102 protein-coding genes and 1 pseudogene (1 of these 103 running past the window's edge) are annotated in these 113,369 nt (G+C 69.9%); 55 read left to right on the top strand and 48 right to left on the bottom strand.

Translation table 11 applies throughout. The annotated features are described in order from the left end of the window. Positions 1-916, top strand: the 3' portion of a protein-coding gene (locus ACWGE0_RS21875; RefSeq protein ID WP_452262733.1) for a PrsW family intramembrane metalloprotease. The gene continues 233 nt to the left of window position 1, outside the view; the window shows 916 of its 1,149 coding nt (coding positions 234-1,149); its start codon lies off the left edge, out of view; it ends in the stop codon at positions 914-916. Here the strand turns inward: ACWGE0_RS21875 and ACWGE0_RS21870 are convergent. After that, positions 909-1,694, bottom strand: a complete 786-nt coding sequence (locus ACWGE0_RS21870; RefSeq protein WP_452262732.1) for a crotonase/enoyl-CoA hydratase family protein — start codon at positions 1,692-1,694, stop codon at positions 909-911. The genes ACWGE0_RS21875 and ACWGE0_RS21870 overlap by 8 nt on opposite strands. A gap of 10 nt (positions 1,695-1,704) precedes the next feature. After that, on the bottom strand, positions 1,705-2,109 hold the full coding sequence (locus ACWGE0_RS21865; RefSeq protein ID WP_452262731.1) for a nuclear transport factor 2 family protein: 405 nt from the start codon (positions 2,107-2,109) through the stop codon (positions 1,705-1,707). A gap of 74 nt (positions 2,110-2,183) precedes the next feature. On the opposite strand from ACWGE0_RS21865, the gene ACWGE0_RS21860 reads away from it, so the two are divergent. The 6 genes from ACWGE0_RS21860 (at position 2,184) to ACWGE0_RS21835 (ending at position 10,456) form a co-directional block, all read left to right on the top strand. Beyond that, the gene (locus ACWGE0_RS21860; protein WP_452262730.1) at positions 2,184-2,783 is read left to right on the top strand and encodes a sulfite oxidase-like oxidoreductase; all 600 of its coding nucleotides are present in this window, start codon (positions 2,184-2,186) and stop codon (positions 2,781-2,783) included. Next, positions 2,753-3,493, top strand: coding sequence for a ferredoxin reductase (locus ACWGE0_RS21855; RefSeq protein WP_452262729.1), 741 nt, complete (start codon positions 2,753-2,755; stop codon positions 3,491-3,493). The genes ACWGE0_RS21860 and ACWGE0_RS21855 overlap by 31 nt, the downstream gene beginning before the upstream one ends. 14 nt (positions 3,494-3,507) lie before the next feature. Continuing rightward, positions 3,508-3,774, top strand: a complete 267-nt coding sequence (locus tag ACWGE0_RS21850; protein WP_452262728.1) for a DUF6510 family protein — start codon at positions 3,508-3,510, stop codon at positions 3,772-3,774. Positions 3,775-4,011: 237 nt separating this feature from the next. Then, positions 4,012-7,110 carry a PA14 domain-containing protein gene (locus ACWGE0_RS21845; RefSeq protein WP_452262727.1) on the top strand — a complete coding sequence of 1,033 codons (3,099 nt, stop codon included), beginning with the start codon at positions 4,012-4,014 and terminating at the stop codon, positions 7,108-7,110. 39 nt (positions 7,111-7,149) lie between these two features. Beyond that, the gene (locus ACWGE0_RS21840) at positions 7,150-8,163 is read left to right on the top strand and encodes a LacI family DNA-binding transcriptional regulator (protein WP_452262726.1); all 1,014 of its coding nucleotides are present in this window, start codon (positions 7,150-7,152) and stop codon (positions 8,161-8,163) included. A 94-nt stretch (positions 8,164-8,257) separates the two neighbouring features. Further along, positions 8,258-10,456: a discoidin domain-containing protein gene (locus tag ACWGE0_RS21835; protein WP_452262725.1), complete on the top strand. Its 2,199-nt coding sequence runs from the start codon at positions 8,258-8,260 to the stop codon at positions 10,454-10,456. A gap of 70 nt (positions 10,457-10,526) precedes the next feature. On the opposite strand, the gene ACWGE0_RS21830 is transcribed toward ACWGE0_RS21835, so the two are convergent. Further along, a complete protein-coding gene (locus ACWGE0_RS21830; protein ID WP_452262724.1) occupies positions 10,527-11,438 on the bottom strand; it encodes a DUF1996 domain-containing protein in 912 nt (303 codons plus the stop codon). A gap of 181 nt (positions 11,439-11,619) precedes the next feature. On the opposite strand from ACWGE0_RS21830, the gene ACWGE0_RS21825 reads away from it, so the two are divergent. Continuing rightward, a complete protein-coding gene (locus ACWGE0_RS21825) occupies positions 11,620-13,731 on the top strand; it encodes a discoidin domain-containing protein (protein ID WP_452262723.1) in 2,112 nt (703 codons plus the stop codon). A gap of 319 nt (positions 13,732-14,050) precedes the next feature. Here the strand turns inward: ACWGE0_RS21825 and ACWGE0_RS21820 are convergent, their stop codons facing one another. Beyond that, entirely contained in the window at positions 14,051-14,719 is a 669-nt protein-coding gene (locus ACWGE0_RS21820; protein ID WP_452262722.1) for a response regulator, read from the bottom strand. Beyond that, complete coding sequence (locus ACWGE0_RS21815; RefSeq protein ID WP_452262721.1) at positions 14,716-15,852, bottom strand: sensor histidine kinase; 1,137 nt, start codon at positions 15,850-15,852, stop codon at positions 14,716-14,718. The genes ACWGE0_RS21820 and ACWGE0_RS21815 overlap by 4 nt, the downstream gene beginning before the upstream one ends. Positions 15,853-15,987: 135 nt before the next feature. Here ACWGE0_RS21815 and ACWGE0_RS21810 point away from each other — a divergent pair, with 135 nt between their 5' ends. The 5 genes from ACWGE0_RS21810 (at position 15,988) to ACWGE0_RS21790 (ending at position 20,260) form a co-directional block, all read left to right on the top strand. After that, a complete protein-coding gene (locus ACWGE0_RS21810; RefSeq protein ID WP_452262720.1) occupies positions 15,988-17,325 on the top strand; it encodes a hypothetical protein in 1,338 nt (445 codons plus the stop codon). Further along, positions 17,322-17,708: a FixH family protein gene (locus ACWGE0_RS21805; protein ID WP_452262719.1), complete on the top strand. Its 387-nt coding sequence runs from the start codon at positions 17,322-17,324 to the stop codon at positions 17,706-17,708. Before ACWGE0_RS21810 ends, ACWGE0_RS21805 begins: the two co-directional genes overlap by 4 nt. Before the next feature lie 13 nt (positions 17,709-17,721). Next, the gene (locus ACWGE0_RS21800; RefSeq protein ID WP_452262718.1) at positions 17,722-18,819 is read left to right on the top strand and encodes a hypothetical protein; all 1,098 of its coding nucleotides are present in this window, start codon (positions 17,722-17,724) and stop codon (positions 18,817-18,819) included. Further along, positions 18,812-19,327: a hypothetical protein gene (locus tag ACWGE0_RS21795; RefSeq protein ID WP_452262717.1), complete on the top strand. Its 516-nt coding sequence runs from the start codon at positions 18,812-18,814 to the stop codon at positions 19,325-19,327. The genes ACWGE0_RS21800 and ACWGE0_RS21795 overlap by 8 nt, the downstream gene beginning before the upstream one ends. 63 nt (positions 19,328-19,390) lie before the next feature. Continuing rightward, positions 19,391-20,260: an NYN domain-containing protein gene (locus ACWGE0_RS21790; RefSeq protein ID WP_452262716.1), complete on the top strand. Its 870-nt coding sequence runs from the start codon at positions 19,391-19,393 to the stop codon at positions 20,258-20,260. A gap of 169 nt (positions 20,261-20,429) precedes the next feature. Here the strand turns inward: ACWGE0_RS21790 and ACWGE0_RS21785 are convergent, their stop codons facing one another. Next, positions 20,430-20,891 (bottom strand): hypothetical protein, encoded by a 462-nt coding sequence (locus ACWGE0_RS21785; RefSeq protein ID WP_452262715.1) that lies wholly within the window; start codon positions 20,889-20,891, stop codon positions 20,430-20,432. 36 nt (positions 20,892-20,927) lie between these two features. Beyond that, entirely contained in the window at positions 20,928-30,608 is a 9,681-nt protein-coding gene (locus ACWGE0_RS21780) for a LamG-like jellyroll fold domain-containing protein (protein WP_452262714.1), read from the bottom strand. 297 nt (positions 30,609-30,905) lie between these two features. Here ACWGE0_RS21780 and ACWGE0_RS21775 point away from each other — a divergent pair, with 297 nt between their 5' ends. After that, positions 30,906-33,665, top strand: a complete 2,760-nt coding sequence (locus tag ACWGE0_RS21775) for a tachylectin-related carbohydrate-binding protein (protein ID WP_452262713.1) — start codon at positions 30,906-30,908, stop codon at positions 33,663-33,665. Positions 33,666-33,874: 209 nt separating this feature from the next. After that, positions 33,875-36,874: an MGH1-like glycoside hydrolase domain-containing protein gene (locus ACWGE0_RS21770; protein WP_452262712.1), complete on the top strand. Its 3,000-nt coding sequence runs from the start codon at positions 33,875-33,877 to the stop codon at positions 36,872-36,874. Positions 36,875-36,883: 9 nt separating this feature from the next. Here the strand turns inward: ACWGE0_RS21770 and ACWGE0_RS21765 are convergent, their stop codons facing one another. The 5 genes from ACWGE0_RS21765 to ACWGE0_RS21745 form a co-directional block, all read right to left on the bottom strand. Continuing rightward, the gene (locus tag ACWGE0_RS21765) at positions 36,884-37,498 is read right to left on the bottom strand and encodes a TetR/AcrR family transcriptional regulator (protein WP_452262711.1); all 615 of its coding nucleotides are present in this window, start codon (positions 37,496-37,498) and stop codon (positions 36,884-36,886) included. A gap of 24 nt (positions 37,499-37,522) precedes the next feature. Beyond that, positions 37,523-38,107 (bottom strand): NADPH-dependent FMN reductase, encoded by a 585-nt coding sequence (locus tag ACWGE0_RS21760; protein ID WP_452262710.1) that lies wholly within the window; start codon positions 38,105-38,107, stop codon positions 37,523-37,525. 113 nt (positions 38,108-38,220) lie between these two features. Then, complete coding sequence (locus ACWGE0_RS21755) at positions 38,221-38,817, bottom strand: TetR/AcrR family transcriptional regulator (protein WP_452262709.1); 597 nt, start codon at positions 38,815-38,817, stop codon at positions 38,221-38,223. Between the two features lie 15 nt (positions 38,818-38,832). Further along, positions 38,833-39,840, bottom strand: a complete 1,008-nt coding sequence (locus tag ACWGE0_RS21750; protein ID WP_452262708.1) for a hypothetical protein — start codon at positions 39,838-39,840, stop codon at positions 38,833-38,835. Further along, positions 39,837-41,276 (bottom strand): hypothetical protein, encoded by a 1,440-nt coding sequence (locus ACWGE0_RS21745; RefSeq protein ID WP_452262707.1) that lies wholly within the window; start codon positions 41,274-41,276, stop codon positions 39,837-39,839. The genes ACWGE0_RS21750 and ACWGE0_RS21745 overlap by 4 nt, the downstream gene beginning before the upstream one ends. 344 nt (positions 41,277-41,620) lie before the next feature. Between ACWGE0_RS21745 and ACWGE0_RS21740 the strand changes: the two genes are divergently transcribed. Further along, complete coding sequence (locus ACWGE0_RS21740; protein ID WP_452262706.1) at positions 41,621-41,749, top strand: hypothetical protein; 129 nt, start codon at positions 41,621-41,623, stop codon at positions 41,747-41,749. Here ACWGE0_RS21740 and ACWGE0_RS21735 read toward each other — a convergent pair whose 3' ends face one another. Beyond that, entirely contained in the window at positions 41,750-42,340 is a 591-nt protein-coding gene (locus ACWGE0_RS21735; RefSeq protein ID WP_452262705.1) for a CGNR zinc finger domain-containing protein, read from the bottom strand. 130 nt (positions 42,341-42,470) lie between these two features. Here ACWGE0_RS21735 and ACWGE0_RS21730 point away from each other — a divergent pair, with 130 nt between their 5' ends. Continuing rightward, a complete protein-coding gene (locus ACWGE0_RS21730; RefSeq protein ID WP_452262704.1) occupies positions 42,471-43,322 on the top strand; it encodes an alpha/beta fold hydrolase in 852 nt (283 codons plus the stop codon). Positions 43,323-43,329: 7 nt separating this feature from the next. Here ACWGE0_RS21730 and ACWGE0_RS21725 read toward each other — a convergent pair whose 3' ends face one another. From ACWGE0_RS21725 to ACWGE0_RS21710, 4 genes are all read right to left on the bottom strand, one after another. Further along, the gene (locus tag ACWGE0_RS21725; RefSeq protein ID WP_452262703.1) at positions 43,330-43,935 is read right to left on the bottom strand and encodes a response regulator; all 606 of its coding nucleotides are present in this window, start codon (positions 43,933-43,935) and stop codon (positions 43,330-43,332) included. A gap of 72 nt (positions 43,936-44,007) precedes the next feature. Beyond that, positions 44,008-45,087, bottom strand: a complete 1,080-nt coding sequence (locus ACWGE0_RS21720; RefSeq protein ID WP_452262702.1) for a sensor histidine kinase — start codon at positions 45,085-45,087, stop codon at positions 44,008-44,010. Positions 45,088-45,097: 10 nt separating this feature from the next. Next, positions 45,098-45,826 carry an ABC transporter permease gene (locus ACWGE0_RS21715; RefSeq protein ID WP_452262701.1) on the bottom strand — a complete coding sequence of 243 codons (729 nt, stop codon included), beginning with the start codon at positions 45,824-45,826 and terminating at the stop codon, positions 45,098-45,100. Continuing rightward, a complete protein-coding gene (locus ACWGE0_RS21710) occupies positions 45,826-46,725 on the bottom strand; it encodes an ABC transporter ATP-binding protein (protein WP_452262700.1) in 900 nt (299 codons plus the stop codon). Before ACWGE0_RS21710 ends, ACWGE0_RS21715 begins: the two co-directional genes overlap by 1 nt. Before the next feature lie 172 nt (positions 46,726-46,897). On the opposite strand from ACWGE0_RS21710, the gene ACWGE0_RS21705 reads away from it, so the two are divergent. Further along, entirely contained in the window at positions 46,898-47,509 is a 612-nt protein-coding gene (locus ACWGE0_RS21705) for an ester cyclase (protein WP_452262699.1), read from the top strand. A gap of 14 nt (positions 47,510-47,523) precedes the next feature. Here the strand turns inward: ACWGE0_RS21705 and ACWGE0_RS21700 are convergent, their stop codons facing one another. Next, complete coding sequence (locus ACWGE0_RS21700) at positions 47,524-48,393, bottom strand: alpha/beta fold hydrolase (RefSeq protein ID WP_452262775.1); 870 nt, start codon at positions 48,391-48,393, stop codon at positions 47,524-47,526. A gap of 47 nt (positions 48,394-48,440) precedes the next feature. Between ACWGE0_RS21700 and ACWGE0_RS21695 the strand changes: the two genes are divergently transcribed. The 5 genes from ACWGE0_RS21695 to ACWGE0_RS21675 all read left to right on the top strand — a co-directional run bounded on the left by ACWGE0_RS21695 (position 48,441) and on the right by ACWGE0_RS21675 (position 54,748). Continuing rightward, positions 48,441-51,299 carry a BTAD domain-containing putative transcriptional regulator gene (locus ACWGE0_RS21695; protein WP_452262698.1) on the top strand — a complete coding sequence of 953 codons (2,859 nt, stop codon included), beginning with the start codon at positions 48,441-48,443 and terminating at the stop codon, positions 51,297-51,299. Continuing rightward, on the top strand, positions 51,292-52,335 hold the full coding sequence (locus ACWGE0_RS21690; RefSeq protein ID WP_452262697.1) for a sensor histidine kinase: 1,044 nt from the start codon (positions 51,292-51,294) through the stop codon (positions 52,333-52,335). Before ACWGE0_RS21695 ends, ACWGE0_RS21690 begins: the two co-directional genes overlap by 8 nt. Next, positions 52,332-53,399 carry a hypothetical protein gene (locus ACWGE0_RS21685; RefSeq protein ID WP_452262696.1) on the top strand — a complete coding sequence of 356 codons (1,068 nt, stop codon included), beginning with the start codon at positions 52,332-52,334 and terminating at the stop codon, positions 53,397-53,399. Before ACWGE0_RS21690 ends, ACWGE0_RS21685 begins: the two co-directional genes overlap by 4 nt. After that, positions 53,384-54,034 (top strand): response regulator, encoded by a 651-nt coding sequence (locus ACWGE0_RS21680; RefSeq protein ID WP_452262695.1) that lies wholly within the window; start codon positions 53,384-53,386, stop codon positions 54,032-54,034. The genes ACWGE0_RS21685 and ACWGE0_RS21680 overlap by 16 nt, the downstream gene beginning before the upstream one ends. Before the next feature lie 93 nt (positions 54,035-54,127). Beyond that, positions 54,128-54,748: a hypothetical protein gene (locus ACWGE0_RS21675; protein WP_452262694.1), complete on the top strand. Its 621-nt coding sequence runs from the start codon at positions 54,128-54,130 to the stop codon at positions 54,746-54,748. On the opposite strand, the gene ACWGE0_RS21670 is transcribed toward ACWGE0_RS21675, so the two are convergent. Next, positions 54,749-55,066, bottom strand: coding sequence for a MarR family winged helix-turn-helix transcriptional regulator (locus ACWGE0_RS21670; RefSeq protein ID WP_452262693.1), 318 nt, complete (start codon positions 55,064-55,066; stop codon positions 54,749-54,751). Here ACWGE0_RS21670 and ACWGE0_RS21665 point away from each other — a divergent pair. Both ACWGE0_RS21665 and ACWGE0_RS21660 read left to right on the top strand, forming a co-directional pair. Next, entirely contained in the window at positions 55,065-55,340 is a 276-nt protein-coding gene (locus ACWGE0_RS21665; RefSeq protein WP_452262692.1) for a hypothetical protein, read from the top strand. The two genes, ACWGE0_RS21670 and ACWGE0_RS21665, sit on opposite strands and share 2 nt — an antisense overlap. Further along, on the top strand, positions 55,285-55,473 hold the full coding sequence (locus ACWGE0_RS21660) for a hypothetical protein (RefSeq protein WP_452262691.1): 189 nt from the start codon (positions 55,285-55,287) through the stop codon (positions 55,471-55,473). Before ACWGE0_RS21665 ends, ACWGE0_RS21660 begins: the two co-directional genes overlap by 56 nt. Before the next feature lie 81 nt (positions 55,474-55,554). Here ACWGE0_RS21660 and bdeA read toward each other — a convergent pair whose 3' ends face one another. After that, positions 55,555-56,403 (bottom strand): bis(hydroxyethyl) terephthalate hydrolase, encoded by an 849-nt coding sequence (bdeA, locus tag ACWGE0_RS21655; protein ID WP_452262690.1) that lies wholly within the window; start codon positions 56,401-56,403, stop codon positions 55,555-55,557. 185 nt (positions 56,404-56,588) lie between these two features. Here bdeA and ACWGE0_RS21650 point away from each other — a divergent pair, with 185 nt between their 5' ends. The 3 genes from ACWGE0_RS21650 to ACWGE0_RS21640 are packed head-to-tail and all read left to right on the top strand — an operon-like array spanning position 56,589 to position 60,505. Beyond that, on the top strand, positions 56,589-58,967 hold the full coding sequence (locus ACWGE0_RS21650) for a LuxR C-terminal-related transcriptional regulator (protein ID WP_452262689.1): 2,379 nt from the start codon (positions 56,589-56,591) through the stop codon (positions 58,965-58,967). Between the two features lie 27 nt (positions 58,968-58,994). Then, positions 58,995-59,408 carry an acyl-CoA thioesterase gene (locus tag ACWGE0_RS21645; RefSeq protein WP_452262688.1) on the top strand — a complete coding sequence of 138 codons (414 nt, stop codon included), beginning with the start codon at positions 58,995-58,997 and terminating at the stop codon, positions 59,406-59,408. Continuing rightward, positions 59,405-60,505, top strand: a complete 1,101-nt coding sequence (locus ACWGE0_RS21640; RefSeq protein ID WP_452262687.1) for a zinc-binding dehydrogenase — start codon at positions 59,405-59,407, stop codon at positions 60,503-60,505. The genes ACWGE0_RS21645 and ACWGE0_RS21640 overlap by 4 nt, the downstream gene beginning before the upstream one ends. Here ACWGE0_RS21640 and ACWGE0_RS21635 read toward each other — a convergent pair. From ACWGE0_RS21635 to ACWGE0_RS21625, 3 genes are read right to left on the bottom strand one after another with little or no spacing between them, the layout of a single operon-like run. Then, a complete protein-coding gene (locus ACWGE0_RS21635) occupies positions 60,495-62,024 on the bottom strand; it encodes an acyl-CoA synthetase (RefSeq protein ID WP_452262686.1) in 1,530 nt (509 codons plus the stop codon). The two genes, ACWGE0_RS21640 and ACWGE0_RS21635, sit on opposite strands and share 11 nt — an antisense overlap. Continuing rightward, positions 62,024-63,151 carry a DUF5938 domain-containing protein gene (locus tag ACWGE0_RS21630; RefSeq protein WP_452262685.1) on the bottom strand — a complete coding sequence of 376 codons (1,128 nt, stop codon included), beginning with the start codon at positions 63,149-63,151 and terminating at the stop codon, positions 62,024-62,026. Before ACWGE0_RS21630 ends, ACWGE0_RS21635 begins: the two co-directional genes overlap by 1 nt. Before the next feature lie 2 nt (positions 63,152-63,153). Then, positions 63,154-63,957 (bottom strand): SDR family NAD(P)-dependent oxidoreductase, encoded by an 804-nt coding sequence (locus tag ACWGE0_RS21625; protein WP_452262684.1) that lies wholly within the window; start codon positions 63,955-63,957, stop codon positions 63,154-63,156. A gap of 134 nt (positions 63,958-64,091) precedes the next feature. Here ACWGE0_RS21625 and ACWGE0_RS21620 point away from each other — a divergent pair, with 134 nt between their 5' ends. Further along, positions 64,092-64,730, top strand: a complete 639-nt coding sequence (locus ACWGE0_RS21620; protein WP_452262683.1) for a TetR/AcrR family transcriptional regulator — start codon at positions 64,092-64,094, stop codon at positions 64,728-64,730. Positions 64,731-64,745: 15 nt separating this feature from the next. On the opposite strand, the gene ACWGE0_RS21615 is transcribed toward ACWGE0_RS21620, so the two are convergent. From ACWGE0_RS21615 to ACWGE0_RS21605, 3 genes are read right to left on the bottom strand one after another with little or no spacing between them, the layout of a single operon-like run. After that, on the bottom strand, positions 64,746-65,303 hold the full coding sequence (locus tag ACWGE0_RS21615) for a DUF742 domain-containing protein (RefSeq protein WP_452262682.1): 558 nt from the start codon (positions 65,301-65,303) through the stop codon (positions 64,746-64,748). Beyond that, positions 65,300-65,872 carry an RNA polymerase sigma factor gene (locus ACWGE0_RS21610; protein WP_452262681.1) on the bottom strand — a complete coding sequence of 191 codons (573 nt, stop codon included), beginning with the start codon at positions 65,870-65,872 and terminating at the stop codon, positions 65,300-65,302. Before ACWGE0_RS21610 ends, ACWGE0_RS21615 begins: the two co-directional genes overlap by 4 nt. After that, entirely contained in the window at positions 65,869-66,081 is a 213-nt protein-coding gene (locus ACWGE0_RS21605) for a hypothetical protein (RefSeq protein ID WP_452262680.1), read from the bottom strand. The genes ACWGE0_RS21610 and ACWGE0_RS21605 overlap by 4 nt, the downstream gene beginning before the upstream one ends. 266 nt (positions 66,082-66,347) lie before the next feature. Between ACWGE0_RS21605 and ACWGE0_RS21600 the strand changes: the two genes are divergently transcribed. From ACWGE0_RS21600 to ACWGE0_RS21575, 6 genes are all read left to right on the top strand, one after another. After that, positions 66,348-68,477, top strand: a complete 2,130-nt coding sequence (locus ACWGE0_RS21600; protein ID WP_452262679.1) for an ATP-binding protein — start codon at positions 66,348-66,350, stop codon at positions 68,475-68,477. A 96-nt stretch (positions 68,478-68,573) separates the two neighbouring features. After that, on the top strand, positions 68,574-69,401 hold the full coding sequence (locus ACWGE0_RS21595) for a three-helix bundle dimerization domain-containing protein (protein WP_452262678.1): 828 nt from the start codon (positions 68,574-68,576) through the stop codon (positions 69,399-69,401). Further along, the gene (locus tag ACWGE0_RS21590; RefSeq protein WP_452262677.1) at positions 69,401-70,564 is read left to right on the top strand and encodes a glycosyltransferase; all 1,164 of its coding nucleotides are present in this window, start codon (positions 69,401-69,403) and stop codon (positions 70,562-70,564) included. Before ACWGE0_RS21595 ends, ACWGE0_RS21590 begins: the two co-directional genes overlap by 1 nt. Positions 70,565-70,674: 110 nt before the next feature. Further along, on the top strand, positions 70,675-71,601 hold the full coding sequence (locus ACWGE0_RS21585) for a hypothetical protein (RefSeq protein ID WP_452262676.1): 927 nt from the start codon (positions 70,675-70,677) through the stop codon (positions 71,599-71,601). 8 nt (positions 71,602-71,609) lie between these two features. Then, the gene (locus ACWGE0_RS21580) at positions 71,610-71,978 is read left to right on the top strand and encodes a sunset domain-containing protein (RefSeq protein ID WP_452262675.1); all 369 of its coding nucleotides are present in this window, start codon (positions 71,610-71,612) and stop codon (positions 71,976-71,978) included. Positions 71,979-72,038: 60 nt separating this feature from the next. Further along, entirely contained in the window at positions 72,039-72,497 is a 459-nt protein-coding gene (locus ACWGE0_RS21575) for a hypothetical protein (protein ID WP_452262674.1), read from the top strand. Here ACWGE0_RS21575 and ACWGE0_RS21570 read toward each other — a convergent pair. Both ACWGE0_RS21570 and ACWGE0_RS21565 read right to left on the bottom strand, forming a co-directional pair. After that, positions 72,481-73,203, bottom strand: a complete 723-nt coding sequence (locus ACWGE0_RS21570) for an anti-sigma factor (protein WP_452262673.1) — start codon at positions 73,201-73,203, stop codon at positions 72,481-72,483. The genes ACWGE0_RS21575 and ACWGE0_RS21570 overlap by 17 nt on opposite strands. Next, entirely contained in the window at positions 73,200-73,802 is a 603-nt protein-coding gene (locus ACWGE0_RS21565) for a sigma-70 family RNA polymerase sigma factor (RefSeq protein ID WP_452262672.1), read from the bottom strand. The genes ACWGE0_RS21570 and ACWGE0_RS21565 overlap by 4 nt, the downstream gene beginning before the upstream one ends. 207 nt (positions 73,803-74,009) lie before the next feature. Between ACWGE0_RS21565 and ACWGE0_RS21560 the strand changes: the two genes are divergently transcribed. Further along, positions 74,010-74,660 (top strand): fasciclin domain-containing protein, encoded by a 651-nt coding sequence (locus ACWGE0_RS21560; protein WP_452262671.1) that lies wholly within the window; start codon positions 74,010-74,012, stop codon positions 74,658-74,660. A 45-nt stretch (positions 74,661-74,705) separates the two neighbouring features. Here ACWGE0_RS21560 and ACWGE0_RS21555 read toward each other — a convergent pair. Then, positions 74,706-75,283: pseudogene (locus ACWGE0_RS21555) on the bottom strand (peptide deformylase). A 56-nt stretch (positions 75,284-75,339) separates the two neighbouring features. Between ACWGE0_RS21555 and ACWGE0_RS21550 the strand changes: the two are divergent. Next, positions 75,340-75,834, top strand: a complete 495-nt coding sequence (locus tag ACWGE0_RS21550; protein ID WP_452262670.1) for a hypothetical protein — start codon at positions 75,340-75,342, stop codon at positions 75,832-75,834. 2 nt (positions 75,835-75,836) lie between these two features. Here the strand turns inward: ACWGE0_RS21550 and ACWGE0_RS21545 are convergent, their stop codons facing one another. Further along, positions 75,837-77,087 carry an FAD-dependent monooxygenase gene (locus tag ACWGE0_RS21545; RefSeq protein WP_452262669.1) on the bottom strand — a complete coding sequence of 417 codons (1,251 nt, stop codon included), beginning with the start codon at positions 77,085-77,087 and terminating at the stop codon, positions 75,837-75,839. 54 nt (positions 77,088-77,141) lie between these two features. On the opposite strand from ACWGE0_RS21545, the gene ACWGE0_RS21540 reads away from it, so the two are divergent. Beyond that, on the top strand, positions 77,142-77,714 hold the full coding sequence (locus tag ACWGE0_RS21540) for a TetR/AcrR family transcriptional regulator C-terminal domain-containing protein (RefSeq protein ID WP_452262668.1): 573 nt from the start codon (positions 77,142-77,144) through the stop codon (positions 77,712-77,714). Between the two features lie 3 nt (positions 77,715-77,717). Here ACWGE0_RS21540 and ACWGE0_RS21535 read toward each other — a convergent pair whose 3' ends face one another. Further along, on the bottom strand, positions 77,718-78,089 hold the full coding sequence (locus tag ACWGE0_RS21535; RefSeq protein WP_452262667.1) for a winged helix-turn-helix transcriptional regulator: 372 nt from the start codon (positions 78,087-78,089) through the stop codon (positions 77,718-77,720). Between the two features lie 105 nt (positions 78,090-78,194). On the opposite strand from ACWGE0_RS21535, the gene ACWGE0_RS21530 reads away from it, so the two are divergent. Together ACWGE0_RS21530 and ACWGE0_RS21525 are read left to right on the top strand one after the other, a co-directional pair. Next, positions 78,195-78,563: a DoxX family protein gene (locus ACWGE0_RS21530; protein WP_452262666.1), complete on the top strand. Its 369-nt coding sequence runs from the start codon at positions 78,195-78,197 to the stop codon at positions 78,561-78,563. Between the two features lie 25 nt (positions 78,564-78,588). Then, positions 78,589-79,221 (top strand): uridine kinase family protein, encoded by a 633-nt coding sequence (locus ACWGE0_RS21525; protein ID WP_452262665.1) that lies wholly within the window; start codon positions 78,589-78,591, stop codon positions 79,219-79,221. On the opposite strand, the gene ACWGE0_RS21520 is transcribed toward ACWGE0_RS21525, so the two are convergent. Both ACWGE0_RS21520 and ACWGE0_RS21515 read right to left on the bottom strand, forming a co-directional pair. After that, positions 79,199-79,708 (bottom strand): GNAT family N-acetyltransferase, encoded by a 510-nt coding sequence (locus ACWGE0_RS21520; protein WP_452262664.1) that lies wholly within the window; start codon positions 79,706-79,708, stop codon positions 79,199-79,201. The two genes, ACWGE0_RS21525 and ACWGE0_RS21520, sit on opposite strands and share 23 nt — an antisense overlap. Beyond that, positions 79,705-80,694, bottom strand: a complete 990-nt coding sequence (locus ACWGE0_RS21515) for a hypothetical protein (protein WP_452262663.1) — start codon at positions 80,692-80,694, stop codon at positions 79,705-79,707. The genes ACWGE0_RS21520 and ACWGE0_RS21515 overlap by 4 nt, the downstream gene beginning before the upstream one ends. Before the next feature lie 127 nt (positions 80,695-80,821). Here ACWGE0_RS21515 and ACWGE0_RS21510 point away from each other — a divergent pair, with 127 nt between their 5' ends. The 3 genes from ACWGE0_RS21510 (at position 80,822) to ACWGE0_RS21500 (ending at position 85,872) form a co-directional block, all read left to right on the top strand. Next, positions 80,822-81,394, top strand: coding sequence for a MerR family transcriptional regulator (locus ACWGE0_RS21510; protein ID WP_452262662.1), 573 nt, complete (start codon positions 80,822-80,824; stop codon positions 81,392-81,394). Then, positions 81,391-83,730 (top strand): VIT domain-containing protein, encoded by a 2,340-nt coding sequence (locus tag ACWGE0_RS21505; RefSeq protein ID WP_452262661.1) that lies wholly within the window; start codon positions 81,391-81,393, stop codon positions 83,728-83,730. Before ACWGE0_RS21510 ends, ACWGE0_RS21505 begins: the two co-directional genes overlap by 4 nt. 204 nt (positions 83,731-83,934) lie before the next feature. After that, positions 83,935-85,872, top strand: a complete 1,938-nt coding sequence (locus ACWGE0_RS21500; RefSeq protein ID WP_452262660.1) for a GH36-type glycosyl hydrolase domain-containing protein — start codon at positions 83,935-83,937, stop codon at positions 85,870-85,872. Here the strand turns inward: ACWGE0_RS21500 and ACWGE0_RS21495 are convergent. Then, positions 85,847-86,518 (bottom strand): alpha/beta fold hydrolase, encoded by a 672-nt coding sequence (locus ACWGE0_RS21495; protein WP_452262659.1) that lies wholly within the window; start codon positions 86,516-86,518, stop codon positions 85,847-85,849. The two genes, ACWGE0_RS21500 and ACWGE0_RS21495, sit on opposite strands and share 26 nt — an antisense overlap. Before the next feature lie 55 nt (positions 86,519-86,573). Here ACWGE0_RS21495 and ACWGE0_RS21490 point away from each other — a divergent pair, with 55 nt between their 5' ends. From ACWGE0_RS21490 to ACWGE0_RS21470, 5 genes are all read left to right on the top strand, one after another. Then, positions 86,574-86,999 (top strand): MarR family winged helix-turn-helix transcriptional regulator, encoded by a 426-nt coding sequence (locus tag ACWGE0_RS21490; protein ID WP_452262658.1) that lies wholly within the window; start codon positions 86,574-86,576, stop codon positions 86,997-86,999. 41 nt (positions 87,000-87,040) lie between these two features. Further along, entirely contained in the window at positions 87,041-88,246 is a 1,206-nt protein-coding gene (locus ACWGE0_RS21485) for an NAD(P)/FAD-dependent oxidoreductase (RefSeq protein WP_452262657.1), read from the top strand. A 63-nt stretch (positions 88,247-88,309) separates the two neighbouring features. Then, entirely contained in the window at positions 88,310-89,710 is a 1,401-nt protein-coding gene (locus tag ACWGE0_RS21480) for a fatty acid desaturase (RefSeq protein WP_452262656.1), read from the top strand. Positions 89,711-89,720: 10 nt separating this feature from the next. Then, positions 89,721-90,332: a TetR family transcriptional regulator gene (locus ACWGE0_RS21475; protein WP_452262655.1), complete on the top strand. Its 612-nt coding sequence runs from the start codon at positions 89,721-89,723 to the stop codon at positions 90,330-90,332. 21 nt (positions 90,333-90,353) lie between these two features. Beyond that, positions 90,354-91,316 (top strand): SDR family NAD(P)-dependent oxidoreductase, encoded by a 963-nt coding sequence (locus tag ACWGE0_RS21470; protein WP_452262654.1) that lies wholly within the window; start codon positions 90,354-90,356, stop codon positions 91,314-91,316. Positions 91,317-91,326: 10 nt separating this feature from the next. Here the strand turns inward: ACWGE0_RS21470 and ACWGE0_RS21465 are convergent, their stop codons facing one another. Then, positions 91,327-91,941: a TetR/AcrR family transcriptional regulator gene (locus ACWGE0_RS21465; RefSeq protein ID WP_452262653.1), complete on the bottom strand. Its 615-nt coding sequence runs from the start codon at positions 91,939-91,941 to the stop codon at positions 91,327-91,329. A 66-nt stretch (positions 91,942-92,007) separates the two neighbouring features. Between ACWGE0_RS21465 and ACWGE0_RS21460 the strand changes: the two genes are divergently transcribed. Continuing rightward, positions 92,008-94,080, top strand: a complete 2,073-nt coding sequence (locus ACWGE0_RS21460; RefSeq protein ID WP_452262652.1) for a 2Fe-2S iron-sulfur cluster-binding protein — start codon at positions 92,008-92,010, stop codon at positions 94,078-94,080. Between the two features lie 11 nt (positions 94,081-94,091). Here ACWGE0_RS21460 and ACWGE0_RS21455 read toward each other — a convergent pair whose 3' ends face one another. From ACWGE0_RS21455 to ACWGE0_RS21435, 5 genes are all read right to left on the bottom strand, one after another. After that, positions 94,092-94,607 (bottom strand): hypothetical protein, encoded by a 516-nt coding sequence (locus ACWGE0_RS21455; RefSeq protein ID WP_452262651.1) that lies wholly within the window; start codon positions 94,605-94,607, stop codon positions 94,092-94,094. After that, entirely contained in the window at positions 94,604-95,947 is a 1,344-nt protein-coding gene (locus tag ACWGE0_RS21450; protein WP_452262650.1) for a hypothetical protein, read from the bottom strand. The genes ACWGE0_RS21455 and ACWGE0_RS21450 overlap by 4 nt, the downstream gene beginning before the upstream one ends. 109 nt (positions 95,948-96,056) lie before the next feature. Then, positions 96,057-96,824 (bottom strand): ABC transporter ATP-binding protein, encoded by a 768-nt coding sequence (locus ACWGE0_RS21445; RefSeq protein WP_452262649.1) that lies wholly within the window; start codon positions 96,822-96,824, stop codon positions 96,057-96,059. Further along, a complete protein-coding gene (locus tag ACWGE0_RS21440) occupies positions 96,821-97,615 on the bottom strand; it encodes a zf-HC2 domain-containing protein (protein WP_452262648.1) in 795 nt (264 codons plus the stop codon). Before ACWGE0_RS21440 ends, ACWGE0_RS21445 begins: the two co-directional genes overlap by 4 nt. After that, entirely contained in the window at positions 97,612-98,160 is a 549-nt protein-coding gene (locus ACWGE0_RS21435; RefSeq protein WP_452262774.1) for an RNA polymerase sigma factor, read from the bottom strand. Before ACWGE0_RS21435 ends, ACWGE0_RS21440 begins: the two co-directional genes overlap by 4 nt. Before the next feature lie 144 nt (positions 98,161-98,304). Between ACWGE0_RS21435 and ACWGE0_RS21430 the strand changes: the two genes are divergently transcribed. Both ACWGE0_RS21430 and ACWGE0_RS21425 read left to right on the top strand, forming a co-directional pair. Then, the gene (locus ACWGE0_RS21430) at positions 98,305-99,051 is read left to right on the top strand and encodes an ABC transporter ATP-binding protein (protein ID WP_452262647.1); all 747 of its coding nucleotides are present in this window, start codon (positions 98,305-98,307) and stop codon (positions 99,049-99,051) included. Beyond that, positions 99,051-101,504 carry an ABC transporter permease gene (locus tag ACWGE0_RS21425; protein WP_452262773.1) on the top strand — a complete coding sequence of 818 codons (2,454 nt, stop codon included), beginning with the start codon at positions 99,051-99,053 and terminating at the stop codon, positions 101,502-101,504. Before ACWGE0_RS21430 ends, ACWGE0_RS21425 begins: the two co-directional genes overlap by 1 nt. Here the strand turns inward: ACWGE0_RS21425 and ACWGE0_RS21420 are convergent, their stop codons facing one another. Beyond that, the gene (locus ACWGE0_RS21420; RefSeq protein ID WP_452262646.1) at positions 101,505-101,954 is read right to left on the bottom strand and encodes a MarR family winged helix-turn-helix transcriptional regulator; all 450 of its coding nucleotides are present in this window, start codon (positions 101,952-101,954) and stop codon (positions 101,505-101,507) included. 46 nt (positions 101,955-102,000) lie between these two features. Here ACWGE0_RS21420 and ACWGE0_RS21415 point away from each other — a divergent pair, with 46 nt between their 5' ends. Further along, positions 102,001-102,675, top strand: coding sequence for a TIGR03086 family metal-binding protein (locus tag ACWGE0_RS21415; protein WP_452262645.1), 675 nt, complete (start codon positions 102,001-102,003; stop codon positions 102,673-102,675). On the opposite strand, the gene ACWGE0_RS21410 is transcribed toward ACWGE0_RS21415, so the two are convergent. After that, complete coding sequence (locus ACWGE0_RS21410) at positions 102,585-103,355, bottom strand: SDR family NAD(P)-dependent oxidoreductase (RefSeq protein ID WP_452262644.1); 771 nt, start codon at positions 103,353-103,355, stop codon at positions 102,585-102,587. The genes ACWGE0_RS21415 and ACWGE0_RS21410 overlap by 91 nt on opposite strands. Before the next feature lie 97 nt (positions 103,356-103,452). Here ACWGE0_RS21410 and ACWGE0_RS21405 point away from each other — a divergent pair, with 97 nt between their 5' ends. Further along, the gene (locus ACWGE0_RS21405; protein ID WP_452262643.1) at positions 103,453-104,085 is read left to right on the top strand and encodes a TetR/AcrR family transcriptional regulator; all 633 of its coding nucleotides are present in this window, start codon (positions 103,453-103,455) and stop codon (positions 104,083-104,085) included. Here ACWGE0_RS21405 and ACWGE0_RS21400 read toward each other — a convergent pair. The 5 genes from ACWGE0_RS21400 to ACWGE0_RS21380 are packed head-to-tail and all read right to left on the bottom strand — an operon-like array spanning position 104,054 to position 108,975. After that, positions 104,054-105,490, bottom strand: coding sequence for an acyl-CoA synthetase (locus tag ACWGE0_RS21400; protein ID WP_452262642.1), 1,437 nt, complete (start codon positions 105,488-105,490; stop codon positions 104,054-104,056). The genes ACWGE0_RS21405 and ACWGE0_RS21400 overlap by 32 nt on opposite strands. Further along, positions 105,429-106,745, bottom strand: a complete 1,317-nt coding sequence (locus tag ACWGE0_RS21395; protein ID WP_452262641.1) for an MFS transporter — start codon at positions 106,743-106,745, stop codon at positions 105,429-105,431. The genes ACWGE0_RS21400 and ACWGE0_RS21395 overlap by 62 nt, the downstream gene beginning before the upstream one ends. A 9-nt stretch (positions 106,746-106,754) precedes the next feature. Beyond that, the gene (locus ACWGE0_RS21390) at positions 106,755-107,213 is read right to left on the bottom strand and encodes a MaoC family dehydratase (protein ID WP_452262640.1); all 459 of its coding nucleotides are present in this window, start codon (positions 107,211-107,213) and stop codon (positions 106,755-106,757) included. Beyond that, a complete protein-coding gene (locus ACWGE0_RS21385) occupies positions 107,210-108,085 on the bottom strand; it encodes an amidohydrolase family protein (protein ID WP_452262639.1) in 876 nt (291 codons plus the stop codon). The genes ACWGE0_RS21390 and ACWGE0_RS21385 overlap by 4 nt, the downstream gene beginning before the upstream one ends. Before the next feature lie 11 nt (positions 108,086-108,096). Next, complete coding sequence (locus ACWGE0_RS21380; RefSeq protein WP_452262638.1) at positions 108,097-108,975, bottom strand: SDR family oxidoreductase; 879 nt, start codon at positions 108,973-108,975, stop codon at positions 108,097-108,099. 92 nt (positions 108,976-109,067) lie between these two features. Between ACWGE0_RS21380 and ACWGE0_RS21375 the strand changes: the two genes are divergently transcribed. Together ACWGE0_RS21375 and ACWGE0_RS21370 are read left to right on the top strand one after the other, a co-directional pair. After that, on the top strand, positions 109,068-109,856 hold the full coding sequence (locus tag ACWGE0_RS21375; RefSeq protein ID WP_452262637.1) for a PaaX family transcriptional regulator: 789 nt from the start codon (positions 109,068-109,070) through the stop codon (positions 109,854-109,856). 86 nt (positions 109,857-109,942) lie between these two features. Beyond that, positions 109,943-110,593 carry a glyoxalase gene (locus tag ACWGE0_RS21370; RefSeq protein ID WP_452262636.1) on the top strand — a complete coding sequence of 217 codons (651 nt, stop codon included), beginning with the start codon at positions 109,943-109,945 and terminating at the stop codon, positions 110,591-110,593. Here ACWGE0_RS21370 and ACWGE0_RS21365 read toward each other — a convergent pair. Next, positions 110,561-113,242 carry a helix-turn-helix transcriptional regulator gene (locus ACWGE0_RS21365; protein WP_452262772.1) on the bottom strand — a complete coding sequence of 894 codons (2,682 nt, stop codon included), beginning with the start codon at positions 113,240-113,242 and terminating at the stop codon, positions 110,561-110,563. The two genes, ACWGE0_RS21370 and ACWGE0_RS21365, sit on opposite strands and share 33 nt — an antisense overlap. Between the last annotated feature and the right edge of the window lie 127 nt (positions 113,243-113,369).

Here is a 113,369-nt window from a genome sequence, read left to right as displayed (position 1 = left end):
GCTGCTGCTTCTGCGCCACCACAACCGTTACACCGCACAGCCGGCCGGGTTGCTGGCGGCGGGGTTCGCGTGGGGCGGGCTCGCCGCGACGTTCTGGATCGCGCTGCCCGCCAACACCGCGCTGCTGGAGATCTGGTCCAAGATCGGCGGCACCGGCTTCGCCACGAACTGGGCCGCGGGCCTCACCGCGCCGATCAACGAGGAGTTCGGCAAGGCGCTCGGCCTGGTGCTGCTGATCGGCCTCGCACCACGGCTCGTCCGCAGCGCCTACGACGGGTTCATCATCGGCGCGTTCATCGGGCTGGGCTTCCAGGTCTTCGAGGACGTGCTGTACGTCTACAACGGCGCCGCGCAGTCGTTCGGCGTCGACCAGATCGGCTCGTCCCTGCAGATCTTCCTGATCCGCGGAGCCGCCGGGATCGTCTCGCACGCGTTGTTCAGCGCCATCTTCTGCGCCGGTCTGATGTGGGTGCTGGGCGAACGCAAGGTGCTGCGCGGCGTCCTCGCCATGCTGACCGCGATGGTGTTCCACTTCGCGTGGGACGACATGGCCGGCCTCAGCGGCGGTGTCGCGGTCCTGGCGGTGGTGCTGCCGTTCGTGATCGCGGTGGTCGAGCTGGTGACGTTGTTCTACGTCCTGAGGCATGCCGCGACCCAGGAGCGGGCCTGGATCCGCGATCTGCTCGGCCCGGAGGTCGAGGCAGGTGTCGTCGACCCGGCGCTGCTCGACGCCGTCAGCGGACTGCGCAAGAACCGCAAGGCGTTCCGCAAGCTCGTGCGCAACCGCCGCCGGGCCGGCCACCTCCTCGAAGCCACCGGTGACCTGGCCCAGGAACTGGCCCGCGCCGGCGGCCACGAGACCAGCCGCGTAGCCCATGCCCGCGCCGAGCTGCTGCGCCTGCGCGGCGTCACGTGACCGGGTCGTCGAACTTCCCGTGCCGCCCGGCTCCCGCCGCGAACCTCGCCGCCCCGGAAGCCCCTTCGCGCGCCACGATCGGCACCCCGGCCGCCCCTTCTGCCCGCAACGCCTCGGCCAACGGCAGATCGAGCCCCGCGTAGGTCGACGCCCGATCCGCCAGCACGCACTCGAACGGGAACGCGGCGATCTGCTCGGCCAGCTCCAGCGCGGCAGCCACCGCCTGACCGGGCTCGACGACCCGGTTGGCCAGCCCGATCTGCAGGGCCTCGTCCGCAGTCACGGGACGGCCGGTGAGGATGAGGTCCAGCGCCCGTCCCAGCCCGACGATCCGCGGCAGTCTCACTGTTCCGCCGTCGATCAGCGGCACACCCCACCGCCGGCAGAACACCCCGAACACCGCGTCGCTCTCGACCACCCGCAGGTCGGCGAGCAGCGCCAGCTCCAGCCCGCCCGCGACCGCGTGACCGCTGACGGCCGCGATCAACGGCTTGCTCAGCTGGAGCCTGGTCGGCCCCATCGGGCCTGACCCGTCGCCGTCGGGGTCGAGGTCGTTGCGGCGGTCGGGGTCGCCAACGGCCGTGAGGTCAGCGCCCGCGCTGAACGTCCCACCCGCGCCGGCGAGCACCGCCACGCGTTGGGTGGGGTCGTTCTCGAACGCCAGGAAGGCCTCGCGGAGATCGGACGCCATCCGGCGGTCGACCGCGTTGCGGCGGTCGGGGCGGTTCATCCAGATGACCGTGGTCGTGTCCGAGATCTGTATCCGCACGTCGTCCATACGTCCGAGGCTAGTGCGGTGCGGCCGGCGGAAGGTCCATGATGCCGGTGGCTTGCGACCAGACACAACGCCACGTGCCGCCGGCATTGGTGTAGACGTCGGTGTGCCAGGCCTCGTGCCGCGGGATGTCCGCGCCCTCGACGGTGAGTTCGATGACGCACCGGTAGCGGAGGACGACGACGTCGGTGCCGACGATGGCGTCCACGTCGCCGGTCAGCCCCAGTTCCCGGTAGACGACCCGCCCGGTGGTGAGGAGATCCAGGTATTCGGCCTTCGTCCACACGGTGCCGGTCGGGTTGCACAACCGGTACTCCGCGGCGTGCAAGCGGTCGTAGGTGCCGCGATCCACGTCGAGGAGACATTGGATCCGATCCTGCTCAGCCTTGATCACTTGGCTGGCCACATCGTCGGTCATGCCCGCTCCTGTTCACGCGTTCGGTCCACAGCCTAGGGCGTGCGCACGGGAACTCGTTGCTGTGTACTAGCGCCATGCCGATCGTCTCTCCCGGCTTCACCGGGCGACGCCAGTCACCAGACGTGCAGCTGCCGCCAGGGCAGTACCTCACCGAGGACTTCCCGGTGCTCACCGCCGGCCCGACCCCGCGCGTGCCGACCGACCGGTGGGAGTTCACCGTCAGCACCGAGGTCGGCCAGAAGCACACGTGGTCGTGGCAGCAGCTGATCGAGCTGCCGGCGGAGAAGATCACGACCGACATCCACTGCGTCACCAAGTGGTCCAAGCTGCGCACGCGGTGGAAGGGCGTCTCGCTGGACGTCCTGCTGGAGGACGTGGAAACCGCGGCGGACTTCGCCCTGGTCCACTCGTACGGCGGCTACACCACCAACCTGCCGCTCGAAGACCTGCTCGACGGTCAGGCGTGGGTCGCCTACCGCTACGACGACGATGACCTCACCCCGGAACACGGCGGCCCGGCGCGGTTGCTGGTGCCGCACCTGTACTTCTGGAAGTCGGCGAAGTGGGTCCGCGGGATCCAGTTGCTGCTCGAGGACGAACCCGGTTTCTGGGAAACCGCCGGCTACCACGACTACGGAGACCCATGGCGCGAGCAGCGGTATCAGGGCGACTGACGTGGCGGGTGGCCTCGCTGGCCTCGTCCTCCGACCTGACCGGTAGCGCACGTTCGCTCGTGTTCGACATCCCCGGCTGGCCAGGCCACCTGCCGGGCCAGCACGTCGACGTGCGCCTGACCGCCGAGGACGGCTACTCGGTGCAGCGCAGCTACTCGATCTCCTCGGCCCCGGACGGCTCCCGCGTCGAGCTCGCGATCCAGCGGGTGGCCGACGGCGAGGTGTCGCCGTACCTGTGCGACGTGCTGTCCGCGGGCGACCAGATCGAACTGCGCGGACCGGTGGGCGGCTGGTTCGTGTGGCGCGACTCGGACGCGGCGCCGGTGACACTGGTGGCGGGCGGGTCCGGCATCGCGCCGCTGATGGCGATGATCCGGACGCGGGCCGCGTTGGGCAGCCGCGTGCCGTTCCGGCTGATCTACTCGGTGCGGACACCCGCGGACGTGATGTTCGCCGACGAGTTGCGCGTGCGCGCTCGGGAGGACGCGGGCCTGGACGTCCGGCTCGTGTACACCCGGCAAGCTCCGGAAGGTTCTCCGGAGCCGCCGGGCCGGCTGGGTGTGGCCACCCTGAACACGTACGCCTGGCCCGCCGAGTTCACCCCGCACTGCTTCGTGTGCGGACCGACCGGCTTCGTCGAGACCGCGTCCGACATCCTCGTGGCGCTGGGCCACGACCCGCGCCGCGTCCGCACCGAACGCTTCGGCTGACAGGGAGACCATCGATGAGCGACGACCACGTCGACGGGAACGCGCTCGCGGGCGACCTGCGGGAGATCTTCGCGGTGGACCTGACCGTGGCCACCGGGCAGTGCGCCGGGTGTGGGTACCGCGGGTCGGTGGCCAGTTTGCGGGTGTACCGGAACGCGCCAGGGGTGGTGGCTCGGTGTCCGCACTGCGAGGAGGTCGTGTTGCGGCTGGTTCGGGGGCCTGAGCGGGCTTGGCTGGATCTGCGGGGCACGGTGAGCCTGGAGATCCCGCTGCCGTCTTGACAACGGCGTCTGCAAGTACCACCAACTCTTGATCGAACCGTCCACAACCACACCGAACCGGCACGAGACGCGCGACGGCGCCCTGCCGGTCCGTGGGCGCGCTCCCACGTAATACCGAATTTTGTCCTGTTTGACATGCCGGATACCTCCGATCGGCCGTAGCCCGCTGTCCGGACCCTGTGCGTGGATGTATGGGAGCGCTCTTACAACGTTGTAAAAACGAAGGGGATCTCGCCGATGAGAAAAGCCGCCCCCGTACTCGTCGCTCTGCTGATGGCGTTGGGCGTCGCGCCCGGCACGCCGCCGGCGGGTGCCGCCGAGCCCGTGCACGGCCTGAAGGGCGAGTACTTCAGCATGTCGGCGCCGGGTGCGAGAGACTTCGCGAATCTGGCCGGCACCGTGCTGGACGCCGAGGTGAACCACCAGGACCTGACCGGGGTGTTCGGTTTCCTGGCCGGCCGGACGGAACACACCACAGCGCGTTGGACCGGTCGCCTCACCGCGCCGCAGACCGGGGACTACACGTTCTACGCCATTGGGGACAACGGGTTCCGGTTGCTGATCGACGGCCAGCCGGTGATCGACCACTGGGTCGGCGACTGGGATCGCGAGCAGACCAGCGCGCCGGTCACGCTGACCGCGGGACGTCAGTACGACTTCCGGCTGGAGATGTTCCAGGACACCGGTGGTGCCAACATGTTCCTGCGCTGGTCCAGCGCCGGAACGCCCAAGCAGATCGTGCCGGAGTCCGCGTTCACGCCGCCCGCGGACTTCCAGGTGGTGCCGCGCAGTGCCTCGGTCGACGACGCAGGCAAAACCCTGACCGCGGAGTTCGATGGACGGGTCACCAACGTCGCAGACCTCAAGCAGCACCTGAGGATCGACGTCGACGCGACGCCGATGCCGATAGACCTGATCACCGCCAGCCGCAACAAGATGACCATCAGGCTGAGCGAGAAGGTGTTGAAGAGCCAGCGGGTCCGGCTGTTCTACGACGGGGCCGGGCAGCTCGCGGTCGGCGGCAAGAAGGTCGAGAAGACCGCGCGTACGGTCAAGAACGTGTCGACGCAGCGGCTCAGGACGCCTTGGGGCGAGAAGGTCAACACGCGCAACCCGCTGCCGGAGTACCCGCGGCCGCAGCTGGAGCGCGACAAGTGGGTCAACCTCAACGGGCCCTGGGAGTTCGCGGCCGCCGAGCAAGGCCAGCAGCCGACGTTCGGGAAGAAGCTGCCAGAGAAGGTCATCGTGCCCTACCCGATCGAGTCGCAGCTGTCCGGACTCGAACGGCACGAGGACCACATGTTCTACCGCCGCACGGTGTCCGTCCCGCACGACTGGAAGATCGGCAACGGGCAGCGCCTCAAGCTCAACTTCGGCGCGGTCGACTACGAGACCAAGGTGTGGGTGAACGGCAAGCTCGTCGCCGAGCACATCGGCGGTTACACGGCGTTCAGCGCGGACATCACCGATGCCGTCAAGCGTGGCGGTGAGCAGGAGATCGTCGTCGCCGTCACCGACACGACCGGCCCGCACCAGCCCAAGGGCAAGCAGTCGCCCAACCCCAGCGGCATCTTCTACACCCCGTCGTCGGGCATCTGGCAGACGGTGTGGATGGAGCCGGTGGCGGACAAGGGCATCGACGAGATCAAGACGACGCCGGACCTCGCCACCAGCTCGCTGGCGGTCAACGTCAAGTCCGCGGGCAACGCCACCGTCACGGCGGTCGCGAAGGACGCGCGCGGCAGGCAGGTCGGCACGGTCACCGGACCGGCGAACTCGCCCCTCACGCTCGCGGTGCCGAACCCGCACCTGTGGACGCCGGACGACCCGTACCTGTACCAGCTGGAGATCAAGCTGGGCAGCGACAAGGTCAAGAGCTACTTCGGCATGCGCTCCACCGGCGTCGCCATGGTCGGTGGCACGCCGAAACTCACGCTCAACGGCCAGCCGATCTTCAACCTCATGCAGCTGGACCAGGGCTTCTACCCGGACGGCCTGAACACGGCGCCGAGCGACGACGCGCTCGTGTTCGACCTCAAGGCGCAGAAGGACCTCGGCTTCAACGCGGTGCGCAAGCACATCAAGGCCGAGCCCGCCCGCTGGTACTACCACGCGGACCGGCTGGGACTGCTGGTGTGGCAGGACTTCGTGTCCGTCGAGGACGGCAACAACCCCGCGGCGCAGCAGGCGTGGCTCAGCCAGGGCCGCGAGCTGATGGACCAGCTGCACAACTACCCGTCCATCTACGCCTGGATCGTGTTCAACGAGGGCTGGGGCGAGTGGGACCGCACGGTCACCGGCCAGATCACCGAGCAGGTGAAGGCCGCCGACCCGAGCCGGATCGTCAACGCCCACAGCGGCGTGAACTGCTGTGCCTCCAAGGGGGACAGCGGCAAGGGCGACGTCATCGACCACCACGACTACAACAACACCGACCCGGCCAAGCCGGACGGCAAGCGCGTCGTGATGGACGGCGAGCACGGCGGCTTCACCCTGCGCACGCCGGGACACCAGTGGCCCGGCACGCCGATCGCGATCTACAGCGGTGTGGCGGACAAGGCGGCGCTGACGGCGAAGTACGTCGACAACACCCGCACGTTCTACCTGGGCCAGGCGCGCCAGGAGATGTCCGCGTCGGTCTACACCCAGGTCACCGACCTGGAAGGCGAGCTCAACGGCCTGTGGACCTACGACCGCAAGCGCATCAAGGTCGACCCCGGTCCCGTCCGCGAGATCAACCGGCGGGTGATCGAGGCCGGTGCGAACGCGGGCAAGCCGTATCCCTACGCGGCCAAGGGCGAGTGGAAGCTGAACGAGAGCAGGGGAACGACGGCGAAGGACTCGAGCGGCGGCGGCAACCCGCTGACGCTCAGCCCGACCGGCGCCACCTGGAAGGACGGCGCGCTCGAGGTCAAGAACGGCTCGGCGGAGACGTACGGACCGGTGATCGACACGACCGGCGACTACAGCGTGTCCGCGAAGGTGCGGCTGAACGAGGTGCCCGGCAACTACGCGACCGCGGTGAGCCAGGACGGCAGGGAGCGGGAGAACCCCTTCTACCTGCAGTACGGGCAGGGCGCGTTCGCGTTCAGCACGCCGGGAGGCAACCGCGCCCGGTTCGAGATCACGCCGGAGATCGGCCGCTGGTACGAGATCAAGGGGGAGAGGAAGGGCGGCGAGATCCGGCTCTACCTGGACGGCGCGCTGGTCGCCACCACCGCGGCGGGACCGGCGATCGTGAGCACCGGCGCGCTCGCGGTGGGACGCGCCAAGTACAACGGCCAGAACGTCGACTTCTGGCCCGGTGCGATCAAGGACGTCCGGGTGACCTCTTGATGTTGGGAGAACGCTCTCCGGTCGTGGTACAACCGGTGCATGAGCAAGGGCGCACCCACGCTGGAGGACGTCGCGAGAGTCGCGGGCGTGTCCCGCGCGACGGTCTCCCGGGTCGTCAACGGCACTCGCAACGTCGACCCTGAGCTGCAGGAAACGGTTCGCAGCGCGATCGAGCAGACCGGGTACACACCCAACCGCGTGGCCCGGTCTCTCGTCACGCGCCGAACCGGGACCGTGGCGCTGGTGATCTCCGGCGCCGGCGGGGGATCGGACGTCTTCACCGACCCGTTCTTCGGCAGGGTGACCGCCGGTGTCGTCGACTTCCTGCGGGCGCAGCGCGTGCACCCGGTGCTCATGCTGGCCGACTCCGACCACGCGCGGACCGAGGTGGTCGAGTTCCTGCGGCAGGGCAGTGCCGACGGCGCCCTGCTGGTGACCACGCACTCCGCCGACCCGCTGCCCGCGCGGCTGGTCGAGGCGGGTGTCCCGGCGGTGCTCTACGCACGCCCCGGCAGACCGATGCCGGTCAGCTACGTCGACATGGATCATCGCGCCGGCGGCAGGATGGCCGCCGATCACCTGGTGGCGGCCGGCCGGACGAACATCGCCACCATCTCGGGCCCGCTGGACGTGCCGGCGAGCCAGGACCGGCTCGCCGGGTTCCGCGATGCCATGGCCCGGCACGGGTTCCCGTACGTGCCGGCCGAGGAGGGCGGGTTCACCGCCGAAAGTGGTGGGGCGGCCATGGAACGGCTGCTGGCCGGGTGCCCGGACGTCGACGCGGTGTTCGCCGCGAACGATCTGATGGCGCAGGCGGCGGTCCACATGTTGCAGGCGCACGGGCTCCGCGTTCCCGAGGACGTCGCCGTCATCGGGTTCGACGACAGCTCACCCGCGCTCACGTGCCGCCCGCAGCTCACCACCGTGCGGCAACCGGTGGAGGCGATGGCGGCGGCGATGGCCGACCTCCTGCTGGAAAGCCTGGAAAAACCGGGACAACGGCCGAAATCCGTCATCTTCGAACCGGAACTGGTCGTCCGGGCCTCTGCCTGATTGACCTGCCCGTCACCGGAAGTTAACGTCGTTCGGGAGAGCGCTCTCACACCCCTGTCCAAGGCTTTTCGCCCTTCTCCCGTCAGGCAGGATCATGGGCTCAACCCTGTTCAGGGCTGCCGCGCTCTCCGCCGCCGCCCTGTGTCTAGTGACCACGATCAGCGCAACATCATCGCCGGCATGTGCCGCCGCGTGCGGCACCACGAACGTCGCGTTGAACCGCCCCGCGACGGCGTCCTCCACGGAGAACGGCGGCACACCGGCCTCTGCCGCCGTCGACGGCAACGCGGGCACCAGGTGGTCGTCGCAGTTCTCCGACCCCCAATGGCTCCAGGTGGATCTCGGCTCCACGCAACAGGTCTGCCGGGTCTCCCTGAACTGGGAAGGCGCGTACGGCAAGGCTTTCCAGGTCCAGGTGACCGACAACGCCGCCGATCCGAACTGGTGGCGCGACGTCTACTCGACGACCACCAGCACCGGCGGTGCGCAGTCGCTCGACGTCACCGGTTCGGGCCGTTACCTGCGTGTGCTGGGCACCCAGCGCGGCACCGGCTGGGGTTATTCGTTGTGGGAACTGGGCGTCTTCACCACGACCGACCCGACCACCGTGCCTCCGACCGACCCGCGCAACCCCGACTTCGGCCCGAACGTGCACGTCTACGGCCCGGGATCGTCGCAGGCGGAGTTGCAGGCGCGGCTCGACACGATCGCCGCGCAGATGAAGACCAACCAGTTCGGGCCGCAGCGTCACGCCGTCCTGTTCAAGCCCGGCACGTACAACGCCGATGTGAACCTGCGTTTCTACACGCAGATCGCCGGTCTCGGGCTGCTCCCGGACGACGTGAACATCAACGGCCACATCCGCGTCGAGGCCGACTGGCTGCAACAGGGCAACGACCCGAACAACCTCGGCAACGCGACGCAGAACTTCTGGCGTGGCGCGGAGAACCTGTCGGTGACGCTGCCCCCGAACCAGATCGAGCGCTGGGCGGTCTCGCAGGCCACCGCGTACCGGCGGATGCACCTGCGCGGCCAGGCCCACCTCTGGAACGGCTACGACGGCTGGGCCAGCGGCGGTCTGATCGTGGACAGCAAGATCGACGACGTGGTGGTGTCCGGTTCGCAGCAGCAGTTCCTGACCCGCAACAGCAATCTCGTCAACGGCTGGGCGGGATCGGTGTGGAACATGGTGTTCGCCGGCACCCAGGGCGCACCGGCCGACCACTTCCCGGACCCCTCGCACACCGTCATCGACAACTCGCCGGTGACGCGGGAGAAGCCGTTCCTGTACTTCACGCCGTCCGGTGAGTACCGCGTCTTCCTGCCCGCGGTGCGCACGAACTCCCGCGGCACCAGCTGGGAGAACGGCAACGCCGGCACGTCGGTGTCGCTCGCGGACTTCTTCATCGTCAAGCCGGGCACGCCCACCGCGACGATCAACGCGGCTCTGGCGCAGGGCAAGCACCTGCTGCTCACACCGGGCATCCACCAGGTCGACGACACGATCCGCGTCACCCGGCCCAACACGGTGGTGCTGGGCCTCGGCCTGGCGACTCTCACGCCGACCACCGGCAAGGCCGCGCTGGCGACGTCCGATGTGGACGGTGTCAGGCTGGCCGGTTTCCTGGTGGACGCGGGCGTGCAGAACTCGCCGGTGCTGCTGGAGATCGGTGACTCGAGCTCGGCCGACCACGCGGCGAACCCGACCTCGTTGCACGACGTGTACCTGCGCGTCGGCGGATCGCAGGCGGGCAAGGCGACGGTCAGCATGCGGGTCAACAGCCGCAACACGATCATCGACCACACCTGGGTCTGGCGCGCCGACCACGGTGAGGGCGTCAGCTGGACCGCGAATCCCGGTCAGAACGGCGTGGTCGTCAACGGCGACAACGTGATCGCGTACGGGCTGTTCGTCGAGCACTACCAGCAGCACAACGTGATCTGGAACGGCAACGGCGGCCGCACCTACATGTTCCAGAACGAGCTGCCGTACGACCCGCCGAACCAGGCCGCGTGGATGAACGGGTCCAAGCGGGGCTGGGCCGCCTACAAGGTCGCCGACTCGGTGACCACGCACGAGGCGCACGGCGTCGGTGTCTACGCCTTCAACCAGGCCGACCCGAGCATCGTGACGGACAACGGGTTCGAGGCGCCGAACCGGTCCGGTGTGCGGTTCCGGCACCTCGTCACGGTCTCGCTCGGCGGCGTCGGCACGATCGCCAACGTCATCAACAACACCGGCGGCGTGGCGAACACCGCGAACCAGGTCCGCTACCTGGTGAGTTACCCGTAACGCCGTTGCTGTGAAGGCGTCTGCAAGTACCACCAACTCGCAGTTGGTAGTACTTGCAGACGCCAAAGGCCTAGGCTGGCAACCGGTAATCCGGCCCGAGCGCCGCTCCTCGGTTTGGCTTGTACAGGTCGAAACCGCGTGGGTCGCACTGCAGACCGCCGTTGATGCAATGGCGGACCAGAGCGGCCTGCGTGGGCGCGTCCCAGGCGTTCATGAAGTCGTAGTGCCAGCTGTACCCGCGCCCGCTGGAGAGCCGGACGCGCGACATGTCACCGGAGACCGGGAACGCCATCTTGAACTCGATCATCGGCACCGCGACCGGGTGCGAGGCCGGGCAGACCAGCGTCGCGCGGTCCGGGTAGATCATGTGCGACTTGTGGTCCGCGGAGTCGAGGTCACGCCCGTTCCAGCAGCTCGGGGCCTGGTAACGGATGTTGAGCTGGCTGCCGGGCACGCACCACGCCGGGATGTCCCAGTTGTGGAAGCTGTCACCGCACTCCCAGCCCTCGACGGCGCCCGGCGCGGTGCGGAACTCCTCCTGCGACGCGCTGGGACTGCCGACCACGAACCGGATTCCCGGCGGGAACGGCACGACGTCCTGGTACCGCAGGATCCCGGACTTGTAGTAGATGACCTGGGGGAAGTTCGGCGGCACGATCTGGTCGCCGTGGTAGACCGAAGGGAACCAGTACGCCGACTTGTCGTCCGGCGTCTTGCAGTTGGTCGTCGCCGCCTTGAGCGAGTCGTTGGTGGTGCGTGCGTTGGTGGACGGATTGCCGAGGAACGTGTGGAGGTGCGATGCGCCCGCCAGTCCCGGCAGGACGATCGGGTCGTCCGGGAGGTGGTGCGTGACGGAGCAGTTCGCCTGGAACTCGTGGTGGGTGACCAGGTCGTCGGCCTGGGCCGACTGACTCGCCACCGCTGTGACGGACGCGACGAGGGCGGCCGAGACCGCCAGCGCGCTGAGTTTTCGGGACAACATTGTCCTCCTGCCGAAGTGGGGAACCGGCTCGGAGAGCGCTCTCCCATTCAGGTTCCCGCTGGAGTCCGCTCGAAGTCAAGACCGGTTCTTTGACACGGCCGACGTCTGGTCGTAACGTCCGTCGGCAGGGTTGTGAGAGCGCTCTCCACGCATTTCACCCCTACCTGTGGCAGGAGGCGCGATGGTTCGCGTCCGCATCATCGGCACGGTGGCCGCCGTGCTCGCAGGACTTCTCGTGGTACCGGGACCGGTGAACGCCGCCCCGGCCCTGCTCTCTCAAGGCAAGCCCGCCGCGGCATCGTCGACCGAGGGCGCCGGTACGCCCGCCTCGGCCGCGGTCGACGGCAACGGCGAAACCCGCTGGTCCAGCGAGTGGAGCGCCCCGCAGTGGCTCAGCGTCGACCTCGGTGCGTCGTCCGCGGTGACCAGGATCGAGCTGGACTGGGAGGGCGCGTACGCCACGGCGTTCGAGATCCAGGTCTCGGCCGACGGCGACGCGTGGCAGCCCGTCCGCACGGTGACCGGTGCGACCGGTGGCAAGCAGGCGTACGACGTCAACGGCACCGGCCGGTACGTTCGGGTGCACGCCACCCAGCGCGCCAACGGTTACGGCATCTCGCTGTGGGAGTTCCGGGTGTTCGGCACCCAGGGCTCGGTGGCGCCGACAGGCGTGCACGTCACCGGTTCGCAGGGCAACTGGCAGCTCACCGTCGACGGTCGGCCGTGGTCGGTGAAGGGGCTGACCTGGGGCCCGCCCGCCGCCGACGCCGCGCGGTACATGCCGGAGCTGAAGTCCATGGGCACCAACACTTTGCGCACCTGGGGCACAGACGCGTCCACCCGCCCGTTGCTGGATGCGGCGGCCGCCAACGGCCTGCGCGTGATCAGCGGGTTCTGGCTGCAGCCCGGCGGCGGTCCCGGTTCCGGCGGCTGCGTCAACTACGTCACCGATGCCCAGTACAAAACGGACATGCTGAACACGATCCGGCAGTGGGTCACCGCCTACAAGGACCACGCCGGTGTGCTCATGTGGAACGTCGGCAACGAGTCCATCCTCGGCCTGCAGAACTGCTACTCCGGCACCGAACTGGAGAACCAGCGCGTCGCCTACGCGCGCTACCTGAACGAGGCCGCGCGAGCGATCCACGCCATCGACACCAACCACCCCGTCACGAACACGGACGCGTGGACCGGCGCGTGGGTCTACCTCAAGGCGCACACGCCCGACCTCGACCTGTACGCGGTCAACTCCTACGGCAACGTCTGCAAGGTGCGCCAGGACTGGATCTCCGGCGGCTACACCAAGCCGTACATCCTGACCGAGGCCGGCCCGGCCGGTGAGTGGGAAGTGCCGAACGACGTGAACGGCGTGCCCTCCGAACCCACTGATGTGCAGAAACGCGACGGCTACACCCTGGCCTGGAACTGCATCGTCGGCCACGCCGGCGTGTCCTTCGGCGGCACGTTGTTCCACTACGGCACCGAGTACGACTTCGGCGCGGTGTGGTTCAACCTGACCCCGGCGGGCAAGAAGCGTCTGTCGTTCTACTCGGTGCAACGCGCGTTCGGCGGCTCCACACCCGCCAACACCCCACCGGTGATCTCGGCGATGAACCTGCCGACGTCCGTCGCGGCCGGCGCTCCGCTGACCATCGACGTGGCCGCGTCCGACCCCGACGGTGATCCGCTGGCGTGGTCGGCCGCGTGGAACTCCAAGTACGTCGACAACAGCGGTGGCCTCGCGGGAACTCCCGTGCAGGTCAACGGCAACCGGCTCACGGTCACCGCACCCGACCGCCTCGGGGTGTGGAAGGTCTACGTGATGGCCGAGGACGGTCGCGGCAACATCGGCATCGAGACCAGGTCCGTGCGGGTCGTGGCACCGCGCCCGGACGGCGTGAACGTGGCCCAGGGCAAGCCCGCCACCGCCTCGTCGTACCAGCAGGTCGGCGACGGTGCCCCCTTCCCGCCGTCGAACGCGACCGATGGCAACGCCGGTTCGCGCTGGGCCAGCGACTGGGCGGACCCGCAGTGGCTCAGCGTCGACCTCGGCGCGGTCACCACGTTCCAGCACGTGCAGCTGGTGTGGGAAGGCGCGTTCGGTCGTGCGTACGAGATCCAGGTGTCCGACGACGGCAACGGCTGGCGGTCGGTGTACGGCACGACATCCGGCGACGGGGGAGTGGACTCGATCGACGTGACCGCTTCCGGGCGATATGTCCGGGTGCACGCAACGCAGCGCGGAACCGGCTGGGGCTACTCGATGTACGAGTTCGGTGTGTACCGCCGCTGACTTGTGGCGGTGGTGGTTGTCAACGTTCGGTGGTCGTCGCTCTGGCGGCCGGGCTCTTGGCGGGCTCGGCCGTCGCGGTCGCCGCGGACGGTCCGATCGTCCGGACCGAACACGGTGCAGTGCAAGGACAATCCAGTGGTGGTACGCGGGTTCTCAACGGCATCCCGTACGCTGCGCCGCCGGTGGGGGAGGTCAGGTGGCGGCTCACCGGGGCGTGACTGGCCTCGGTTCACCCGCGGCGAGCCGTACGTGCAGTCGCTCGCGCCCGACAGGATCGGCCCTGTCGACTTAGCCGCCGAACACCACTGCGGTTTCTGGACTACCGGCCCTGTCCCGGTGTCCGCACAAGACCGTTGATGTGCGCGTAGGCGACGGCGTGCACCCGGTCCGGCAGGCCCAGCTTGGCCAGCATGCGCGAGACGTGCGTCTTCACGGTCTCGTCCCCGACGTGCAGCTGGGCCGCGATCTCGGCGTTGCTGTGCGCGGCCGCGACCAGCAGCAGGACCTCGTGTTCCCGCGCGGTGAGCGACGCGAGCTCCGGAGGCGTCGGCGGCGGGGCGAGGCTGACCGCGAAGCGCGCGATCAACCGCTGGGTGACGGACGGGTCGATCAGGGCGTCGCCGCGGGCGGCCACCCGGACCGCGGAGATCAGCTCCTCGGGCGGCAACGACTTCAGCAGGAACCCGCTGGCACCGGCCTTCAGGGCCCGGTACACGTACTCGTCGGTGTCGTAGGTGGTCAGCAGCAGGACCTTGGTCCGGTTCGCGGGATCGGACAGGATCATCTCGGTCGCGCCCAGGCCGTCCAGCTTGGGCATCCGGATGTCCAGCACGGCGACGTCCGGCCGCAGCCGGGCGACCTCGGCGACGGCGGCACGGCCGTCCGCGACCTCCGCCACGCACTCGAGGTCCGGCTGGGTGTCGAAGATCGCGCGCATGCCCGAGCGCAGCATCGCGTGATCGTCGGCCAGCAGCACCGACAGGGTCATGACGCCTCCAGCGGGAACGTGACGACGGTGCGCCAGGTGCGTCCGTCGGGTTCGAGACCGGACCGGGTGGCGCCGGCGAACATGGCCGCGCGGTTGCGGATGCCGACCAGGCCTCGGCGGACCGAGCCCGAATGGCCGTTGCCGGGGCCGGCGAGGTTCGAGGCAGAGATGGTGAGCGCGTCCTCGGCGTAGTCCAGCGTCACGGTCACGCCGGACTCGTCGCCGTGGCGCAGGGCGTTCGTGAGCATCTCCTGGATGATCCGGTAGACCGTGATGTCCAGTGACTCCGGCACTTCGCGGGAGGATCCGCGGATTTCCAGTCGTGCGGGGGTGCCTGCCGCACGCACGCCCTCGAGCAGCTCGTCCACGTTGTCGAGGCCCGGTTGCCGCGCGCCGGGAGGCTTGTCGCCGTGCAGCAGGTCGAGCAGGTGTCTCAGGTCGACCATGGCCGCGCGGCTGGAGGTCTCGACCGAGCGCAGCGACTTCTCCAGCGGCGCGTTGCCCGCGGGCAGGCCCAGGCGGGCGGCGCCGGCGTGCAGGCCTATCGCGCTGACGTGGTGCACGATGACGTCGTGCAGGTCGCGCGCGATCGCACTGCGTTCCTCGGTGACCGCCTTGGTGACGGACGCCTGGGCGTCGGCCTTCTCCATCGCCGAGCGCTTCTCCAGTTCGGCGAGGTAGGCGCGGCGGGCCGTGGTGTAGCGGCCGACGAGCCAGGGCAGCACCGCGCCCTTGCCCGCCACGAGCACCGCGGCCGCCGGGCCGCCGCCCATGGTGTACGTGCAGAAGACCAGGCTGGCCGAGAGCATGCCGAGCGACGCGAACGCCGGTGCGCGGCGCAGCCAGGCTCCCGCGCGGTAGCCCGCGATCAGCAGGCCGGCGTCGTTGGCGTCGATGCCGTTGCTCCACGACACCAGGACGATCACCGGGACGGCCGCCTGAGCCGCCGCGACCCAGCCGGACAGCCTGGCGGGACCGGCGAGCATCGCGTCCACCGCCAGGGTCATGACGAGAACGACCGCGGTCTGCCACGGCGGTTCGCCGTCGAGCAGCACGAAGCCGCCGTCCACGACCATGCACACGGCCGCGACCAGCCACGACTGGTGCTTGAGGGAGAGCTTGACCGGATCCATCGGGGTGAATCCTGCCGCATCCCCGCCCTGAGGTCGTCCTCCTTCTCAGGGGTGGGAAATCCCCCGCGCGGGGGACCCGATTTCCGCCGCGGCAGTGACGATCCGGGCCCGTCGTGATCGCTACGTTCGGCCACGATGAAGCGAAGCGTCTCGATCTTGCTGCTCACGCTGGGGGCGATCCTGGGGATCGCGGGCCCGGCACTCGCCGACGGCGCCCAGTCCGGCGCGGACGTCCACGTCGCGCAGACGCTCGGCGACCGCGACCTCACGGTGATCATCCGGCGGGTCGCGGAGGTGCCGGGGCCCGTGCACGTCGACGTGGTCACGCACGCCGGTTCGCCGCCGGGGGAGATCACGCTGACCGCGCGGGCGGCCGGTGCCGCGACGAGTACCACCAAGGTCTTGCTGGGTGGAGAACCCGGCTTCTACTCGGGTGTCGTGCAGGTCGACCGGCCCGGTCCGTGGGAGCTGGCGGTCGACGACGCGACCATCCCGTTCGTCGTGCCGGCGCTGGTGCCGTCTCCGTGGGAGAACGCGACCTACGGCGGGTTCATCGCGGCCGGTGTGTTGTTGTTCGTGGCACTGCTGCTGGCGGTGATCGGGAGGCCCGGTCTCGCACTCGTGCCGACGGCGGGTGTGGTCGCGGCGGTGGCCGTCGCTGCCACAGCGGCGTTGCTGTCGCCGAGCATTCCGCCGATCGCGGCGCCCGGCACGCAGCTGGATCCGACGTACGACAACATCAACGACCCGTACCAGCGCACGTCCACAGTGGACTTCTCACGCCCGCCGGTGAACCTCGTGCCCGGCATGGAGGGCAAGGACCTCGTGCTCAGGCTGACGGACGGCGCGTCGGGCCGGCCGGTCGACGACCTGCTGGTGCACGACAGCGCGTTCCTCCACCTCGTGGTGGTGTCACCGTCCGGGCACCTCCGGCACCTGCACCCGATCCGCACGGCACCGGGCGAGTACCGCGCCCGCCTGCGGACTCCGGAACAGGGCACGCACGCCGTCGCCGCCGAGATCGCCCGGCGCGGCGGGGGAGTGCAGCTGCTGCGGTCCAGCGTCGCCGTTTCCGGTACGACAGCTGTTCTGCCGAACGAAGGAAAGGCCGACCTGGCAACGGAAATCCGGGAGGCGGGCCGGCCGAGCACGATCACCGCCGGTTTCGGCGAGCGGGACCTGCAGCCGTGGCTGGGCATGCTCGGCCACATGATCGTCGTCGGCCCGGTGACCGAAAGCCCGGTGAGTGCGCCGATCTGGGCGCACGTGCACTCGATGATCCCGCCGACGCCGGGCATGCCCGACAAGCCGGACGAGAGCGTCGCCGCGTACGGGCCGGATGTGCCGTTCGTCTACTCGTTCCCGTTGCCGGGCAAGTACTTCGTGTGGATCCAGGTCGAACGGGACTACCGGGTCGTCACGGTGCCGACGGTCGTCGACGTTCCCGCGGCGAAGGGGGTTTCCGAGAAGTGAAGCGTCACGTGGTGGGCGTTCTGGCCGGCGTGGTCGCGCTCGTCGGCGCGCTGGTGGTGGTGTGGCCGCGCAGCGTCGAGGCACAGCCGCACCTCGCGGAAAGCGCGCGACTCCGATTCGTGCTCACGCCCGCGAGCACGAAGTCCGGCAGCAACTCGTTCGACCTGCGGGTCACCGACCGGTCCGGCAACCCGGCACAGGGCGAGGTGACGGTCGAACCGGCGATGCCGCAGATGGGCCACGCCCTCGCGCCGATCACCGCGGGGCCGTCGGCGCCCGGCCACTACTCGGTCGGCAACGTCGACCTGCTGATGGCCGGGCAATGGGAAATCACCGTGTCACTCATGGCGGAACGGGTCGTCATCCCGTTGCTGCTCAACTGAAAGGGGTGGATCAGTGGACCTGACAGCGACGGCGGTGACGCCGGCGAGGTTCGTCGTCCCGAGGGGGCTGGTCCCGGCGAACTTCGTGCTCGGCGGCACGATGCTCTCGCTCATCGGCCTGACGTGGGACATCCAGTGGCACTCGGACGTCGGGCCGGACACGTTCTTCACGATGCCGCACCTGTTCCTGTACGCGGGCAGTGCGCTCTCGGGCATCGCGAGCCTCGTGGTCGTGCTGCTGACGACGGCGAACGCCAAGCGCGACCGGGTGGTCGACCCGATCGTCGGCGGCCGCGCGGTCGGCGTCTTCGGCCGTACGTTCGCCGCGCCCGTCGGTTACCTGATCTCCGGCACCGGCGCCGCGTTGTTCCTGGTCTACGGCCTGTGGGACCAGTGGTGGCACGGCCTGTACGGCTTCGACGCCGTGATCGAGTCGCCGCCGCACATCGGCCTGCTGCTGTCGATCTCGATCACGATGGTCGGCGCGGTCATGATCTTCGCGGTGGCGCGCGACCAGCGCTGGGGAGCCTACGGCGTGGTCGGCACGGCGGCCGTGCTGCTGGTGTTCAGCATGGTGACCGTGCTCGGCCTGCGAGCGGTGCCGGACGGTCTCGCCAACCCGGTCGCCGCGGGCACGGCGTTCACCTCGGTGATGATCCTGTTCATGGCGGCCCACGCGCTGAACCGGCGAGGCGGCGCGCTCGCCGCCGGCGTGACGGTGGCGGCGCTGCAGGCGGTGTTCTGGTGGTTCTCGCCGTGGGCGGCCAGGGTCTACGCGGACGCCTCCGGCCTGCCCCTGCGCGACTACGCCGACGGCATCCCCGGCCTGCCCAACGCGATCCCGATGTGCCTGATCGTCGTCGCGGTCGCGGTGGAGCTGCTGCACAGGCTGCCCGCGTGGATCCCCGGCGCTCTCGGCGGCGCGCTCATCGCGGCCTGCGGTCCGCTCCAACTCGTCCTCGTGCACGGCGCCCCGTTCCACTTCAACGGCAGGTATCTCGCCACCATCGTGCTCGCGGCCGCGTTCGGCGCCGGCGCCGCGCTGCTCGGCCGGCGGTTCGGCCAGATGCTGCGCCACCTCGCACCAGCAAAGGAAGATCGCCATGCGTAAAACGTTGCTGGGACTCGCAGGCACCGCCTTCCTGCTGCTCGGCCTCGCCTCCCCGGCGCTCGCGTTCGAGCCGGTGAACGTAGTCCACACCGAGAAGGTGCAGGCCGGGCCCTACGACCTGACCGTCGGCTTCAGCACGTGGCCCGTCAAAGCCATGCAGTCACTGGACTTCACGTTCGCGCCCGAGGACGGCATCGCGGGCAAGAAGGGCACCCTGACCATGGTCCGCGGCAACGGCAAGCCGGACGACACCCCGCTCGCACGCCATCCCCGCAAACGCGACGTCTGGGGCCTGGACATCCACGCGCTGCCCGCGCCGGGCACGTGGACGTTCCGGTTCGACCTCGAGGGGCCGGCCGGGCCGGCCACCGGTGAGCTGAAGAACCTCCAGGTGATGGAACAGCCGGGGCCGCCGATGGGGCTGTCCTGGGCGATCAGCACCATCCCGTTGTTCGGTCTGATCGGACTCGTCGTGGTCGCGTGGCGACGGACCCGCACCACGGTGTGACCACGGGCTCGAGGGCCGCACTCCGCGTGCGGCCCTCGAACCGTCGCAGGTAGGGTCCCTGCGGTGGGAAAGATCGTCCGCATCGGCGTGTTCTACGACGGCACGTGGTTCGCCTACCTCAGCGACTTCTACGCCACCGCCCACCGGCGGGCGGCGCGGATCTCGCTCGACGGCCTGCACGACGCGCTGCGCTGGTACGTCCACACCGAAACGGGCCGCCCGCTCGACGACTGCGTGATCGCCGAGGCGCACTACGCCCGTGGCCGCATCGAGACGCCGGCCGCCTCCTTCGACGCGGTGCTGGCCGCCACCGGGATCGTCCGCCACGACCTGCCCCTGGTCGGCGGCAAGGAGAAGGGCGTCGACGTCCACCTCGCCCTGGAGGCGTGGGACCGGGCGATCTCGGTGCCGCTGGACTGGGTCGTCCTGCTCACCGGCGACGCCGACTTCGCCCCGCTCGTGACGCGGCTGACCGGGCGTGGCGTGCACGTGATCGTGCCGGTCGTGGACGTGCGGACGGTCGACAAACCGCCTGCGTGGACGCCGCGCACCGCCGCACCGCTGCGGGCCGCGACGCCGTTCACGCCGGGGTTCGACGCGTTGTTCGCTCCCGCCGATGCCGCTGACTACCCGTTGAAGCGGGCGTTCGTGCGGTCTGCCGAGGTGGTGGCGTCTCCGGTCGGTGCGCCTCGGGGGCGTCGGCGGGGGACTGTGGCCACCTGGAAGTCCGGGCAGTCGCACGGGTTCATCACCGACACCCGCGGCGGGTCCTGGTTCGTTTCCCGGGATGATCTGCCGGAGGGGTTGACGTTGTTGCTGGCCGGGACGCCGGTGTCGTTCACCGGGTCGCCGGTGCCGATGGCGGGGCGGAAGTACCCGCGGGCGCAGCTGGTGCGCTTGGATGATCTGCCTGGTCCGGCCGTGCCTCGCTAGCCTGGTGAGGCACGGTGCGAGCTTCAGGGCGGCATTTGTGCCTCCAGCGAGCCGGACATGGCTCCAACGAGGACGGGGCGTGCCTCGTCACAAGGCACGCCCCGGCATAGCACCGGTCAATCACCGTCCGCGTGCTGAGCGCCCCGAACGCTGCGCTTGAGCAGCCGACTCACGCGGAGAAGGACCTCACCAGTTCCTTCTGCTCCTGGATCGCCCGAACGCAGTTCGCGTTCGCCCGTTCCCCTTCCGGCGTGTCCACATCGGTGTCCTGTCGTTCCAGGATCGACTGGTAACACGAGGACAGCAGGTCGGCGACGTGCTCAGTGCCCATTCCGGTCTCCGGGTAGCCGTAGATGTTGAGCACCGCCATCACCAACGGCTCGGCGCCCTCCATCTCTTCGGCGTCGAGAATGGCGTGCACCTCCTCCTCGATCCCTTCCGGAACAGAAACCGACGTCCTCCCCGCGGCAAGCGCCTCGTCCGCCTGGACGAGCGACCTCAGCACGAAGCCGGCGGTCGCTTCCTCCAACTCGGTCGCGAACTCCTCGTCGAACGTCACGGTGTTCTTGATCGCTCGGACCGAGAGCGCGAAGCGCTGCCCCGCCGACAGATCATCGATCTGAGGCAGCACTTCGCGAATTTCGTCATCCCACAGCAACACGTGAACTCACATTCGGGGCGGTTTGAGATAGTCGATCAGCTTGATGCCAGGGTGAGAGTCGACCCGGTCTTTGCAGTTTTGCCGTTGGGGTCCGCACGCCTTCCTGGACGGTGCGACTCTACCGGTGCTGCCCACTTCTCCAGCCTGCTCGGCATTCAACATGATCTGCTCGGCGTCGGTCTGCCCCTGCCCGGTGAGTCGCTTGCCGAAGATCCTGCGGAAGCCGAGATTCTCGGCAACCCTCCGCATCCCGGGCGAAGTCTTGTTCCGGTTCACCGCGTAGACCAACTCGCCGTCGAGCTCTCCTGCCACCACCGTGGTGCGCTGGTGCGCGATCTTGGCACCGATCGGGCTCTTCCCTTCCGTCACCGCGTCGTGGATGGCCTCGGCGGCGGCCTGCAACTCGTCATCTGTGACACCGGTGGTGTCACAGATGTCGTCGTCGTTGTGGACGAGGAGTGGCGCGGCCTCCCGAGAGCTCGCCACGTAGTACGTGTGGAGCCCGTCGACCGTGAAGTTGTGGACCTTCTGCAGCCCGCTCCACGTCCGCGTCCCGGTGATCTCGGCGGACCGGTTGTCAGCCGTGAGGAACCGATACGTCGGCTTGAGGTCGACCGCCTTGACCCAACGCTTCTCCGACTCCACCCAGAACGGGTGCTCGTCGGTCGCCTTGATCTTGCCGCCCGACGAGTCGGACAGTTCGACCATGGTCCGCACCGACGCCTTCGTGCGGACTTCGGTGACCTTGCGAGGTCCGGACTTCCCGGTGGTCGGGTCGGACGCGAGGACGTAGTCGCCCTTGCGCAGGTCTTCGATCTTCTTGCGCGAGCCGTCGGCCATCAGGACGAGAGTGCCGGGCACGAAGCTGTTCGACGGGGCCCACGGAGTGCGGCACCCGGCGCCCTGCGACGCGTCCTGCTTCGCGTTCTTGCCGCGATCCTGCGTGCGTTTCTTCTTCTTGCCGCCACCCGTCAGATCCAGGATGTCACCGAGATACGGAGCCCCCATCATGGTCAGGGTCTCCGACACCTGGGCCTGCGCGGCCTCCTTCACGACCTCCTTGCCGACGCCGAGCATCGCGGTCTTGATCGTCTCGTAGACCTTGTTCAGGTCCTGCACGTTGGTGACGACCGTCTGCACGATGCGGGCCGGCGCGTTGGGCATCGCCGAGATGATGTTCTTGGCGTTGGCGATGCGCGGCTTCAGCGCCGCCTTCAGGGTCGGGATCGGGTTGGACTTGACGGCCTTGGCGACCGCCGCCTTGGCTGCGGCCGTTCTGCGGATCGCCGCCTGCAGTGCCGCGGCTGCCGCCGCGGCTTGGCGTGCCGCCGCTTCGGCTGCCAGTTTGCGCGGGTCGGGTAGTGACTTGCCGGCGGAGGGGACGTCGCCCTTCTTCAGCGGCATGCCGTCCGGGCCCTTGCCGGCGTTGGGGCCGTCCGGGCGACGCGGGTGCGGGGCGTCGGGCGTGCGCGGGGTCGGGACGTTGTCGGCTCCGCGCAGGGCGTCGTAGCCGCGGTTGCCCCACTTCGCCGCGGTGGCTCCCCAGCCGCCGAACGGGATCATGCCCGCCGCCGACAGGGCCGCGTCGGTGTAGTTGCCCTCGGCGAGGTACCAGACGGCGTTGATGCCGTCGGCGATCTCGCCCAGGCCGGGCACCAGGCCCGCCACGTCCAAAGCGGTGTGGCCGATCGTCGAGATGTTGTCGCCGACCCACGAGACCGCGTCGCTGAACCAGCCGTGACCGTCCGGGTCGAAGCCGTTCACCGGTGAGCCGACGCCGTAGGCGTAGCGGTTGAAGCCGCCGGAGCCCGGGCCGCCCTGGTCCACCGAGTCGCGGGACACGAACGAACCGGACGACGGCTCGTACCAGCGGGCGCCCATGTTCACGTGGCCGCTGTCGGGATCCGTCCAGTCGCCCTGGAAACCGACGTTCCGCTTGGTACCGGCGGAAGCGGTGACCTTGCCCCACGGGTCGTAGGACGCGGAGTCCTTGACCTGGGCGCCGTCCAGGCCGCCGATGACGTCGCCGTGCTTGTCGGACAGCAGCACGCGCTTGTCCGCACCGGACGCCAGCGACAGCAGCTCGCCGAACACGCCGCGGCCGTAGGTCGCGTCCGAGTCCTTGACGGCGTCCATCTCGATGCCCGCGTACTTGAACTGCTGGCTGCCGCGGGTCACCGGGCGGTCCAGCGCGTCGTACGCGTAGGTGGCCGCGCCGACCTTCGTCAGGCGGTCGAACGCGTCGAAGTCGAACTTCTCCTCGTGGCCAGAGCTGGTGCGCGAGTCACGCGTGCCGCGTGCCGAGTACTTGTAGGTGTAGTCGCCGTCGGACAGCACGCGGTTGCGCTCGTCGAACGTCGAAGTCTTGGCACCGTTGCGAATCCGGTTGCCGGACTTGTCCCACCCGTACTCGGTCGTGGTGCCGCCGGACGTCCACGACGTCATGCGGCCCAGGTCGTCGTAGCCGTATGTCTGCTCACCGGCACCCGCGGTGCCCGCCGAGACCTTCTTCTTCAGGCGGTCGGCCAGGTCGTACTCGTAGCCGACCGACGCGATCACACCACCGGTGGAGTTCTTCGTGACGTCCGAGGTCTCGCGACCCAGGTCGTCGTACCCGAACGTGCGCACCCGGCCGGCGCCGTAGTTCATCGTCTCGACGCGGCCGGAGGCGTTGTAGCCGAACGCGATCCCGCCACCGGTGACGCCGTCCGCCACGGACGCCAGGCGCCCCTGGGTGTAGCCGAACGACGTGGTGCCCGCCGCGTCCGTGCGGGACGTCAGCCTGCCCACCTCGTCGTAGCCGAACGACGCGTCACCGGACGGGCCGGTCGCCGAGGTCATCAGACCCCGGTTGTTGTACTGGTAGGTGTTGGTCCCGCCGGGCGCGCTGACCGACGTCGGACGGCCCACGAGGTCGTAGGAGATCTCACGGTCCGGAGTGGACACCGACGCGCCCGCGCCGGCCTCCTTGGTCAGCCTGCCGAGACCGTCGTACGTGCGGGTCCTGGTCACGCCACCGGGTGCGGTGAGCACCGTCGGCCTGCCCGTGCCGTCGTACGCGGTGGTCCAGGTGCGGTCGGCCGCGTTCGGGTGGGCGGTGGTCGACGGCTCGATCACCGACTCCGGCTTGCCCAGCGCGTTGTACGTGTAGAACGTCGGGTTGCCCCGGCCGTCGGTCACGCGAGTGCGGCGGCCGGAAGTGTCATAGCCGTACGACGTGGTGATCGACTCGGATGCCGAGACCGGCTCCTCCAGCGAGGTGAGCTGGCCGAGCGCGTCGTAGGCGAACTTGGTGACCTTGCCCAGCGCGTCCGTTGAGGTGAGCAGGTTTCCGGCGATGTCGTAGGTGTACCTGCCGGTGCGGAGAACCTGGCCGGTCGGGCTCAGGCTGGCGTCCAGCGTCTTGTTGCCCGCCTGGTCGAGCATCTGGTACGACGCACGGCCCTGGCCGTCCTTCGTGTACACCTGGTTGCCGAAGCTGTCGTACCCGAACTGGGTCGTCACGCCGGCCGGGTCGGTGACGCTGGTCTTCTGCCCCAGCTGGTCGTACCCGATCCGGGTGATCTCGTTCTTCGGTGACGTGACGGTCGACAGGTTGCCCGCCGCGTCGTAGCCCAGCTTCGTCTCGTGCGCCGCCGGCTGCGGGCGAAGTTCGAGCACGGTCTGGGTGATCGGCCTGCTGAACTGGTCGTACGTGCGGCGGTTCTCGCCACCCGTCGGGTCCGTTGTGGACAGCAGCTCGCCGTTGTGGGTGTAGCTGTAACGCCAGCTGCCGCCCGCCTCGCCCGGCGCGTCCGGGTTCGGGTCGCGCTTCTCCACCAGACGGCCGCGCTGGTCGTAGTACATCCAGATGGCCGCACCGGACGGATCGGTCGTCTTGACGGGGTGGCCCATCGAGTCGTACTCGGCGAGCACGGTCGCGACCGTCGTCTGGGTGGAACCCGGTGCCTTGTAACCGGGTGACTCGGTGCGGACCGCGCGGCCCGCCTTGTCGTACGCCATCTTCATGACGCCACCGGCCGCGTTGCGCACCTCGGTCACGTCACCGAACGCGTTGTAGCCGGTGATGGTCGTCGGCCTCTGCACCGACGGCGCCGAACCGTGCTCCTCCGCCGTCACCGGCGGCGAGATGACGGAGATGACCCGCCCGCGCTCGTCGTAGCGGTAGTCCGTGGTGTGGTCGGCCACGGTCGCGCCGCTCACGTTGCCGCGCGGCGCGGTCACGGTCGTCACCAGGTCGCGCTGGTCGTAGGTCTTGCGCGTGACGACCGGGCCGTTGGGCCCGCGCAGGGTCTCCTTGACCTGCCTGCCGTACGCGTCGTACTCGAACTCGACGGTCTCGCCGAACGCCGCGCCGAACGGCCCGGTGTTGGAGTGCTTGCCGGTCCGGGTGACCTGGGTGATGTTGCCGCTCAGGTCGTAGGCGTAGTCGGTGCGCCTGCGCAGGGTGTCCGGTTCCTGCGTGGTCGACTTCAGCCGGCCGGTCGCGTCGACCTCGTGCGTGACGACCTTGCCGCCCAGCCCGACCTGACGGACCAGGTTGCCCGCGGCGTCGTAGGTGTTCTGCTGGATCGTGACCGGGTCGGTCTCGATCCCGCCGTCGGCCCTGGCCTTGATCTCCTTGACCAGGCCGTCGCGGTAGTAGTCGTACTCGGTGCGCCTGCCCATCGCGTCGGACTGGATGAGCAGCCTGCCGTTGTGGTCGTACTGGTTGGACTCCAGCACCAGGTCCGGCAGCGGATCGTCCGGGTCGAGCGGCTCGAACCCGGTGGCGCCCGGCGTGATCGCCTTGCCGTGCCAGCCGACCATCCGCACCTGGGCCACCTTGTTGCGGGCGGTGTAGGTGTAGACGGTCTTCACGCCGTTCGCGTCGACCGCCCACGTGCGGTTGCCGAAGTTGTCGTAACCGAACGAGGCCTCGTTGCCCACCGGGCCGACCGTCTTGATCATCCGGCCGAAGTCGTCGAACTCGAACGTCGACGCGCGCGAGTTGCCGGGGTCGGCCGAGTCGACCAGTTCGGCGGCGGTGGTGTTGCCGTCGTCGTCGTACGTGGTCTTCGCCGTCTCGGTGTGCGTGGCACCCGAGACCGCGTTCTTCGTCGACGGGTAGGTCACCTCGGTGACGCGGCCGAGCTTGTCGTACTTGTACGACGTCTGAACGCCCTGCGGCTGCGCGTCCGAGAACTCGGTCGCGGTCTTCTTGCGGCCCAGCACGTCGTAGGTGAAGACCGTGCGCAGACCGGACGGGGACGTCGTCTCCGCGAGGTCACCGTTGGCGTAGTACTTGTTGATCGTCGCCGAACCGCGCGGGTCGGACGTCGACTTCAACAGCCGCGCGGGCTCCTTCGCCGTGGTGCTGCCGTACGCGAACGTGCTGCCGTCGGTGTAGGTATGGAACGTCGACCCGCCGTCGGGGTTCGTCTCCTGCTGGAGATCACCGAAGTCGGTGTAGACGGACCGGGTCAGGTAGGTGTCGTCGGTCGGCCCGGACGACCGCGCGTCCCGGCTCTCGATCAGCTTGTCGGTCTTCGGGTCGGTCGGGTCCGCCGTCGGAGCCTGGTAGGTGTAGTAGGTCGTCTGGCAGTTGTTCTCCTCCCGGCAGCTGATCTTGCGGGAGAGGTTGCCGCGGTCGTCGTGGACGAGGGTGGCCGTCTCGCCGTTCTCGTCGATGATCGTCTGCTGGAAGCCCGACTCGTCGTAGCCGAACAGCCGGACGCCCAGTGCCACCACGAGGCCGGAGCAGGTGACGAACCCGTCGGCGTTCGTCGTGCAGTCGCGGCCGATGACGTCCTCCGGCCTGGCGGCCGCGCCGATCGGCGTGACCTGCCGCAGGAGCCTGCCCTTGAGGCCGTCGAAGTCGAAGTACTGCGGACGGCCGCCGGGATCGACGATCCGGACCGAGCGGATGATGTTGCGCTCGTCGCCGCCGACCGTGGGCACACCGAGCTGCCAACGACCACCGTCGCTGTCGGTGTACTCCCGCATGCGGTCGTGGACGTGGTCGTAGCTGACGGTCGCCGCGACCCGCTGGCTCGGCAGGCGCACCGACGTCAGCTGGTCGCCGGGCTCGCGTGCCGCCCAGTGCGTGGCCACCTGGTTCTCGCCGAGCGGGCGCGCGTAGAACGCGAGCTCGTCGACCTCACCGGTGAAGTGCGTGCGGCCACCGGCGATGGCCGGGAACGCCCCGACGGTGAACGCGGTGCCGGCGTAGGCGTACTCGAGGCGCGGGTGGTCGATCACCCCTTGGCGGCTGGCGACCACCTTGCCGTCGAGGAACATCGTCTGGGTGGCCAGCGAACCCGAAAGCACCACGTGGTGCCAGTTGCCGTCGTTGACCGCCACGAGCGACGTGATCGGGTCGATCACGCCGTTCCAGAACTGGCCGCGCAGCTTGCCGTCCGAGCCGACGTACAGCACGGGCACACCCGCGCCGGGCGACTGGTCGACTGCCTTGTCGTGGTAGGAGAACAGCGGACCGGCGGACGTGCCGCGGAACCACAGCTCCACCGAGAGGTCGCGGTGCTTGTTGACGCTCTTCTCCGGCAGCTGCACGAAGCTGTTGCCGTTCAGGTGGACCGCGCGGTCGTCGCTTCCGCCCAGTGCGCCGGGCTTGTACTGGTTGGACTGGTCGACGTTGACGAACTTCGCCATGTCCTTGCCGAGCTTGACGCCGATCTGGCTGTTCGCGTCGGCGCCGCCGGCCTCACCGAGACGCCAGTACGAGTCCGGCCGCGAGTCGAGCACCGTGCTGCGGTAGTGCGAGCCGTCTTCGTAGCCGTAGCGGGTGCACTTGCCCGTCGGGTTGCAGGCTTCCAGCAGCCGGTCGTTGTCGTAGACGTACTTCCACTCCAGCGGGGAGCCGTCGACCGGCTCGGTGCGGACGTACTCGACGTGCTTGCCGTCGGCGGTCCACGCGAACGTCAGGGTGCGGTTGCTGGTCCGGCTGATCGCCTTCCACAGCCTGCCCTCGGTGTCGTGCGTGAGATCGACCAGCCGGCCCGCACTGTCCTTGATGGACACCAGCGCGCCGTCGAAGCGGAACGTGTAGACCGTGCGGTCCTTGTCGATCAGCTTCCAGTCCGTCGCCACCTTGGTCAGCGTCGCGGCCCTGCCGGGCGGCGGGGTGTAGCTGCCGTCCGGGTTCTGGCCGAAGCGGACCTGCTGGCCGTCCGGGTAGGTCACGACGACGTTGCCGGAGCCGTCCGCGTCCGGCACGACCCGCATGTCGTAGCGCGACGACCAGCCGCTGCCGAACGTGAGGTTGCCGCGCGGGTCGAGGCTGTTGTAGGTGCGGGCGACGTTCAGCTCGGGGCCGACGGTCGCGGCCGCCGCGTCGACGGCGGCGGTCGTGTAGTTGCCGACCATCGGGTCGAAGCCGAGACCGTTGCCGGTGTAGGGCGCGTTGCCCATCCGGGAGGTGACCTCCGGCTGCGGCACCGAGGTGATCAGCGCGGAGAACTTGATGCCCTCGCTTTCCCCGTTGCCGTCGTACGCGAAGGTGCGCCAGTAGTAGACGCGGTCCCAGCGCAGCTTGCCGGCGGGGACGGTCCAGTAGACGTTCGGCTGGACACCGGAGTCGAAGCAGCTGACCGGGTTGCCGGCCTCGTCCTGCTCGCAGACCTGGAACTTGTAGGTGAGCGGGTCGTTCTCGTGGTCTTCCGCCTTGGCCCACAGCTGCGGCTGCAGGGTCTCGGTGCTGTGCCCGGCGAGCGGGTACTGGCCGGTGACGACCGGCGGGATGTTGAAGACCTCGAGGGTGATCCGCGCCGGCGCGACCTGTTCGTCGGTGAAGGTCTTGGTGCCGTGGCGCATCGTGAACTCGAGGACGTAACTGCCGATCGGCAGCTTCCCGATCGTGGCGTTGAGCTCGACCTCGCCGCCCCGCGGGACGTCGTGCGGCAGCGTCGCGGCCTGGGGAGTGCCCTCGTGCTGGTTGTTCTTCTTCGTGTTGAAGACCTTGTAGGCGAGGTTGTAGCCCGCGTCCCAGGTGTTCGCGCCGGTGTTGGTGACCTTGACCTTGATCTTGCCGTCCAGCTGGCTCGTCACCGGCGGGTCGGGGATCGGCTGGCTGATCACGTACTTGGCGTCGTACGGGCTGTGCGTGACGAACAGCTTCGGCGGGTTGGCCGACGCCGTACCGGTGAACTTCTTGAAGCCACTGGTGTTCGCGTACGTGCCCGCGCGCAGTGCGATGCCGTTGTCCGGGGCGGTGCCGTGGACCCACGACTGGACCATGTCCGTGCCGGCGTCGCCCAGGGCGATCAGCTCGGGCGCGGCGGGACAGGCCGAGCGGGTCTGGCCGGTGGACATGTAACCGTGCGAGAACGCGGCACCGCCGATGACCGGACCCAGGGAGGGGGCACCGTCGGGACCACTGGTGTTGGTCCAGGCCGCGGCGACCTGGTGCACGTTCACCTGGGTCGCCTTGCAGGTGGTGGAGTCGTAGTTCACGACCTGCAGCGAGGCACCGAAGATCTTGTGGTTCGCCAGGCGCTGGGCGACGGACGGGAACTTGATCAGCGCGGTGTTGTTGCCGCCGCCGGTGTCGCGGCCGATGTGCAGCTCGCTCGCGCCAGGCGCGCCACCGCCGGTCCGGATCCGCTTGCTCTCGGTGGCACCGCCCTCGAACACGCTGGGGTCGACGAGGACGGGGTACACGCGAGCGGGGTCGTCGAGCCACGCGGAATCGAGCGACACTCGCAAAGTGCGCCCGTTGTCGACGATCTCGTAGCGCACGCCGTGCGACTGGGGCGTCTCCGTGCCCTCCGCACGCCCGGCGGAATCGGTCATGAAGCCGGCTGGGATGCGCAGCCGCTCACGGCCGCCCGCGTCGGTGAGCGTCACCGATCCGTCGACGACCTTGGGGGTGAGTCCCTTGAGCCGCAACGGGAAGTCCCACGTGCGAGCCGCGGCGCGGTCGTGCAGGACGAGAATCTCCTTGGCACCACCGGGAGCTGACTCGACCCGCAGATCGGCGTGGTCGGCGACACCGGGATACGTGACGGTCGTGCCGTTCTGCTGGCCGGCGACGTTGCGCGCGCCCGCGAGTCCGTAGGCGAACTCGTGGGCGTCGTCCAGCTTGACCTTGACCAGATCGGGGGCGCTCGCGGCACCGGCGAGCCGCAGGTCGACGCTGTCGGCCTTGTTGCGCCACTGCCCGTTCTCCGCGACCAGCGCCGGGTCGACGGGTGCCCAGCTGCCGTCAGCGCGCTGGAAGTTGAGGGGACCGTCGCTGAACTGCGTGGTCAGCGTGCCGTCGGCGTTGCGGTAGGTGGTTTCGTGCCTGCCGCGCTGCTCGGGGACCTCGACGCTGGTCTTGGCGTCGAACCCGGTGAGCGTGGTGGGTCCGGTGGTGACCTTCGCGGCGTTGCGCGCGCCGTCACCGGCCTTTTTGTACTCGGGAGCGCCGTACTTGGACTGCTCCGAGACGGGCAGACCGCGGTTGCCCTCGCGTCCGTCGCTTTCGGACGCGAGCCCGTCGGGGCTGCTCCCGTCTTGCTTGGCGGCCAGCCCGCGGGCCTTGTCGAGCTGCTCCTCGAGCTCCCGCGCGGCGTTGCCGAACCACGGCAGCAGGGAGGTGAACCCAGGACCTGCGACACCCACTACGAGTGTGACGGTCAGCAACAGTCCCAGCAACGGCACCAAGTATTTGGGCGCGCGGAAGCGCCCGGCTCTCCGGCCGACCATAGTGATCTTCCCCCAGGCAGTAAGGCCTCAACGTGCAGGCGGATCGGAGCATAAAGTCCGATACGCCGACTTCACAAGGCATGTGCGTCTGGTCACTTTGTGTAACGGAAGCGCGAAGTGAGAGGTTCGTCCGCAGGATTCCACTCGGGCTATTTCGTCTGGTACAAACCGTTCCGTCAGCATCCTCTGGGGGATGTCAGCTACTACCGGACGCGCAACCGCGCGTGCTTTGGCGTGTCCGGATTGGGGGGCCTTCGAGTCATGAGCAGACCCGCGCGCCAGTCGTGGAGACGCCTGGTGCAGATCTCACTCGCCGCGATGGTCGGGGTCGTCGGCCTGCCGATCCTGACCGCCGGCAACAACGTCGCCAACGCCGTGGAAACGGTGTCGTGCAAGACCGCGAACGTGTTCGTCGGCATGGCGAACAGCAACGACTTCCGGCTGCGCAAGCAGACCTACCCCGCTGACGGGTATCCCAACTGGGCGTCGGACGACGGCATCGGCTGGGGCTGGAACGAGCGCTTCATGGCCGGCCCCAACGGTTACATCTGGTTCATCGAGACCGACGGCGAGCTGCGCCGGCACCGCTGGACCGGCAGCACCTGGGAGAACGGCGGCATCAGCGAGCTGATCGCGGGCAACTGGGGCGGCTGGGACCTCCCGCAGTACCACTTCCGCGTCACGGTCGACAGCAAGAACCACATCTACGGTGCCGAGTCCGGCGGCAACCTCGTGCTGAGCAAGTACGACGAGACCACGAAGGTCTTGTCCCGCAGGGTGATCGCCAGCGGCTGGGACAAGTACGACCAGATCGTCGCGGCGGGCGACGGCGTGATCTACGCGCGTGACCCGAACGTCAACGGCGGCACGCTCTACCGCTTCAAGTACGACGAGACCACCAGCAAGTGGTTCAACTACGACACCCAGCAGTGGCAGAACGAGCAGTGGAACCGCAACGTCGGCAACGGCTGGAACGGCTACAAGCAGATCACCTCGCCGGGTGGCGACATCCTCTGGGGCACCTTCCCCGGCGGCGAGACCTGGTGGTACCGCTACATGCCGAAGTACAACTTCTGGGAGCTCAACGCCAGCGGTGACTGGAAGTCGCAGATCGCCACCTGGACCGGTGTGGACGAGATCGCGCCCGCGATCGACTCGTGCACGGGCGGCGAGATGGCGTCCGATGTGGACTGTCTCGCCAACGCGAAGATCTGGGGTTCCCAGCACAACGACCAGCTCTGGATGCGTGCGCACAACGAACCCGAGACCGGCGTGACGAGCTGGCAGAAGCCGCAGCACCTCGGCAACGGGTGGAACGGCAGCCGCTTCATGGCGGGCGCCAAGGGGTACAAGTTCTTCATCGAGCCGGACGGCGAGTTCCGCACGCACCGCTGGATCGACGGCACGGGCTGGGACAACGGCGGCATCAGCAAGGTGGCCGCGACGGGATGGGGCGGCTGGGACCAGCTGCCGTACCACAACCGCGTGACCGTCGACAGCAACAACCACGTCTACGCGGCGGTGGCGACCGGCCAGCTGGAGTTCCACGTCTTCGACGAGGCGACGAACACCCTTACCCAGAAGCAGATCATCGACGACGGCTGGGGCAAGTACGACCAGGTCTTCGCCGCGGGTGACGGCGTGCTCTACGCGCGTGACCCCAACATCGACGGCGGCACGCTCTACCGCTTCCACTACGACTGGAAGAACCGCCGCTGGCTCGACTACGCGCGCAACGTCGGCTGGGGCTGGAACGGGTACTCCCAGATCCTGTCGCCCGGTGGCGACGTGGTCCTCGGTGTCAGCGGCAACGACATCTGGTGGTACCGCTTCGACAACACGGCCAAGGTCTTCACCACCACCGCGGAGGGCGAGCCGAAGAAGCGGATCTCCTGGTGGGACGGCCTCAAGGAGGTCATGGCCGACATCGACTCCTGCAAGCTGACGACGCCGGAGAAGGTCACGCCGCCGTCCTCGGTGCCCGCACCGCAGAGCGAGCGCGCGCAGATGATCTACAACCAGGCGAAGTCCCGGTTCGAGGTCGCCTTCGTCACCGACCAGGGCGTCCTGCGCCGCGGCTGGCAGAGCATCCCCGGTGCCGAGGAGATGATGTTCCAGGGCATGACGGGTGCCGGCTTCACCGGCCGGGCTGCTTTGGCGCAGCAGAACGACAACAGGCTCGTCCTGGCGGCCCGCGGCGCCAATGCGCAGGCCAGGTCGTACATGCAGCGGCAGGGCGGCCTCGACTCGGACTGGAACCAGCCTCAGGACCTGAACGGCGCGCTGTTCACGGACCCGATCGTGGCGCGGGGCAAGAACAAGGTGCTCACCGCGTTCGCGCTCGACGGTGCGAACAAGCTGTGGTTCGCCGAGCAGTTCGGCCCGGACGGCGCGTTCAAGGGGTGGCGCAAGGCGGCGTACACGACTGACTACAACATGACGTCCGACATGACCATCCTCCCGGTCACGGACGGCTTCGAGATCGCCTACCGCAACCCGACGGGCACGCTCGCGGTGAAGAAGTTCACCAACGGCACGCTGGCGGCGCAGCGGATCGCGGGCGGCATCACCGGTGTCGGCACGCCGGGTGCGGTCGTGTTCGACGACGGCAAGGTGCAGCTGGTGAGCCGCGGCTCGGACAACAAGCTGTACACCACGAGGGAAGGCGCGTCCGGCTTCCCCGCGTGGACGAACATCGGCGGCGCGCTGGAGTTCACCGGTTCGCCCGGCGTGGTGCTGAACGCGTTCGGCATCGTCGAGGTCGCGATCCGCGACACCGGCAACCTGCTGCACCGCGGCGGCCAGACCGCTCCCGGCTCGACGACCTGGCGAGTCTGGGACAACACGCTGCGCACCGCGCCGATGGACCCGTCGTTCGCGGCGAGCCCGAGCGGTGAACAGCGGATCTTCTGGCGGGTGGACGCCCAGTACTACCTGCTGGACGCCCCGGCGTACACGTCGGACCAGTCCGCGGCGATGCCGGCTCAGGCCGCGCAGTCCGAGGACCTGGCGGCGAACGAGGTGACCCCCAAGGTCACCAAGGGCGACATCAAGTAGTCCTGCACGACCCTGAGGGAGCCTTCTCGTCGCTTGTGACGGGGAGGCTCCCTTCGTCGTGCAACACGTTCCGTCTCTGCTGTTCGGCGTATGCAAGTACCACCAACACATGATCGAAACGCCGTTAACCACACCCAACTCGGCGAAGGTCTTGCATTGTGAGAGCGCTCCCACTTCAATGCTGCACATCACCTGACGTTGGGGGTCGGATGCGCGGGTTGACGACGGTGATCGTGGCGGCGGCGTTGGTGGTCTCGACCGCCTGGCCTGCGGTGGCGCAGGCTCCGCCGAGCCTCTACCCGGCGGTCGGTGCCGGGACGAACTTCCTCAACCACGCCGAGCTGCTCGGCAACGTCCCGGAACCGGCCTGGTACGAGGCGAACATCCCGTTCGTCGACCTGCCGGACCGCGAGATCCGCGACACCTACTACTACCGCTGGCGCACCTACCGTGAGGCGTTGAAGTACACCGGCCCGCGGGACGGGTGGATCGTGTCGGAGTTCCTCGGCCCGGTCGGCTACTCGGCGCCGAACGGCGGGATCGTCGCCGCGGCGGGGCACCACGTGTACGAGGGCCGCTGGCTGCGCGACCACCGCTACCTCGACGACTACGTGGACTACTGGCTGCGCGGCTCGGGTTCCGGACCGAAGCCCGCGACCGACTTCCTCAACAAGAACACCACCGACTGGGCCCACCAGTACTCGTTCTGGGCCGCCGACGCCGTGGCCGCCCGTGCCGCGGTCGACGGCCGTGCCGGGTTCGCCACCGACCGGTTGCCGGAGCTGGTCCGGCAGTGGCAGCGCTGGTCGCCGCAGTTCAACCAGGAACTGGGGCTGTACTGGCAGACGCCGGTGTGGGACGCGATGGAGTACACCGCGAGCTCCTACCAGAGCCCGGATCCCTATCACGGCGGCGACGGCTACCGGCCGACGCTCAACGCCTACCAGTACGGCGACGCGCGGGCGATCGCACAGTTGTTCCAAGCACGCGGGGATGTCTCCAACGCGCGCCAGTTCGACCAGGCTGCCGAGGCGCTCAAAGCGAACCAGGAACGCTGGCTGTGGGACGCCACGGGCAAGTTCTACAAACATGTGATGCGCGACGACAACCCCGGCCGTACGAAGCTCGCGGACCGGGAGTCGATCGGGTTCGTGCCGTGGTACTTCCACATGGCACCGGCGGGGAACAGCGCGGCGTGGGCACAACTGACCGACCCGCAAGGGTTCGCGGCTCCCTACGGCCCGACCACCGCCGAGCGGCGCAGCCCGTGGTTCATGCGCGACGCCCTCAACGGGTGTTGTCGCTGGAACGGCCCGAGCTGGCCGTACGCAACCAGTCAGACCCTGACCGCGTTGGCGAACCTGCTCATCGACTACCCGAGCCAGCCCTACGTCGACCGCGACGACTACCTCGCGGTGCTGCGCGGATATGCGCTCACGCAACGGAAGAACGGCGAACCGTACGTCGCGGAGGCGCATCACCCCGACGAGAACCGCTGGCTGTACGACGGCAAGGGCCACAGCGAGGACTACAACCACTCGACCTTCAACGACAACGTGCTCTCCGGCCTGCTCGGCATCCGCCCGCAGCTCGGCAACTCGGTCTCGATCGCACCGCTCGTGCCGGACAGCTGGACCCACTTCGCCGTCGAGAACCTGCCGTACCACGGCCACAACCTCACCGTGGTCTGGGACCGCGACGGCAGCCACTACGGTCGCGGCACCGGCCTGCGCGTCTGGCTGGACGGCAGGTTGAGCCACACCCAGCCGACGCTCGCCGGGGCAAGGCTGACCATCCCGCCGCGCTCCGGTGCGGACCTGCCGGAGCTGGTCGACGACTTCGCGAACGTCAGCCGCACCGGTTATCCCACCGCCCGCGCCTCCTACAGCTACAGCGCCGACCCGCCCACGAAGGCGATCGACGGCCAGGACTTCCACCTCGATGTGCCCGGCACGCGCTGGACGTCGTACGGCAGCCCCAACACAGCGGACTGGCTGGAGGTCGACCTCGGCGCCCCGGCCCCGATCTCCGACCTGCGCGTCACGTTCTATGACGACGGGGGAGGCGTGCGCGTGCCGACGACGTTCGACCTGCAGTACCGCGCGCCCGACGGCCAATGGCGCGACATACCGGGCCAGCAACGAAGTCCCGCGCAACCGGTGGCACGTCAGGTGAACCGCGTCCTGGTGCAACCGGCGCTGACCGCCGACCGGGTGCGAATCCTGCCGCGCCGCGGTGACGGCGGCGCGGTCGGCATCACGGCGTTCTCGTCCTACCGGCCCGCTGTCCGCGGCCTGCGCGCATCACTGCCGGACCAGCTGGCGGTCCGCGGCGGTGCGGTCGACACGACCACGACTTTGGTTGCCCAGCAACCGTTGCGCGGCGTACGGGCCACGCTCGCCGTGCCGTCCGGGTGGAGCGCCGTCCCGTTGACGTCCGCAACCGCGGCCCACCTTGCTCCTGGCCGGAGTCTGGTCACCCGCTGGCGCGTCACGGCACCTGCCGGGCTGCCACTCGGCGAACGGGCCCCGATTCGTTTGCTGGCAACGGCATCCGGCTCTGGTTCGACCGGCGCAACGTCGGCGCTGAGCTCCGCCCAGACCGTCTTCGACCCTGCCGACTACGCAGGAGTCGTCTGGGACGACACCTTCGAAACGGACCGACTCGGTTCGTATCGAGTGGACAGTCCGTTCGCCGAACCTCCGCCGTCGCTGAAGGTCGCGGACGGCCTGCTGACCGCGAGCGGGACCGGTCGAAGCGGTTCGCTGCTGGTCGCGCCGGTGACCGGTGACGCCCGCGGCACGGCGATCGTCGTCGAACCGCGTTCGTTCGCGGGTTCGGCGCCAGAGGACAGCCTCTTCCTCGGCCAGACCGCGGGGAACCGCGACTTCGCCTTGGCGTGGTTCAACAACGCGGGCAAGGCGTCCGGCGTCGACGTGACGGTCGGCGGAGTTCGCCAGGGCGACGAGGCCACCGGTGGGTGCTGCGCGAGCCTGACCTGGGCGCCGGGTGATCGGCTCGCCGTCGTGGTCCAGGACGGCCGGTTGACCAGCTGGCACGAGCACGAGAAGCGGTGGACGTTGCTGCGTGCCGCACCGATCGGGGCCGCCGTCGATCCGGCGGTGGTCGCGGGGTGGGCACCGGCGCTCGGGTTGCGACTGGACGCGGGTGCGCTGGTGATCGACCGCTTCACCGTGCGCAGCCGCTAGAGACAGTCGCTAGCCCTGGCAGATGCTCTCGACCAGCACCTGCCAGCTCGCGATCAGGTCGTGCCCGACGGCGCCGGGATCCGGGGCGTCCGGATCGTCCGACGCCTGCAGGTACAGCAGGATCGGTCCCTCCAGCGCGGCGACCAGTTGCAACGCCAGCGTGCCGCTCGCCGCCGCGTCCGGGCGTGCCTCGCTCAGCAGCATCTGGACGTGGAACAGCGACGGGCTCTCGTTGACGGGCACCGGCTGGCCGGTGTCGAGCGAGGCCCGCGCCAGGACGGTGTGCTCCAGCAGGAAGTCCAGGCGCGCCCGGCCGAACGCGACCAGCCGCTCGACCGCCGGTGCGCCGGGGCCCAGCGGGGGCGGGCCGCTCATCACCCGTTGCTGGAAGTGCTTCTCCTCCTCGTCGAGCAGCGCGTGGAAGATGCCAGCGCGGGTGCCGAAGCGGCGGAACACCGTGCCCTTGCCGAGTCCCGCGCGTTCGGCGAGGCCGTCCATGGTGACCTTGTCGGCGCCGAGTTCCTCGACCATCTGCCGGGCGACGTCGATGAGGTGGGCACGGTTGCGCGCGGCATCGGCCCGCTCCTCGCGCGGGCGGCCCAACGGCAGTGCGACAGGTTCCACGGACAGCACGCTACCTGCGCGCCATCAGGACACCTGCTGCGACGCGAGCTGACGTTCCCGCAGCGGTGCGAGGGCCTGGCTCCAGTCGACGAGCTCGTCGATCATGCTGGTCAGGTTGGCCGCCTGGAAGTCGGTGGGGGTGAACGTGGTGAAGCCCTCGAAGTCGTGGAACATCGAGAGGGACACGCTGGTGCGCACGTCCGCGAGCTTGAGTTCGCCGGCGATGAGGCGGAGGTGCTCCACGGCCCTGGCGCCGCCGACCGAGCCGTAGGAGACGAAGCCGACCGCCTTGTTGTTCCACTCCGCGAACAGGTAGTCGATCGCGTTCTTCAGAGCGCCGGACGTGGAGTGGTTGTACTCCGGCGTGACCATGATGTAGCCGTCGAAGCCGGCGATCTTCGCCGACCACTCCTTGGTGTGGTCGTGCTGGTACTGCCCGAGCATCGGGGGCATCGGCTCGTCGAGGTGGGGGAGCGGGAAGTCCTTCAGGTCCACGAGTTCGAACGTGGCGTCGTCGCGCTGTTCCGCCTGCTCCTGAACCCACCGAGCCACCTGCTCGCCGTTCCGGCCGGGGCGGGTGCTGCCGATGATGATGCCGATGTGCGTCATGTCCTGGTCCTTTGCCGAGGTCCGGGGCAAGCGGACCGTACCCCGCTTGCCTGAAGTGGACTTTACCCCGGTTAGGTGGGCATGGCTCGGTGCTGTGGGTCACACGGAGCTGGCTAGCCCAGAGCCGGCCCGATCCAGCGGCGGACGAGGGCGCGCAGCTGGTCGTCGGTGTGCGGGGGCGTCGAGGGGGAGCGCAGGAACGACAGGAAGAGCCGCATCAGGATCTCGGCGAGCCCGGCGAAGTCGTCGTCGGTGGTGACGCCGGCGGAGGCCCAGTCGACGGGGACGTTGCGCAGAATCCGCGCGCCGAGCGCGAGCCACTCCTGCGACGTCACCGCGCCGGTGAAGAAGTCACCCTCGCCCGCCTGCAGCAGCAGACTCAGGTAGCGCTCCTCGGGAACGGCGCGGACGCCGAACACCACGGACTCCACGGCGACCTCGGCGGGGCTGCGGAACTGCGTCAGGTGCCGCTCCATCCGTCCGGCGAACTCCTCGACGCCGGCGATGGCGACGGCGCCCAGGACGTCGGCCAGCCGCGGGAAGTAGCGGTAGACGGTCTGCCGGGTCACCCCGGCCTCGGCGGCGACGTCGGACATGCTGGTCTTGGCGAGCCCGGCGCGATCGAGGCACGCCGTGGCCGCCTCGACGATCCGGCGCCGCGCCTCCTGCTCGGTGCCGGGCGGGTTGCCCTGCCATCCGTGATGCCCCATGCGGACCATCCTTCCTCACGCCGAGGAAGCAGGCTCCTTGCGCCGCACCAGATGGAGCTTCGCCAGCACGAACCCCGCCCCGGCGAGGCAGGCGAGCGCGTAGAGGCCGCTGCTGATCAGCTTGCCGTCGGCGACGAGCCAGAACACCGCCATCACCCCGAGGTAGCAGGCCGGGTAGACCCTGGCGAACGGCGACAGCTCGTCCGGGCGCGCTCGCGCGATGAGCCACAGGCCGGCGATCCAGATCAGGGCCAGTTCGGCGCCGAGGATCCACGCCTGCGCGGTGATGTTCGTGCCGGCCAGGCTCGACGGGATGCCGGCGATCATCATCGTGAACGGGGTCAGCACCCCGGCCGCCACCGCCCGCCATCTTCCTGGCAGCCGCACCACCAGGTACGTCATGGCGGCGAGGGAGACCGAAGCGAACAGCAGCGCGCTCTTCAACGGCACCGAACCCATCGCGGGCTGGTTCACGATCGCGTTGCCCGGGTTCCAGGCCCACCACTTCAGCTGCGGTCCGATGTGGTCGAACACCTCGTAGAACACCTGGCACACGAAGGCGACGGCCACCGCCCCGGCGAGCGCGCCACGTTGCCGGAAGATCCCGAGCGAGCGCACGACCTCGTAGGCGAGCTGGCTGATCATCGGGTAGAACGCCACGATGTACAGCGGCAGCCGGTCCCACATGAACTGCACCGTGAACTGGTTGTGCGCGAAGATGAAGCCGTAGATGTCGTCGAGCCCGAACCACTCCGGGAAGTACAGCGGCGGTTCGACGACGAAGAGGTAGACCAGCGACGCCCACCACAGCGCCAGGTTGGTCGAGTCGCCCGCGCGCTTCCGGCGGATCGCGTGCACCAGCGCGAAAACCGCGCCCGCGATGACGAGCACCTCGAGGATCGGCATCGTCCAGTGCGCGAGGTCCCACGGCGCCCGCGCCGAGACCACGGGGGAGACGTCGTGGCAGTCGAACCCGAGACCGCGCGTGACCGCCTCCGCGTCCGGCCCGCACTCGGTGCTCATCGCGTCGCCGCGGTCGAGTAGTCCGTGGCCGGCGGCTCGACCAGCGGATCGAACCCGAACGGCACCTTCTGCCGCCCCAGCGCGGTGCGGACCCGATGGCGCAGCAGTCCGGCGATCACCCGCGGGTTGGTCATCATGTCGCCGAGCGACTCGTCCAGGTTGAACACCTTCGCGAAGTGCTCGTCGATCACCGCGTCCTCGCGCGCGGCGCCGACGATGAAGCTGAACGCCGGCCCCGACACCGCCGCGATGAGCTTCCGCCGCCACTCAGGCAGCTTCTCGGTGCCCTCCGCGCACTCGTAGCCCTGATCCCTCGCCATCGCCAGGCCCCACGGCACGCTCAGCAGCTTCCGTTGTGCCGCAAGGAACCGCGCGGAGAACCCGTCATCGACGCGGGACGTTCGTTCGAGATGCCCGCGCAGCGACAGCGCCGACATCGCCGCCGAACTGATGCCCTGCCCGTAGAACGGGTTGAACGCGCAGATCGAGTCGCCGACGAACGCCAGCCGCCGCGGCGGCGTCTTCCACCGGTCGTATCGCCGCCACTTGTTGCCCGTCGACCGTGTCAGGTGCACCTCAGAGGTGGGCGTGCACCGGTCCATCGCCTCCGCGAACAACGGCGTCCGCACGCGCCGTGCGGACCCCACGAACGCATCGGTGGTCCGGGGCATCTCAAGCCCCCACGACCCCATGCACGCGATCGCGCGGTTGCCCTCGATCGGGAAGAAGTTGACCAGGAACTCGTGCTCCGGCGGGTGCGCGCCCTTCCGCAGGGTCGGCATGACCACGATGTGCCGCCACCACCACGACGCCGGCGGCTCGTCCGGCAGCTCGTACCAGCGCGAGGTGTAGGTGACCTTGGCGTCGAGCGTCCGCACCTCCGGCTCGGGCCAGCCCGCCGCCACCAGCCAGCTGCCGACCGACGACCCCCGCCCCATCGCGTCCACCACGAAATCCGCCGCGATGTGCTCATCGCCGAGGGAGACACCTGCGACCTCGCCGTTGCGGCAGCTCAGGCCGCTCACCGAAACACCTTCGCGCACAACGACGTTGCCCAGTTCGCGCACCTGGTCCCGCAGGATCCGCTCGATCAGGATCCGCGAGCTGTAGATCATCGTCATGGCCGCCCGCTTGCGCGCCGACCAGCCCTCCCCGTCGAGGTAGGCGGCGTCCATCGACGGCATCAGGTGCAGTCCGCCGGCGGCGATCAGGTCGTCCTCGAAGCCGGGGAACAGCGCCCCGATCGCCCGGCGCCCCGAGTTCAGCAGGAAGTGCGGGTGCTTGCTCTGCGGCACCCCGCGCCGGTGCTCGGCCTCGGCCGGGAGCTCATCCCGTTCCAGCACAACCACTTCGTCGAAGTGCGCGGCGAGCGCCCCCGCCGCGCAGAGACCGGCGGCACTCCCGCCGAGAACGACCGCGGTGCTGCCGAGCCGCATGAGGACCAACTCCCCGGATCATTCATACAAAGTGCCTTTGAATGTATGAATGACCGGCGTGGGTGTCAAGGAATCCATTGCGCACGAACAGGTTCGTCGTTCGGTGGTACAGGTGGAGGTGACGATCTTCATCGGATCGGCGGGCCGGTCGCGGTGGTGGGCCACTCGTACGGCGGCTTCCCGGTGACCGAGGCGACCGCGGGCGCGGACTCCGTGACGCACCTGGTCTACCTGGCCGCGTGGATGTTCGACGCGGGTGTCGATCGCCGACGCGGTCGGCATCCCGCCGTTCGAGGTCGACCTGGTGCCACCGCCGGCCGACGCCCTCGCGCAGTTCTACGGCGATGTCGATCCCGTGGTGGCCGAACGCGCCGCGCGACAACGACAAGGCGATCCTGCCGACGTCGCACTCGCCGTTCCTGTCCGCGCCCGCCGACCTCGCGGCAATGCTGGACGAGATCACGAAGGGCTGATCAGGCCTCGCCGCGGGTGCGCTCGTAGTGCCGGGCGACGCGGGCCCGGTTGCCGCAGAGGTTGGCCGTGCACCACACCCGCCGCTTGTTCTCCGCCAGGAACAACATCGAACAGGCGGGGTTGGCGCACCGCCGCAATGACTCGAGCCGGTGCGGATCAGCCAGAAGGCGGATCGCCTCGCCCGCGATCGCGGCCAGCGCCGGGTGGCCGTTGTAGTCGTCGTGCCACCGCTGCACCACCTGCGCGTCGGCGCCCCAGCCGTCGAGCCGCGGGCTGGTCGGCACCGAGGCCGCGATCGCGTTGAGGTCCTCCACGGCGGCCGGATCCGGCGTGCGGCCGGTCAGCCGTGCGTCGAAGAGTTCCCTCAGCACCGAGCGCAGCCGGCGGACCGCGTTCGGCGCCGGCTGCGCCGCGGCGGGCAGCCGGTCGGCCTGAAGCGCCCACCACTTCGCGTACTGCGCGTCGTCGGCGAGGAGGTCGACGGCCGGCTCGGCGGCCAGCGCCTGCGTGTCCACCAGGTCGAGCGCGACGAGCGGCTCGGCACCCATCGGGAAGCCCGCGGCCTGGAACTCGGGCAGTGTCGTGCGCACGCTCGTCCCTCCATCTAACACCTAGAGCGATCGGCGGAACATTAGCACGTTCTTATCCGCAGTGCTTGCATCTCGCGACCTAACGTGTCTACGGTTGATTTATCCGTTAGAACGAGCTGAGGAGCACGAGATGCCCGCAATCCGTCATCGCCACGTCGAGGTCGACGGCCTGAAGGTGTTCGTCCGCGAGGCGGGGGACGCGAGCAGGCCGACGCTGGTGCTGCTGCCCGGTTATCCGTCGAGCACCCGCGCCTACGTGCGGCTCATCGACCGCCTGGCCGCCGACTGGCACACCGTCGCGATCGACTATCCGGGCTTCGGTTCGTCCGATCCGCTGCCGGGCAGCCCGACGTTCGACCGGCTGGCCGAGGTCACCGGCAAGGTCATCGACCTGCTCGGCATCGGTGACTACGCGGTCTACATGTTCGACTTCGGCTCCCCGGTCGGCTTCCGCATCGCGCTGGAGCACGACCAGCGCGTCAAGGCCGTCATCACGCAGAACGGCAACGCCTACACCGAAGGCTTCGGTCCCGGCGTCGAGGCGCTCAACGGCTGGTGGAACGACAGGGAGAAGCACGAGGAGACCGTCGACTGGTTCCTCAGCCTCGCCGGCACGCGGCACCAGTGGCAGGCGGGTGCGCGCGACCCCCAGCACATCGACCCGGAGCAGGCGGTGGCCGACCAGGCCGTGATCGACCTGCCCGGCCGCGCCGAGTACATGAAGGCGCTGCTGTGGGACTACCAGACCAACCCTGGCCGCTACCCGTCCTGGCAGGAGTGGCTGCGCACGCGGCAGCCGCAGGTGCTGGCGGTCTGGGGCAAGAACGATCCGTTCTTCATCGCTGCTGGTGCCGAGGCCTATCGCCGTGACGCGCCGTCCGCCGAGGTCGTGCTGCTCGACACCGGTCACTTCGCGATCGAGGAAGCGGCCGACGAGATCGCCGAGCACGTGGGCACGGTGCTGGCGAAGACCTTCGCCTGAACCAGCCCTATAACCAGCCGCTGTCCTCCGCGACCTTGACGGCCTCCGCCCGCGTGCGCGCTCCGGTCTTGCCGATCGCCGCACTCAGGTGGTTGCGGACGGTGCCCTCGGACAGGTGCAGCGCCTTCGCCAGGTCGGCCACCGTGCCCCCGTTCCGGGCGACGGCGAGAACGTCGCGTTCGCGGTCGGTCAGCGGACTGTGCCCGGTGGCCAGCGACTCGGCGGCGAGCGCGGGATCCACCACCCGCAACCCGGCGTGCACGCGGCGGACGGCGTCCACGAGCTGTTCGGGCGTGGCGTCCTTGACCACGAACCCCGCCGCGCCCGCCTCCATCGCCCGCGCGAGGTAGCCGGGCCTGCCGAACGTCGTGCAGACGATCACCCGGCAGCCCGGCACCGCGCGGCGCAGCTCTGCCGCGGCGGTCAGGCCGTCCTTGCCGGGCATCTGGACGTCGAGCAGCGCGACGTCGGGCCTGGTGCGCTGGGCGGTGGCCACCACCTCGTCGCCCGCGCTGACCTCGGCCACGACGTCGATGTCGGGCTCCAGTCCCAGCATCGCGGCGAACGCACCCCGCACCAGCGCCTGGTCGTCCGCCAGCAGCACCCTGATCACCGCGACTCCTCGATCACGCCACCCGGCACCTCGATCACGGCAGCATCCCTGGTCACGTCATCTCCTCGTACGTCAGGCGACCTCGGCGCGCAGGCGGTAGCCGCCGTCGGCCATCGGCCCCGCGAGCACGGTTCCATCCAGCGGGGCCAGCCGCTCGGCCAGGCCCCGCAAACCCGTTCCCGGGACGCCCACTCCCGTGCCGCGCCCGTTGTCCCGCACCTCCAGCCAGGTGTCGCCGAGCCGGACCGAGCAGCGGGTCGCGGCCGCGTGCCGCAGCACGTTGGTGATCGCCTCGCGCAGCACGTACCCGAACACCCCCTGCAGTTCGGGTCGCACGTTGTCCACCGCGTGCGGCAGGTCGGCCTCGACGCCGGCCGCGCGCAACGCCGCCCGTGCGCCCACCACCTCGGCCGACAGCGACACCTCGCGGTAGCCGGAGACGGTCGTGCGCACGTCGCTGAGCGCCTGCCTGCTCAGGTGCTCGACCTCGCGGATCTCGTCCAGCGCCCGGCCGGGCTCCTCGCTCTCCAGCAACCGCCGCGCCACGCCGGTCTTCAGCGCGATCGTGGTCAGGCTGTGGCCGAGGATGTCGTGCAGGTCCCGCCCCAGCCGGTTGCGTTCCTCGGTGCGCGCGAACGCGGCGATCTCCTCCTGCGCCCGGGACAACGCCATGTTCGCCCGGATCATCCTGCCCACGGCGAGCATGCCCAGCGAGATCGACAGCAACGTGCCGAGCTGGCCGCCGTCGATCGCGAGATCCTGTTCGAGGTACATGGTGATGCCGAGCGCCAGCAGCACCGACCCGTCTATCGCGATCGCCCGCCACGGCTTCAGCACCACGGCGACCGTGGACATGATGTAGACCATCAGGCCGGCGGACGACATGCCCAGCCAGTACACGACGATCAGGCCGAGCACGGTCAACCCCAGGCACAGCACCGTGTTGACGTTCTCGCTGCCGCTGGACCACAACCACCGCGGCGCGATCATCCAGCCCCCGCCGTAGGCCACGAGCAGCACCACCAGCACCACCCGCGCCGCCACACCCCGGTCGCTGACGACGACGTCGTAGATCACGGTGGGGATGTAGAGCAGCACGAACAGGACGCTGAACCAGTACCACTTGCTGTTGTCCTTGTTCTTGCGGGCCACGACGTCGAACCTAGCTCTGGGTGCGGTAGCGGCGCACGGCGACCAACGACAGGCCGGCCACCCACAGGACGATCACCAGCAACGCCTCCTTGACGTCCACCCCGGACACGAACGGCGCCTGCGTGAGCTGCTTGACCCAGAACGTCGGCAGCGCCTTCATCAGCGTCGCCAGCCAGTCCGGCGCCACGTCGGCCGGGATCCAGATCCCGCCCAGCAGACCGAACAGCATCGACGCCAGACCCGTGATGGCCTGCATACCGTCCGGGCTCGCGATCAGCCCGATCACGATGCCGAGCAGCACGAACGGGATCGCGCCCAGCCACAGCGTCGCCAGCACGCCGAGCCAGTGCGGCGCGTCCATCCGGACGCCCTCGACCACGCCGATCACGCACACCAGCAGAATCCCCGGCAGCGCCACCAGCATGCTCAGCGCGCCCTTGGTCAGCAGGTATCCCGAGCCGCTCAACGGCGTCAGCCGCAGCTGCCGTTGCCAGCCCAGTCCCCGCTCGACGGCGATCCGGGCGCCGATCGACAACGGTCCGGCCATCACGCCGAACAACGCCATGTTCATCATCAACGACGTGGTGACCGGCAGCCCGTTCGGGAACGTGCCCTCACCGCCGCCGTAGAGGTTCACGAACAGCACGAACATCACCGACGGCAGCACCACGGTGAAGATCAGGTACCGGCCGTTGCGCACCGCGCGCCGCAGTTCCAGCGCCAGGAAACGGGTGTTCATCAGTTGTCCTCCCCGGTCAGCGTGAGGAAGGCTTCCTCGAGGCCTAGCGCGGTGATCTCGATGTCGTGGGCGTGCGGGTAACGGGTCAGCAGTGCGCGCACGGCGGCGTCGGAATCCGTGCAGGTCAACATGATCTGGTCGGCGCGCCGTTCGGCCGAGCGCACGCCGGGCAGGTTCAGGTCGATCGCCCCCGGCACCACCGCCCGCAACGTCCGGCCCGACACCGCGGCACGTACCTGCGCCACCGATCCGTCGGCCACGATCCGCCCGGCCCGCATCAGCACCACGCGGTCCGCGTACTCCTCGGCCTCGTCCAGGTAGTGCGTCGCGAACAACACGGTCCGGCCGGTGTCGGTGTAGGCGCGCATCTGCTGCCAGAACGCCCGCCGCGTCTCCACGTCCATCGCGACCGTCGGTTCGTCGAGCACCAGCAGGTCCGGTTCGCACACCAACGCCAGCGCGAACCGCACCCGCTGCTTCTGCCCGCCGGAGAGCTTGGTGCACTTGCGGCCGGCCAGGTCCGCGATGCCCGCCTGCTCCAGCGCCCGCGCCACCGGCATCGGCCTGCGGTGCAACGCCGCGATCAGCCCGACGGCCTCGGCCACCGTCGCGTCGTCCAGCAGCGCCCCGCTCTGCAGCATCGCCGAGATCTGCCCCGCCACCACCGCCTCGCGCGGCGTCTTGCCGAACACGCTGATCCGTCCACCGTCCGGAGTGGACAGACCGAGCAGCAGGTCGACCGTCGTGGACTTGCCCGCGCCGTTCGGGCCCAGCAGCGCGACCACCTCGCCGGGCGAGATCACGAGGTCGATCCCGTCGACCGCCCTGACCTCGCCGAAGCGCTTGCTCAGGCCGCTCAACGCCACCGCGGCGCCGGCCCGCACAGCTGTCTCTGTCATGCCTCCATGCTCGCCACCGGCACCCGGCCGGGCGGGTCTCAGCTGTCACGACCTCGCCATGACAGATGTCATGGCAGGTGATCTGGATGCCAAGCACTGTGTAGGGGGTAGCGCTATCAAAAAGTTAGCGCTTAGCTCATGGCAGCACAGACCGAGTGGAAAGGGACACGAGATGCTCAACCGTCGTTCACTCATCACCAACGGCAGCACCGCCGCGTTCGGCGCCATGGCACTCGCCGCCGTCACCGGTGGTACCGCCCAGGCCGCCCCGGCCGGGTACTCGCCGTGGACACCGTTGCCCGACCCGTCGGCGACCCCGGTGCCCAACCCGCCGTTCGCCAAGGACCTGACCCACCACGAACGGCGCAACCTGGAGACGTTCGACGAGCTCGACTTCGACGTCTTCAGCCACCAGAAGTGGGCGCGGCTGGGGGAGAGCCACGCCCTCAACATCCGCGTGCACTGGCCCGACGGGCACTACACCGACGGCATCGACAGGCACATCGAGGACCTGAAGGCGTTGTTCGTGTGGGCGCCCGACACCCGCATCGAGTCGCACTACCTGCGCGTCGCGAACGGCGGGCTGAGCGCGGTCGCCGGTGTCATGAAGGGCACCTTCACGCGACCGATGCCGGACGGCAAGGGCGGCCTCGTCCAGCCCACCGGCCGCCGGTACGCGATCAACATGGCGACCGTCGGGCTGTGGAACCGGCGCGGCACGATGGACGAGGAGTTCCTGTTCTGGGACAACCAGACCTTCTACCAGCAGATCGGCCTGGCCTGACCGGAGCGCGGGAACTACCGGGTGAGCAGAGCCCGGATCGCGCCCGCCACCACGTCCGGTGCCTCCTCGGCCATGAAATGTCCACAGGAGACCGTGCCGTGGTCGAGGTCGGGTGCCCAGGCCTTCCACAACTTTTCGGCGTCGAAGCCGAGCGCCGCGCCCCAGTCCTGCTGCAGCACGGTGACCGGCATCCGCAGATGCGCCCCCGCATTGCGCGAGGCGGTGTCGTGCTCGACGTCGATTGTCGCCATGGCCCGGTAGTCCGCGATGATCGACGTGACGGCCTCGCGGGAGGCCTTCAGGTAGGCCTCGCGGATGTCCGCGGGGAACGGCGACTGGCTCCAGATGTCCAGGAAGTGGCCGAAGAACTCGTCCGGGCGCGCGCCGATCAGTTCCTCGGCGAGCCCGGGCGGCTGGGCCATCAGGTAGAGGTGGAAGCCCACCACGGCCGTCGTGCCGCGCATGACGTCCCAGGTGTCGAGCGTCGGCAGCACGTCGAGTGCGGCCAGGTGTGTGACGGTGTCCGGGTGGTCGAGGCCGGCGCGGAACGCCACGTGCGCACCTCGGTCGTGCCCGACCAGTGCGAACCTGTCGTGCCCGAACGCACTGGCGACGGCGACGACGTCCGCCGCCATGGCGCGCTTGGAGTAGGTGAGGCCGCTGTCGGCGGGCTTGTCGCTGTCGCCGTATCCGCGCAGGTCGGGCATGATCACGGTGTGGTCGGTGGCCAGGTCGGCGGCGACGTGCCGCCACATCAGGTGGGTCTGCGGGAAGCCGTGCAGCAGGACCACCGGTGGCCCGGAGCCGATGCTCGCCACGTTGATCGAGACGTCGTCGGCACCCTGAACGCGCTGGTAGTCGTATCCGTTGAGGTTCACGCCCACAGCTTGGGCGCGTTCGATCAGCAACCGATCAGCGTTAGGCTCAGCGGGTGGTGACGTTCGGGGTGCTCGGCCCGCTGACCGCGGGATCCGCCCGCCTCGGCGGCCCGAAACAACGCGCGGTGCTGGCCAGACTGCTGATCGCCCGGCGCCGTGTCGTGCCGGTGCGCGTTCTGGTCGCCGACCTGTGGGAGAACCCGCCCGACGGAGCGCTCGGCACCGTCCAGACGTTCGTCGGTGCGCTGCGCAAGGCCCTCGAACCCGATCGTCCACCCCGGACACCCTCGACACTGCTGGTCACCGAGGGCGCGGGCTACGCGTTGCGCGCCGAGGACGTGGACGCGTGGCGGTTCGAGGAGATGCTGGGCGGCGATCTGTCCGTTCTGGACAGTGCCCTGGCGTTGTGGCGCGGCCCGGCCTACGCCGAGTTCGCCGACGAGCACTGGGCGCGGGCCGAGATCGACCGGCTGGAGGAGCTGCGGCTGGTCGCTCTGGAACGCCGCGCCGAGGCCGCCCTCGCCCTGGGTCGTACCGCGGGCGTTGTCGCGGACCTGCGTGCTCACCTGGCCGAACATCCGTGGCGCGAGAAGGCGTGGAGCCTGCTCGCCCTGGCGTTGTACCGCGACGGACGCCAAGGCGACGCGCTGGAAGCAGTCCGCACGGCCCGGCACGCCCTCGTCGAGAACCTCGGTGTTGACCCAGGTGCCTCGCTGCGCGCGCTGGAGGCCGACATCCTCGCCCAGTCACCCCGCCTGACGCCTTCCACCGCACCGTCGCTGGTCGGGCGTTCGGGGGAGCTGGCCGCGCTGGAGGCCGCCGTGCCGGCGGCAGGTCTGGGGATCGCGCTGGTCACCGGCGAGGCGGGCGTGGGCAAGACCGCGCTGGCGGAGGCGTTCAGCGACGTGATCGCCGGCCGCGGCTGGACAACGGTCTGGGCGCGCTGCCCGGAGGACGCGCCGGTGGCGTGGCCGTGGCAGCAGGTCGTGGAGGCGCTGGGCGAGAAGCTCGTGGTGGCCGACCGCTTCCACCTCAGACGCACGATCGTGTCCACAGTGGAATCCGCGGCGCCGGTGCTGATCGTGCTGGACGACCTGCACCAGGCCGACGAGGAGACCCTCGCGGTGCTGGCCGCGTTCACCGCCCACCAGCTCTCCGGCCGGGTCCTGATCGTCGCCACCACCCGCGCCGCGGTGCCGTCGGAGGCACTGTCCCGGGCCGAGCCGGTCCGGGTGGAACTCCGTGGTCTGGGTGAGGAGTCCGTCGCCGTGCTCGTGCGGTCGATCACCGGGGGCTCGCCCGACGTGCGGGTGATCCACGAGCGCAGCGGTGGCAACCCGTTCTACGTCAAGGAACTCGCGCGGCTGTTCGCGGCCGGCGGAGACCTCGGTGCTGTTCCCGCGGGAGTGCGGGACGTCATCCGGCACCGGCTCGCCGCGTTGCCCGCCGACGTGCGGATGGTGCTGCACCAGGCGTCGGTGCTGGGGCGTGACGTCGAGGTGGACCTGCTGGCCGCGCTGGCCGGTGACGACGTGCTCGACGCGGTGGACACCGCGCTCGAAGCCGGTTTCCTGGTCGAGGAAGCGCCCGGCCGCGCCCGGTTCACTCACGCACTGGTGCGCGACACGTTGTACGAGGACGTGTCGCTGACCAGGCGGGCACGCTGGCACGCCGCCGTCGCGTCGGTCCTGGAATCCCGGCGCCCTGCCGACATCCACTTGCTCGCCCACCACTACCTGCTGGCAGGCGCCCGCAGCGTCGAAGCGGTTCGGGCGTTGGCCGCGGCGGCCGAGTCGACCCGTTCGCCCCGTGCGGCGGCACGGTTGTGGCAGGCAGCGGTCGAGGCGGACGGCACTCGGCTCGACCTGCTGACCGGACTGGTCAGGGCACTGGCGGTCGGCGGTGATCTGGAGGCGGCCCGCGCCCGTCGCTCGGACGCGTTGCGGCTGGCCGGTGACGCGGAGGCGATGGCGGACGTGATCGGGTCGTTCGACGTGCCGGGCATCTGGACCACGAACGACGACCCCGTGCACTCGGCTGAACTCGTGGCCGCTGCCGAACGCACGCTGCCCGCGTTCCCCGGACGCACCGCCACCCGTGCCCGGCTGCTCGCGACGATCGCGATGGAGCAGCGCGGCACGAACGACCGGCTGGCCGAGGCCACCGAGGCCGAGGCCATCGCGCGTGACCTCGAGGATCCCGCGCTGCTCGCGTTCGCGCTGAACGCCCGGTTCATGCACACGTTCCACCGCACCGGTCTCGCGCCGGACCGTGCCGCGATCGGGCGCGAACTGCTCGACGTGGCCTCCGGGCACGGCCTGGTCACCCACGAGGTCCTCGGCCACCTGATCCTGATCCAGGCCTGCTCGGCGTTGGCCGACTTCGGCACCGCGGACCGGCACGCCGCGGCGGCCGACGACCTGGCCCGCCGGCACGATCTCCCGTTGGTCTCCGTGTTCACCGAGTGGTACGCGGCCTTGAAACTCGCTGCGGCGGGGCGGGTCGACGACGCCGACCGCGCCTATCGGGCCGCGGCCGCGCGTGTGCGGGGTACCGGCATGTGGGGTATGGAGCGCGGGCTGTTGCCCTTGGCCCTGTTGAGCTTGCACGGCCCGTCCACAGTGGACCTGAACGACGACTGGGGTCCGCACCTGGAGTGGGTTCGCCCGCTGGTGCTGCCGCACGACGAGGCGCTGGCGGCCGCGCGGGCGTTGCCGCCGGGGCCCGCGGATCTGCTCAGCGAGGCGCGGGCATGTCTGCTGGCCATGGCGGCGCTGCGCCTGCGGGATCCCGGACTGGTCGAGCGCGCGTACTCGCTGCTCCTGCCGGCCGAGGACGAACTGGCCGGCGCGGGGACCGGTCTGTTCACGTTCGGCCCGGTCACCCGCTACCTCCGCGAACTGGGTGGCTGATGTGCCTGGCGTGCTGCTGGAGGCGAGGCTGCTCGCGACGATGTCCCGGGTCGCGGGCCAGGTTCGCGGCGCGGGCGTCGTCCTGATCAGCATCTTCGGCGCCTGGTCGGTGAACTCGCCGCTGGGCTGGTCGTTGCTCGCGTTCGTCGCGCTGACCTCTCTCGCGGACTTCTGCGTCCCCCGCATCGCCCTGCCGGTGGCCTTCGTCCGGGTCGTGGTGCTGTCGGTGCTGCTGGGAGGTGCCGCAGAGCAGTGGGCGCTCACCGTCCTCACCACGACCTTGATCACCTGGCAGTGGCAGTGGCCGCTGCGGGTCACCGTGCCTCTCTCCGCGGTGCTCATCGCGTTGCAAGTGGCGGTGGCCGGTCCTGGTGTGCTGGCGCGAGCCGTCGTGGAGCCCGTCCTCGCCCGAGTCGCCTACGTGTTGTTGCGCCGCTCCAGCCGCCGGGTCGACTCGCTGCGCTCCCAGGCCGTGTCGCAGCAGCGCGCCGCGGCGGTGGCCCTGGAACGCGGCCGTCAGGAACGCGAGTTCCTCGCATTGCTGCACGACACCGCGGCCGCGACGTTCCTGATGGCCGCCCACGACGGTGATCCGTCGGCGGTCGCGGTCCAGGCACGGCGTGATCTGGTGGCGCTGGCCGAGCGTGACAACGCCCAGGGCACCGTGGACGTCGCATCCGCACTCACGGCCGTGGCGCGCGATCACGTCGTGTCGGTGCAGGTGAGGGCGGAGCCGGCGCCGGTGCCCGCGGCGGTCGCGTTGGCGTTCGTGCGGGCCGCGGGGGAGTTGTTGACCAACGTGGCGCGGCATTCGGGCACGGCGGCCGCTTCGCTGACGGTGGCGCGGGCGGGCAGGGGCGTGGTCGTGGTGGTCGAGGACGAGGGCCGCGGGTTCGTGCTCGCCGACGTGCCGTCGCATCGGCGAGGGTTGCGGGGATCGGTGCTGGACCGGTTGGAGGCGGCGGGTGGGTCTGCCGAGATCGACTCGGCGCCGTCGCGCGGCACGACCGCCCGGTTGGTCTGGCCCGCCCCATGACCGATCACGCCGTCTTCACCACCGCACGCCAGGTCCTGCTGGTCGTGGTCGTCACCATCCAGCTCGGCCTCACCCTGCCCAACCTCGTCACCCACGCCCACGCCCCGCCCGCGTGGCTGGCGTTCGCGCTCCTGACCGCGGTGCTCGCCGTGGTGAGCGGTTCGGTCGCCGCAGGCAGCGCGGAGCTGCCCGCCGCCATCGCGCTGCCGGGCGTCGCCGTGGTGCTCACCTCGTCGTACCTGGCCACGACCGCCCTGCCCGGCGGCGCGTCGTTCGGACCCGCGGACTGGGCGTTCGGACTCGTCGGCTGGTACCTGCTGCTCCTGCTGACCGAGCGTCCTCAGGTCCTGGTCGCCGCGCTCACGGCCCACGTCGCCCTGTCCGTCGCGTGGTTCCTGCATGACGGCAACGGTGACCTGGGCACCGCCGGAGTGGTCATCCTGAGCGGCACGAGTGTGCAGCTCGGCGCGTTGGTGATGATCCGCGTGCTGGTGCGTGATGCCCGGCTCGCCGCGGAAGCCGCCGCCGAACACGACGCCGCCCGCACGCGCGAAGAGCTGGCTCGGCAACGGGAACAGGATCTGCGCACCGGGTTCGCGGGACAGTTGGGCGCGGTGCTGCCGTTGCTCGCGGACCTCGCCGACGAGGTCGTGAGCGCGGGGGACGAGGCCACCAGGCTGCGGTGTTCGGTCGCGGCGGTGCAGTTGCGCAGGCTGTTCGCGGAGAACGACGACGTGCCGGATCCGTTGCTGCACGAGCTGACCGCGTGTGTGGACGTGGCCGAGCGGCGTGGTGTGGTGGTGTCGCTCGCGGTGAGCGGAGTGGCTACGCCGGTGCCGACGGAGGTGCGGCGCGAGTTGGTGGCACCGATGGTCCGTGCGCTGGCGGTGGCTGATGGGCGTGCGAAGGTGAGTCTGTTGCGCACAGCGGACGAGGTGCGTGTGGCCGTGGTGACGGAAGCCGGTGGTGAGCTGCCGGAACAGGACTTGCCGGCGTTCGTCGCGGTCGAGACGAGTGTCCACGGTGGACTGGTGAGGAGCGAGGCGAGATGGCGGACGACGTGACCGCGGTCGTGGTCGACGACCATCCCGTTGTGCGCGCGGGAGTGGCGCATTGGCTGTCCACCGCGGAGCCGCCGATCACCCTCGTGGCCGGCGGCGAGGACCCCGAGGTGGCGTGGACCGGTCCCGGAGCCGACGCCGCGGTGGTCGTGCTCGACCTGCACCTGGGCGGTTCGACACCGGCGTTGCCCGCGTTGCGCAGGCTCGTCGAGGACGGGCGCAACGTCGTGGTGTACTCGATGCGCGCGGACGACGAGACGGCGTTGCAGTGCATGGAGATCGGCGCGCTGAGCTACCTGACCAAGTCCGAGGGCGCCGACCACCTCGTGCAGGCGGTGCGTGCCGCGGCGGCCGGTCAGTCGTACACGCCGCCCGCGCTGGCCGGTGCGCTGGCGGGCGACAGGTCGGAGACGCGGCCCGCGTTGTCGCCGCGCGAGACCGAGGTGCTGGTCGAGTGGTTCCAGTCGGAGTCCAAGGAGTTCGTGGCCCAGCGGCTGAACATCACGCTCAGCACGGTGAACTCGCACCTGGAGCGGATCAGGGTGAAGTACGCCGCGATCGGCAGGCAGGCGCCCACGAAGGCGGCACTCGTAGCACGCGCCGTTCAGGACGGCCTGATCGGGCTCGACGACCTCTGACCCGTGTGGTGTGAACGACCGATACCGCCGCCACCAGCCGCGACCTAGCCTCCTCGGCAGCCCCCGTTTCCGCAGTTCCCGAGGAGTTCCGCAGTGAACCACGCCCGTGGCCCCCTGTTCATCGCCGCCGCCGCGACCGCGGGACTGCTCCTGTCGGGCTGTGGCTCCGAGACCACCGGCACCGCCTCGCCCGCGTCCTCCGAAACGACGACCACGACCACCACCTCCGAGACGGAAACCAGCACGTCCGCGGCAGCGCCGACCGGTGACACCACGGCCCCCGGCACGAAGCTCAAGGTCGGCGCCCGCGCGGTGATCCCGTACACCGGGTCGGACAAGAACGGCACGATCGCCGTCACCCTCACCGCCATCGAACAGGGCGCCAAGGAGGACCTCGCGAAGTTCGGGGACAAGGCGAAGGGCATCACGCCGTTCTACCTGCGCGTGCGCGTCGAGAACGTCAGCGGCACCGACCTCAGCTACACGTCGGTGGGCATGCGCGGCCTCGGCACCGACGGCAAGGGCACCGGCGTGATCATCTCCGGCGACACCCCCAAGTGCGACTCCACCAGCGCGCCGAAGACGTTCTCGACGGCGGGCGCGTCGTACGAGACGTGCGTGCTGACCGGGGCACCGGACGGCCTGAAGGTCGCGGCGGCCGCCTACAACCGCGGCGGCGGCTACGAGAAGTCGCCGGTGGTCTGGGAAAGCTGATCAGGGCTGGACGACGGCGAGGATCTCGTCCAGCGCCGCCAGCTGATCCGAGCTGAGGCGCCGGAAGATCGACCGCCGCACCAGGCCGTCCCGCGCCATCGCCTCCACGGCCTGGGTGATCGACCGCGCGGCCATCCCCAGCTCCGCTGCCAGCTGCGTCTGCTTGACCGGCCCGAGCCTGGCGAGCACCTGCAGCACCTTCGTCCGCGCCAGCGACACCCCCTCCAGGGCCATGTGCTCGTCGACCGCCTTGCGCACCTGCGCGGCGGTCGTCAGGAAGTGCAGGCCAACCTCGCTGGCGCGGCGGCTCTTGGTCATGACGAACGGCCTCGGCCGGCTGGTCGCGCTCGACCTGGCCCGCCGCGGCCTGGACCTGGGCATCGTCGCCCGCAGTGCGGCCGAGGTGGACGAGCTGCGGGCCTCGGTCGAGCAGATCGCGCCCGGCACCACCGTCGACGCGTTCGTGGCCGACCTGTCCTCGCTGCACGACGTTCGTCGCGGTGAACTACCTCGCGCCCAGGGTGCTCACGAACGCCTTGCGCGACAAGCTGACCGGCCGCGTCGTCACGGTCGCGTCCGAAGCGTCACGTGACCCGCAGCGCGGAGCCTCGATCATCACGCGGCTCGCGACCGACCCGGCGTTCGCCACGACGACGGGCGGCAGGAGTGCGGACGTCCAGCGCGAACTGTGGGAAGCGACCGAGAAGCTGCTTCAGCTGAGGTGATGCACGTCTGGTGTTGTCGGCTGAGGTGGGTCGGGTCGCGGCGCCCCCGCGCTCGGACGGACGCCGCGACCCGTGCTCAGGTCAGGAGTGCGGGCAGGTGTCCCGGTACTCCTCGATCAGGGTGCTGCGTCCCGGCGCCGGGCAGAGGAACTGCTCGTAGCGGGTGTCGTTGTCGATGAAGCGCTTGAGCCACGAGATGCTGTACTTCGCGATCGTCGTGTTGGACGAGTTCGGGGCGAAGTGCGAGGCGTTGTTGAGTTCCAGGTACGCCTTGTCCAAAGTGGACGGCAAGGACGTGTAGAACGGCTCGGAGTGGGACGAGACCGGGGCCACGGAGTCGCTTTCGGCGCCGACTACCAGGGTTGGCACGCGGACTGACGACCAGTTCTTGGTGGTGTGCCACGCGGTCAGCGGGATCGCCGCTTGGAGGGCTGGGCGTTGGCTGGCCGCGCGCAGGGTGCCGCCGCCGCCCATCGAGTGGCCCATGACGCCGAGCCGGGTGGCGTCGATTCGGGTGCGCACGGTGCTTTGCTGGGTCAGGTAGTCGAGGGCGGCGAGCAGTTGGGAGGCGCGGCTGTCGGGCTGGTCGTAGATCGTGTTCGTGTCGATGGTGAACACGACGAAGCCCTGGGACGCGAGGCGCGGGCCCAGCCAGGAGATGCTGGACTGCGTGCCGGTGTAGCCGGGGGAGATGGCCACCGCGCCGAACGTGCCGGACGCGGTGCTGGTCGGGTAGTAGATCGTGCCGCCGCCGAAGCCGCCCACGAGGGACGACACGGAGGTTTCCGACACGGCGAACGGGCCGCGGGAGGCTTCGATGCTCGCGACGGTCGGCGCGGGGCCGCGTTCGTACGGGTTGGCGGCCGCCTGGGCGGTGCCGGTGACCAACACCAGCGAGAGCGCTATGGGGAGCAGGGTGCGGAGTTGCACGGCGCTGTACACCTCATTCGGCAGGGGAACTGCGAGGACACCTCGACCCTGCAACCCCGGCGCTCGGGTCCGCATCGGTGCAACCACCGGTCTCGGCGAAAACTTCGGCGGAAAAACTAACGGTGGTAGGTGAATTTGGTCCCCGCCTCTTCCGGAGGGGCCACAACCGCCGTAAGACTGGTCCGATGCTGCGTGGGCGTGACCGGCAGCGCGTCGCCGTCGACGCGTTGGTCGACCGTGCGCGCGCTGGGCGTGGTGGGGTGTTGGTGCTGCGCGGCGAGGCTGGGGCGGGCAAGACTGCGCTGCTCAACGCGGTGCGGCACACCTACGACGCGTTGTTGTGCGTGGACGTCCTCTCTCTTGACGACGACCTCGTGCAGCTTGCGCACGACGTCACCAACACGCGTGCGGCGCTCCTCATCGCAACTGAGGGGGAGCCGCGCGGGTTGCCGAGTGTCACGCTCGACCCGTTGGACCGGGCGACGAGCGTGCGCGTGCTGCACGACCTGGTGCCCGGCGTGCCCGACCCCCTTGCCGAGGACCTCGCCGACCTGGCCTGCGGGAACCCGCTGGCGCTGGTCGAGCTGGCGGGATCGCTCACGTCCGCGCAGCTCGGGGGTGCCGCGCCGGCGCCGGACGTGTTGCCGGAGAACAGCTCGCTGCGGCTGCGGTGGCGGGCTCGGTTCGACGCGCTCTCAGCCCGCGCACAGCACGTCGTCGCGCTGGCGGCGGTGGACGAGGACCTCGACGCCGAGACGCTGGCCCAGTGGGACCTGGACGCGGTGGTGGAGGCCGGCTCGTTGCTCGACCTGCGCAGACTGGTCCGGTCGGCGCTCCGGGCTGAGGTGCCGCTGCCGGCCAGGCGGAAGGCGCACGCCGAACTGGCGGAGACGTTGCCGCCGGGCGCTCGCCGGACGTGGCACCAGGCGGTGACGACCCAGGATGCGACGCTCGCCGACGTTCTTACGGCCCACGCCGAGCACGCACGGCGTTGCGGGGACTTCGCCACGGCCGCACGGGATCACGGCCGCGCCGCGCAGCTGACCGCGGACCCCGAGACCAAGGCCCACCGGCTGCTCAGGGCGGCCGCCGACCACTGGGCGCACGGCGCGCCGCACCGGTCGCGGGCCGTTCTGCGCACCGCGGTCCGGCTGACCGACACGCCCGAGCTCAAGGCGCTGATGGACCTCGTCGTGGGAGGCATCGACCTGGGCGAAAGCCTCCCGGACGTCGCCGCCGACCGGCTGGTCCGCGCCGCGAAGGGGCTGGTCGGCACCAACCGCGCGCTCGCTGTGGCCGCACTGGGGTTCGCGGGCGAGGCGGCCAGCATCGCCGGAGATCACCTCAGACACACCGCCATCGCGGAGTTCGCGCGCGAGATCCGCCGCCACGATGAACCGGCGGCCACTCGGCTCACCCTGGACCACCTTGTGGGGATGTCCGCGACGCTCTCCGGACGGCACGACGAGGCGTTGCCGGAACTCCGCGAGGTCGTGCGGCTGGCCGACGAGGTCGCCGGACCACAGGCGCGGATCTGGGCGAGCCAGGCGGCCTACGTCCTGGGCGACGCGACCCGTTCGTACGAGATGGCCACCAGTGCGGTGATGTCGGCGCGTGAGAGTGGATTCATCGCGCTGGTGCCTTGGGCGTTGGTGTACCGGGCGTTGTCGGCGTTGCTGCTGGACCAGCACGCCGCGGCGCTGACGGCGGCGACCGAGGGCGTGCACGCGGCGACGGCGATCGGCCAGCACAACGCGGTGGTCGACCACCTGACGATCCTGGCGCTGCTGGCGGCATTGCGCGGTGACGCGGACACGGCGTTGCACCGAATCGACACCGCCACCGAGCACATCACCCAACGCGGGCTCACCCGGCCGGGCACGTTCGGCGCGTGGGCGTTCGCGTGCGTCGATCTGGCGCGGGACCGGCCCGCCGACGCGCTGGACCGGCTGCGGCTGTACCCCGGACACGCCGGCATCAAGGTGATGGCCGCGCCACACGTGGTGGAGGCCGCGGTGGCTTGTGGGCGAACGTCCACAGCGGACAGAGCGTTGAAACGGTTCGAGAAGTGGGCGGACACCACGGGCAGCACGGCCCGGATGGCGCTGTCGCATCGCTGCCGCGGACTCCTCGAGACCGGCACCGCCGACGAGCACTTCGAGGAAGCGATCCGGCTGCACCGCGCCAGCGGCACCGCCATGGAACTCGCGAAGACCGAGCTGCTGTACGGGACCCGGCTCCGCAGAAGCCGCAAACCCAAGGCCGCGCGCGAACACCTGCGTGACGCGGTGCGCATCTTCCAGTCCTACCAGGCTGATCACTGGATCGACCGCGCCCGCGCCGAACTGCGCGCTGCCGGGGATCCCACCGGCGAGCCCAAGGACCATCCCGGTCTCACGCCGCAGCAGGCGCAGATCGCCAGGCTGGTCGCCGAGGGTGCCACGAACCGCGAGATCGCCGCGCGGTTGTTCCTGAGCCACCGCACCGTCGAGCACCACCTGCGCAACATCTTCGCGCGGCTCGGCGTGCGGTCGAGGGTCGAGCTCACCAGAAGGCTCGACTGACGGTGTTCCAGCGAAGCAGGAGGGTTTGTGCGCGACGACTACCGGCACTGGCAGCGGATTCCGACCCGGTGGGCGGACAACGACGTCTACGGGCACGTGAACAACGTCGTTCACTACGCGTTCATGGACACCGTGATCAACACCTGGCTGATCGACGCCGGCCTGGACATCCAGGCGGGACAGCAGATCGGGCTGTGCGTGGAATCCCACTGCAACTACCGCGCCTCGGTCTCCTTCCCGGACGCGGTGGACGCGGGCCTGCGCGTCGGGCACCTCGGCCGGTCCAGCGTGCGCTACGAGGTCGGGTTCTTCCTCGAAGGAAGCGCAGACGTGGTGGCGGAAGGTCACTTCGTGCACGTGTTCGTCGACCGCACGACCCGCAAACCGGTGGACATCCCCGCACACCTCCGCACGGCGATGGAAGGTCTGGTGATCGCGTGAAGACGCGAGGCGCGGTGCTGACCGGCGTCGGCGGGCCGCTCGAGATCGTCGACCTCGAACTCGCCCCGCCCGGTCCCGGCGAACTGCTGGTCAAAGTGCACGCCACTGGGCTGTGCCACTCCGACCTGTCCGTGATCGACGGCTCGCGCATCCGCCCGCTGCCCATGGTGCTCGGCCACGAAGCGGCGGGCGAGGTCGTCGAAGCGGGCCCGAACGCCGAGTTCAAGCCAGGCGACCACGTCGTGATGTCGTTCGTCCCCGCGTGCGGTGCCTGCCGCCGTTGCGCGTCCGGCAGGCAGGCGTTGTGCGAACCAGGTGCCGCCGCCAACCGCGACGGCACGCTCCTGAGCGGACTGCGTCGATGGACGCTCCCAGACGGCACACAGCCGCACCACCACCTCGGCGTGTCCGGTTTCGCCGAGTACACGGTGATTTCCGACCGGTCGGCCACGCTCGTGCCAAGAGATCTGCCGCTCGACATCGCCGCACTGTTCGGCTGCGCCGTGCTGACCGGCGCGGGCGCGGCGTTCTACAGCGCCCAGGTCGTGCCGGGGGACAGGGTCGCGGTCTTCGGCCTCGGCGGGGTCGGCCTGGCAGCGGTGCTCGCGGCCATCACCGCGGGCGCGACCCAGGTCGTCGCGGTGGACGTCGTCGAACACAAGCGCCGGCTCGCCCTCACCCTCGGCGCGACGCACGAAGCCGCCGGTGGGCCGGACGTCGTCGACCACGTCCGAGAACTCACCAACGGTGGTGCCGACAAGGTCATCGACACCACCGGCGTCGCGGCCGTGCTCGAACAGGCTTACGCCGCAACGGCTGTCGGCGGCACGACGGTCACCGTCGGCCTGCCGCACCCGGACCGCACCGTCACCCTGCCCGCGCTGAACCTGGTCGCCGAGGAGCGCACGCTCAAGGGCAGCTACCTGGGCTCGTGCGTGCCGCGCCGGGACGTGCCCCGGTTCATCGACCTCTACCGGGCGGGCAAGTTGCCGGTGGACGGCCTGCTGTCCGGGCGGCTGCGGCTGGACGAGATCAACGACGGGTTCGCGAAACTCGCGACCGGCGAGGCCGTGCGGCAGGTCGTGATCATGGCTTGAGCCGTTGCCTGATCTCGGCTTTGAGCACCTTGCCCACCTTGGACCGCGGCAGGTCGGGCCAGATCTCGACCTGCTTCGGTGCCTTCACGCTGCCCAGCTGCTCCTTCACGAACGCGATCAACGCCTCGGCGTCGGCGTGCCCGGACACCCGCAGCTGCACGACGGCCGTGACCCGCTCGCCCCACTTGTCGTCCGGCAGCCCGACCACGGCGCTGTCCTGCACCGCGGGATGGGCCTGCAACGCCTTCTCGACCTCGGCCGAGTACACGTTGAACCCGCCCGTGATGATCATGTCCTTGGCGCGGTCGACGATGTACAGGAAGTTGTCCGCGTCGAGATAGCCGATGTCGCCGGTGTGGTGCCAGCCGTGCGCACTCACCTCGGCGGTGGCAGCGGGATTCTCGTGATAGCCGGCCATCACCAACGGCCCGCGCACGACGATCTCGCCGCGCTCACCTGGAGGCATCAGCGCGCCGTCCGCGTTCATGATCGCGACCTGGGTCAGCGGGGTGGGCCTGCCCGCCGACGACAACCGGGCGGTGGCGATCGACCCGTCGGGCAGGAAGTGGTCGGCGGGAGCGAGCGTGGCGATCATGTTCGGCGCCTCGGTCTGGCCGAACAGCTGGCCCATCACCGGCCCGATCCGCTGCAGCGCCTCGGTCAGCCGCACCGGGGACATGGGCGCGGCGCCGTACCAGAGGCAGCGCAACGAGGTCAGGTCGGTCGAGTCCAGCGCGGGGTGGTCGAGCAGGCCGTAGATCACGGTCGGCGGCAGGAACGCGTGCGTGATCCGGTGGTGCTCGATCAGTCGGAGGAACTCGCCGAGGTCCGGCGCCGGCATGATCACCGTCTCGCCGCCCAGGGCCATGATCGGGAACGTGAGCACGCCCGCGGAGTGCGTCAGCGGGGCGAGCGCGAGGTAGCGCGGCCGCACGCCGAACGGGTAGCTCATCAGCGTGAGTGCGGTCGCGGTCTCCATGTTGTGGCCCGTCAACCGCACGCCCTTGGGCCTGCCGGTCGTGCCACCGGTGCCCGCGAGCATGCAGAGGTCGTCCGGCAGGACCACCGGATCCGGCTCCCTGCCGTGCCGCGACAGCCACGACGTGAACGTGACCGCGCCCTCCACCTCACCGTCGAGGCACACCAGCGTGGTCAACGCGGGCAGGTCGCCGCGGATGCGTTCGACCAGCGGCGCGAACTTCGCCTGGAAGAACAGGCACCGGCAGCCGAACAGGTCGAGCAGCTCCCGGTTCTCCGCCGCCTCGTTGCGGGGGTTGACCGGGCACCACACCGCACCGGCCCGCGAGATGCCGAACACGCAGGTGAGTGCGAGCGGGTCGTTCGCGGACAGCACCGCGACCCGGTCGCCAGGGCCGATCCCGCTGTCCTGCAACGCTCCCGCGATCGTGTGGGAGCGTTGCACCACCTCGGCGTAGCTGGTGGAGACGCCGCCGATGGTGAGGCATGGCGCGTCACCACCGAGCGACGCGCCCTTGTCCAGGTAGTCGTGCAGTCGCATCAGCGGTGCACTTCGACGATCGGATCGAGCACGAGTCCGAACGACCGCAGCGCGCCGAGCAATTCCCGGTGCCCGAACGCCTGACAGCCTGAGGCGAATCCGGCCCGGCGAGGCATGTCCTGCAACAGGTGCACCGCGCCGTACACGTTCAGCAACGCCGTCTGCTTGTAGTTGCAGTTGCCGTGGATCACGCAGCTCGCGCGGCCGAGCGGTCCGGAAGCGTGCACGGAGTCCAGGGAGATGTTGATCCGCGGGTTCTCCCGTGGCGGCATCTCACTGCGCACCTGCGCGGAGAACGCGTCGACGATCTCGTACTTCTCCGCGTCGGACTTGCCTTCCATCTGCTCGAGAGCCGCCGCGACGATCTGCGGCACACCGAGCATCAACGGCCGGTTGAACACGCCACCGAGCGCGCGCACGGACGCCACCCGTGGATCCCTCTTGAACCACACGGGATGCGCCGTGCCGCCCCACGGCAGCGCCAGCCCCAGTTCGTGCTGACCGGGTACGACGAGCTCGTAGAGCCCCGCGTCCGCCGGCCATTCCACGTACTCGTTCTGCTCCAGGTAGTACGCCTTCGCGAACGCGGCGTTCGTGAGGATCGTGTTGGTGGAAGCGACTGTGGGATAACCCTTCCAGAACACCCCGATGTCCAAAGTGTCCAGTCCGGGCGTCTCCAGGCAGATCTGCGCGGCGATCTCGCCGACCGTGTACATCTGCGCGATGCCGGGGGAGAGCAGCAGACCCTGCTTGGCGAACTCGGCGCCGTACTGGGCCTCCGCGTCGATCATCCAGTCCTGCTCGCCGTTGGTGTCGGTGTAGTGCGCACCGACGTTCAGGCTCGCCTGCACGGCTTCGTGGCCGTAGCGGGAGAACGGGCCGACGGTGTTCAGCACGACCTTCGCCCCGGTGAACGCCTCGGTCAGCGCCGCCGTGGTGTGCTCCACCTCCAGGACCTCGTACTCGACCGTGTCGATGCCGGGCACCGCGTCGACGGCTTCCTTGACCCGCTTGCCATCGCGGCCGACGGCGAGGAACGGCACCCCGTACTCGCGCAGGTACTCGCAGATCAGGCGCCCGGTGTAGCCGGAGGCGCCATAAACGACGACAGGCTTGTCGGTAGCCACGACTACATCCCCATTCCGCCGTCGACCGGAAGCCCGGCTCCGGTGATGAACTTCGAGGCGTCGGAAGCCAGGAACACCACGGCGTCCGCCATGTCGTCGACCTGCCCGAGTCGTCCGAGCGGCGTCAGCTCCACGACCGCGCCGACGGCGGCCTCGACCGACGGGAACAGGCCGAGTTGCGCGCAGTCGACGGCCAGCTGGTTGCCCATCGCGGTGGGCGTGAGGCCGGGGTAGATGCAGTTGACCCGCACGCCGTAGCCGAGCTTGCCGGACTCCGCGGCGGCCACCCTGGTCAGCCGGTCGATGGCGGACTTGGTCGCCGAGTAGACGCTGATGCCGGGGAAGGCGATGGTCGCCGCGACGGACGCGACGCTGATGATCGAACCACCGTTGCCCGCCGCGCCGCCGGGACGCATCGCGCGCAGGCCGTGCTTCATGCCGAGTGCGGTGCCCAGCACGTTCACGTCCAGCATCTTGCGCACGTCGGCGGGGACGAGCTCGGTGATGAGGCTGGTGATCTCGATGCCCGCGTTGTTCACGAGGATGTCGAGCCCGCCGATCGTGTCGACCGCCGTGCTCACCGCCGTTGCCCAGCTCTCGTCGTCGGTGACGTCCAACGGCACGAACTCCGCGGTCGCACCCGAGTCACGCAGCGCCTGGGCGGTCTGCTTGCCTTCCTCCTCCAGCACGTCGCCGATCAGGACGGCCGCGCCGGCCGCGGCCAGTGCCTGGGCCATGCCGGCACCAAGCCCACGTGCACCCCCGGTGACCAGTGCTTTCCGCCCGTTGAGCTGATAACTCGTCATTGAGTCGCCTCCTCGGTGAGATGGCTCACACCCTAGTCAATGCTTGACAGTCGTCAAGTTTTTCTTTGACGGTCGTCCAAGATTTTTTGGACATTTGGTCAACCGTTGTCGTAATCGGCGTTAGGATCCGAGATGTGACAGACGTCGCCCAGAGCAAGCAGGACCGCATCACCCGCCGGCAGGTCGACAAGTTCGACGCCAGGCGGACGGAGCTCGCCGTGGCGACGTTGCACACGCTCGCCGAACTGGGTTACGCCCGCACGAGCCTGCGGGAGATCGCGCAGAACTCCGAGTTCTCGCACGGCGTCCTGCACTACTACTTCGCGGACAAGCGCGACCTGATCACCGAGGCGGTCCGCCAGTACGAGGTCGTCTGCGTGACCAAGTACGACGAGGCGGTGGCGAACGCGATCACGTCGGAGCAGCTGCGCGGCGAGTTCGTGGGGACGTTCTTCGACACCCTCGACCAGGACGCGACGCTGCACCGCCTCTGGTACGACCTGCGCAACCAGAGCCTGTTCGACGAGTCGTTCCGGGCGGACGTGCTGGAGATCGACAGTCACCGCGAGGCCATGGTGTGGCGGGTGATCAGCCGCTACGCCGAGCTGTCCGGCGGGTCGGTCGCCGGCTCACCGTCCACTGTCTACGTGACGCTGGACGGGGTTTTCCAGCGGGCGTTGCTGCACCACCTGGCCGGTGACGCGGCGACCGTCGCGCAGTTGCGGGCCGAGCTGCCGGACGTGATCGACCTGCTCGTGACGCCCCAGAGTTGATCAGACCAGCGTTGATCAGAGGCGGCGAAGCCCGCTGAGCACCCTCTCCAGGAAGTCCGCGGAAGGCTGGTTTCCCGCGGTGAAGCCGCCCTCGCCGATCACGACCAAGCCTGCGGCCGCCAGGTCGGCGATCAGGATCCGCGCGACCCCGAGGGGCAGGTGCAGGAGCGCCGCGACCTCGGCCACGGACCTGGTCTCCGCGCACAGCCGGCAGATCGACCTGTCCTCGGGCGTGACCGCCGCGTCCGGGTGGAGACCGCGCTCGCTCGTGGACACCAGTGCTTCCAGTGCCAGGTCGTGGGCAGGCCGGGTGCGACCGCCTGTGCGCGCATAGGGACGCACCAGTGACGTGGTGGCGTCGGTTTCGCCTTCATACCGGTTCGGGGTCCACAGCGTGGATGCGTGCGCCAGCCCTTCCGGAATCCTGTCGACGGTCATGGCCGCCGCCATGCCGCCGGCCCGCTCGAGGACGTCGTCCAGCCCGGCCTCGGTGTCGAACCGCGCGGGAGCCGGATCCTTGTCGTGTGCACGCCGAACCAGGTCACGGGCGGCGTCATGCTGCGGCTCGGTCATGACAACTCGCCTCCTTGCGTGGTGCTGAACCTGTCGGTGAGCGGTGTCAGCAGCTTGCAGAACCGTTCGACCTGGGTGCGAACCGTGGACTCGGTGATGCCCAGCGCTCTGGCGATGTCCGCGTACTCCATGTCCTCGAGGAAGTGCATCGCCACCACGATGCGTCGTCTCGGCGGCTGCCGCTCCATCAGATCCCTGGCAGCGGCGAGGGCGGCACGTTCGTCGAGCATCGCAGCGAGATCATCGTCGACGGCGTCGGGTTCCCGCTCCTCATCCAGCTCAACGAGCATTCCACGCCGACGGTACGCGTCGGTGACCTTGTGTGCGGCGATGCCCACGAGGTATTTCCGGTTTTCTTCTCGCGTGCGGCCCGCTCGCACCGACCAGGACAGGAACATCACGACGTAGGCGTCCTGGAGAGCGTCCTCCGCGGCGGGCCGATCGCCCGCCGTCATCCGGCAGACCGCGCGCAGTACCTGGACCGCGGTGCTCTCGTAGAACGCCCGGAAGGTGTCCGGACCGCCTTCGCCCAGGTCACGATGTGGCCAGCGCGGATTCAGGAGTGTCATGCGGCCGGTTCGTCCCGGACGCGATCGACCGTCACCTCGATGACCGCGCCACCGGGATCCCGGTCGACGACGCGGCTACCAGGGCCGAGCCTGCCCACCACGCTCTCGATGCTGGCCCTGCGCACGCGGTAGCGCCGGAGTGCGACGAGTTCGCGGAGCACGGCGGCGACCACGGGCAGCACACCCAGCGCGATCCAAGCGTTGCTCATCCTCGCCGTCCTCTCGAAGGCCCTCTGCGGAGTGCTCGCGATGGACGGCCCGCCTGTCTACAAGTCGGCTGGAGGTTTCTGGTCTGGAGGTTTCTGGGCTGGATGTCTCTGGGGAGACGTTCGTGCTCGCCCTATCGCCGGTTCGGCGGGAGATGTCACCGCGCGAACCGGGATTCCCCCAAGCGGCCCAACGCGATTCGCTATGGCGGTGGACGGGTAATGCCCGGTGTGCCGCGGCGATAGTCGGCGTGACCCGGGAGGCCATCGTGGACGCTGACGGAACTGACGGCGACACCGTGCGGAACGAGCTGAGCGGCTCGGTGCACGCGCCTGTCGTGCAGGCAGGTTCGATCAGCGGTGACGTTCACGTCCACGGCCCGGAACGCGCGGTGACAGTCCCTCGCCAGTTGCCCATGGAGATCCGGCACTTCGCCGGACGACGCGAAGAACTCGACCGGCTCACCACGATCCGGGAGGAGGCGGCCACGGGTCCGGCGATCGCCGCGATCAGCGGCACGGGCGGGATCGGCAAGACGACCCTCGCGGTGCGGTGGGCGCACTCGGTCGGCGACGAGTACCCCGACGGCGAGCTTTACGTGAACCTGCGCGGCTTCGACCCGACCGACGACCCGGTTCCGCCGGACACCGTCCTGCACGGTTTCCTGCAGGCCTTAGGAGTGGGACCGGCGCGGATTCCGGACGCGCTGGACGGCAAGGTCGCGCTGTACCGGAGCCTGGTGGCGCGGCGGCGGATGCTGATCGTGCTGGACAACGCCCGTGACGCCGGGCAGGTGCGGCCGTTGCTGCCGGGGGCCGCGAACTGCCTGGTGCTGGTCACCAGCCGCAGCCGGCTGACCGGACTGGTCGCGCGGGAGGGCGCGCGGCCGGTCGCTCTTGACGCGTTCACCGATCACGAGGCCGTCGAGTTGTTCGGCAAGCACATCGGTGAGGCAAGAGTCGAGGCCGAACCACGCGCCGCCGGTGACCTCGTCGACTTCTGCGTCAGGTTGCCGCTGGCCCTGTCCATCGTGGCGGCGCGGGCCGCGGTCAACCCCGGTTTCTCACTGGCGCAGTTGCTGGAGGCGCTCAAGGCCGAACAGCGCACGTTGGACGCGTTCGAACTCGGAGATCCGTCCGGCAGCGTCCGCGCGGTGTTCTCGTGGTCGCTCCGGACCTTGACCGACGAGGCGACGAGACTGTTCCGGCTGCTCGGACTTCATCTGGGCCCGGACGTCGGCCTGCGCACCGTCGCGAGCCTCGCCGCCGCGACACCGGTGCACACCGGGCATCTGCTGGCCGAGCTGACGACGGCCCACCTGGTCGAGAACTACCTGCCCGGCCGGTTTCGCATGCACGACCTCGTCCGCGCGTACGCGGCGGAACTGGTGGAGGAACAGGAGAGCGGACGGCACGCCGCGTTGCATCGGATGCTGGACTTCCTGTTGCACACGACCGAGTCGGCCGCGATCGCGCTCAACCCCAACCGCGATCGTCAGCACCTGGTCGCCGTCGTCGACGGCACGGCCTACGCGCCCGTCACCGGTGCCGCGGAAGCATTCCGCTGGTACGACGAAGAGCTGGCCACACTGCACGCGGCGGCCAGATGCGCGGCGACCTCTTCGCTGACGTCGTACGCGTGGAAGATCCCCTGGGCCATGACCAGCTTCCTGTACCGGCTGGGCCGATGGACGGAGTGGGCCGACGTCCACGAGATCGCGCTGGCCGCGGCCGACGAGTCCGACGACAGGCACGCCAGGGCCCGGACCCACCGCCTGCTCGGCAACGCCTACACCCTGCTGGACCGCCAGGACGACGGCCGTGCCGAGCACGAACTGGCCCAGGCCCTGTTCACCGCGCTCGGCGACGACCACGGCCTGGCCAGGACGCATCACGCCAGAGCGTGGGCCCACGGGCGCTTCGGCCAGCACCGCGAGGCCATCGCGCACGCCGAGCGGGCCCTGCAGCTCTACCGCGGGTACGGCAACCGGTCCGGTGAGGCCCACGCCCTCGACGCGGCCGGCTGGTTCCACGCGCAACTCGGCGAGTTCGCCCAGGCCCTCGACTGCTGCACCAGAGCACTGGCCATGCACACCGAACTCGGTGACGCCGGCGGAATGGCCGACGACTACGACAGCCTCGGCTACATCCGGCACCACCTCGGCGACGTCGAGCAGTCGTTCGCCGACTACGACCAGGCCATCGCGTTGTGGCGGGAGCTCGGGGCGGCCTACGACGAGGCGATCACCCTCGTCCGCGTGGGGGAGGCGCGGGAGGCCGGGGGAGACCTGCCGGCCGCGATCGCGGCGTGGCAGCGTGCGCTGGAGATCTTCGTCCGGCTCGACCACCCGGACGCGGACCCGTTGCGCGCCAGGCTTGGTCAGCAGCGGGCAGGGTGATCACGGCGGGCGCGCTCTGGTGGGACAGGCGCCGGGCCAAGGCCGGCTGACGCCCATCGCCAGCGCGCTCACGCCCGTCTACCGTGTGCGAGGCGGATGCAGCGGAAGGCGGATGACGTGCTGACGACCACGACGGCCGGCGTGCGGCGGCGGCAGGTGGACGAGCGGATCAGGCGTCTCGAATCGCGGCTGGTCAGAGAGCACGACCAGGTCCCGCCGAGCCTGGTGCACGAGTGGATCGAGCGAGCCCACGCGCGGTTCGGCGACGCGCGGGTGCGCGACTTCGTGCCGTTGCTGGTCGAACGCGCGGTGCGGGCGTCCGTGTCGAGCTTCTCCTCCGACCAGCACGAGATGCCGGGAACCTGGCTGCCGGACTGGGCCAGGAACACGGCACGACGGCTGCTCGCCGACGAACTGCCGCGTCGATGGGCGCACACCGCCGGCGTGGCGCGCCGGGCGCAGCAGGTGGCGCGGGTGCTGCCCGTCGAAGAGCGGGACGTGCTGGTCGCCGCGGCGTGGGTGCACGACATCGGGTACGCCTCCGAGCTCGCCGACACGGGTCTGCATTCCCTCGACGGCGCGCGGTACCTGTTGCGGGCCGGTCTCTCCCGGCGGGTGTGCGGTCTGGTCGCGCACCATTCCGGCGCGTCGGCAGTGGCCGAGCTGACCGGGATGGCCGAGGGGCTGGCGGAGTTCGGCGACGAGCGCGGCAGGCTCCGGGACGCGCTCTGGTACGCCGACATGACGACCAGTCCGGACGGCCACCCGACGACGGTCGAGGAGCGGCTCGCCGAGATCCGCCGGCGGCGTGGGCCGGACGATCCGGTGGTCCGGGCTCTCGCGCTCAACGGTGACGAACGGCTGGCGGCTGTCCGGCGCATCCACCGGCTCCTGCGCCGGACGTACAAGCCCGCCCGCGTCTGATGCGGGTAGCGGTTGTCTCCGGGGGCGATCCCGGGCACGTCGTGCCGGCGATCGCGTTGTGCCTGAAGGTCGCGGCGGCCGGGGACACCCCGATGCTGCTCACCGGCGACCGCTGGGTCGACGCCGCCGCGCGCGAGGGGATCACGGCGTCACGGGTGCACGGGCTGTCGCTCGCCGACCTGCGGGATGCGGTGGATCTCGGTCAGGCGTTGCACGAACAGGCCGCCGAGCTGGCGGCGGCGCTGACCCCGCAGCTGGCCGCGCTCAAGCCGGACCTGGTGGTGTGCGACGTCCTCGCGCTGGGCGCGAGCATGGCCGCGGAACTGCTCGACGTGCCGTGGGCGCAGCTCTCGCCCCACCCGCTCTACGAACCGTCCAGGTGGCTGCCGCCGATGGGCAGCGGGCTGGCCGCGGGGGTCGGGGTGCGCGGCCGGATGCGGGACGCCGTGCTGCGGGCCATGACGGCCAGGTCGATCCGTCAGGGTGAACGGCAACGCGCTGTCGTGCGGCAGCGGATCGGTCTGACCTCGCCGGGTGCGGGGCCGGTGGTGCGGTTGATCGCGACGCTGCCCGCGCTGGAGGTGCCGCGCGCGGACTGGCCGCGCAACGCCCAGGTGGTGGGACCGCTGTTGTGGGAGGCGAGCCGGCAGCGGATGAGCCCGCCGCCGGGTGAGGCTCCGCTGGTGATGGTCGCGCCGTCGACGGCGTGGACCGGGGCCGCCGACATGGCCGGGATGACGCTCGACGCGTTGGGCGATCTGGGCGTGCGGGCCGTGGTGTCGACGTTCGCGCCGCCGCCGCGCGAGTTGCCGGACTGGGTGCGGTCGGGGCCTGGCCGGCAGGACGAGTTGCTGCGCGCGTCCTCGGTGCTGGTCTGCGGTGGTGGGCACGGAATGCTGGCCAAGGCGTTGCTGGCGTCGGTTCCCGTCGTGGTCGTGCCGGGTGGGGGAGACCAGTGGGAGATGGCGAACCGGGTCGCGCGGCAGGGCTGCGGGGTGATCGTTCGTCCGGCCACTGTGGACGGTTTGCGGGATGCCGTGGCACGTGTGCTGGGCGATCCGGGGTTCGCACTGGCGGCGGCGCGTGCGGCGGCGACGGTGGCCGACGTCCGTGATCCCGTCGAGGTGTGCCGGGCGGCGCTCAGCGCGAGTGCGGCCACCTGACCGGGTGAAGTTCGGTCCGATCGGTGCCAGCGATTGGATTTTCGGTCTCCAGGTCCGGTAATCCCTGCGCCGTGCGTCTTCCTCACGCGGTTTGGATCAGTGGGCTGTTGGTGCCCGTCCTGCTCGCCGCCACCGGCGTGTTCGTGTACGGCCAGGACGTCGAACGGACGTTGCACGCCGACGTGCGTACAGCGCTGGGAAAGGCCGGCTACCACGGCGTTGTCGAGGTGAACGGCCGTTCCGTCGTGGTGACCGAAGTGTCGCCTCGGTCCGTGGACGCCGTGCGCGCTGTGGTCTCCGACGTGTCCGGTGTCGGCAGCACAGACGTGCGGCCCGCCGGCCCGGAGCAACTGCTCGTGGCCGTGCGCGGCGGCGAGATCCTGCTGTCCGGCGCGGTGGCCGACGACGCGGAACGCGTCGCGCTGATCAACGCGACGAAGTCCGACGACCACCGCGTGACGGCCGCGCTCCGGCTCGGCGGCACGCTGCCGGTCCCGCCCGCCGTGGTCGGGCGCCTGGTGTCCGCGGCGTTGTCCGCCAAGGTGTCCGACGTGACCACGACCATCTACAACGGCCAGGTCGCGATCGCCGCCCGCGTGCCGGACGAGGCCCGCGCCACGGCCGTCCGGGACGCGGTCAAGCAGGCCGCGAACGGCCTGCAGATCACGGACCGCGTGGAGGTCGGACCATCCGCCTCGGTCGGCGATCTGAACGTCGAAGCGCTGCACGACTCGATCAGCCGCCTGGTCAACGGCAACGGTGCGATCCGGTTCGTGCAGGGCACCACGGCGTGGGAAGGCCACGGCCCGGTGCTCGTCCAACGGGTCGGCCGCATGCTTCTCGTCGCACCACGCGCCTCGATCACGTTGGTGGCACACGGCACCGACCCCGCGATGGCCACCACACGCGCGGAACTGGTGCGCGACGTGCTCGTGGGCCAAGGCGTGCCCTCCACGCTGATCGCAGTTGAGACCCGTCCCGCCCCCGACGGCGAGTACGACCCGGCCGCGCGCCAGGTCGACGTCGTAGTCCGCTAGGAGTTCTTGTGCTCTGGTTGTTCTCGCAGATGTTCGTGCTGTGCGTGGTGTCCTTCGGCGCCGGCGTGCTGCTGACGTGGCTGTCCGTGCGCGGCCGCCTGCGCCCCGAACCCCTGAAGCCGCGGCTGGCCCTGCCGGCGCCGCGGATCGCCGCGGAGGACGTGGTGGTCCAGCAGCAGCCTGTCGCGCCGTCTGTCGTTGCTCCGGCCAAGCAGAAGTCGTTGCCGGTCAAGGGTAATTCGAAGACGATGGTGTACCACACGCCTGAATCCCCTTACTACAACCGGATGAAGGGCGACATGGCCTTCGCGTCGGAGGCCGATGCGCTGGACGCCGGTTACCGGATGTGGACGACGAAGGCGCGCGTCAAGGTGTGAAGCCGGGCTTGCGGCGGGAAAACCGCTGGCGGGTGGCACCCGATCGGTCACCGCGCGACGTTGAGCTTTCTCGCTGAGATGGCCGGGGACTACCAGCGCCGCGAGGCGCCTCTGTTGCGGGCGTTGGACGTGCTGGAAGCCAGCCGCGCGGCGTGGCTCGTGGAGGTCGCCGCCTACGCGGACGAGCGCGCGAAGCAGAAGCGGCTCAAGCAATGCACGCCGGCACCCGAGTGGCCGCCGAACAGCATGAGCGGCCACTGGTACTCGACGGACCCCAAGGTGTCGCGGCTCGCCGCGTTGCACGCGCTCAAGCTGTGGGAGCGGGACCACGAAGAGGCTCCCGCTCCCGACGACGTGCGTTCCCTCGTGCGTTCCCTCGTGCGGTCCTGCATCGCCAACGGCCGGCTCACCGACGACCAACTGGACGTCGTGCTGAGCCGGGCCGGAGACGAAGAGGTGCGTTGGCCGATGACACTCATGGCATCGGCCAACGGCATTCGGACTACGCGAGTGCGATGACCATCATCGGCGCGGTGGTGGGCTTCGCCGAACCTCCTGGCGGCTCCACGGTGATCGCCACCTTCTGCACGTTGGCCACGCCCGACGCCATCAAGGGAGCCGAGCCGGACGCTGGCAGCACTCCCGCGGGGCGCGGGCCGTGGTCGTCGATCAGCCAGAGCTGGTAGACGCGGTCGGGTGGGGGCGCCGGCAGGTCGCGGCTCAGGAACAGCAGTTCGTCGCGGCTCGCCGACACCACGGCGGTGCCGGTCGCGCCGTCCGGGCCGGTGGCGCTCACCAGCTTGACGTCCGGTGTGGACAGGAAGTTGGAGAACCGGCTGTACTCGCTGGAGATCTGGGCCAGCTGGTCGTTGTCCTGAGTGGACTTGACCTCCACCGTGAGGACGACCGCGACGACGAGGCTGGCGGCGGCGAGAAGGCCGCCCGCGCCGCGCAGGTTGCGGGCTCGGGTGAGGCGTGCGGTGCGCGGAGGCACCTGCCTGGTTTCGGCCGCGGCTGCCAGGACGCGTGCCCGCAGGTGCGGGGGCGGCGCGAACTCGACCGCCGCACCCAGGCGGGCTGCCGTGGCGGTGAGTTCGGCGACTTCCACGGCACAGCTGTCGCAGCGGGCCAGGTGGATCTCGAACATCGCGCGTTCGGTGTCCGACAGGCCGTTCACGGCGTAGGCGCCGGTGAGCGTGTGCAGGTCTGCGGATGTGCTCCTCATCCGGTCACCCCCATGCAGTCTCGGAGTCTGATCAGGCCGTCGCGCATCCGCGTTTTGACCGTGCCGAGCGGCAGGCCCAGCAGGCTCGCGACCTCTGGATAGGAATAGCCCTGGTAGTAGGCGAGCACGACGGACTCGCGCTGCAGGTCGGTCAGGAAGCTCAGGCAGCGGCGCACCTGGCGTTGCTCGATCCTGCCGTCGACCTGTTCGCTCACCTCGTCGAACGGCCTGGCCGGGTCGAGCCGTGCCACGTGGTCCTCGCGGTGCGTGGCGGCCTGCGCGGACCGGACGCGGTCGACCGCGCGCCGGTGGGTCAGGGTCAGGATCCAGGTGTTGGCGCTGCCCTTGCCGGGATCGAACCTGGTCGCTGTTCGCCACACCTCGAGCATCACCTCCTGGAACACCTCCTCCGACTGCGCCTGGTCGCGCAGGACCCGTCTGATGAGGCCGAACACCGAGCTGGACACGACGTCGTACAGCCGCTCGAACGCGGTCTCGTCGCCCCTGGCCACCAGCGCCAGCAGGTCGTCGGCCGTGGGTTCGGCCGGGCGGTCGTCATCGCGGGGAATGCTCTGCAGCGACCGCTCACGCTTCGGCATCGCGCTTCCTCTCCTCAGCGTTGTCCCTTGGTGTTCGCAGCGGAGGCCGCGTTGGATCGGATCTGAATGCGTTGTCACAACAGGTTCAGCCGAAGGTGGAGGTGAGCGGCAGGCGGGTAACGGATCGGTAACCCCACCCATCCGCTCCCCGGAGGGCGACGAATCACGGGCAACAACCGCCCGGCCACTCCTGGGAGATGTCCTGTCATGAACAAGACCGTCCGCAGCACCGTTCTGGCCATCGGCACCGCCTCGCTCGCCCTGCTCGGAGCTGCGTGCGGCTCAGGCGACGCGGCGAGCAGCGGTTCCAGCTCCAGCTCTGCCCCCACCTCGACAGCGCCGTCGTCCGCCGCGATGGCCGACCCGGCCAAGGACCTCGTCGGCCCCGGTTGTGCCGACTACGCCAAGCAGGTGCCGTCCGGCGCCGGTTCCGTCACGGGCATGGCCGCCGACCCGGTCGCCGTCGCCGCGAGCAACAACCCGCTGCTGACCACGCTGGTCAGTGCCGTGTCGGGCAAGCTCAACCCGAAGGTCAACCTGGTCTCGACGCTCAACGGCGCCGAGTTCACCGTGTTCGCGCCGGTCGACTCGGCGTTCGCGAAGATCGACGCCGCGACGATCGAGAAGCTCAAGACCGACGACGCGCTGCTGACCAAGATCCTGACCTACCACGTCGTTCCCGGCCAGATCTCGCCCGACAAGATCGCCGGCGACCAGAAGACCGTGCAGACCGGCACCGTCAAGGTCTCCGGCTCGGGCAACACGCTGAAGGTCAACGACGCCAACGTGATCTGCGGCGGCGTGCACACCGCCAACGCCACCGTCTACCTGATCGACTCGGTCCTGCTGCCCCAGTGATCTAGGCGATCAGGCCGTGTCCCGCCTGCTCACTGGCCATCGCCCTCAGAGGCCCGGCGCGAACGGGTCCGGTCCGTCGCCCGGTAGCCAGCTGATGCCGGGTTCGGTCCAGCCGTTGCGTTCGAGCATCAGCATGGCCTCGGTGGCGTGGGGGTCGACCAGGCGGGACAGGTAGAGGCGTCCGGCGAGGTGGTCGGTCTCGTGTTGCAGGCATCGGGCGAAGAAGCCGACGCCCTCCACCGAGATCGCGTCGCCGTGCCGGTCGAGGCCGGTGACGCGGGCCCAGGCGGCTCTGCCGGTGGGGAAACGCTCGCCGGGCAACGAAAGGCAGCCTTCCAGGTCTCGGCGGGGGTCGGGCTCGGCGTCCGGGAGCCCGGAGGTTTCCAGGACCGGGTTGATCACGTGACCTCGGTGGTGGCGTCCGGTGCCGTCCGGGCAGTCGTAGACGAACACGCTGCGGCTGTCGCCGATCTGGTTGGCCGCGAGACCCGCGCCGTTGGCGGCGGTGTTCGTGTCGAACATGTCCTCGATGAGCTGCGCGAGATCCTCGTCGAACTCGGTGACCGGGGTGGCGGGAGTGGCGAGAACCTGTTCGCGCCAACGAGGATCGGCCTGACCGTCATGACCGCAGCGTAAGCGACGGGACCGGTCCCGGCCCCCGTGCCTAACGTCGTCGTGCATGACGGATCTGGGTGCGCAGATTGAGCGTTACGAGACGAACAACCGGCGGCGGGCGTTGACGGCGGTGATCGCGGTGGTGATCGGCACGCCCGTCCTCGTGTTCGGGGCGCTCTTGCTCGTGCTCCTCGACATCGGCCGGCTCGGCGCGGGCATGTTCGTCCTCGGGCTCATCCTCGGCGGCGGACTGGGCACAGTCGTGATGGGGATCGTGCTCGGCGTGCAGTCCGTGCGGCGGCGGGGCGAGGAGTTCACGCTGTACGAGTCCGGGTTCGTGCATTCGTGGGGCACGAAGACCACTGTGGTGCCGTGGACCGATGTCGTCACGGTCACCGACGTCGGCAAGAAAACGGTTCTCTCCAAGGCTTTCGGCGGCGACGTCGGTTGCCGGATCCGGACCACCGGCGGGCGGAAGGTGACGATCAACGCCTTCACGAACGGTGCCGAGCTGCTGATCCACCGCGTTTTCGAGGCCACGGGAGGGCGTTCCGTCTGAGCTCAGGCCAGATGTCCGTCCGGCCGCACGAGTCCCAGGTCGGTGGAGACGTGTTCACCGGTGCGCAGTCGCGAGAACAGCGTGCTGCCGTCGGGCAAGCGCAGGTTGCCGACGCGCTTGCCGGTTCCATAGGCGACACCGAGTCCGGACAGTCGTTCGGCGAGCTCCCGCGACATGTCCGGCGCGGTCGCGATCAACTGGCTCAGGACCGCGCGCAACGCCTGCCCTTCCGGGGAGAAGGTCGTGATCAGCGCGGTCTGGGCCCTGGTGTGCTCGAGCAGGTCCGCGCCGACCGGGTGCCGTTCGGAGTGATAGGTGTCCAGCAAAGCCTGGTCCGCTCGGCCGGTGACCACCGCGGCGAGCTTCCAGCCGAGGTTGTGCGCGTCCTGGATGCCCACGTTCATGCCGACGCCGCCAGTGGGGAAGTGCATGTGCGCCGCGTCCCCGGCCAGCAGGACATTGCCCTGACGGTAGGTCGCGGCCTGGCGGGTCGCGTTGCCGAACCTCGACAGCCACACCGGGTCGCGCATGCCGAAGTCGGTGCCGGCGATGCGTTTCACGGTCGTCCGCAGTTCGTCGAGGGTGAGTTCGCCTGGCCACTCCGGCCGGTTGGCCGCGGGATCTCCGCCGACCAGCCGGTGCAGCCCGCCCGGCAGCGGCACGACCATCAGGCCGCCGTCCGGGCCCGCGATGCCGGCGAACCCGCGCTCCGGTGGGGCGTCGAGCGTGACGTCGCCGAGCCAGCCCCACGTCGTCGGACCGGTGCCGGGGAAATCGATGCCGGCGGCCGTCCGGACGGTGCTGCGCGTTCCGTCGCAACCGACGACGTACCGCGCCTTCACGACCTCTCCGTCTGACAGCACAACGCCGTCGTCGGTCAACCCGGTGACCTCGCAGCCCCGGCGGATGGTCGCGTCCATCTGCTGAGCGCGCGCTTCGAGCAGTTCTTCCGTGCGCGCCTGCACCAGGACGAGCGTGAACGGGTAGGGCGTGTCCAGCACCGAGAAGTCGAGCCGGGCCGGCAGGCCCGCGAAGTGCCCGTTCGGAATCCGGATGCCCTCCTCCAGGAACGGTTCCACGACCCCGCGGCTGTCGAACACCTCGAGCGTGCGCGGGTGGATCGTGAGCGCCTTCGAGTTCGGATCCCGCTCCTGCCTGGACTCCAGCACCGTGACCGACGCTCCGCCCAGCCTCAGTTCCCCGGCGAGCCACAACCCGGCCGGGCCCGCCCCGACCACCACGACGTCCTGCATGCCACACCTCTCTTGGTCACTGACCAATGCCCTCCCTTCGAGTAGACTTGGTCAGTGACCAAGAGTCAAGCGGATGTAGTGCGGGCCGCAGTGGAGCTCCTCGACGAGGAGGGCGCGGGAGCCGTGACGTTGCGCGCCATCGCCCGCCGCCTTGGCGTGCACATGAACTCCGTCGTGTGGCACGCCCGCAGCAAGGTCCGCCTGGAGGAGTTGATGGCCGACGCGATCGTTGCCGGCACCTCGCTCGACGGCCTCCCGGACGACTGGCGCGCCCGCGCCACCGAGATCGCCCGCCGGTATCGCGGTGCTCTGCTCGCGCACCGCGACGGCGCGTCCGTGGTGGCCGGTACCTACGCGAACGAGCCTGCGACGCTCGACGTCGCAGAGGCGCTCGTGTCCGCGCTGCTCGATGGCGGACTGTCCGAACGGGACGCCGCGTGGACGTGCTGGGGCGTCATCTACTTCATCCTCGGCCTGTGCCAGGAGGAACAGGCGTTGCCGCGCCGTTCGTCCGGTGACCTCACGCCGGGGGAGCGGCCAGGGCTGGAGAAGGTGCTGCCGTTCCTCGCGGAGGAGTCCTTTGAGGAGCGGTTCGAGTTCGGCGTGGCCAAGTTCCTCGCCGGGTGACCGTTACCGGTGGCTGCCGCGGTTGGCGTTGATCTCGTCGCGGTGGGCGATGGCCCACTCGGCGAGCGCGATCACCAACGGCACCAGCGTCTTGCCCAGCTCGGTCACCTCGTACTCGACGCGTGGTGGCACCTCCGGGTACGCCGTGCGGCTGACCAGGCCGTCCTCGACGAGGTGCTTCAACGTCAGCGTGAGCATGCGCTGCGAGATGCCGGTGATCCCCTTCTCCAGCTCGCCGAAGCGCAGCGGGCCGGTCCGCAACGCGCCGATGACCAGCAGGCTCCACTTGTCGCTGATGCGGTCGAGCACCTCCCGGACCGCGCCGCCGTCGTTCATCGGCGGCGGACAGGTGTCCGACTGCGTGAGCCCTGTCACAGCACACCCCGCTTTCCTGGACACATACATCGATGTGCCTTTTGCAGCGCTTCAAAACTTACAGACCATGAGGCTACGCACAACTCGTAAGGATTGGAGACTGCGGTGAACATCGCGTTGTGGGTGGTGCAGGGTCTGCTGGCGGCGGTCTACCTGGCGGCGGGCGTCATGAAGCTGGTGCGTCCGCGGGAACAGATGGTGGCCTCCGGCAACTTCGACTGGGCGAAGGACATGTCGGACGCGGCCGTGAAGGGGATCGGTGCCGTCGAGGTGCTGGGTGCGCTCGGCCTGGTCCTGCCGCAACTGACCGGCATCGCACCGGTGCTCACCCCGATCGCGGCCGTCGGGCTGGTCATCGTGCAGGTGTTGGCGGCAAGGGTGCACCTGAAGCTGGGTGAGACGAAGTCGTTGCCGGTCAACGTGGTCCTGCTGCTGTTGGCCGCGTTCGTGGCGGTCGGGCGGTTCGCGGGCTGACGCGCGGCGGTGCAGGATCGCGGGTATGCGGTTGCACGAGGGCGAGGTCGAGGCCACGGGCTGGCGGGTCGAGAAGCTGTCCGTGGTGGTGCAGCGACTCGTGGGCCCGAGACGTCCGTTCCTCGTCGCGATCGACGGCCGTGGCGGCGCAGGGAAGTCCACCCTCGTCGAACGCCTGCGGAAGCTCGTCCCGGCGTCCGCGGTCGTGCACACCGACGACGTCGCCTGGAACCAGGCGTTCTTCGACTGGGGAGACCTCCTGGCCGAGAACGTCCTGGCGCCGCTGCGTCACGGTGAGGCGGTGGAGTTCCGGCCGCCTGCCTGGATCGAGCACGACCGGCCCGGCGCGATCCGCCTCCCGGCGGGGATGGACGTCGTGTGGATCGAGGGCACCGGAATCATCCGCGAGGAGCTTTCGGAGTGGATCGACGCCTCGATCTGGATCCAGGGTGATCTGGACGAGCAGGAACGCCGGCTCGTGGCACGGGACGGCGACTCGGAGGCCCAGCAACGGCACGTCACCGCGTGGCTGGCCGAGGAGCTGCCGTTCCTGCGCCGCGAACGTCCGTGGGAGAAGGCGACGATCGTGGTGGCCGGCACGGCCGAACTCCGCCATGACCCCGAAACCGAGGTCGTCACAGCTCCTTGTGGAAGATGAGGAAGTCGCACGGGCAGGCGAGCTGCGGGGCCAGTTCCGGGAAGGCCCCACCGAAGTCGTCCGTGCGCACGACCTGATAGCCGATGCGCGTGTACCAGTCCCGCAGGAAGTCCTTGACGGGATGAGACCAGGTCCGCGGCACCAGGAGCTCCAGCTGCATCCGCGACAGACCGCGCTCGCGGGCCCAGCGCTCGGCGAACGACACGAGGTCCCTGCCGAGGCCGGTACCGCGTTCCTCCGGGGCGGCGACGAGCATGCCGAACTCACCCGTGCTGTCGTCCAGCTGCTGGATGCGCACCGAGCCCACGACGCGCTCGTCCGACCGGGCCACCCAGATCTGCCCGGCCTGAACGAGTTCCGCCATCTCGGCTTCGCTGGTCCGCTCGGCGCCGCCGGCCCACAGCCCCTTCTCGGCGTCGGCGTACACCCGGTTCACCAGCGTGGCGATCTCCGCCGCGAGCTCGACGCCGGCCGGGGCGACGGTCACCACGGCGCCGGTTGGGTGGTCTCCGCCAGCTTGTCGGCGTGCTGGAGCACTCCCAGTTCGCGCAACATCCGGTCGCGCTGCGCCGGGTCGTGCGCGACGTGCGAGAGGTGCAGGGCCTTGCGCAGACGAGCTTTCCGCCACGGCGTCCACCGGCTGGCCAGCGCCAGCTTCGCCGCCCGCAGCGCTGCCCGGTCGCGGGTGCGCGCGAGGGCGTCGCGGTGGTCGTTGCCCAGGCCCAGCAACGAGAGCAGGCGCTCCCGCAGCTCACGGCCGACTCGCGCCCAGGTCGTCGTGCGCTGACGTGCGGCGCGGATCTCGATGCCCAGCGCCAGGTGCAGCATCACCAGGCCCAGCACCGGTCCGAGCAGGACGCGGGCGGTACCCGCGACGGGTCCGGACAGGCTGAGGGCGGCGAACGCGGCGAACGCCGTCAGCGCCCACGCCACCAGGCGCGCCGGGCCAGGACGGCCGTCTCGGCGCACCCCGCCGCGCATCGCCCAGCCACACGCGATCAGCGCCGCCTCCATGACGGAGAACAGGATGACCCGCTCGACGGTGTCGGTGATGCCCAGGCGCTGCTCGAAGAACCGCCACGAGGTGTCCACGCTGACCCCGATGCTCAGGGCCGCGACCGCGTAGAAACCCTTGGCACCAGCGGGTTTGGCGGCCTCGACCGGAGCAGGCTCGACTGGCTCGGGAACGGCGCCGTCGGCCTCGTCCATCTTCGCGATCAGTTCCGGTGTCAGCAGCACGTGGCCGCCGGTGTCGGTCACACCGTTGCGAGCGCGCCATTCGTTCACGATCGGCGCGGTGTAAGGCCTGCTGGGCGGCTGTTGGCCGTGCTTGTACAGCCACCGGCGCACGTCTTCGACGGTGCAGCCACGCGGCATGTGTTCCAGCGCGTACTGGATCTGCGCTTTCTTGGTCTTCAGACGGCCTAAAGCGGTGTCGTGGCCGGTGATCATCCCGACCTCGTCCGTGGTCACTCGTGCTCTCCATCCCTCAGTCGGTGTGCAGGGGGCACGCGACGCGCGGACCCTACCGCGCCGCCGAACATGATCATCTTTAAGATGGACGTTGACACTGTCACGGTTGCAGTGTCACTATCGAGTGGTGTGGACGCTCGACGAGTTGCTGGACCGCGTTTCCGCCGCACTGACGGCGGAGTACTCGGGCGCGCCCAACGGTCGCGTGCGGGACGTGCCCGACCGGCGGGCTGTCCGCTGGTACGCGACGACCGGGCTGGTGGACCGGCCGTCCGCGATGCGCGGCCGCACCGCGCTGTACGGGAAACGCCACCTGCTCCAGCTCGTGGCCGTGAAGAGACTGCAGTCGGAGGGGAGGACGCTGGCCGAGATCCAGATCGAGCTCGCGGGCGCCGCCGACACGGCGCTGGCGACCATCGCCCGCGTTCCCGAACGACTGCTCGAGTCCGCTGATCCGCCACCTCAGGAGGCCGTCCGGCCGCGGTTCTGGGCCGAACCCGCCGCCGCACCAGCTGCGGCACCACCTGCGCCCGCGCAGGCGGCTCCGTTGAACGGGGTGGCGCTCGGCGGAGGCGCTGTCCTCCTGGTTCCGGGTTCGCCGACTGCCGCCGACATCGCGGACATCGCCACCGCCGCACAGCCGTTGCTCGACCTGCTCGCCGCCCGTGGTCTGCTCACGAACGAAAGGGAATCGTCATGACCTTCTCCGTCGCCCCGATGAAGTCCGCAGAGGGGGACCGGATCGGCTGGACGACCGAGGACGCGGGTCTCGGCGCGCTGCGCACCGAGCGCGGCAACCTGCCGTTGGAGCGCCTCGACGTGCGGGCGGCGATCACCGGGCTGGTCGGCCGCGTCGTGCTGACGACCGGCTTCGTGAACTCCCACGACACGGCTCTCGAAGCGACGTACGTGTTCCCGCTGCCGGACCGCGCCGCCGTCACCGGCATGAAGATGACCGCGGGCGACCGCACCGTCGACGCCGAGCTGCAGGAACGCGGTGCCGCTCGCCAGGCTTACGACGACGCGATCGCGGCAGGCCGAAGAGCGTCCATCGTCGAGGAGGAACGGCCCGACGTCTTCACCATGCGGGTCGGAAACATCCCGGCGGGCGAACGCGTCACCGTCGAGCTGAGCCTGGTGGGGCCGCTGGTGTTCGAGGACGGCGCGGCCACGTTCCGGTTCCCGCTGGTGGTGGCGCCGCGGTACGTGCCGGGCACGCCGCTGCCAGGGCCGTCCGTCGGTGACGGGTACGCCGAGGACACGGACCTGGTGCCGGACGCCTCCCGGATCACGCCGCCGGTGCTGCTGCCGGGGTTCCCGAACCCGTTGCGGCTCCAGATCGGCGTGGAGATCGACCCCGCCGGCCTCGAGCTCGGCGAGGTGCGGTCGAGCCTGCACACGGTCGTGTCCGAGGGCAACACGGTGACGGTCGTGCCGGGTGAACGCGTCGACCGCGACTTCGTGCTGCGTCTGGCGTACGCGGGCAACAGCTCCGCGGCCGTGTGTGTGCCTGATCCCGCTGGCGATGAGGGCACCTATCAGCTCACGGTGCTGCCGCCGGACCTTTCCGTCCCCGTGCGTCCTCGCGACGTCGTGCTGCTGCTGGACCGGTCCGGCAGCATGTCGGGCTGGAAGATGGTCGCGGCCAGGCGAGCGGCGGCCCGCATCATCGACACGCTGACCAACGACGACAGGTTCTCCGTGATCACCTTCGACCACAGCGTCGAACGGCCACTGGAACTCGGGAACGGACTCGTCACGGCCACCGACCGCCACCGGTTCCGCGCCGTCGAGCACCTGGCGGCGGTCCAGGCTCGCGGTGGGACCGAGATGTTCGCGCCGTTGAGGGATGGCCTGAACCTCCTCTCCGACGTCCGCGAAGGCCGTGACCCCGTCCTGGTGCTGGTCACGGACGGGCAGGTCGGCAACGAGGACCAGCTCCTGCGCGACATCGCACCGGTGATCAACCGGACGCGCGTGCACGCCGTCGGCATCGACACCGCCGTGAACGCGGGCTTCCTCGGCCGGTTGGCCGCTCAGGGCGCCGGCCGTTGCGAGCTGGTGGAGAGCGAGGACCGCCTGGACGAGGCGATGGCCCACATCCAGCGCCGTATCGGCGCGCCGGTGGTCACCGACGTGGTGGTGTCACCCGAGTCGTCGCTGCCCAAGCAGCCCACGGCCATCTATCCCGGTGTGCCACTGGTCGCCTTCGGCCGGTACAGCGGGCCGGCGCCGGACTCCTTCACCGTGCGCGGCCGGACCAGGGACGGCGCGGACTGGCGGGAAACGGTCGCCGCACAGCACCACACGTCGCCCGCGGTCCGGGCGCAATGGGCTCGCGCGGCGCTGCGTGACCTCGAAGACCGGTACGCGACCGGCGACAGGGCGGTGGAGCCGACGATCGTCCAGACGTCACTGCGTTTCGGCGTGTTGTGCCGCTTCACCGCGTTCGTCGCGGTGGACGAGCGCGTCGTGTCCGACGGCGAGGTGCACCGGGTGGTGCAGCCGGTCGAGCAGCCCTCGGGCTGGGAACTCGCCGCTCCGCCGTTCGCCGCCGCGCCGATGGTCAGCTACGCCTCGGCACCCGGTGGCGGGTACGGCGGCGGACCACGCGCCGCGTTCGACGGCGTTGCCGCACCGCCGCCCCCAGCGCCCCAGGCCGCTGCTGGTCGTACCCGGAGCCGGAACCGCGGGGGACCCTCCGCGCCGAAGATGATGCCCGCCCCGGCTCCGGTGCCTTCGCCGGACGACCCGGCGCAGCTGCGGGAGATCGCGGCGGTGGAGGTGCGGCGCCTGGAGCAGGACGCTGGACGGCCCGACTGGGAACGCCGTGAGCTGCTCGCCGACCTGGCCAGCCGGCTCGGCATCCTGGTCGCGGCTCGGCAAGGCTCCGCGTACGAGCCGTTGCGGCGCCTGGTCGCCGAACTCACCGCGGGGGGAGACGTCGCCCAGCTGTGGGCACGGGCTGAGCAGGTGCTGCGGGAGTTCGCTGAACAGCCCGCCGCACCGGAGCGCCGCCGGTCGTTCTGGCGCTGAACGGCTAGTGGCGCGCCCCGGAACGTTGGCGGGTAATTCACGCTCAGCAGGGCGCCTCGCGGCACCGCCCCCACGCCCCCGTACAACCAGTACGAAGACGTGGGGGCGGCACCACGATGCACCCGTCTGACCGCGAATTCCCTCGGCAACCTTCCGGTGCGCACCACTTGCCCGCCCGCACGTCCCAACGGAACGCTGGGACGCGTGAGCGAGTTCGGGGAGTGGACGACAGCCGAGGGCCTGCCCGCGTTCGAATACCGGGCAGGCCCCGAGCCGTGGGATCCGATCCTCGACCCGCCGACGTCGTTGCACCGGGTGCACGTCGGCAACCGCCGGATCACCCTGGTGGCCGGCAGCGACGGGCTGTTCAGCGTGTGGGACGAGCACCTCGGGTGCCGGTGGATCGCCGAACACACTGGCGTTGGCCGGTTCGGTGCGTTGTCCACGGATGCCGCCGCGGCGAAGCTGTTCGGGCCGACGTTCTGCCGCGTGTCGGTGGCTGGGGACGGGGCCGAGATCGAACGCACGGTGCTGTGCCCTGAAGGCGAATTACCGTGGGTGCTGATCAAGGTCGACGTGGCCAACCGGGGCGAGGCGGTGCTGCGCCGGACGTTGACCGAGGAATGGGTGGTGCGCCAGCGCGAGGTGAACCTGGAGTTCGGTCCTTCGCGTGACGACGTGCTGGACGACGGACCCGTTGTGGCACTGGAACAGTGCGGCGGCGAACGGGTGCAGACCACCGCTGGCTCGTTGACCATCGCCGTCGAACTCGAACTGCCACCCGGCGCCCAGACGACGGTGTGGTTCCGCTTCGGTCTCCTCAACGACCCAATGGACCCGGCCGCCGTGTACACCGAAAGCCTTGCCGCACTACGAGATCGCCTCCCGTCGGTGACGCCCGAGATCACCTGGCACGCGGCCCTGCTCACCGGCGGCGCCTGCGTCGACGGCGTGCTCGGCGGCCACACCCTGAACCAGGGCTCCGCCTACTCGTTCCGCCACGGGTTCAACGGCGCGGCAAGGGATCCGCTGCAGCACGCGCTCCCGCTCGTCCACCTCGAACCGGACCTGGCGCTGTCGGTCCTGCGCAACACCTGCGCCTGGGGCAGCCCGGACGGCGACCTGCCGTACGCGCTCGACGGCCGCAAGCAGCCGTGGGCGGGGGTGTTCCGGCCGTCCGACCAGAACCTGTGGGCGCTCTGGCTGGCCGCCGAGTACGCGGCGGCGACCGATGACCTCGCCGCGTTCGCCGACCCGGTGCCGTACCACCCGTGCCACGGCGCCGATCCGGTGCCGCTCGGCGAGAACCTGCGGCGCCAGTTCAGGTTCTTCGTCGACGAGGTGGGCGTGGGCGAGCACGGGCACGTCCGCATCCTCAACGCCGACTGGAACGACCTCGCCGTCAGCGAGTCCGGAGTGGACCGCGACCTGATGATCGAACGCGGCGAGTCGGTGCTCAACTCGGCGATGGCCGCCTGGGTGCTCCCGGTGTACGCGAGCCTGGCCGAGCGACTCGGTGATGACGCCACCGCGACGGAAGCCCGCGAGCGCGCGGCTGTTCTTCGCGAACGGGTGGCGGGAGAGTGGAACGGCCGATGGTTCCGGCGTGCGCACGCCCCCGGCGGTGGCCTGATCGGCGATCACGACCTGTGGCTGGAGGTGCAGCCGTGGGCGATCCTGTGCGGCGCGGCCACGGCGGACCAGGCACGGGCGTTGCTCAGGACGATCGACGAAACCTGCCGGGCCGACTCACCTCTCGGCGCGCGGCACCGCTGGCCGACCGCGCTCGGCCAGGTGTGGTTCTCGGTCAACATGACGCTGATCTGGGCAGCGGCCCGCCACGACCCGGATCTGGCGTGGGACGAGTGGCGGCGCATGTCCCTGCACGCGCACACCGCCGCCTACCCCGGCACGTGGACGGGCACGTTGTCCGGCCCCGACTGCTACCTCGCGCCGGACAGCGATCGGCCCGGCGAGACGTGGGCGCTGCCCGACCACGGCGTCGCGATGCAGGCCTACCCCGTCTCCAACCTGCACAGCCACGCCCAGCCGTTGCTCGCCTACCTGCGGTTGCTCGGCGTCGAACCCACCGCGGACGGCACGATGCGGCACCGGTTCACCGGAGGTCGAGCAGCGCCGTGAGCAGGACCTCGGGCGTCTCGACCTGGGGCAGGTGGCCGGTGCGGGGGAGCAGGGTGAACGTCGCCGACGGGATCGCGGCGGCGTAGGCCTTGCCGTAGCCGGGGTCGACGATGCGGTCGCTCTCGCCCCACAGCACGTGGACGGGCACGCGCACGTCGCCGAGCCGTTCGAGCAACGTGGGATCGGACATGGACGGGCCGGTGTAGCCGATGAGCGCCTGCACGTCCGGGCTCGGGCCAGAGCCGGCCGGTGGCGCAAGAGCAGGGTCGTGCCACGACAGCGCGCGGATCTCGGCGAGGCTGAAGCCGCTGATGTCGGTCATCGGGTGGCCGTCGACCTCGACGCCGATCCCGTTGACGATCACCACGCTGCTCACGCGCGGGCTGGCCAGCAGCGCGATCTCGGCGGCCAGCCAGCCTCCGAACGAGTTGCCGAGCACGGTCACGTTCGTCAGGTCCCGCTGGTCGAGCATCGCGACGTAGTGCTGCGCGAGGTCGGAGACGCTGGTCAGGCCGGCTTTGGGGGTGCCGCCGAAACCGGGGTGGGTGGGGGCCAGCACCTGCGAGTGGGTGCGTTCGGTCAGCAGGTCCGCGAACGCCGTCATCGTGGGAGCGCCGCCACCGCCGTGCAGAAGCAAGTAGGTCATGTAAGGAACCTTAGGTAAGGATACTTATATAAGCAAGGTGGTTAAGATCCCGGTTGTGAAGCACCGTCCCGCTGACGTCGCGCTCGCCGTGAAGCGCCTGCAGCACCGCCACCACCGCGCGCTGAGTCAGGCGTTGGCGCCGCTCGGGCTCTCTCTCGTGCAGTGGGACACGCTGCGCCACCTGCACCGGCAGCCGGACGCCTCGCTGCACGACCTCGCGTTGCTGACCTTCCAGACCGACCAGTCCTTCGGTTCCCTGGCGGTGCGGATGGCCGAGCGCGGGCTGATCGAGCGCGTTCCGGGTCCAGGGCGGGCCGTGCGTCACCGGCTCACCGACGAGGGGGCGCGGCTGCGGGCCGAGGGGCAGGACGCGGCGGATGGTGTCATCGAGTCCTCGTTCAGCGCGCTGTCCGCCGCGCAGCTCCAGCAACTGGGTGACCTGCTGGACGCCGCGCTCGGTGGCGGCTTGGCGGATCAATAGTCCGTTGTGCGAACGGGTCGTGTGGCCCATACGGTCGAGTTGTGATCGTGGTGGTGGGAGCGGGCCTGGCTGGGCTGAGCGCGGCGCTGGAACTGACCGCCGCCGGCGCGGAGGTCACCGTGCTGGAGGCGGGCGACGAGGTGGGCGGCCGCGTGCGGACGGACGTCGTCGACGGCGTGCGGTTCGACCGGGGCTTCCAGATCATGCTGCCCGCCTACCCCGAGCTGGAGCGGCTGGACCTGGGGCCGTTTCCCTTGCGGCACTTGCGACCTGGCGTGTTCGTGCACGACAACGGCCGTCACGACCTGCTCGCCGACCCGCGTACCGGATCGGCGGCGTGGGACGGGATGTTCCGTCAGCACGTCCTGGGTGCTCGCGACCTGGCCGCGCTGGCCGCGTTCTCGGCGCGGGACGCGTTCGGGCCCGCGCGGCCGCTGCTCATCGCGCCCGACCGCCCCACGTGCGACGAGCTGCGATCTCTTGGGGTCACCGATCGCGCGCTGGAGGCGGTCTTCCGGCCGTTCCTCTCGGGCGTGTTCCTGGAACGGGAGCTGACGACGTCGTCGCGGTTCTTCCACCTGGTGTGGCGCAGCTTCGCCCGTGGCGGCGCGGCTGTTCCCGCGCTCGGCATGGGTGAGCTGCCGAAGGCGCTGGCGGCGAAGTTGCCGGAGGGGACCGTGCAGCTGGAGACCGTCGTGCGGGCCGTGCAGGACCACGGGGTGGATCTCGAGGGTGGCGGGCACGTGGCCGCCGACGCGGTCGTGGTGGCGACGGACGGCACTACCGCGGCCAGGTTGCTGCCGGGACTGGCCGAACCCCGGTGGAACGGCGTGACCACCTGGTACTTCCGGCCGCCGCGATCACCGTTGCGGGACGGTTGCCTGGTGGTCGACGCGAACGGCGGGCCGGTCGTGAACACCGCCGTGATGTCGGAGGTCTCGCGCCCGTACTCGCCGCATGCCCCGCTCGTGCAGGCCACGGTGCTGGGCGAGGCGTCCGAAGTGGACGTTCGCGAACACCTGAACCGCTTGTACGGCACGGACACCAGTCGTTGGGAGGTCCTGCGGAGGTACGAGATCGAACGGGCGCTTCCGTCGATGGACGCGCCACACCGGCTGCGGCAGTCCGTACGCGCGGGCGGACGTCGTTACGTGTGCGGCGACCACCGCGACACCAGCTCGATCCAGGGTGCGCTGCACTCGGGCCGCCGGGCTGCCCGTGCGGTACTGGCCGAGGTTTACAACTAACCGCCTCTTGTCAAATGGGCTTTACAATCCCTATCGTTCTGTCAACCTCCCGAGGAGTGTGGCATGAGCGACAAGAAGGCAACGGTGCCCGTCGGCTCAACCGAGCAGTGGACGGACCGCAAGCGCTACCTGTGGTTGCTGGGACTGGTCGTGCCGTCCCTGGCGTTCCTGGCGATGGGGCTGCACGCGCTGACCGGCTGGGGCGTGTGGTTCTGGATCGGCCCGATCGTGATCCTGATCATCGTCCCGGCCATCGACCTCGTCGCCGGGCTCGACCGCGCCAACCCGCCCGACGACGTGCTCGAGCGGCTGGAGAACGACCGCTACTACCGCTGGATCACCTATCTGTTCCTGCCGATCCAGTACGTCGGGTTCGTGGTGGCGTTCTGGCTGATCGCGCGCGGGGATCTGTCCGTGGTGGACAAGATCGGCCTCGCCGTGTCGATCGGGTGCATCGGCGGCATCGGCATCAACACCGCGCACGAGCTCGGCCACAAGAAGGAGAGCCACGAGCGCTGGCTGTCCAAGATCGCGCTCGCGCAGAGCTTCTACGGGCACTTCTACATCGAGCACAACCGCGGCCACCACGTGCGCGTCGCCACCCCGGAGGACCCGGCGAGCAGCCGGGTGGGGGAGAGCTTCTACCGGTTCTGGCCGCGGACCGTCTTCGGGTCGCTGAAGTCGGCGTGGCGGCTCGAACGCAAGCGCTACGGGCGGCGTGACCGGCACCCGTTCCGGCTGGGCAACGACGTGCTGAACGCGTGGCTGATGTCGGCGGTGCTGTGGGCGGCGATGATCGCGTGGCTGGGCATGGGCATCCTGCCGTTCCTGGTGATCCAGGCGGTGATCGGGTTCTCGCTGCTCGAGGTCGTGAACTACATGGAGCACTACGGGATGCTGCGGCAGAAGGTGGGCGCCCCGGACCGCCGCCGGTACGAACGCGTCGATCCCAGCCACAGCTGGAACTCCAACAACATCGCCACCAACGTCCTGCTGTACCACCTGCAGCGGCACAGCGACCATCACGCCAATCCGACGCGGCGCTACCAGACGTTGCGGGACTACGCCGAGTCGCCGGTGCTGCCGACCGGGTACGCCGGGATGATCCTGCTGGCGCTCGTGCCGCCGTTGTGGCGCCGTGTGATGGACCCGCGGGTGCACGCCCACTTCGGTGGCGACATCGCGCTGGCCAACATCCAGCCGGGCAAGCGCGCGAAGGTCCTCGCGCGGTACGGCGGAGTCGGTGTGCGAGAGGAAGTCGTCGCCGACACTCGCGGCGATGCGACGGCGGGCGGGATGTGTCCCGGTTGCGGGTACGTCTACGACGAGCAGACCGGTGATCCACGAGAAGGCTTCCCCGCTGGTACGCCCTGGTCGGCGATCCCGGACTCCTGGTGCTGCCCGGACTGCGGAGTGCGGGAGAAGATCGACTTCGTGGAGCAGGGCCGGGTGAGCACCGCCTAGGATCGTGGTCATGAGCGGGACATCTCCAGCCGCGGGCGGTCAGCGCCGCCAGCCGATCATCGAGGCGGCGATCGAGATGACCGCGAAAACGGGCTGGGCCGCGGTCACCATGACGCGGCTCGCCGAGCACGTCGGGGTGAGCCGCCAGACCGTCTACAACGAGATCGGCTCCAAGAACGCGCTCGCCGACGCCATGCTCGCGCACGAGCTAGACAGGTTCCTCACCGCGATCCGCGACGCGTTCGACCGGCACGCCGACAACCTCGTCGAGGCGATCTACGACGCGGTGCGCGACGTGCTCGAACTCGCCGGCGACAACCTCCTGGTCCGCGCCATCGCCTCGGCGACGCACGGCGCGGACACCGAACTGGTGCCGCTGCTGACCACCCACGCCGAAACCCTGCTCGCCGACGTCAAGGCGATGCTCGCCGAGCGGGTCGAGGTGTACCGGCCGGCGTTGACGAAGGACCAGATCGACGTCCTCATCGACATCGTCACCCGGACGGTGCTCAGCCACGTCGTCCAGCCGTCCGGAACCCCGGCAGGCACCGCCGACGGGCTTGCCTGGCTCGCATCGCGGGTACTGGAGGAGCCGGCGAGGAAACCGCTTCGCTACGGCTGAGACGAACGAGCAGGAGATGCAATGAGCGGAATGTCCCGCGTGCTCGACACCATCTCGGACCGGCTCGTGATCCCCGGCTACTCGAAGCTGGGGTACCAGCTCCGCAAACGCACCTGGCCTGCCGACGATCCGCAACCGGGCGTGCTGCTCGGAGGTCTCGCCGTCGTCACCGGCGCGGGTTCGGGACTCGGCAAGGCGACCGCGCTGGGCCTGGCCCGCCTCGGTGCCGCGGTGGTGCTGGTGGTGCGCGACGAGGCCAAGGGTGAGGCCGCCCGCGCGGAGATCATCGCCGAGGTGCCGGCGGCCGTCGTCCTGATCCGGCGTTGCGACGTGTCGAGCCTGGACTCCGTGCGCCACTTCGCCGGCGAGATGCTGCAGGAGTTCGAACGCGTCGACGTCCTGGTGCACAACGCGGGTGTCATGCCGCCGGAACGCACCACCACCGCGGACGGGCACGAGCTGACGTTCGCCACGCACGTGCTCGGCCCGTTGCTGCTGACCGATCTGCTGCGTTCTTTGCTCGCTGCGTCACCAGATCCACGAGTCGTGCTCGTGTCGTCAGGCGGTATGTACACCCAGCGTCTCCGCGCCGACGACCCCGAATACCGCGAAGGCGAGTACCGCGGTGCGACAGCATATGCCCGCACGAAACGCATGCAGGTCACGCTCGTGCCTCTGCTTGCCGAACGGTATGCGCCCAACGGCATCGGCGTGCACGGCATGCACCCCGGCTGGGCCGACACGCCAGGAGTTGCCGGCTCGCTGCCGGGATTTCACCGCCTGACCAAGGGATTCCTGCGCAACGCCGAGGAAGGCGCGGACACCGTCGTCTGGCTGTCCGCGACCAGTCCCGCACCTCGCAGCGGCCGCTTCTGGCACGACCGGCGCGAACGCCCCACGCACTACCTGCCCGCCACGGGAGAGAAGCGCGAGGACGTCAACGCGTTGTGGGCCTACTGCACGAACGCGACGGGGATCTCCTAGTGCCACGGCACTAGCCGCGCAGGTAGCGCGTCACCATGTCGACGAGCTCGTTCTCGACCGTCTCGATCGCGGCGGTCTCCGGGAAGGCCGCGAGCCGGTGCGTGTTCAGCTCCACGGTGAACACGATGAGTTCGACGGCGATGTCGAGGTTCCGCACGTGGACGTCGGGATGCCGGGCAAACACGTCACGGACCTGAGCGACGCGCTGTGCACTGTGCCGCGTGATGGTGTCGCGCAGCTCCTGCGAGAACTGGCCCTCCTCGACCATGATCCGGAGCAGCTGGGGATCGTCGCGGTGGTTGTCGATCGCGTCGCGGACCAGCGCTCGCACCACCGCCTCCAGCGTTCCCGGCGAGAGGTCGACCTCCTCGGCGTGCTTCCAGCTGCCGCGGTCGACGTGTCGCACCAGCAGTTCGGCGAGGATCGCGTCCTTGTTCGGGAAGTACTGGTACAGCGAGCCGATCGAGATGCGGGCGTGTTCGGCGATGCGGTTGGTGGTGCCGGCGGCGTACCCGTGCTCGCTGAAAACGTGAGCAGCCGCGGTCAGGATGCGGTCGCGGGTGAGCTCCGCCCGGACCTGCCGAGGCTTGCGACGTGGCTCTAGATGGCGGTCGGCCGACGGCATGGTGTCCTCCTCAGGGCCCTCGAAAAGCGAGTACCCAATACCTGAGCAAAAGCTCATAATAGTGTCATGAGCTGGGAAAACAAGGTCGCCGAGCCTGATGCTGCCCATCGACTCCGCACGGTGGGCGAGATCGAGGCCGTTGTCGGGCGGCCGCCGTCGATGATCATGCTGAAGCAGGTCGGCGCGCTCGACGAGGGCTGTCTGTCGGTGCTCGCCCGCAGTCCGATCGCGGGTTTCGGCCACCGGGACGCTTCCGGCACCAGCAGGACGACGTTCGTCGGCGGCACACCGGGTTTCGCGCGCGTGCTCTCGCCGACGCGGATCTCCTTCCCGCTGAACGAACCCGGCACCCCGGACGGACCCGCGTCGCTGCTGTTCCTCCTTCCTGGTGTCGGGGAGACCTTGCGGGTCAACGGTTCCGCTTGTGGTGGCCCTGACGTGGTCTTCGACGTCGAGGAGGTGTACGTGCACTGCGCCCAGGCCGTTCTGCGTTCTGGCCTGTGGCAACCGCCTTCTCCGGCTGAGTCTGCTTCGGCGGTCGACGGCGACGGACCGCTTGCTCTGCCCGGTGTCGCGGACTTCCTCGCCACCGCACCGTTCCTGGTGCTGTCCACATGGGACTCGTCGGGCGGCAGCGACACCAGCCCGCGTGGAGATCAACAGGCGGTCGCGCGAATCATCGACGACCGCACGCTCGTGATCGCGGACCGAAAGGGCAACAAGCGCACGGACACGCTGCACAACCTGCTCGAGGACGACCGGCTCTCGCTCGCGGCTGTCGTTCCAGGACGCAACGGTGTGCTGCACGTCCGAGGCAGGGGCACGATCACCGTCGACCCAGCCCTGCTGGAGCCGATGTCGTTGCGCGGCATGCCACCGCACGCCGCGCTGCTCGTCGATGTCGACTCCGCCGAGCTGACCACGAACGGCGCGATCACGCAGGCGCGGTTGTGGACCGCCCACGTCGACCGCGAGGAGGTGCCCGACCTGATGGCGTTGGCGGGCGAACACCTCGCCGCGAACACCGGCAGCCGGCTGGCGGGGGTGGCGCGACTGGTGCCGGTCAGGTGGCTGCGGGCGCTGATGAACCTGGCCTACCGCTGGGGCCTGCGGAAGGAGGGGTACGACGTCGCCGATCTCCAGCCCCGCCGTGCCGCCGTTTCTGAGGACCCGTTGCGCGAGGTGCGCGTCGTCGAGGTGCGTCGCGAGACACCCAGTGCCGTCACGCTGGTGCTGGAAGACGACAAGCCGTTCGACTTCCGCCCTGGCCAGTTCTTCACGCTGGTGACCGACATCGACGGCCGCCGGGTGCGCAGGCCTTACTCGGCGTCGTCGGCGCCGGGCTCACCTCGGTTGGAGATCACCGTCAAGCAGGTCGAAGGCGGCCGCTTTTCGTCCCACGTCCACGGGTTGGCGGTGGGGGACCGGCTGTTCGTGCGCGGTCCGTCGGGTGCCTTCCACGTGGATGAGAAGGCCGGCCACGACGTTGTGCTGATCGCGGCGGGCAGCGGTGTGACGCCGATGATGAGCATGATCCGCACCCTGCTCGCTTCGCCGGTCGGCGGCCGCATCGCCCTGCTCTACAGCAACCGGACCGCGGACGAGACCATCTTCGCCGCCGAGCTGGCTCGGTTGGCTGAGCACGACCGGCTCTCCGTCACGCACGTGGTGACGTCCCGCGATGGCAGGCTCGACGGTGCCGCAGTCCGTCGGTGGGCCACTGCTGTCGCGCCGTCGTCTGACGCGCGGTACTACCTCTGTGGCCCGGAATCGCTGATGGACACCGTCCGGCAGGCGCTGGAGTCGTTGGGCGTCTCGGACGACCACGTCCACGTCGAGCGCTACACCAGCGGACCGGTTGCCATGGCTGGATCTTCGACGCCTCTGCGAATGCTCGTCGAGGGCAGTGGACAGGCCGTCGTGGAGCCGGGCCAGACGCTGCTCGACGCCGGGCTCGCGGCCGGTCTGCCGATGTCGTACTCCTGCACGGTGGGCAGCTGCGGGGAGTGCGTGGTGAAGCTGCTGGCGGGGAAGGTGTCCCAGCAGGAGCCGAACTGCCTGACCGCACAGCAGAAAGCCGCCGGCCAGATCCTCGCGTGCACCAGCGCGCCGCTGACCGACGTCACCCTGGGCTTGTGAGTCGCTTAGCTCTATAGCTTCAGTGTTGAATGAAAAGAGGCATAGATCGCTGTCCCTGTGACGCCGAACGCTGCGGCTAACCAACCCGCTCCGACGGAGTCCACCGGTGCGAACATCCAGGTGTCGCCGAAGAACGTGACAGCGAACCACCCGCACGGCAGCACCCAGCCCAGATGGCCGCCGAACAGTGCCGCTCCGAGCGCGGCAAGTCCCACCATGCCAACACATCCGCGCACGACGAAGGGCATCGGCGCGGTGCCGGCGACGAACACCGCCGCGATGGTGGCGATCGCGAGGACGTGAGCCAGCCGGTACAGCGGCCACGGCCAGGCCGCAGTGCGGTCGAGGTCGGCGTCCTGCCCGGTGAGTCCGACGGCGAGCGCGGAGACGGCGGCGGTGATGGCGAGGGCGGTCCACCTGGGGTCGGCGGCCGATGTCATGACACGCACGAACAGGCAGCAAAGTGCCGCCGCCGCAACGGATACGGGCACCTGCCGGGAGCGGGTGTACAGCAGGAACGCTCTCACAGCGCCCCGTTCGTGAGCGCCGTGAGCTGGTCGCCCCGGCACGACAACCCCACCGCGCGCGCCGCGTTCACCCGCGCGATCTGCTGGTCGGCGGGCAGTTGACGCAAGTCGTCGAGGGCTCGTTGAGCGGGTTCGGCCGCGGCGTCGCGAACGAAGCGGAAGTTGCGCAACGGCTTGAGCTCCCCGGTGAACCAGGCGGCGACGGCAGTTCTCGCGGCCGCCTCGCGAATCGTCTCCTGGTCGTCGATCTCGCCGAAGCAGGTGGGCGTGCCCGCTCCCGCGACGAGCTCGCCGAGCCAGTCGCCGGGCCCGGCGTACTGGAACGCGAAACCGTTGAAGTGCACGGGAACCACGTCGGCCGTGCGCGGAATGCCGTCCTCGGTCCGCCGCGGCTCTGTCACCTCGCGGACCGAGGTGGGCGCGTCCGGCAGCTTCGCCAGCAGCCTCAACGCCTCCGTGGCCGCCGGCGCGAACGAGTCCAGAACGGACTCATGCATCCGGCTCAGGCACACGTTGCCCCGGCACACCATGGCGGACGCTGCCTCGTTGAGCACGAGCGTCTTGGCCGGCAACACCGGCAGCGCGATCGCGGCCCCGACCAGTGCGGGAACAACGGCCAGCACCCGCAGCCGCACCGAGCCGGCGACGAGCAGTCCGAACCCGGTCAACGCCAGCCCGGTCAGCCAGATCGCCTGCCCGGCGCTGGCTTGCAACGCGACGGTCTCGTAGACGTTGCGCACGGCCCCGAGCGCGGGCGACAACAGCGAGAGCTGGTTCGGCACGACCTGCCCGCGGTCCTGGGAAATGGTGAGGAACGACAACGTGATCAGCGTGCACACCGCGAGCAACGGCGGCGTGAGCACGGACGGAAAAACGCGCGCGATGCCCATGCCCAGCCACCCGCCCGCGACCACGGCAAGCGCCCCGACCGCCGTGATCGGCAGCCAAGCGAGGTGCAGGTAACCGCCGTGCCACACCACCTGGGCCGCGCCGATCGCGAACACCGCCAAGTACCCGAGAACGAGACAGATCGCGAGCGCGCCCGCGGTCGCCGCCCCGCGTTGCCACCGCGGACGAGCGGTGGTGGCGAACAGGTCGCCGGTGTTCGCGCGGTGGTCGCGCAGACCCGCGACGGCGCCCGCCCCGACGATCAGCGGCCAGAGGAAGACGAGGAGGAACCGGAGCCACTGGGCGGCTGAGTGCCATTGCCGGTCCCACGCTTCGGGGTCTTTCCACCACGGGGCGCTGAGCGAGTAGAGGAGGGCCACGGCGGCGGTGACGAGGAACAGCCCGGCCCAGGGGGCCAGGGAGCGGCGGAGTTCCAGGCGCAGGGTTCTCACGGCGTCTCTCGCAGGTGTGGGGCGGTACGACGGCTGGTGTGACTGCGGTCGGTCGGTGCGGTCGCCACGCCCGCTGTTGGCGCGGAGGTGGTGAGTCGGTGGCTGCCCCTCACCACGACCCCTGTTGGTGCGGGGTGGCGAGCAGCGCGCTGTACCCGCGTTCGATCGGGCTGTCCCCCGCGTGCTCCTCGGTGCCCGCGGCGGCCAGCTGGGCCGGCGTGCCCTGGAAGACGAGTTTGCCGTCGGCGAGCAGCACGACGTCGGTGCAGGCGGCGGCGACGTCTTCCACCAGGTGCGTGGACACGACGACGCAGGCGTCCGCGCCGAGTTCGGTGAGCAGGTCGCGGAACCTCAGGCGCTGGGCCGGGTCGAGGCCCGCGGTGGGTTCGTCGAGGAGGAGGATTTCGGGGTCGTTGACGATGGCCTGGGCGATGCCCACGCGGCGCACCATGCCGCCGGACAGCGTTTTGAGGCGGTCGTCGGCCCGGTCGGCCAGGCCCACGCGTTCTACGGCGCGTTGGACGGCGCCGGGGATTTCGCGGGCGGGCATTTCCTTGAGCCATGCCATGTATTCGACGAACTCGCGGACGGTGAAGCGGCGGTAGTGGCCGAACTCCTGGGGGAGGTAGCCGATTCGCCTGCGCAGTGCGCGCAGGTCCATGCCGCCCAGCAGCGTCAGCGTGCCGGAGGTGGGGCGCAGGACGGTGGCCAGAGCGCGGATGAGGGTTGTCTTGCCGGCGCCGTTGGGGCCGAGCAGGCCGTGGACGCCTCTGCTCATGGTCAGGGTGACGCCGTCGACGGCCAGGCGGCGGCGGCTCACGCGGAGTTGGAGGTCGCGCGCCTCGATCTCCCAGGCGTACGTGGTGGGTGCGGTCATCGGTTGGCCTCCAGGCGCGCGAAAGCGGTGGTGCGCAGGGCGATCACGAGTAGTCCCAAAGCGAGCAGCGCGGCCCACACCGGGGTGGCCGCTGAGGAGAACGCGACGGACGTGTGGCTGAGCGCGATGGTCGGTGCGACGATCGCGACGGTCCACAGCGCGATCAGTGCGACGGCGGCGCGGGTGACGCCGATCAGGCCGCCGAGGGCGAGCGTGCCCGCGGTGAAGGCGAGGCAGGGCAGCAGCCACCCGGCCAGCGAGGCGCCGGACAGCCATCCCGCGGCGAACAGGCCGGGCAGCACCACGACGAGCACGGCGACGGTGCGGCGGAACACCAGCGGCAGGCCTGCGCGGGGGGTGGCCGCGACGAGTTCGCAGGCCGGGTCGAGGGTCGGCCCCCACGACGCCGCGACGCCCAGCACCGGCAGCACCGGCGCGATCAGCAGCACCAGCGAGATGTCCTCGGGTGTCGTGGAGCCGAGCCGGTCCAGCAGGAAGGCCACGAGGATGACGAACAGGATCATCGCGAGCCACGGCGCGGCCATGGGGGAGACCCAGGCGGTGAACCGGCGTCGCCACGGCCGTGCGCGGGGCATTTGCGGTGTGCGGTCGAGCAGTGGTGCGAGGTCGGTCCACACCGCCTCGGCAATGGGATCCGGTGCGAGGCGGCCGCGGCACGGCGCGCAGGTCTCGAGGTGTGACTCGACTGCCCACAGCTGGTCGGCGGCGATGTCGTCGTCGCCGCGCGCGTAACGGCGCAGCAGCTGCTCGCCGGGGTGGTGGGCGGTCATGACAGGGCCTCCCGCATCGCGATCCGTGCCCGCCTCGCGCGGGTTTTGACGGTGCCCTCCGGCACCCCGAGCAGCACCGAGGTCTCCCGGACCGACAGCCCGTCGAGCACCATCGCCTGCAGTACCTGCCGCAGTTCCGGGGCCAGTGTCCGCAGCGCGTCGCCGACCTCGTCGCCGACGACCTTGTCGAGCGCCTCGTCCTCGGCGGCGCGACGGTCTGGTTCGACCGCTGCGGCCGGTGGCTGGGCGTGGTGCGCTCGGCGCCGGAACGCGTCGATGAGCCTGCGGGCGGCGATGGTCCACAGCCAGCCGACCGCGCTGCCGCCGTCGACCGCTCCGGCGAACGCGGCGGCGGCGCGCCACACCGCGAGGTAGGTCTCCTGCAGCACCTCGGCGACGATCTGGTCGTCGGAGCACCGCCTGCGCAGCCGCACTGTCAGCCACGGCGACGTGCGGCGGTAGAGCTCCTCGAACGCGGCGCGGTCACCTCGTGCGACACGGCGCACGAGGTGCTCCTCGTCCAGGTCGGCGGGCTCACCCCGGATTGCTCTCACCCTCCGCAAGACGTCGGAAACAAGCGCCAGGTTCTCACGTAGCTGTGGCGTGCGTCACAAATCCGCGCCGGGAGAACCGGGCCCCGCGCCGCCGCCGTCTGGCCGCTCGAACCCCGACGAGACGGAGCAGATGCGATGACAGTGTCCCAAGTAGAGGTTCGCGGGGCGGTCTCGTCCCACGAACTGGTGAAGGTCTACGGCAGCGGCCCGACCGCCGTGCGGGCGCTCGACGGGGTGAGCGTGCGGTTCCGGGCCGGGGAGTTCACCGCGATCATGGGCCCGTCCGGGTCGGGGAAGTCCACGCTGCTGCACTGCCTGGCCGGGCTGGACCGGGCCGACTCCGGCACCGTCCACATCGGATCGGCCGAGCTGATGTCGTTGAACGACACCAAACTGACCCGGTTGCGCAGGGACAGGATCGGGTTCGTGTTCCAGTCGTTCAACCTGCTGCCGACGCTCTCGGCTGAGGACAACATCCTGCTCGCGCTGCGGCTGGCCGGCCGCGAGGTGGACCGTGCCTGGTTCGCGACGGTCGTCGACCTGCTCGGGCTGCGGGACCGGTTGCGGCACAAGCCGAGTGAGCTCTCCGGCGGCCAGCAGCAACGCGTGGCGTGCGCACGGGCCCTGGTCGGCCGGCCGGAGGTGGTGTTCGCCGACGAACCGACCGGCAACCTCGACTCCCGCACCGGCGCCGGTGTTCTGGACTTCCTGCGCACTTCAGTGCGCGAGCTGGGGCAGACCGTGGTGATGGTGACGCACGACCCGGTCGCCGCGTCTTACGCTGGACGCGTGGTCCTGCTCGCCGACGGCCGGAGGGTGGGCGAGATCTACGACCCGACGCCCGAGTCCGTGCTGAGCGTGCTCTCCAGGCTGGGGGCGTGATGCTGCGGACGACCCTGGCGGGGATCCGGGCGCGGTTCGCGCGCCTCGTGCTGTCGTCGATCGCGATCGTGGTCGGCGTGGCGTTCGTGTCCGGCACGATGGTGCTGGCCGACGCGCTCCAGGCCTCGATGCGCGACGAGTTCGCCCGGTCGGCGCGCGGAGTCGACGCCGTGGTGGAGTCGAAGGTGTACGGGCCGCTGGACCTCGCCGCCGTCAGGGCGGTCGACGGCGTCGCGGTCGCGGAGCTGCGGCAGACCGTGCCGGTGCCGGTGATCGGCGCGCAGGGACGCGCCGACGAGGCCGATCTGGTCGGACTCGCGGCCGACCCGGCGTTGCGCCCGCAGGAGATCACGCGGGGAACGGTGCCCTCCGCCGGGCAGATCGCCGTCAGCGAGCAGACCGCACGCGACCGCGGCATCGCGGTGGGATCGGAACTCGTGCTGCTCGGCCGCGACTCGGCTCCCGTGCGGTTCGCCGTGAGTGGCATCTACGACAGCGGCACCGCGGAACGTCCTGGCAGCGCACAGGTTCTGCTGCCCGACATCACCCCGTTCCTCGACCCGGCGACACCGGCCTACGATGCCCGGATCGTCGTGCGCTCGTCCGGCGTCGACCAGGCAACGCTCGCCGAACGGCTGCACACCGCGCTGGGCGACGACATCCACGTCTCCAGTGGCGCGGAGTACACCGATGAACTGCTCGCCCGCTATGGCGGCACCGAGGACATCGCACTGGCAATGACCCTGTTCGCCGTGGTCGCGCTGATCGTGGCGGCGATGGTCGTGATGAACACCTTCACGATTCTCATCGCGCAGCGCACCCGCGAACTCGGTCTGCTGCGCAGCATCGGTGCGGAACGCAAGCAGATCTTCCGGTCCGTCCTGCTCGAATCGGCGGTGGTCGGCATGGTCGCGTCCGTGCTCGGCCTCGCCGCCGGAATCGGCCTGGCCGCGGCACTCCAGTCCGTGCTGGCCTCCTCGCCGGTCCGGCTTCCGATCGGCATCCCGGTGGTGGCCGCCGCGTTCGCCGTCGGGCTGGGCGTGACACTGGTCGCCGCGCTGATTCCAGCCCGCCGGGCGACGCGGGTGTCCCCGATGGAGGTGTTGCGCACGCAGGCCGACAGCCGCGAGGAGGTCGCGCGCACCGGCCGGGCGCGGACGGTGGTGTCGATCGTGCTGGCCTCGCTCGCCGTGCTGCTGACCGTGCTGGCGCTCACCCAGTCCTCGGGACCGAAATTCGCGATGACGCTGGCGATCGGCACGGGCCTGGTCCTGCTCGCCGCCGTCGTGACCGCGGGCCCGCTGCTGGTCGGCCCGGTGATCCGGGTGCTGGGCCGGCCCTTCTCCGGGATGCCTGCGGCACTGGCGGTCGGCAACGCCACCCGCAACCCGCGCCGCACCGCCGCCACGATGGCCGCGCTGCTGGTGGGCGTCTCGGTCGTGACCATGCTGACGGTCATCGCGACCAGCGTGAAGGAGACCAGGGACAGCGAGCTGGAGAACCAGTTCCCGGCCGACTACGAGGTGCGCAGCGCGGTCAGCGACCGCCAGCTGCCCACGTCGCTGCTGGACCAGATCGCAGCCACCCCCGGTGTCGCGGTCGCCGGCGGGGAGACGAGGCTTCCGCTGACGATCGGGGCGGGAGACTCCGGCCGCTGGTCCGACATGGCCGCTGTGACGCCGGCTTCGCTCGGCACGCTGATCCGTCCGGAGGTCGTCCGCGGTTCGCTGAGTTCCCTGAGGGACAACGGAATCGTCCTGACCGAGGAGATGGCGCGCCGGGTGAACGCCGATGTCGGCAGCGAGCTGACCGCGTCCGTCGAGTCGGTCTCCCGGACCCTGCGGGTGGTCGCGGTGATCAAACCGGCGGGCGGCGCGGACTCCTTCACCGACCGTGCGCTGTGGCCCGGTGACGGCGTCGACACGATCGCGGTCAAGACCGCCGCCGGTGCCGACGGCCGGGCCCTGCTCAGCGCCGCGACGCAGAACGTGCCGACCGCGAAGGTCGTGAGCTTCGCCGACGTCCGGGCCGAGTTCACCGCGCAGGTCGACCAGCTGCTCGCGTTCGTCTGGGCGATGATCGGTTTGGCGGTGCTCACCGCGCTGTTCGGCATCGCGAACACGATGACGTTGTCCGTGATCGAACGGACCTGGGAGTCGGCCTTGTTGCGCGCCTTGGGTTTCACGCGCGCTCAGTTGCGTCGGATGCTCGTGGTCGAGTCGAGCCTGATCGCCTTGACCGGTGCCGTGCTGGGCGCGGTGGTCGGCGGAGCGGCGGCGGTGCTGCTCGTTCTCGCCGTGTCGCAGGACGACGACCTGCGCATGGTGGTGTCCGTCCCGTTCGGACAGTTGGCCGCGTTGTTCGCCGCGGTCGGGATCGCCGGTGTGCTCGCGGCGGTGCTGCCGGCGCGCCGGGCGGCCCGCGCGTCGATCGTCGCCGGGATGTCCGAGTAGTCAGTCGCCGATGATCTCGCTGGCCGGCAGTGCGGAGAGCGCGGCCAGCGAGCGCACCAGGGCCGCCCGGTCGGCGGGAGGCAGCTGGGCGAGCACGCGCTCTTCGTTGCGCTGGATGTCCGCCTGGACCGCGTTGTGCTTGCGCCGACCCTCTTCGGTGATCGCGACGAACCGTGCGCGCCGATCCGCCGGGTCACGGGTGCGCTCCAGCAGGTTGTCGTTCTCGAGTTCGTCCAGCACGGCGATGATGCGGCTCTTGTCCGCGCCGATGAACTCGGCGAGCGCGGCCTGGGTGCGCACCGGCTCGCCGTCCAGAGCGTCCAGCACGACGTAGCCCCACATGCTCAGCCCGTGCGCGCGCAACACCGGCTGCTCGGCGGCGACCAACGCCCGTTGCAGCGGCGCGATCATCGCCGCGAGGTCTCGTCGCCGGCCGTTCACGATCACCATGATAGCGGCCTTGCGCTTACGATATGCGCGTGCATATCGTAAGCGCATGCCTATTAATGACCTGCTGGCTCACCATCGCGCGGTAGTGCGGTCCAGCGTCGCCGTCGTGTCCCAGGTGCGAGCCGGTGACCTGGGCCGGCCCACTCCCTGTGCCGAATGGACGCTCGCTGACCTGCTCGCCCACATGACCGCGCAGCACCGCGGCTTCGCCGCCGCGGCCCGAGGTCGAGGAGGAGATCGCGCGGCCTGGGAGGTCCGTCCTGTCACGGTGGCCGACTACATCACCGTCGCTGACGACGTCCTCGCGGCCTTCGCGGAACCCGAAGTGCCGCAACGGGAGTTCGAACTGCCGGAGTTCAGCCCGGTGTCGCGTTTCCCCGCGGCTCAGGCGATCAGCTTCCACCTGATCGACTACGTGGTGCACGGCTGGGACGTGGCCCGTTCGCTCGGACTTGAGTACCACCTCGCCCCGGACCTGGCCGAATCCGCACTGCGGATCGCGCTCGCGGTCCCGGACGGCGACAGCAGGCTGGCACCCGGCGCGGCGTTCGGGCCGGCGTTGCCCGTGAGCGACGCCGACCCGCTGCACCGGATCCTCGCGCTGCTGGGACGCTCGCCGCAGTGGTCGGGCTATGCGGCCAGTGCGGGTCCGAGCAGCAACCCGCCGTCGAGCACGAACTCCGACCCGGTTGCGAACGCGGCGTCGTCCGAGGCCAGGTAGAGCACGAGTGCGGTGACCTCAGCCGGGTCGCCGAGCCGGGGCACGGCGAACGGTGCGGGGGAGTAGAGGTCGCCGATCGCGGGCTGACCCGCGGCAACGGGTTCGGTGATCAGCGGGGTGGACACCACGCCGGGATGGATCGAGTTCACCCGGATCCGGTTCCGGCCGAGCTCGAGCGCGGCGGTCTTGGTCAGTCCGCGCAACGCCCACTTGCTGGCGACGTACGGCGCGTAATACACCTGGCCCACGTTGCCCATGGTCGAGGCGATGTTCGTGATGGACCCGCCGCCGGCCCGCGTGATCGACGGCGCGACGTGCTTGATCCCGAGGAACTGCCCGGTCAGGTTCACCGCGAGCGTGCCGTCCCAGACCTCGCGCGAGGTCTGTTCGATCAGCGCGGCCTGATGCTGCGCGCCCGCGTTGTTGACCAGCGCCGACACCGGCCCGAACCGTTCCTCTGCTGCCTTGACCGCGGTGACCCACTCCGCCTCGTCCGTCACGTCGAGCCGCACGGCGAACGCTCGTTCGCCCAGTTCAGCGGCGAACTTCGCGCCTGCTTGCTCGTTCCGTGCGGCGATCACGACCTGCGCGCCCTCCGCGTGGAAGCCGCGCACGTGGCTCGCGCCCATTCCGCTCGTCGCACCGGTGACGAACACCGTGCGGCCGTCGAAGCGTCCCATCGTTTCTCTCCAGTGGTGAGTTGAGTGACTCACCTCGGAACGGTAGGCGCCTCGTCGATGGTGAGTCAAGTGACTCACCTCATGGCATACTGCGAGGGTGCCGACCTACCATCAGCGCCTGGCGGAGCAGAAGCGGACCGCGATCGTCGACGCCGCGACCGCGTTGTTCCTGGAGTCCGGCTACGACAAGACCTCGCTGGCGCGCATCGCCGACGCCGCCGGGGTGTCGAAGGCGACGCTGTTCAAGCAGTTCCCGACGAAGGCCGAGCTGTTCGACGCGATCGTCACGGACTACTGGCGGACCGAGGACGGCGCGCTCACCCCACCGTCCGGTGACCCCGGCAACGGCCTGACGATCCTCGGCAACCGGTACGTCGCGCTGCTGACGCGCCCCGGCATGGTCGCGTTGTTCCGCATCGTCATCGCCGAGGCGCCGCGGTTCCCCGAGCTCGGCCAGACCCAGTTCAAGCTCGGCAAACAGCCGTTCTTCGACGCCGTCCGCGACTACCTCGCCGCGGAGTCCGAGGCGGGCACGCTGCGCGTCGACGACCCGATCCTCGCCGCGACGCAGTTCCTCGGCATGATCTCGAACTTCGCGTTCTGGCCCCGCATGCTGCTGATGAACTGGGCGCCCACCGAGCAGGCCATGGCCCACTCGGTGGACGAGGCGGTCCAGACGATCCTGGCCCGCCACGCGGTCACAGCGGCAACCGGCGCAGCGCGGGCTTGAGGATCTTCCCGGAACCCGTGCGCGGCAGCTCGGCCACCACCTCGACGTGCACCGGGATCTTGTACTTCGCCAGGCGCGGCAACAGGAACTCCCGCAGTCCGGCCACGTCCAGGTCGGCGTCGGCGCGGGGCCGCACGAACGCGCGCCCGACCTCACCCCACCGTGCGTCGGGCACGCCTATGACCGCGACCTCGGCGACGTCCGGGTGGTCGGTGATCGCGTTCTCGACCTCGGCCGGGTACACGTTCTCGCCGCCGGAGATGAACATGTCCTTGAGCCGGTCGACGACGTACAGGTGGCCGTCGTCGAGCCGCCCGATGTCGCCGGTGCGGAACCAGCCGTCCTCGGTGAACGCGGCCGCGGTGGCGACCGGGTCGTTCCAGTAGCCCGGCGTGACGTTGGGGCCCTGCACCTCGATCTCGCCGGTGTCGGCCAGCCTCAAGTCGCCGAAGAAGACCGGGGTGCCCGCCGAACCCGCCTTGCGCACGCTGTCGGCCGCCTCCAGGAACGACGCGCCGGGCGAGGTCTCGGTGAGGCCGTAGCCCTGGCAGAACACCAGGCCGCGGTCCTGGTAGGCGTGGATGACGGCGTCCGGCACCGCCGCCCCGCCGCACATCAGCACCCGCAGCGACGACAGGTCGGCGGCGGGCCAGCGCGGTGAGGCGGCGAGGTCGGCGTACATCGTGGACACGCCGAACATCCAGGTGACGCGGTGTTTCTCGATGAGGTCGGCGCACTCGCCGACGTCCCAGCGCGGGGTGATCACGCTGTGCCCGCCCTTGATGAAGGTGGGCAGCAGCGTCTGGGTGAGCGCGGCGACGTGGAAGAGCGGGGCGGCGACCAGTGCGACTTCGTCGGAGGCGATGTCGACGCCGATCATCAGGTTGAACGTGTTCCACAACAGGTTGGCGTGACTGAGCATCGCGCCTTTGGGCCTGCCCGTGGTGCCGGAGGTGTAGAGGATCAGGGCGGGCTCGTCGATGCTGACCGGCACGTCCAGCGGTTCGTCCGAGCCGTCCGCGAGCCAGTCCTCGTACGCGTCGAGCGAGATGGCGCGCGGATGCTCGGTGTGGTGCGACGGCGCGTGGATCAGCACGCGCGCGCCGCTGTCACCGAGCTGGTAGTTGATCTCCGCGGGGGTGAGGCGGAAGTTCAGCGGGACGAAGATCGCGCCGAGCTGGTGCGCCGCGAACATCGTCTCGGCGAACGACGGGTGGTTGGGACCGAGGTAGGCGACGCGATCACCGTGGCGGACACCGAGTTCTTCGAGCCGTCGCGCGACTTTCGTCGTACGTGCCGCTACTTCCTCGTAGGTCGTGGAGATTCCGTTGTAGGTGAACGCCTCACGCTTCGGCGCCATGCGCGCGCGGCGGTGTGGCCAGCTGCCCAGTCCCGCGTTCCGCATTCGTGTCTCCTGTCAGGCTGGTGTTGCTGGTCTCGCGCAGGGCGACCGTGCAGACGACGGTGAGCACGCAGAACGCCGCGAGGATGTACGGGATCGCGCCGGTGCCGGCCACGCTCTGCACCTGCGCGAACAGCAACGGGGCGAGACCCGCGCCCAGGCCCGCGAGCTGGTAGCCGAGCGAGGCGCCGGTGTAGCGGCTGCCGGTGCTGAACAGCTCGCTGTAGAGCGCGGCGAGCGGGCCGTACATCATCGGGTGGATCACGGCCTGGCCGAGTACCAGCGCTATGACGATGAACCCGTTGTCCACCAAGGGGAACAATGCGAACCCGAAGGCGGCCATCAGCACCGCGCCTGCCAGCACGATCGGCCTTCGGCCGAACCTGTCCGATGCCGCCGACCAGCCGATGATGCCGATCACCGCGAGCGCGGACGAGAGCGTCAGGGCGTTCAGGATCGCTTGCCTGCTGTTACCCGCCTGGACGCCGTACGCGAGCACGAACGTCGTGAGCGTGGACTGCGCGACGAACGCCGCGAGGCCGACGCCGATGCCGAGCAACAGGATGCGCGGGTGGTTGCGCAGCACGTCGACGAGCGGAGCCGAGGTGCGCTTGCGCTGCGCCTGGAACACCGGCGTCTCTTCGACCTTCATGCGCACGAACAAGCCGATGCCGAGCAGCACCAAGCTGAGCAGGAACGGCACCCGCCAGCCCCACTCGAGGAACGCCTTCTCTCCTACCAACGCCGCGGTGCCGGTCAGTGCGACAGTCGACAGCACCATGCCGCACGGCGCGCCCGCGTTGGTGAAGCTCGCCCACAGCCCGCGCCTGCTGGTCGCGTGCTCGGCGGACATGAGGACCGCGCCGCCCCATTCACCGCCGACGGAGATGCCCTGCACGACCCGCAGCAGGATCAGCCCGGCGGGCGCGAGCCAGCCGACCTGGGCGTAGGTGGGCAGCAGGCCGATCAGGAAGCTCGCCACACCCATCAGGCTCATCGTGAGCACGAGCATCTTCTTGCGCCCCAGCAGATCGCCGTAGTGTCCGAAGAGGACACCGCCGAGCGGGCGGGCGAGGTAGCCGGTGGCGAACGTGCCGAAGCTCGCGATCGTGCCGACCAGCGGGTCCAGCGAGGAGAAGAAGACCTTGTTGAACACGACCGCGGAAGCCGTGGCGTAGAGCAGGAAGTCGTAGTACTCGATCACGCTGCCGAGGAAGCTCGACGCGACGGCACGGCGTAACTGCGTTGTTGTCGCCATGACTTCACCTCACGCGTAGTGGCGGTAGACGCCGCGTGCGACGCACGCGGGCTTGTCGGAACCCTCGATCTCGACCGCGAAGTCGATGGTGATCTGCACTCCGTCGCCCTTGACCTCTTCGACGCCGGCGACCTGGCCTTTCAGCCGGATCTTGGCTCCGACCGGCACGGGAGCGGGGAAGCGCACCTTGTCGAGGCCGTAGTTGAGGCTCATCCGGACGCCCGAGACGTCGAGCAGCTCGGTCATGAGCGGGATGAGCAGCGCCAGCGTCAGGTAGCCGTGTGCGATCGTGCCGCCGAACGGTCCGGTGGCGGCGCGTGCGGGGTCGGTGTGGATCCACTGGTGGTCGTCGGTCGCGTCGGCGAACGTGTTGACGCGGCCCTGGTCGATCTGCAGCCAGTCGGTGTACCCGAGGTCCTTTCCTGCCAGGGCTTTGAGCTCTTCGAGACCGTGCACTGTGGTGGTCATGCGTCCTCCTTGACGAGTCCTAGCAGGCGGGCGGCGTTGTGCTTCAGGATCTTGGGGCGGACTTCTTCCTTGATCTCGAGCTTCGCGAAGTCGGCGAGCCAGCGGTCCGGGGTGATCACGGGGTGGTCCGAGCCGAACAGGACCTTGTCCTGCAAGACGGTGTTGGCGTAGCGGACGAGCTGCGGCGGGAAGTACTTCGGCGACCAGCCGGACAGGTCGATGTACACGAACGGCTTGTGTGTGGCCACGGCAAGTGCCTCGTCCTGCCACGGGAACGACGGGTGTGCGAGCACGATCCTGAGGTGCGGGAAGTCGACCGCGACGTCGTCCACGAGCATGGGGTTGGAGTGCTTGAGCCTGATCCCGCCGCCACCGGGCACGCCGGCGCCGATCCCGGTCTGTCCACTGTGGAACAGCGCGGGCACGCCCAGCTCCTCGATGACCTCGTACAGCGGGTAGGCCATCCGGTCGTTCGGTGAGAAGTCCTGCAGGCTGGGGTGGAACTTGAAGCCGCGCACGCCGTGTTCCTCGACGAGCTTGCGCGCTTCTCGGACCGCCGTGCGGCCCTTCCACGGGTCGACGCTCGCGAACGGGATCAGCACGTCGGCGTGTTCGGCGCAGGACGCGGCGATCTCCTCGTTGGCGATGCGCGGGTGGCCGGTGGCGTGCTCGGCGTCGACCGTGAAGATCACCGCGGCCATGTTGCGCTCGCGGTAGATCTGCGCGGTCTCGGCGATCGTCGGCTGCCGGTGAGCCGCCTTGAAGTACTTCGCGGACGCCTCGATCAGCGCGGGGCTGAGCGAACTGTGGCCGTCGCCCGAGATCTCGGCGTGCGTGTGGACGTCGATCGCGACCAGGTCGTCCACGTTCATCGTGGGCATGTTCACGGCGCCACCGGTGCCGGGATGCCGTAGGTCTCGGGCTCGAACTCGTGCCAGCGCTCGGCGATCCGCGCTGCCCGCCAGCCGCCGTCCGCGAACTGGACCTGTTTCTCGGCCGGGTGCGCCCACAGCGCGAGTCGATCACCACCGACGCCGATCGCCTGTCCCGTAACGCCTTTCGCCGCGTCCGAGGCGAGGAACACGATCAGCTCCGCGACGTCCTCGACCGTGCCGAGCCCTTCGTCACGGCGTACCCAGGCCGGCAGTGGCGCCCCGGTCCGTTCGGACTCCTCGATCAACGGCGCGAACGCCGGAATCGTCCTGGTCATCTCGGTGGCGGCGACCGGCACGACCGCGTTGACCGCGATGTCCGACCGCCCGAGCTCCAACGCCCACGTCCGCGCCATCGCGGTGATCCCCGCCTTGGCCGCGGCGTAGTTGGTCTGCCCGAAGTTGCCGCGCTGCCCGGCAGGCGAGGAGATCAGCACGATCCGGCCGCCTTCGCCCTGCTCCCGCATCCGCACCGCCGCGGCCCGCGCGCAGGTGAACGTGCCGCGCAGGTGCACGTTGATCACGGCGTCGAAGTCGTCGTCGCTCATCTTCCACAGCACGCGATCGCGCAGGATGCCCGCGTTCGTGACCATCACGTCGAGCCGCCCGAACCCCTCGACAGCGGCGGCGACCAGCCGTTCCGCGGTCTCGGCAGGCCCGACCGGCGCGACCACGGCCAAGCCTCCGATGCTCGCCGCGACCTCCTCGGCACTCTCGTCCACGTCGTTGACCACGACGTGAGCACCGTTGCGCGCCAAGGCTTCGGCGTACGCCCGCCCCAGCCCACGCCCCGCGCCGGTGACGACCGCGACCTTTCCCGACAGATCCATCCGACGAGTCCTCTCCGTTGGGCGACGCGACCCAAAGTACGGCAGATTCGTGACGCTCGTCTAGATGCTGCCCAACATGTATCGTGACAGGCGTGACACCGCAGTCGATGATGTTGAACTTCCTGGGTCTGTACGTGCTGGGCCGCGACATCGCGGTCTACTCGGGCAGCGTGATCGACGTCTTCGGCCGCGTCGACGTCTCGGAGGAGGCCGTCCGCTCAACGCTGTCCCGCATGACCTCCCGAGGTCTGCTGGAAAAGCACCGCAACGGCCGCAAGGTCTACTTCGGACTGACCTCGCGCGCCAAAGACGTCCTCCAGGACGGCGAACGCCGCATCTGGCAACGCGGCGCCGTGAACAGGGACTGGGACGGCACCTGGACCCTGGTGGGCTTCTCCCTGCCGGAAGGCCGCCGGGGCGAGCGCCACGACCTGCGCTCGCAACTGGAGTGGGCCGGGTTCGGGCCTGTGCAGAACGGCCTGTGGATCGCGCCCGGCACCCGTGACGTGGCGGAGATGGTCGCGGACCTGGGTCTGACGGAGAACGTCACGGTCTTCACCGCGCAGCACGCCAAGCCCACCGAGGCTGCGGATCTGGCCACGCGGGCCTTTGACACGGCTGCGATCGCAGCTCGGTACCAGGACTTTCTGGCGCGGTGGCGGGAGCCGCCGGACTCGTTGCCGGATGACCTGGCTCGGCAGTTGTTGCTGCACGCGGATTGGTTGGATCTGGTGCGGAAGGATCCGCATCTGCCGGCCGAGTTGCTGGCTGATGACTGGCCGGCGATCGAGGCGGAGCAGGTGTTCCAGGGGCTGGCCACTCGGTATCTGGAGACGGCGGCGCCGCTGGCCGCGGCGGCGATCGAGTCGATCGAGGTCTGATCGGGCACCCGCGACCGGCGGAGTGATCGGAGACCGGTCAGGAATCGAGAAGCGCCGGTCACCACGCCGCGCCTAGCGTTTCCGGCATGACCTCACTCGACGCGATCACCCTCGAAGTTGCCGACCTCGCCGCTGCGGAACGCTTCTACACCAACGCTTTCGCTCTCGATTCCCGGTTGCGGCTGCGCGCAGGGCAGGAATCGTCCACCGGCTTCCGCGGCTTCACCCTGTCTCTCACGGTGTCCCAGCCCGCCGACGTCAACTCGCTGATCGGTGCCGCGGTGGACGCCGGCGCGACGGTGCTGAAGCCCGCCGCGAAGTCCATCTGGGGCTACGGCGGGGTCGTGCAGGCTCCGGACGGCACCATCTGGAAGGTGGCGACCTCGGCGAAGAAGGACACCGGTCCGGCCACCGGGCGGATCGACGACGTCGTGCTCCTGCTCGGTGTCGCCGACGTGGCCGCGAGCAAGCGGTGGTACCTCGACCAGGGCTTCTCCGTGGCCAAGAGCTTCGGCCGGATGTACGTGGAGTTCGCCTCGACTGGCTCGGTGAAGCTGGCGCTGTACCGGCGGCGGGCGCTCGCCAAGGACGCGGGAGTGTCTCCTGAGGGCACCGGATCGCACCGGATCGTGATGAGCGGTGCCGTTGAGCCGGTCATCGACCCGGACGGGTTCGCCTGGGAGGCCCTCACGTCCGCGAACCGGTCAGGGCAGCCGAGTCGCCAGTTCAGCGCGTGATCTGATGCCGAGCTTCGTGTACACCTTCCGCAGGTGGTACTCGATCGTCTTCGGGCTCAAGAACAACGCGGCCGCCACCTCACGAGTCGTCTTCCCCTCCGCCAGCAGCAGCGACACCTGAAGCTCCTGCGGCGTAAGGGCTTGCGACGAGCTGGGCGCGCGGCGTTGGATCGTCTCGCCCGTGGCCCCGAGCTCGATGGCGGCCAGATCAGCCCACCGGACCGCGCGCAAGTTCTCGAACGTCTCCAGTGCGGCGTGCAGGTGGGGGCGGGCGTCCACGCGGCGGCGGGCGCGGCGCAGGCGGGCTCCGCAGGCGAGGTGGGTGCGCGCGGTTTCGAAGTTGTCCAGGGTTCGTGAGTGGAACTCGAGGGCCGCCTCGAAGTGCAAGTCGAGGTCGGCATGGGCGCTGAGCATGCCGAGAGTTCGTTCGGCTCTGGCCATCGCCCACGGCTGGCCCTTCGCGGCCGCTTCGGCACCGTAGCGTTGCGCGACCTGCCGGGCGTCCGCGCTTCGGCCCAGACGCACCAGGGCGTCGGTGAGTTCGGGGGCGGGGGACAGGTCTGGGTCGGTCAGCTCGAGCGACGAGAGCAGGGTGGCCAGTTCCTCGAAGTGGGTCAGGGCTTTGTGTGGATCGCCCAGGCCGAGTTCCAGCTCTCCCAACGCGAACAGCGACCAGACGCGGCCGATGTGGATGTCGCGGGCGCGGCAGATCGGCAGGGCTTCCGCTACCAGGGCGCGGCATCGCACCTCGTCACCGAGGCGGGCTTGCAGCCAGGCCAGGCCGGTCAGGCACATCGCCAGGTCGGTGTCGTGGCCGGTTTCCCTGGCCAGGCGGGTGGCTTCGTCGTAGGTGGCCTCGGCGCGGACCCACTGGTTCGTGGTGGCCTCGTCGCGCGCCACGTGGAAGAGCAGGGACGGCAGGGTCCCCACGGCGGCTTCGGCGCGGGCCTGGGTGACGATGCGGCGCAGCTCCGCGCCGGAGTCGGCGTCGCGCAGGAACATCGGGCCGATCATCAGCCACCACGCCCTGCGCGGGTCGTCGTGCAGGATGTCGGCGGTGGCCAGGAGGTTGGTGGCGGTGCGGATCTGGGCGGCACCGCCGCGGTTGGCCAGGACGCGCGCCACGCCTGCTGCCATTTGGCCGAGGCCCACAGCTCGTGGGGACGTGACCTGGTCGAGCAGGTTTTCCAGTGAGTGGGCCAGTTCCAGGGCGGACTTGGTGTCGCCCAGGTAGAAGCAGGCGTTCACCGCGTCAGCCAGGAGCACGACGCCTTCGTCGGGGCTGCCGGCCCGTCCCGCCGCGGCCCGGCAGAGGTCGCGGGCCTCGGTCAGGGAACCGGTGCGGGCCGCGATGGCGCCGCGCAGTTCCAGCGAGCGCAGGCGGGCCGCGGGGTCCGTCAGGTCGCCTGCCTGGTCGAGGAGGTCCACGGCGTGCGCTGTGGTGCCGGCCAGCCAGGCGGATTCGGCTGCTGCCACGCAGAGCGCGGCGTGGCGGGAGACGTCCGGGCTCAGGCGGGAGGCGCGTTCGTAGGCGGCTGCGGCTACCTCGTGCGCGCTTCGTTCGTGGGCTCGTTGCGCGGCAGAAACGAGCAGGTCGGCCACGCGGGCGTCGGGGCCCAGGGTCGCTTCGGCCAGGTGCCAGGCGTGCCGGTCCGGGTCGTGCGGGCCGAACGCCTCGGCCACGGCCCGGTGGATCGCACGGCGGTGTTCGGGGGCGGCGTCGCCGTAGACGGCCGCGCGGATCAGGGGATGGCGGAACTCCACGCGGCCGTCGGAGATCTGGACCAGACCGGCGGTTTCGGCTTCGGCCAGCGCGTCGACGGCGACGCCGAGCCCTGAGCACGCTCCGGCGACCACGCGCAGGTCGTTGCCCGCCACCGAGGCGACGGTCAGGGCCGCTTGGCCGGACGCGCTGAGCGACCGCGCCCGCGAGGCGAACCCGTCGGCCAGCGCGGCAGACACCGGGAGTGGCGCCTCGGGGGAAGTGAGTCGATGTGCGCTGGTCGCCAGCTCGATCAGGGCGAGCGGGTTTCCGGCGGTCGCCACGTGCAGGCGCGCGATCAGTTCCGGGGACACCGCGACGTCGGAACGGCTGGACACCAGCTCGCCCGCGGCGGCCAGGTCGATGCCGGACAGTGGTAGCGAGGGCAGGCCGGAGGCGTCGACACGTGAGGTCGCCAGCAGCACGATCGGGTCGGCCACGAGTCGGCGGGCAGCGAACGCCAGCGCGTCCGCCGACGGCCGGTCGAACAGGTGCAGGTCGTCGAGCAGGACCGCGACCGGCCGTTCCTCGGCGAACCGGCAGAGCAGGCTCAGCGTCGCGGCACCGACCGCGAAACGATCGCCCGCCACCCCGGGCCGCAGCGCGAGGGCCACGGACAACGCCTGCGCCTGAGGTGCCGGGATCTCGTCGATGCGGTCCAGCGCGGGGCGCAACACCTGGTGCAGCGCGCCGAACGGGATCTCCCGCTCGGGCTCGCTCCCGGCCACCCACAGCACGTTCATCCCCGTCGCGGACGAGGCGGCGCAGTGCAGCAACGCGGTCTTGCCGACTCCCGGCTCGCCGGTGATGGCCAGGACGCCACCGTGCCCGATCCGCGCACTCGCGACGAGCCGCTCGATCTGTCGACGTTCGGACTCGCGCCCCATCAGCACACGGGGGAGTCTAGGTCGCGATCCACACTAACTAGTGGCGTGGCTTGAAACGTCGGCGGTGAATTCACGCTCAGCAGGACGCCTCGCGGTCCCGCCCCCGCGCCCCCATACGTCCAGTATG

Source organism: Lentzea sp. NPDC054927 (assembly GCF_053610285.1).
Note: the sequence above shows the minus strand (reverse complement) of the source record. Positions and strands in the feature narration are given on the sequence as shown.

Coding starts and splice junctions, on each gene's coding strand:
- ACWGE0_RS21870 (WP_452262732.1), bottom strand. CDS start 1,694: ATGGACGACGTGCGGATACAGATCTCGGACACGACCACGGTCATCTGG.
- ACWGE0_RS21865 (WP_452262731.1), bottom strand. CDS start 2,109: ATGACCGACGATGTGGCCAGCCAAGTGATCAAGGCTGAGCAGGATCGG.
- ACWGE0_RS21860 (WP_452262730.1), top strand. CDS start 2,184: ATGCCGATCGTCTCTCCCGGCTTCACCGGGCGACGCCAGTCACCAGAC.
- ACWGE0_RS21855 (WP_452262729.1), top strand. CDS start 2,753: ATGGCGCGAGCAGCGGTATCAGGGCGACTGACGTGGCGGGTGGCCTCG.
- ACWGE0_RS21850 (WP_452262728.1), top strand. CDS start 3,508: ATGAGCGACGACCACGTCGACGGGAACGCGCTCGCGGGCGACCTGCGG.
- ACWGE0_RS21845 (WP_452262727.1), top strand. CDS start 4,012: ATGAGAAAAGCCGCCCCCGTACTCGTCGCTCTGCTGATGGCGTTGGGC.
- ACWGE0_RS21840 (WP_452262726.1), top strand. CDS start 7,150: ATGAGCAAGGGCGCACCCACGCTGGAGGACGTCGCGAGAGTCGCGGGC.
- ACWGE0_RS21835 (WP_452262725.1), top strand. CDS start 8,258: ATGGGCTCAACCCTGTTCAGGGCTGCCGCGCTCTCCGCCGCCGCCCTG.
- ACWGE0_RS21830 (WP_452262724.1), bottom strand. CDS start 11,438: ATGTTGTCCCGAAAACTCAGCGCGCTGGCGGTCTCGGCCGCCCTCGTC.
- ACWGE0_RS21825 (WP_452262723.1), top strand. CDS start 11,620: ATGGTTCGCGTCCGCATCATCGGCACGGTGGCCGCCGTGCTCGCAGGA.
- ACWGE0_RS21820 (WP_452262722.1), bottom strand. CDS start 14,719: ATGACCCTGTCGGTGCTGCTGGCCGACGATCACGCGATGCTGCGCTCG.
- ACWGE0_RS21815 (WP_452262721.1), bottom strand. CDS start 15,852: ATGGATCCGGTCAAGCTCTCCCTCAAGCACCAGTCGTGGCTGGTCGCG.
- ACWGE0_RS21810 (WP_452262720.1), top strand. CDS start 15,988: ATGAAGCGAAGCGTCTCGATCTTGCTGCTCACGCTGGGGGCGATCCTG.
- ACWGE0_RS21795 (WP_452262717.1), top strand. CDS start 18,812: ATGCGTAAAACGTTGCTGGGACTCGCAGGCACCGCCTTCCTGCTGCTC.
- ACWGE0_RS21780 (WP_452262714.1), bottom strand. CDS start 30,608: ATGGTCGGCCGGAGAGCCGGGCGCTTCCGCGCGCCCAAATACTTGGTG.
- ACWGE0_RS21770 (WP_452262712.1), top strand. CDS start 33,875: ATGCGCGGGTTGACGACGGTGATCGTGGCGGCGGCGTTGGTGGTCTCG.
- ACWGE0_RS21760 (WP_452262710.1), bottom strand. CDS start 38,107: ATGACGCACATCGGCATCATCATCGGCAGCACCCGCCCCGGCCGGAAC.
- ACWGE0_RS21755 (WP_452262709.1), bottom strand. CDS start 38,817: ATGGGGCATCACGGATGGCAGGGCAACCCGCCCGGCACCGAGCAGGAG.
- ACWGE0_RS21750 (WP_452262708.1), bottom strand. CDS start 39,840: ATGAGCACCGAGTGCGGGCCGGACGCGGAGGCGGTCACGCGCGGTCTC.
- ACWGE0_RS21745 (WP_452262707.1), bottom strand. CDS start 41,276: ATGCGGCTCGGCAGCACCGCGGTCGTTCTCGGCGGGAGTGCCGCCGGT.
- ACWGE0_RS21740 (WP_452262706.1), top strand. CDS start 41,621: ATGTCGATCCCGTGGTGGCCGAACGCGCCGCGCGACAACGACAAGGCG.
- ACWGE0_RS21730 (WP_452262704.1), top strand. CDS start 42,471: ATGCCCGCAATCCGTCATCGCCACGTCGAGGTCGACGGCCTGAAGGTG.
- ACWGE0_RS21715 (WP_452262701.1), bottom strand. CDS start 45,826: ATGAACACCCGTTTCCTGGCGCTGGAACTGCGGCGCGCGGTGCGCAAC.
- ACWGE0_RS21710 (WP_452262700.1), bottom strand. CDS start 46,725: ATGACAGAGACAGCTGTGCGGGCCGGCGCCGCGGTGGCGTTGAGCGGC.
- ACWGE0_RS21705 (WP_452262699.1), top strand. CDS start 46,898: ATGCTCAACCGTCGTTCACTCATCACCAACGGCAGCACCGCCGCGTTC.
- ACWGE0_RS21685 (WP_452262696.1), top strand. CDS start 52,332: ATGACCGATCACGCCGTCTTCACCACCGCACGCCAGGTCCTGCTGGTC.
- ACWGE0_RS21680 (WP_452262695.1), top strand. CDS start 53,384: ATGGCGGACGACGTGACCGCGGTCGTGGTCGACGACCATCCCGTTGTG.
- ACWGE0_RS21665 (WP_452262692.1), top strand. CDS start 55,065: ATGACGAACGGCCTCGGCCGGCTGGTCGCGCTCGACCTGGCCCGCCGC.
- ACWGE0_RS21670 (WP_452262693.1), bottom strand. CDS start 55,066: ATGACCAAGAGCCGCCGCGCCAGCGAGGTTGGCCTGCACTTCCTGACG.
- ACWGE0_RS21650 (WP_452262689.1), top strand. CDS start 56,589: ATGCTGCGTGGGCGTGACCGGCAGCGCGTCGCCGTCGACGCGTTGGTC.
- ACWGE0_RS21635 (WP_452262686.1), bottom strand. CDS start 62,024: ATGCGACTGCACGACTACCTGGACAAGGGCGCGTCGCTCGGTGGTGAC.
- ACWGE0_RS21625 (WP_452262684.1), bottom strand. CDS start 63,957: ATGACGAGTTATCAGCTCAACGGGCGGAAAGCACTGGTCACCGGGGGT.
- ACWGE0_RS21615 (WP_452262682.1), bottom strand. CDS start 65,303: ATGACCGAGCCGCAGCATGACGCCGCCCGTGACCTGGTTCGGCGTGCA.
- ACWGE0_RS21610 (WP_452262681.1), bottom strand. CDS start 65,872: ATGACACTCCTGAATCCGCGCTGGCCACATCGTGACCTGGGCGAAGGC.
- ACWGE0_RS21605 (WP_452262680.1), bottom strand. CDS start 66,081: ATGAGCAACGCTTGGATCGCGCTGGGTGTGCTGCCCGTGGTCGCCGCC.
- ACWGE0_RS21595 (WP_452262678.1), top strand. CDS start 68,574: ATGCAGCGGAAGGCGGATGACGTGCTGACGACCACGACGGCCGGCGTG.
- ACWGE0_RS21590 (WP_452262677.1), top strand. CDS start 69,401: ATGCGGGTAGCGGTTGTCTCCGGGGGCGATCCCGGGCACGTCGTGCCG.
- ACWGE0_RS21570 (WP_452262673.1), bottom strand. CDS start 73,203: ATGAGGAGCACATCCGCAGACCTGCACACGCTCACCGGCGCCTACGCC.
- ACWGE0_RS21565 (WP_452262672.1), bottom strand. CDS start 73,802: ATGCCGAAGCGTGAGCGGTCGCTGCAGAGCATTCCCCGCGATGACGAC.
- ACWGE0_RS21560 (WP_452262671.1), top strand. CDS start 74,010: ATGAACAAGACCGTCCGCAGCACCGTTCTGGCCATCGGCACCGCCTCG.
- ACWGE0_RS21550 (WP_452262670.1), top strand. CDS start 75,340: ATGACGGATCTGGGTGCGCAGATTGAGCGTTACGAGACGAACAACCGG.
- ACWGE0_RS21545 (WP_452262669.1), bottom strand. CDS start 77,087: ATGCAGGACGTCGTGGTGGTCGGGGCGGGCCCGGCCGGGTTGTGGCTC.
- ACWGE0_RS21525 (WP_452262665.1), top strand. CDS start 78,589: ATGCGGTTGCACGAGGGCGAGGTCGAGGCCACGGGCTGGCGGGTCGAG.
- ACWGE0_RS21505 (WP_452262661.1), top strand. CDS start 81,391: ATGACCTTCTCCGTCGCCCCGATGAAGTCCGCAGAGGGGGACCGGATC.
- ACWGE0_RS21495 (WP_452262659.1), bottom strand. CDS start 86,518: ATGACCTACTTGCTTCTGCACGGCGGTGGCGGCGCTCCCACGATGACG.
- ACWGE0_RS21480 (WP_452262656.1), top strand. CDS start 88,310: ATGAGCGACAAGAAGGCAACGGTGCCCGTCGGCTCAACCGAGCAGTGG.
- ACWGE0_RS21475 (WP_452262655.1), top strand. CDS start 89,721: ATGAGCGGGACATCTCCAGCCGCGGGCGGTCAGCGCCGCCAGCCGATC.
- ACWGE0_RS21470 (WP_452262654.1), top strand. CDS start 90,354: ATGAGCGGAATGTCCCGCGTGCTCGACACCATCTCGGACCGGCTCGTG.
- ACWGE0_RS21465 (WP_452262653.1), bottom strand. CDS start 91,941: ATGCCGTCGGCCGACCGCCATCTAGAGCCACGTCGCAAGCCTCGGCAG.
- ACWGE0_RS21460 (WP_452262652.1), top strand. CDS start 92,008: ATGAGCTGGGAAAACAAGGTCGCCGAGCCTGATGCTGCCCATCGACTC.
- ACWGE0_RS21445 (WP_452262649.1), bottom strand. CDS start 96,824: ATGACCGCACCCACCACGTACGCCTGGGAGATCGAGGCGCGCGACCTC.
- ACWGE0_RS21440 (WP_452262648.1), bottom strand. CDS start 97,615: ATGACCGCCCACCACCCCGGCGAGCAGCTGCTGCGCCGTTACGCGCGC.
- ACWGE0_RS21430 (WP_452262647.1), top strand. CDS start 98,305: ATGACAGTGTCCCAAGTAGAGGTTCGCGGGGCGGTCTCGTCCCACGAA.
- ACWGE0_RS21425 (WP_452262773.1), top strand. CDS start 99,051: ATGCTGCGGACGACCCTGGCGGGGATCCGGGCGCGGTTCGCGCGCCTC.
- ACWGE0_RS21420 (WP_452262646.1), bottom strand. CDS start 101,954: ATGGTGATCGTGAACGGCCGGCGACGAGACCTCGCGGCGATGATCGCG.
- ACWGE0_RS21415 (WP_452262645.1), top strand. CDS start 102,001: ATGCCTATTAATGACCTGCTGGCTCACCATCGCGCGGTAGTGCGGTCC.
- ACWGE0_RS21410 (WP_452262644.1), bottom strand. CDS start 103,355: ATGGGACGCTTCGACGGCCGCACGGTGTTCGTCACCGGTGCGACGAGC.
- ACWGE0_RS21400 (WP_452262642.1), bottom strand. CDS start 105,490: ATGCGGAACGCGGGACTGGGCAGCTGGCCACACCGCCGCGCGCGCATG.
- ACWGE0_RS21395 (WP_452262641.1), bottom strand. CDS start 106,745: ATGGCGACAACAACGCAGTTACGCCGTGCCGTCGCGTCGAGCTTCCTC.
- ACWGE0_RS21390 (WP_452262640.1), bottom strand. CDS start 107,213: ATGACCACCACAGTGCACGGTCTCGAAGAGCTCAAAGCCCTGGCAGGA.
- ACWGE0_RS21385 (WP_452262639.1), bottom strand. CDS start 108,085: ATGAACGTGGACGACCTGGTCGCGATCGACGTCCACACGCACGCCGAG.
- ACWGE0_RS21380 (WP_452262638.1), bottom strand. CDS start 108,975: ATGGATCTGTCGGGAAAGGTCGCGGTCGTCACCGGCGCGGGGCGTGGG.
- ACWGE0_RS21370 (WP_452262636.1), top strand. CDS start 109,943: ATGACCTCACTCGACGCGATCACCCTCGAAGTTGCCGACCTCGCCGCT.
- ACWGE0_RS21365 (WP_452262772.1), bottom strand. CDS start 113,242: ATGGGGCGCGAGTCCGAACGTCGACAGATCGAGCGGCTCGTCGCGAGT.